This is a genomic window from Robertmurraya sp. GLU-23 (assembly GCF_052983275.1).
In genome coordinates, this window is sequence record NZ_JBRKCV010000001.1 from 692,059 (window position 1) to 807,401 (window position 115,343).

Genomic DNA, 115,343 nt, shown 5'->3' on the forward strand with positions numbered 1-115,343 from the left:
CGAAAGTTATATCCATGTTTATGATAGTAAGACCGGTGAGTTAAAACGGAAGATTTCAGCTCCTATTATGCCAATTAATTTATTACAAAATAATGATGGGACATTTGCTCTAAGTCATGGTTCTAATAGCCTTTATAAAATATCAAATGAAGGAGTTATACAAGCGAAGATTACTGTGGGAGCGAATCCTTTTGAAATGACAGAGTATAAAGACCAGCTAATTGTAGCGGGTTATGATAGTAATGATATTCATTTCATCACGGAAAAAGATTTAAGTAAAGGGAAGTCAGTTAAGGTTGGCAAAGGACCCTTTAAATTAATCATTAGGGAGATTGACTAATGGATATGCAAATTCAAGTTCTCATTGTGGATGATGAGGAGGATATGAGGCAGTTACTGAAAATGTATCTTGAGAATGCTGGGATGATTTGTACACTTGCCACAAATGGTGAGGAGACGTATAAATACGTTACTGGCAATCGCTTTGACATTATCCTACTGGACATTATGATGCCAGGGGATGATGGATTTGTTGTTTGTGAAAAACTTCGTCAAGTCTCAAATACACCTATTATTTTTCTATCGGCAAAGGGAGAAGAATGGGATAAAGTGAAGGGTCTCAAAACTGGGGCAGACGACTATATTGTGAAACCGTTTAGTCCTGGTGAACTTGTTGCTAGAATACATGCTGTTCTTAGAAGAAGTCCTACATTTAAGAATGAAAATGAAATGATTAAGGCAGGCACCATTTTTATCGATAAGAATGCACGTAAGGTAATGGTTCAACATGAACATATTGTCCTGACTTTAAAGGAATATGAAGTACTTCTTTCCTTAATCGAGCACCACGGTCAAGCACTAAGTAGGGAACAACTTCTTGAACATGTGTGGGGCTTAGGTTATAGCGGAAGTCTTCGTACAGTTGATACACATATAAAAACTTTACGTATGAAGCTTGGTAAGGCAGATTACATAGAAACGGTCTGGGGAATCGGTTACAAGTTTGAGGTGCCTGCTAATGCAATTTCTTCCTAATACTCTTTCAAAGAAATTATGGGTTTTTGTTACAACAACTATTATTATTACCATTGGTATTTCGTTTGTATTATCAAATTATTTTTACGAAAAATTATATGTTGAAAACGTAAGAAGAGGGTTATTGGAAGAAGGAACAAGGCTCTCTGATGAATACGAAGGTGGACCTTTATCGAGTGATTTAATCGAAAAATTAGAATGGTACAATACAAAGAACGAATCAGAGGTTTTTATTGTTAGTAATCCAAAAGAGTTAAGCGCTTGCTTACCATATGAAATCGATTACGATACACTTATTGGACCGGAAGAAAGGGATCGGTTACTCAATGGCCAATCTGTCGAAAAAATGGGGTATGAAGAACGGTTTGATCGAGATGTTCTGGCCGTGGTTGTCCCTTTAATTGATTCGGATCGACTTGAGGGGATCATTTATTTATATGTCCCTTTAGCAAGAATCTCAGAGCTTACAAACGATTTTTCAATCATTGCTCTGGTGGTCGGGTTAATCTTTGTCATTATGTCAGTTTACATAGGAACCATTTTTGTGAAAAAAATGACAAAACCCTTAGAAATTATGAAAAAGGCTGCTGAAAAAGTAACAGCTGGGGACTATTCAGCTAGAGTACCTGTCTTTTCTAAAGATGAAATCGGCCAATTAGGAACCGCCTTTAACCTCATGTCGATTTCCATACAAAGAGAAGATGAAAGGAAAAAAGTATTTTTAGAAGATGTATCACATGAGCTACGTACCCCAATTAGTTATGTGAAGGGTTATAGTGAGGCATTAAAAACGGGTCTAGTAAAGACGCCCCAAGAGCAAGAGCGTTATTTAGCCTTGATACATAGAGAAGCAAGCCGTATGGAAAGGCTTGTAGGAGATTTACTTGATTTATCAAGATTTGACTCAGAAGATTTTCGTTTAGAATTACGTCCATTACCATTAGCTCAACTTGTTGAGGATTGTCTGGAAAAGTACAATCCTACACTTCAACAGAAGGGCTTACTACTAAACTCAAACCTAGATCCTGACATTATCGTAAATGCTGATGAGGGCAGAATAGAACAGGTGATTCAGAATATCGTAGATAACGCAATTAATTATACGGTGCGAGGGCGTATAACCGTGCTTCTATCAAAACATGAAAAAGGGTGTATACTTTCTATAAAGGATACAGGCATTGGTATTCCTAGGGAAGATATTCAAAGAGTTAAACAAAGATTTTTCCGTGTGAACAAAGCACGGACTAGAAGTGATGGTGGTACAGGTCTTGGGTTGGCAATATCCAATAAGTTGATTCAACTACATGGAGGGGTGCTTGACATAGAGAGTGATCTTGGAGAAGGAACGTGTATCTCCATCGTTCTTCCAGTTATCTAAAAAAGATCTGAAAGGAGTAATCGGAGTGAAAAAAGGATTTATTTTTATTATGTTCACATTTTTGATTATGAGTTTAGCAGCTTGTGCACAAGCAGAGGATGAAACCCCTCAGTTTTTAGATGTAAAGCTGACGATTAATCCAGAACATGCCGAAAAAGGACAAAAGGTTGTATTTGAAGCGAAAGTAACCTATGGGGAAGAAGAGGTAACAGATGCGGATGAAGTCTCCTTTGAAATATGGCGAGCAAATGATGAAAATCATGAAAAAATAAAAGTAGAACATAAAGAAAACGGAGTGTACGCCCTAGAAAGAACTTTTGATATGGATGGAACATATTATGTATATGCCCATGTTACTGCAAGAAGCATGCACAATATGCCTAAAAAAGAGTTTGTGGTGGGGATAGCAAGTGAAAAAGAAGAGGATTCATCTTCTTCAAGGATGGAAGATGAAGAGGACCATACCGGTCACTAATCCTCTCTATTTATAAATAAAACAACAACTTCATTTTCTTTTGGTAGTTTAATGGTTAATATCCCATCTGTAAGAGAATAACGTATTTCTTCTTTATTAATATGAGAAGGAAGGGTTATTCTTTTTTCAAATGTAAGATGTGGTCTTTCCTTCAAGTGATAACGTATGCCCTCTTTCATCGTTCGGCATGTACCGGTTAGGATACAAACATCGTTCTCTAATTTTACATGTATATCACCTATTTTAATGCCAGGTATCTCTGCTTCTAGAATAAAGGCTTCATCATCTTCATATAAATCACAGCGTGGAAAGTTTTTTTGTTGCAGCTCCATCGTCCACTTCATTGCTGACTCGGCTTCTTTTCTCCAGGATGATTCTAAATTACAGTCATCATTAAAAAACATCACATGGTCACCCTTTAATAAATTTCTTTTACATCAATTTCAGAGTACTGAAAATCTGTGCTTTTTGGAATTTTCACTTCAAGAACGCCATCTTTATATGTTGCTACTCCACCTTTTTTCTTCACTGTTGCTGGTAATGTGTATACTTGACGTTCTGATTCAATTGGGTAATTTTCAATAATAAGCTGATTCGACGTATGACAGACTTTTATTTTCTTAAGACAGTCTTCGTCCTTAATGGGAATCATAGCAAAAACGAAGTCATGTGTTTCAAAAATATGAGCAGAATGAGTGTCCTTTTTTAAAGAGCTCGAATTCTGGTTGCTTTGTGAATTTGTAGCAAACTCAGGAGAAAAGCTGGCTCCATTCATTCCTTGGTTAAACACTTTATTCATGGTCTCCTGAACGTATTTCTCGACATCGTGAGGTTTCATTCCTTGAAAACTGCCCTTCATATCCTTTCCGAAGGGGAACATATTCCATGGAAACATTTGTACCACCCCTAATTATAAAAAGTCTCCACTACATCTTATGCAATAACATGGGTATGGTTAAATACAATTTAGACACTTTATATTTGCATTCAAGCAGACTTCTTTTTAGTATATTTATTAGATAAAACAAAATTTAGTTATTGTGAGGTTATTGATTTGAATTCAAAAACAGCTTTGATTACAGGGGGAGCGACGGGTATTGGGAAGAAAATTGCCGAGGAGCTTGCTCAAAGAGGAATAAATCTCGTTGTTAACTATCGAAGCAGTGAAAATGAAGCGATGAACCTTACAGAAGGATTAATCGCCAAATATGGAATCAGGATTGAACTCATTCAGGGGGATATTTCTAGTCAGCAGGATTGTATAAAAATTTGCGAATATATCAAACGAAAAAATATAACGATAGACATTCTCATACATAACGCGGGCCCTTATATTCATGAGAGGAAAAAACTAACTGATTACTCCGTTGATGAATGGAATTATTTAATTAATGGTAATTTAAACGCAGTGTTTTATTTAACAAAAGAATTACTCCCTAAGATGAGAGAGCAAAAGTGGGGAAGAGTCATAACCATTGGATTTGATCGAGTGGAAACGGCACCAGGTTGGGTTTATCGTTCAGCTTTTGCTGCTGCAAAGACGGGCCTAGCAAGTTTAACAAGAACCCTTTCTCTCGAGGAGGCTGAAAACGGTATAACAGCAAATATGGTATGTCCGGGAGACATTACTGGTCATTGGAAAGAGACAAATATACTTGAGGCACAATCTCAAGTTTCAAAAAGTATACCAGTTGGTAGGCCTGGGACAGGAGAAGATATCTCAAGAGTTGTCGCTTTTCTCGTTGACGACCAGTCGAGCTTTATAACGGGTAGTATAATCCCCGTAACAGGAGGGGTGGACGTACTTGGGAAAGTTCATAATAAATGACCACTTTACAGGATTCTCAAAGAGGTATAGTATATAGTATTATTTACGATATCATTGGAATACTATTCCAATGATATTTTGCGTTTTATATTTTAATAAAAGAAGGGTATTTATGAACAAAACCATAAAATTAACTCCTGCTCAATTATTAATTTTCATTTTTATCTTTTTTATCTTCTTAGGAACGATACTTTTGTTATTACCGTTTTCAACTCATAAACCAATTACATTTATTGATGCGTTGTTTACGACCGTTTCAGCCATGACGGTAACAGGATTAGGTGTAGTTGATATAGGAACACACTTCACCTATGTAGGACAATTGATTATCGCTTTGCTCATACAGCTTGGTGGATTAGGGATTATGACTTTTTCTGTGTTTATTTTTATTGTTCTAGGAAAGAAGATTGGATTCAAACATCGACTGATTATGCAACATGCTCTTAACCAAGTAAATATTGGTGGGGTTATAAAGCTCGTTAAGAATTTGTTCTTTTTTTCTATCACTATTGAATTTATTGCCATGATTATTCTGGCACTTCGTCTTGTTCCCGAATTTGGTTGGAAAAAAGGGTTGTTTTCAAGCTTTTTTCACTCTATTTCAGCATTCAACAATGCTGGTTTTGCCCTGTGGCCGGATAATCTTATTCAGTTTGTGGGAGATCCTATCATAAATATTATCATTAGTGCTCTTTTCATAATAGGTGGAATAGGATTTACTGTATTAGTTGATTTAAAGGAAAAGAACTCTTTTTCAAAACTTAGCTTACATAGTAAGATGATGATCGTAGGGACACTAGTAATAAATATCGTATCCATTCTTCTCATTTTTGCATTAGAGTTTAGAAACCCTCTAACTCTTGGTAGCTTAACAACTGTTGAAAAGCTATGGGCATCTTACTTTCAAGCAGTTTCACCAAGAACAGCAGGTTTTAACACCATTGATATTGGTTCAATGAATGATCCAACGATCTTCTTTATAACAATTTTAATGTTTATTGGTGCCGGTAGTGCTTCTACTGGTGGTGGGATTAAGTTGACCACCTTTATGGTTATATTGTTTTCTACATTTTTCTATTTAAGAGGACGAGATGATATTCAAATCTATAGGAGGAATATTCCATCCGGTTATATTGCACGCGTGACAGCAATTGCTATGACCAGTGTTCTTATCGTGGTGTTAGCCGTATTGCTTATTAACATCATAGAGCCTATCCCTTTTTTACCATTATTGTTTGAGGTTGTATCTGCATTTGGAACAGTCGGGTTGTCCATGGGCATAACCGCTAGCTTGACTGTTCTCGGAAAGTTGATCATCATACTTGTCATGTTTATTGGGAAAATCGGTCCGTTAACATTAATGTTTATGCTTGCAAGACCACAAAAATTAAATTTCAAATATCCAGACGAAGAAATATTAACTGGATGAGTAAAAAGAGGGATCCTTGGCTCCTTCTTTTTTCTTATAATCATTTATAGTAAAATAGTATGAGGTAGTAAAAAATATGAAGGCTCTAGGTGAGAGAAATGACAACGTACAAACAATTTATTAAACAACTAATCACCAATTATATTATTGGTTCCTTATTAGCCGTCTTCGGAGTCGGGGGAACGCTCATGTTTTCAACTATTGATATTAGTGCAAATGACCAGTTTTATTTACTATTAATCATGGTTCTCTCAGTTTTTTGTATGTTCACATGTGAAGCGATTACGTTCTATTATCATATAAAGCCTATTAAAGCTGTATTTACTACTACCAATGTAAAAGACGAAGAAGTAAGAAGAGGTCTTAGACAGCTATATCAGTTTCCTATCCTTACGGTGAAACGAATCATGCTGCCACATTACTTAGGACTATCCATCCCCGCAACATTGTTAGCAGCTATCTTTATTTCTATGGGGAAGCTTCATGTTCCCATGATATATATCCTTTACTCAACGATAGCAGCCATATTTGTAGCGATTCTTCATGCATTAACAGAGTTTTATTTAACACTGCGAGCGATACAACCAATTTCAATAGCGATGAAAGATATGCTTCGATTAGGTGAAAACTCTTTATTTTTTGAAAATGATATGGTTGTTGCTATTCAGAAGAAATTTCAATACACTATATTAATTATTGGGGTTCTCCCTGTCCTACTTTTCCTTTTAGCAGCACAAATCAAATTGTCGCAATTAACCGGAATGGAAATAAAAGTGTATTGGCAATGGGCCGGTTTAATTATTGTTTTTACCGTTATATATTCCATATTAGTATCTAGGTTTATGACGAGAGATATTGAAAGTCCTCTACGTCAACTACAGGAATTAATGGAAAATGTTAAAAATGAAAACTATAACTTTATTAAAACAAATGTGTATACAGATGAATTTTCAAAAGTGTTTATCGGATTTAATCATATGGTGAATGCCATTAATGAACGGGAATCCACCAATAAACAGCTATTAGAAAGTTTTATGACATCTCTTTCAACTACTCTTGATGCGAGAGATCCATACACGTCAGGTCACTCTTCCCGTGTAGCAAAGTTCTCCCTTGAAATTGGTCAAGCCCTTGGTTTAGATAAGGATGATTTAGACCTGCTCTACCAAACAGCATTATTACATGATATAGGGAAAATTGGTGTGCCTGACCATGTATTGCTCAAAGAAGGAAAGTTAACGGAAGAAGAGTTCGCTCATATTAAAGCTCATCCCGTAATTGGAGAACATATATTAAAGCAGGTACAACCGGTAAGTAAAGTTGCTGGGATGTTACCAGGTATTAGACATCACCATGAACGAACTGATGGAAAAGGGTATCCAGACGGGTTAAAAGGACAGGAAATTCCTCTTTATGGTCGAATTATTGCAGTTGCTGATAGTTTTGATGCCATGACGTCTGATCGTCCATATAGAAAAGGAATGATAAAAGAAAAAGCATTAAATATTCTTCTTTCTGGTAAAGGCACCCAGTGGGACAGTGAAATGGTGGATCTGTTTATTTCGAATATGAATCGTATAAAAGAAGAAGAAAAAAGGCCAGCTCTTTAGTTAGAGCTGGCCTTCTTATTATACATTTTTCTTTGTACATAGATTAAGCGACTGGACAAACATATTGCACCAACAGCTAATCCTGAAATGAGACCAATCCAGTATCCAAAAGCACCCCAATCGGTATAATGGCCTAAATAGTAGCCGAATGGAAGGCCCACTATCCAATAAGAAACAAGTGACATAATAAATGTGATGTTAACATCCTTGTAGCCGCGTAGAGCACCTTGAACAGGTGCTTGAATGGCATCTGAAAGCTGGAAAAATAATGCATACAATAAGAAATGTGCCGTTAATTGTAATACTTCATGATCACTTGTATAGATAGAGGCAATTTCTGTTCGTAATAGAGCTAAAATAATTCCACATACAAGAGCCATACTAACAGCCATTATTAATCCAATCCAGCTATAGATTTGCGCATCACGGTACCTTTTTGCCCCCACTTCAAAGCCAACAACAATTGTCAGAGCCATAGATATGCTCAGAGGGATCATGTAAAGAAAAGACGCGAAGTTAAGAGCTGCTTGGTGAGAAGCAATGGTAACGGTATTAAAGGTACTCATCAAAAGGGTAACAGCTGCAAAAATACTCGTCTCAAAAAATATCGCTAAGCCAATCGGAATGCCAATCATAAGTATTTCTTTCCAAGCTTTTAATGCGAATGGATAAATCTTACTGAACACATGAAAAGTTGAGAAAGACTCTTTAGAAGTAATAATCCATATCGCAATCCCTGTAACCATCCAATATGTTATGGCCGTGGCATAGCCAGCACCAACTCCCCCGAGCTCAGGAAACCCAAATTTACCATATATAAGTATATAGTTAAAAATAATATTAATAGGTAGGGAGGAAAGAGCTATAAACATGGTAACTCTAGTTTTTCCAAGTGCATCAATAAATGAGCGCAATACTTGATAGACAAATAGGGGGATAATCCCAAAACTAAGAGCTACTAAGTAGTCATGAGCAACTTGTTCAACAGCTGGTTCAAGACTCATAGACTGAAGAATATAGTCTAATGTAATCGCACCTATGATAAGAACAACTATTGCTAGAGTGATTGATAGATAAACTCCTTGAATGACCTGAAAAGGTATTTCCTTACGTTTCTTTGCTCCAATAAGCTGTGATACAACTGGAGTTATTGCAAGTAAAATCCCACTTAAACCTGTAAATACAGGAGTCCAAATACTCGAACCAATGGCGACACCTGCTAGATCAATCGGACTGTAGTGACCTGACATGGTTGTATCAAAAAAATTCATTGAAAATAAAGCAAGTTGAGTAACGAGAATGGGTAAAAGAATGTACAAAAGTTGTTTGATTTTTTCTTTCTTTGTGTGTGTTTGATTCATTATGATTTTCCTCAGTTTCTATTCAAGTAACGATTGAAATTATAACACATTTACTTCTGTTGCCTAACAAATTTTTGACACAAACCTTTCACGTACATGTCATAATATTTTTTAAATTTTATGAACAGTTTGATAGGGATGAATGAAATCTAATTCTTTTGTGAAAAATGAAGACAACATCTCTTGAAAGGAAGCGACCTGCATGAATTTCAACTTAAATCGCATTAATCCCAATCAAACTCAGGTACTATACATGGATGGGCGTTTTGAAACACTCACCAATGAGGAAATTGATGACCTCCTGACTGCCGACTTCGTGGTTCAGGAGGAAGTCCCTCAACAACCACAATAAAAGAAACGCTCCTTATAAAAAGAGCGTTTCTTTAAATCATATATACGTTTATGCTTCTAATAGGTGTGTTGAATCTTGATGTAAAGGTTGTTGCGATTGATGATGGCTTTCACGCTTAACATGCAATGTGTATAAATCTTTTGGTATTTCGTATAAGTTATAAAGATCTTCATCTTTGTTTAATTGGTCAAGTAATGCTTTTCTCGTTTCATTTGCACAAACAACATAAGGAAGTTTCTCAGCTGCTTTTTGGGAGCGGACATTAACCTTTCTTATTCGCATATAAATGGTCTCTATTCCTAATTCATAAAAAAGCTCTTCAAAAAAAGTTTCTTTGGCAATCTTATTGTATCCTTTGCCATGGTATGGTTTTCCAAGCCAAGTGCCAAGAAAGCCGGCATTGTCCTCGATATCAAACAAATTAATAGTACCTATTGGAGAACCCCATTCATCAAGAATCGTACGAGAGATTATTTCTCCACGTTCTTCTGCTTCCATTGTTTGTTTTGTTATAAATAAATATTCGTCATAACAATGTGCTTTTTGACGTACAAAAGGAAAGACTTCTGGATGCGTCATCAAATCGTAAAGTGCATGGCAGTCGTGAAGCTCGCGCTTCTTGATCATGTGTATCCCTCCAATATGAGGACAGTCCGACTCCATGACAAATAGAGCTCCGATCCTACCCTCGAAATTTTTTGTAGTGCTAAAAAATTTCGGGGTGGGAATCGAACCCACTAGAACCAGATACCTGGTGGCGCACCATTTGCCTTCCCTAGTCTTGCCTATATTTTATTCTAATAAAACAAATTACTTATTACTCACTAAAGTATCATACTAAAATTTATTCCCGATTGGAATAGGAAAATGCATAGAAAATGATCTATTTTTATCGTCAATTTTTGACAGACAAAATCCTACAAAAATCACGCTTGACTATATACTATAGAGCCTTTTATCATTGTCCATTTTGGTTTTGATAAAAAATGGAATGGATGATGACTCCAAAGAACAAGGTCTGCTTCTTTACCAATTTCAATGCTTCCTATTTTATTCTCAAGTCGTAAATTTCGTGCTGGTAATATAGTAATTCCTTCTAATGCCTTTTGTTCTGGAAGTCCTTCTCGAGTAGCAATTGCTGCACAAATATTTAAGTACTGAATAGGGGTATATGGATGATCCGTTGTAATGGAGACTTCTACTCCATGGTCAGTTAATTCCTGATAAGTTTTCCAACTTTTGTTCTTTAGTTCTACTTTTGAACGCCTTGTTAGGGTTGGGCCAACACTAACCTTGAGACCAATCCCTTCCAATTCTTCTGCAACAAGATGGCCTTCTGTACAATGTTCTATTCGTAAGTCAAGGTTAAATTCTTCTGCAAATCGAACCGCCGAAATGATATCGTCTGCCCGATGAGCATGTATACGAACTGGTATCTCTCGTTTTAATGCCATAACAATCGGAGCAATTCGTAATAAATCTGGATTATCACAATACTGAGCTTCTCTAAACTTTTCACGAAGCATTCCCATGATTCCCATTCTAGTGATCGAATCATTATTTCCTTGACTATGGATTCTTTTTGGATTTTCACCTAATGCAATTTTTAGACCGGCTGTTTCTTGCGCAATCATCTTTTCAATATTTTTTCCAAATGTCTTAATGACAGAGGTCGTTCCTCCAATTACGTTGGCGCTTCCTGGCATAACATGAGCAGTGGTGATTCCATGCTTGATAGCATCAGAAAAGGCAGGGTCAAGAGGATACACACCATCTATGGCACGAACATGAGGACTCATTGGATCGATTGTTTCGTTCGCATCATTACCAGCCCAGCCTGTCCCTTCATCGTAAAGTCCTAAATGGGTATGTGTATCAATAAAACCTGGTAATAAAAAATAACCATTGCAATCAATGATCTTTGTTGTACTGTCAGAAGAAATTTTAGAATGAATTTTACTTATTTTACCATCCTCGATTAAGATATCCCCACAATGAATGGGTTTTGAAGTAATGGGATAAATATGAGCATTTTTTAATAGTATTTTGTTCATCTTTTCAACCTAACTTTCATTCATATTCTTTTATGTTTCAATCTCCCAAACTATAAAGAATGGAAAAAACCCACCAGAAGGTGAGTGTATTAAAAAATTCCCATCAACTGTAGTATGATGATTAATAGACCTAATATCCAAACATACACAGCAAAAAATCGTAAGGAGTGCTTCTTTAAAAAATTTATCATCCAAACAATGGCAAAATATCCAAATAAAGCTGAAGCAATTGTCGCAACAAGAAGACTGCTAAAGCTAATATTCTCAACCTGTCCAGATGCTAATTCTCCAATTTGTAAAACCACTCCACCAGCAATAGCTGGAATAGAAAGTAGAAATGAGAAGTAGGCAGCAGTTTCGCGATCGAGCTTTCTGAACAGACCGGCGGCAATAGTTAACCCTGAACGTGAAACAGCAGGGAAGATCGCTGCAGCTTGGAAAGTTCCGATGAATAAAGCGTCTCCGTATGTGATAGAATGAAGCGTTTTTTCACCGCGACGTACACCCTCTGCGATCCATAAAATAATTCCAGTAATAATAAATTCCCAGCCTATGGTGATACCGCTCTTAGAGATAGAATCAAATAAATCACTTAATAAGAGCCCAACTATAACTGCTGGAATCGTACCAATGATAACAAGTTTAGAAAGCTTTCCAAAAGGATTCTTTATGATTGTAATGAGTTCATTTTTATAAATGACTAAAACCGCTAATAGTGTTCCGATATGTAGCATCGTATCTAAGAAAATACCCGCTTCATCAAGTCCAAATAAATGCCTTCCTAAATACAAGTGACCAGTACTAGAGATGGGTATAAATTCTGTTAATCCCTGTATAATACCGAGTACAAATGCTTCTATTTTAGACATCATTAGTTGCTTCACCTCTCTATAAGTTGACTACTATATATCTATGGCAGCGTGTCCAGATCAAGAACTTTCGAAGCCGGAATATTTGTACATAATTCTTATGAAACCTTTCATAATTTCAACCGTAAATAATACTATAGGATAAAAAGGAGTGAATAGAATGCCAACAAATGAAGAAAGAACCTTGGCAGCTGCCATTTATGTGATTAGCTTTTTTACAGTGTTTATCGGGCCATTGCTAATTTGGCTTATTAAAAAAGATTCATCATCATACATTGATTACCATGGAAAAGAGTACATGAATTTTTTTATCTCCTACACCGTCTACACGTTTGTTAGTGTTATTTTAATGATTGTCTTAGTTGGTTTTTTAACCATTTGGGTCGTTGGACTGGCTGGATTTATCTTTACGATTATTGGGGCTATTAAAGCGTACGAGGGAACATCTTATCGAATTCCGCTCATTTTCCGTCTCATACGATAATGATTCACATAAAAAGCCTAGAGGACTCTTGGCTTTTTTGTATGTAAGAAAAATTGAAATTTGTTATAATATGTAAATGAAGGTATAAAGAAAGGAAGTAATGGTGTGTTTGTAGAGGGAACAGGTCTTGTATTAGAAGGCGGCGGAATGCGCGGAGTATATACAGCAGGTGTGTTAGAGAGTTTCTTAGACAATGGAATATCTTTTCCTTATGTCATAGGAGTGTCTGCAGGTGCTTGTAATGCTGCTTCGTATTTATCACAGCAGAAAGGGAGAAATAAAAGGGTGAATCTTGAGTATATATCGGATTCACGCTATCTCTCTTTGCAGAATTATATAAAAAAACGGGAGTTATTTGGGATGGATTTCATCTTCAATGAAATTCCATCAAGGCTAATCCCTTTTGACTTCGAAACGTTTTATCAAAATAAAACAGAATTTGTCATTGGAACAACTGACTGTATTTCGGGTCAACCTGTGTATTTTAAAAAAAGTGATTATGGTAAAGATATGCTGACGGTATTGAAGGCGTCGAGCTCTCTGCCATTTGTATCACAAGAAATTTTTTTTAAAGGTAAATACTTATTAGATGGTGGAATAAGTGATTCGATTCCTTTAAAAAAGGCCAAGAGTGATGGTTTTGGAAAGAATGTTATCGTATTAACTAGAAACGAAGGGTATACAAAAAAACCATCACGATTTGGTTTTATTGTGAAAAAGAAGTACTCTCAGTATCCCGGTCTTCAACGAGCGTTAACACGCCGATATCAAATGTATAATGACACAATAAATGAGATTATACAGGAAGAAAAGAAGGGAAATATTATGGTTATTCGACCATCAAGCCCAATTAAGGTTGGACGATTAGAGAGGAATGCGACGAGACTAGAAGAGCTATATCAACAAGGATACGAAGATGGGCTTGCAAGTATTGAGGCTATTATGCGTCTTTAAGCCTGAAATTACATATATTACAAGTTTCATTGATTGGTTTTGTTTTGAATACAATGTAAAACATGATCAGGGAGGAGATTAAAATGACGGTATGGGTCTTGCTTGCACTTACACCTTTTATTACTCTCTTGTTTCTTGAAGAGGTTATTCAATTCTTTTATCAACGTTATGTATATGGGGCTGGAAAAATTGAGAAAAAACTATCACTTTTTTTTGGTAACTGTTTGAAAAAAGTGAAGAATGTAATTCACCGAACAAAAGTAAGGGTGCAAGGATAATAAGAAGTATCATGAATAGTGAAACAGTTTCATAGAATGAATTAGGGAAATTTTTTCTAAGGAGACTGTTTTATGAAAATCCATAATTATTATTACTACGCAGCGATGACAAGTTTACATGCGAGCATTGTTGCACTAATACCACCATTTTTTCTAGTATGTATCGGTATTACTCTGAAACAACATTATAGTATTCTCCTATCAATTCTGCCTTTTATTGTTTACAGTTTCATATCTTATCAAATATTTCTAGTCAATAAACATAGAATGGAAGATTCGGAAGAGTCGGTTATTGGGAGATCAGAAGAGTCTGTTGTAGGTTCTTCTATGGCTATTCAGTTTCTTCCTGCCCCGTCATTAAGGATGCTTCTGTTTAGTGAAAATGGTCAACTTAGTGCGGAAATAAAGGACTTTTATCAATACAAATTTAGATGGTTTATTCCTTATTTTATAGATCAACTTTTCCCGAAAACGTATACCTTTTCAAAGTCAGATGTTGGAGAGTTATACACGTTTATACTAAAAGGTAAGAACATTTTAATCATGAATGTTGTGGGTGGTAAATGTGTTACGCGTGTTCAAAGGAAGTCTATTAAAAGGTATGTGGTAGAAACGAATACTGCTAAAAAGGAAGTAATGGTTCAATCCTCTGCCTTTTTTACGGATATCAAACTATACAACTTTCAAGGAGAAATATTGGCTAGAGTGAGACGAGGTTTTCTGCCGCGTATCTGGGACAAGCATATTAAAGATGTTAATACACCCATACTTACTTTTAGTAAAGAAGTATCCGATTACGATAAAGTCATACTCCTTTCCATTCTGACCAAGATTTATCGCTATAGAAATCATTGAGCTCTGAGATAGAATAATTTAAATAGTTATAGTATGATGAAACCAACTTCAACCTGGGTTGGTTTTTATTGTGGAGGATTTACGATGAGAAAATTTATGATCATCATTGCGTTGATTGTCTCAGTTCTGTTTATCATTGACAAGTTTGTATTAAAAGAGAAGGGGTTAATTAGCAAAGTAGACGAAAATAAATACGAAATAATCAAAGATGCCAACAGTCTTCCAGTAGGAATAAAATTGGAGAATCAAGCACCAAACGTTCAAGTGATGGATTTAAACGGGAACCAAGTGAGCCTGTCAGATTATCGTGGAAAGAAGGTTCTATTGAATTTTTGGGCAAGTTGGTGTCCACCTTGTAAAGCTGAAATGCCACATATGGAGGAGTTGTATAAAGAACATAAGGATGATGGATTTGTCATTCTTGCGTTGAACATGACAAACACGGAAGATAGCCTTGAGGACGTAACAGCCTTCGTCCGCGACCAAAAACTGACCTTTCCCATTTTATTAGACGAAAAGGGAGAAGTGTATGCTGAATATGAAATCTTGGCATATCCAACAAGTTATTTTATTGATTCAACCGGAGTCATAAGAAATAAAGTGACAGGTGCTCTTGATAAAGAAAATATGTATAAAGAATTGATGCGACTACCTTAACAAGGAATTGGCAGTAAGGGCAAAATGTGATAAAATATATGATTGTGGCTGACTCATATTTACTGAGTGAAAGCGGGTAGGGAGAGGGCTAATTAAATAGATTGGAATCCATATGATAAGTGCATGGTTACATCGTTTTTTTAGGATTGAAGCGCATGGATCATCCCTTCAAAAGGAGATAGCTGCAGGAACCATTGGCTTTTTCACAATTGTGTATATTGTTGCTGTTAATTCGCTTATCTTATCTGAAGCAGGTATTCCGCTTGAAGGAGCAATAATCGCGACTATTCTTACGTCTGTTGTCGGTTGTCTTCTAATGGGCTTGTGGGCAAATGCACCAATTATTCTTGTTCCAGGAATGGGAATTAACGCACTGTTTTCTTATACCCTCGTGCAAACAATGGGTCTTAGCTGGCAGGAAGCGTTAGCGGTTGTATTTGTATCCGGAATAATGTTTATGATTGTTGCCTTTACTAGCTTGTCTATTAAGCTTAGTCAGGCAATCCCGCAGTCATTAAAGGAAGCAATAACGGTAGGCTTAGGGCTATTTCTCATGTTTATTGGTCTAGAAAAAGCCGGCTTAGTTGTAAAAGGGACCAATAGTTTAATAGCACTTGGTGCGTTAAATGAACCTAGTGTCTTGGCTTCTATTTTTACCTTTGTTATTGCGGTTATTTTATTTTTAAGAGGAGTTCCAGGAAACTTTCTGTTAACGGTAGCGGTTGGAACAATAATTGCTTGGGTTTTTGGAACCATCGATGTTTCTGGGGGAAATCAAGCAAGTTTCGCTATCAGCGAATACGTAGAAGTTTTTGGGGCTATGTCGTTTGCTAAAATGCTTACTTTTTCTTTTTGGGTTGCCGTATTTTCATTATCGATGGTACTAATTTTTGAAAATATCGGCTTGGTTCATGGCCACGCGCAATTTATCAATCATCCAGAAAAGTTTTCCAAAGGTTTACAAGCAAATTCTGTTTCTGCCTTTGTTTCAGCTATTTTCGGTACTAGTCCAACTGTTTCTACAGTGGAAAGTATATCGAGTATGGCTGCAGGTGGAAAAACAGGGTTAACTGCTGTAACAACAGGTCTTTTATTTGCTGCTTCTGCATTTTTTATCCCGGTTTTTAAGTGGATACCAGATTCGGCAATCGCACCTATCCTCATTATTATTGGTGGATTAATGCTTCAAAATATCCGAAACCTAGACATGAAGGATTTAAGCGAGAGCTTTCCTGCGTTGATAATGATTGTGATGATCCCATTCACGTATAGCATTGCTGACGGAATCGCAATCGGATTTATATTATATCCGCTCGTAAAAATTTCAATAGGTAAAGCGAGAGACGTTTCAGTTCCTCTTTATGTTATCGCTTTTTTATTCCTTGTTAATTTCTTTACCCATTATATATGATTGATAAGGAGCATCCTTTTATGAGATGCTCCTTATTTTTATTTATAGAACAATAAATATTTTCTTTCCTACAAACTTCGACAGTATCTATGATTTCCCTCCGATAAAATATAAATATTCGCCAAAGAGCAATGGTCGGAGGGAGTTAGATGGAAGTTTTTGTTGCAAGGCAGCCGATATTTAATCAGCAAGAAGGGATATTTGCTTACGAGCTGCTTTATCGAAATAATAATATTAATGAATTTCCAAATGTAGATGGTGACCGAGCTACTACTGAGTTGATCATTAATAGCTTTCTAAATATAGGGATAGATGCTCTTTCTGAAGGAAGGCCTTGTTTTATAAATTTTACAGAGAAACTTATAGATATGAGATTGCCTTCCTATGTTAGTTCAAAGAAAATTGTCGTAGAGCTTGTTGAAACTACACGCCCAAGTAGAAATCTATTAGAAATTATAAAAGAAATGAAGAAAAGTCATTATAAAATTGCGATTAATTCTAGCTTGCTAGATGAATTAAACCCCTATTCAAATGACCTATTAGAACAGGCGAATTTTATAAAGGTTGACTTCCAAAAAACAGATAAGAGCGTAAGACAGCGCATAAATAAGAAGGCAATGGATAGTAATACAACCTTAATCGCTGAAAAAATAGAAACCAATGAAGAATATTTGGAAGCAAAATCTAATGGCTATAGTCTGTTTCAAGGCTATTATTTTGCAAAGCCTGCCATTTTCTCAACATTTGATATCCCAGCTTGTTTTACCTCTTATGTTGATATGAGAGCATTTATATCAAAGGAAAAGACTTCTGTTAATGATATAGTTGAATTTATTGAAAGAGATCCTTCTCTTTCATACAAAATTCTAAAACTAATTAATTCACCTGCAAATAAATTAAAAGAAAAAATCTATCATATTCGCCAAGCGGTCGAACAGTTTGGACCCTTTGAAATAGAGAACTGGATATATGTTTTGGCAGCAAGGGAAGAATTAACTCAAACCTCTAGTGTTTCCTTAGACGTGGCAAAACTATGCTTAACAAGAGGGAGACTGTGCGAAGAAATTGGGAGAATACGGAATGGTAAATCCGAAAAAATACCAGGATACTTTATGACAGGAATTTTTTCTTTTATGAATGGGGTTAAAGCCATTCCAATAGAGAAAATGATTGATTCCCTTCCGCTAAACGAGGAGATGGTCCAAGCGTTAATGGGAGTGCAAAACGAGTATAAAGATGTGTTGGACCTTGCCGTTGCTGTTGAAAAGGCACAATGGAAAATGATCGGAGAATTATGTAAAAAGCTTGGAATCATGGAAACAGATTTATTCAAACTATATGCTGAAGCAATCAATTGGTCTAATCGTATGGTTGTAGAAGATATTTGTTATCTATAAAATAAAAACATAATGTTCTACACGATTATTTTATTGTACAATAGAGGAAATGTAGGATATTAATATGTATGTTTACGGAGGTTTGAATGTGATTTTAGAAATATTAAAATGTCATGGATCAAATAATGACTTCCTCATCATTGATGAAATGACCAATCCTTTATTTACTGAGCAACAGCGATCCGAGCTTGCATTACTTCTTTGTAATAGAGAAAATGGTGTTGGAGCTGATGGTATTTTATTTGTACTAGGTAGTGAAAAATTTGATGCCAAAATGAGAGTATTTAATGCAGATGGATCAGAGGCGTCAATGTGTGGAAATGGATTACGCTGTGTAGCCCGTTATGTTTGTGAAAAACTTTCCATCCAAAATGCAATCATAGAAACGATGAAAGCGAATTTGGAAGTGAAAGAGCGAGAAAGCATACTTGGAGAAATCCCTACATATCAGGTAGAAATCTCGCCTGTTTCCTTTGAACTTAAAGATCTTCCATTAAATATGAATCAAAAAACATTAATAGATGAACCAATACAAGAACTTTCAGAAATTAAGTTCACTGCAGTTGCAGTACCAAACCCTCATCTAATTGGAATTGTATCAAAAGATCAAATTCAATCAAATATACAAAAAGAACTGAGTGAAAAGGTAAATAATCCAAACGAGTTATTTCCAGATGGAGTAAATGTGAGTTTCGTTAAGCCGCTTCAGGAAGGAAGTATCTTTGTACGTACATTTGAAAGAGGGGTTGGGTTTACGAATGCTTGTGGAACAGCGATGTCTGCTTCTACACTTGTTACTTGTTTGCTTGGCCTAAATAAGTTTGAACAGCCGATAGATGTGTTTAACCCAGGTGGAAAGGTACGCTGTGTTGCGCATAAAGTTGGTGACTCTTTTAAAATTGACTTAATCGGGAATGCAACCTTTACAAATCGTTTTCAAATAGAAGTTCAGTTGGAACAACAAGTATTTTCTTATGTGAAAAAGGAAGAAATCACAAAAGAAATCAGTCAATATAAGAAACTGGAAGAATATTCAAAACAGATGTTAAATGAATGGCTGTAAGGTAAGCCGGGGTGCAGTTCAATCCCCGGCTATTTTTTTTGTTTTAAAAATACAAGAATGGGTGAAAAGTTTTGCTTTTGTTTCGTCTCGAAATAGGATTGAAACGGGTCGCCTTTTTCATTGATACGCTTCATCATGTTTAAGATTGTAAAATCCTCCATACGAAGTTCGTCTGTTACCTCATCCCAAAATAAGGGAGTGGCTAAAGCAGCAGTATCATTTCCCCTTGCAGAATATGGTGACACAATGGTTTTCCCTTCAGCATGTTGAATATAATCGATATACAATTTATTTTGCCTATTTTTCTTTAAGCGTTCAATAGTAAATGAATCAGGTGCTTTCGAGATTAAATATTCGGCTATGAATTCTGTAAACAGTCTTGTATCATCGTAAGAAAATTCATTTTCAGGAAGTGGGATATAAATCTGTAGCCCTTTATTTCCCGACGTTTTTACAAACCCATTCAGTTTCAATTGGTCGAGAACTTCTTTTATCATTTGAGCAGCTTTAATAGCTAGTTTAAACTCCTTTCTAGATGGAGGATCCAGATCTAACACAATTTCACTTGGTCCGTAACTAGATAGAGTTTGAAAAGGAATATGGAACTCAAATGCTAGCTGGTTACCTAACCATAATAACGTTTTTAAATTATTGCAAACGATATAATTGATTCCCTCGTGTAAGGCGGTTTCAACGAAATCAGGTGCATAGTCAGGGCAGTTTTTTTGATAAAAAGCTTCACCGAACATCCCATGTGGATAACGTATAACGGTTAATAGTCGGTTATGTAAAAAGGGCAATAAATACGGTGAAATTTCCTGTAAATAACGAATAAAATCAATCTTTTTCACCGCTGGCTTCTCCCACAAGGGCTTTTCTGGATGGGTAATATCAATATCCTGAGGCAAATTCTTTTGCTGGTGAACAAATTTATCAAACGTACAATCCTCAGGTGAAAGATCAAATCGAAACCGTTCAAAATGAGGCTCACGCATTTGTTCATCATAAAGTTCTAAATACTTAATCTCTAAGCAGATCGCAGGTTGAACGTAGATGAACCGGTCATCCTCTTTTGTTTTATTTTCTTTAATAATTTGAAATAAGGCTTGTTTTTCCTCGGGTTTAATTCCAAATAAAAATTGTCCAATTGGATATATATTGGTATCCTTGTAAACCCCTACATAAAAATACCCATTTGACTTTTCATATGCCGTGACAAAACAGGAAACATATTTAAAGTTTTTAAACTTCAACCAAAGAGTGGTTCGTTTGCCTTCTTCCCACTGATTTGTATCTTGTTTGGCCACAATTCCTTCACCATCATGTAAAACGACGTGTTCCCAAACGGCTTGATAATCTTTAGAAGCGGGGATTAGCTGAATTAAATCTGAACTCACGGGGTCGGGAGCTGTGGGTAAGTGACAGTCTTCAAAAAGCTTAAGAAGTGCTTTTTTACGATCAACATAATTCCTATCACTGTAAGGTTTTCCGTTTAATGATAATAAGTCAAATACAAGGAGACGGCATGGATTATGCAATGCTTTTTCAAGTATTTTTTTTTCGCTGCGCATTCTGCCTCGAACTTGAATGTTGCTAAAATGCGCTTTATATTCATTTTCAAGATACACTAACTCCCCGTCGAGTACCAAGGGTAGAAATTCTTTAAATACTTCATTGTTTTTTTCTAAGTAAAGTTTAATTTCTGGGAAAATTTCGAGTAAGGAGTTTCCGTTTCTGCTTATTAATTTTATTTCCTTATCCCAAAATAAAAGGGCACGAAAGCCATCGTATTTTACTTCGTAGTTCCAATTATCACCTTGTGGTACCTCAAATGTTAAAGTAGGTAGCATTGGTTTCACACGAATCACTCTCCTTACTTATTAGTTTTCCTATATCATCATTTACTTACTCTTTTTCCAAATAGTAAGTAGGATAATGTGTTTTTTTAAAGCAAAAATAATAAAAATGGCTAATAGGAATGGAGAATGCACATGCATACAATTTGGAAAGGGAGTATCAGCTTTGGGCTTGTAAATATCCCCATCAAGCTTCATTCGGCAACAGAAGATAAGGACATTAAGCTTCGGACATTACACAAGAAATGTCACTCTCCGATTAAATATGAAAAAACTTGTCCTGTTTGCGATGAAGAAGTTAAGCAAGATGAAATTGTTCGAGCATATGAATACACAAAAGGAAAATTCGTCATTCTGGAAGACGAGGATTTTAATAAATTAAAAAAAGAGAATGAAGAAAAGGCAGTGGAGATTATTGATTTCGTAAAGATGGAGGAAATCGATCCAATCTATTTTGATCGAAGTTATTATATGTCCCCGAGTGATGGGGGTGGAAAGGCATACTCCTTATTAAGAAAGGCACTTCAAGAATCTGAAAAGGTTGGCCTAGCAAAGATTATCATTCGATCAAAAGAACAGTTGGCTGTCATACGAGTGTATGAAAACTCATTAGTAATGGAAACGATTCATTTTCCGGATGAGGTAAGATCCGCAGCTGATGTCCCAAATGTTCCTGCGGAAGATAAAGTAACAGATAAAGAACTTGATACAGCTATTATGTTGATTGATCAATTAACCACAACGTTTAATCCGGAAAAATACACGGATGATTATCGAACCGCATTGATTGAACTAATTGAATCTAAGCGATCAGGTAAAGATATTGTTACGCCAGTTGAAAAAGAACAAAAGTCAAATGTCACTGATTTAATGGCTGCTCTACAAGCGTCTATTGATAAAACAAAACCGAAACAAGCGACGACAGAAGCTACCAAGAAAAAACGAACGACAGTCAAAACTAAAAAACAGGCATAAGAGAAAAAGGTCAACCGGTAACAATGGTTGGCTTTTTCTTTTTTTGCATAAAAAGTCCTTGAGAATTACGAATATACAAAATAAGATAATAGATAAGGATGTGAGAGGATGGACCAAAAAATATTGCCAGCATCATCAAATTTAAAGGATTTTGAGTTATTCTTAAAAAGCTCGTATCGAGTAGGGGTGTTCTTAGAAACGCATATCGCCCAGTTGAAAAATATTAATCAATTAGCTAAGGCGCATGGAAAGGACATGATCTACCATGTTGATATGATTCATGGTCTGAAAAATGATGATTATGGAACAGAATATATTTGTCAGGAAATTAAACCGTATGGAATAATCTCTACCAAATCAAGTGTCATTTTAAAAGCAAAACAAAAAGGGGTAATTGCAGTTCAAAGGATTTTTTTAATTGATTCCCATGCACTAGAAAAGAGCTATAAGCTAGTGAATAAAACGAAGCCAGATTATATTGAAGTCCTTCCAGGAGCTATGCCCTGGATGATAAAAGAAGTAAAAAATAGACTTGATACTCCCATTTTTGCTGGGGGTCTTATTCGTACGTTTGATGAGGTAGATAATGCATTAAAGGCAGGTGCTACGTCTATAACAACTTCAAAAAAGGAACTATGGAACTTATATTAATCTACTAAAATGTTTGTAAATTTTAGCAATTTATTCATATAGTTATTGACAGCGTTTTCAAATATTTATATACTGTAAATACAAGTTAATCATTTGTGACGGAGAATAGGAGACTCACGCAGATTGCCTAAATGGTGTATTCTGTCGTGGGTCTTTTTTGATGTTCCAAAGTGTTGGCTTGAAATTTATAAAAAAGAAAGGGGTATGTGTATGTCGCCGTTTTTAGGTGAAGTGGTTGGAACTATGATTTTGATTGTGTTTGGAGCGGGAATTGGAGCGGGTTCTTCTCTAAAGGGGAGTTATTCTAACAATCCTGGCTGGATTGTGATTACTCTAGCGTGGGGGCTAGCGGTAACCATGGCTGTTTTTGCAGTAGGCTCTATTAGTGGGGCACATTTAAATCCTGCTGTAACGATTGCGCTTGCGGTGAATGGAAGTTTTCCTTGGGCAGATGTACCGAGTTACATAATTGCTCAATTGCTTGGTGCTATAATAGGAGCTAGTTTAGTATTCTTACATTATTTACCTCATTGGAAAGGTACAGAAGACCCTGGAACGAAGTTAGGTGTATTTGCAACTGGTCCTGCAATTCCTCATACTTTCTCAAACGTATTTAGTGAGATGTTCGGTACTTTTATTTTAGTATTAGGATTATTATTTATCGGAGCAAATAATTTCACAGAAGGACTTAATCCAATTGCAGTGGGGCTTTTAATTGTGGTAATTGGGATGTCACTTGGAGGTACCACCGGGTATGCGATTAATCCCGCCCGTGACCTAGGTCCAAGAATTGCGCATTTTCTACTTCCCATCCCAGGTAAGGGTGGTTCGAACTGGGCCTATTCCTGGATTCCAGTTGTTGGCCCAATTCTTGGTGGTGCATTAGGAGCAGTTTTCTACGAAACAGTCTTTCTAGGAGAAGCAGGTTCCTACACTTGGCCGGTAGTAGGCGCTTCAATAGTCGTTCTTTCATTATCATATGTTTTTGGTAAAAAACAATCAAGTAATTCGACTGCCTCACAAGCAGCTTAAAAATATCTATTATTAGGGGGAACTATTAATGGAAAAGTACATCTTATCTTTGGATCAAGGTACAACAAGCTCTAGAGCGATTTTGTTTAACAAAGAGGGAGAAATCGTCCACGTAGCTCAGAAGGAATTTACTCAAATTTTTCCTAAGCCAGGTTGGGTCGAACATAATGCGAGCGAAATTTGGGGGTCTATATTAGCTGTTATTGCGAGTGTTATGTCCGAATCGAATGTAAAACCTGAACAAATTGCTGGATTGGGGATAACAAACCAACGTGAGACAGCTGTAGTTTGGGATAAGGAAACAGGTCTTCCAGTCTACCATGCAATTGTTTGGCAATCGAGACAAACAAGTGGAATATGTGATGAGTTAAGAGCAAAAGGATACAATGATCTTTTCCGTGATAAAACAGGTCTTCTTATCGATGCTTATTTCTCAGGAACAAAGGTAAAATGGATTCTCGACAATGTAGAAGGTGCACGTGAAAAGGCAGATCAAGGGAAACTTCTTTTTGGAACAATAGATACTTGGCTCGTATGGAAGTTATCCGGTGGGAAAGCTCATGTTACCGATTACTCGAATGCGTCTCGTACATTAATGTATAATATTTACGATTTGAAATGGGATGAGGAGCTTCTTGAAATTTTATCAGTTCCAAAATCCATGCTTCCTGAAGTTCGTCCGTCCTCAGAAGTGTATGCACATACGGTTGATTATCATTTCTTTGGGCAAGAGGTTCCGATTGCGGGGATTGCTGGAGACCAACAGGCTGCCTTGTTTGGTCAAGCTTGTTTTGGTGAAGGGATGGCTAAAAATACGTATGGAACAGGCTGCTTTATGCTCATGAACACGGGTGAAAAGGCAGTGAAATCCGACAATGGCTTACTGACTACGTTAGCGTGGGGTGTTGATGGGAAGGTTGAGTATGCGTTAGAGGGGAGTATCTTCGTTGCGGGCTCTGCCATTCAATGGCTTCGAGATGGACTTAGAATGTTAAAGAATGCTGCGGATAGTGAAAGCTACGCGTCAAAAGTAGAATCAACGGAAGGAGTATATGTTGTTCCAGCTTTCGTTGGATTAGGTACACCTTATTGGGATAGCGATGTTCGTGGTGCGGTCTTTGGGTTAACAAGAGGAACTTCAAAAGAGCATTTTGTCCGTGCTACTCTAGAATCTTTAGCTTATCAAACAAAGGATGTTCTTTCTGCCATGGAAGCGGATTCCGGTATTGAACTTAAAGCGTTAAGAGTAGATGGCGGGGCTGTTAAGAATGACTTCTTGATGAGCTTCCAATCTGATATTTTAAACGTACCAGTGGAAAGACCAAAGGTAAATGAAACGACCGCACTAGGTGCTGCTTACTTAGCTGGATTAGCGGTTGGGTATTGGGAAAGCAGAGAAGATATTGCTAAGCAATGGGCAGTGGATCGTGCTTTTGAACCGAAAATGGATCCTGATAAAAGAGAAGAGCTATATTCTGGATGGAAAAAGGCTGTTCATGCAGCAATGTCATTTAAATAATATATTGATGTGATTAATGTTTACCAGTGACATACAGTTTGGTATAATAATAGCAAGTTAATAATTCAGGTTGGAGAATCGGAGAGACCACAAAATCATTATCTTTAAGGATAGTGCATTTTGTGGTCTTTTTTATTCACTCTAATTAAGAAGTAGGGGGAAACAGGGATGAGTTTTTCAAATAAACAAAGAAAATATCTAGTAACTGAACTTTCATCAAAACATTATGATGTCTTAGTTATTGGTGGTGGAATCACAGGTGCTGGTATTGCACTAGATGCCTCCCTTCGCGGAATGAAAACGGCGGTTGTTGATATGCAAGATTTTTCTGCTGGTACTTCCAGTCGTTCAACAAAACTTGTTCATGGTGGATTGCGGTATTTAAAACAATTTCAAGTGAAAATGGTGGCGGAGGTTGGTAAGGAAAGAGCCATTGTGTATGAGAATGGCCCACATGTAACTACGCCAGAATGGATGCTGCTTCCTTTTCATCAAGGCGGGACATTTGGGAAGTTTAGTACTTCTGTAGGGTTACGTATTTATGACTTTTTAGCGGGAGTTAAAAAATCAGAGAGAAGAGTGATGTTCTCAAAAAATGAAACCTTAACAAAGGAACCGCTTGTGAAACAGGATGGGTTAAAGGGTGGCGGTTACTATGTCGAATATCGTACGGATGATGCAAGGCTTACAATAGAAGTAATGAAGGCAGCGGTTGACAAGGGCGCATGTGCGATTAATTATACAAAGGTAGAAAAACTCGTTTATGAACATGGTAAAATTGTTGGCGCGAAAGTAAGTGATTTAATTAGTGGAGAATCATATGAAATTCGGGCAAAGAAAGTGATTAATGCTGCTGGTCCTTGGGTAGATAGTATTCGAGAACTTGATCGATCCAAAGCTGGGAAAGTGCTAAAGCTTTCCAAAGGTGTGCATATTGTTGTTAATCAAGAAAGATTTCCTCTCAAGCAGGCCATTTACTTTGATACACCTGACGGTAGAATGGTATTCGCTATTCCTAGGGATGGAAAAACTTATGTAGGTACAACTGATACATTCTATGACGAGTCCATTGCCCAACCTAGAATGACCAAAAGCGACCGAGACTATATTATTGCTAGTATCAACTATATGTTTCCTACAGTTCAGATTTCAGCTGATGATATTGAATCGAATTGGGCTGGAGTTAGACCATTAATTTGGGAGGAAGGAAAAAATCCTTCTGAAATTTCAAGAAAAGACGAAATATGGGAATCAAAGTCAGGCTTGATTACAATTGCGGGTGGAAAGTTAACAGGCTATAGAAAAATGGCGGAGACAGTTGTTGACTTATTAGCAAAAAAATATAATGAAGAATCAGGAGAGGAGTTCTCAAGTTGTCGCACAAAGGATTATCCTATTTCTGGAGGCGATGTTGGGGGGAGTACAGGATTTAATATGTATATTTCTAATCAAGTCAAAAAGGGAGTTGAAGTAGGATTATCACCCGAAGACGCAAAGAAATTGATAAAAATGTATGGCTCCAACGTGCCTATCTTACTGGAGATTATCCAAAAAAATAAAGAGGAAGCAAGAAAATATCAAATCCCTGTAACTTTATTTGCACAATTAAAGTACGCAATCGATCATGAAATGGCGTATTCACCTATTGATTTTTTCAATCGGAGAACTGGGGCCCTTCTTTTTGATATAAATACGGTTAAAACATATAAAGACCAAGTGTTGGATTTCATGGCTGAAGAACTTGACTGGAATAAAGAGACCCAACAGAAGTATCAAAAGGAATTAGAAATTGAAGTGTTATATGCAACTGTTCCCATTGATGATCAAACTAGTGAAAAGCTAGCATAGCTCTCCTTATGGGGAGCTTTTTTGACAAAAGTAAAAAAATGTTATACAATGAATTCTGTTGCTCTTTTGAGGTGGATTGTTATTTATACAATAAAATAAACTTCAACAAGAAATATGTTTGTAATACAATTGATACTCTTCAGAATGGTATTCCATGATACCATTAGAAAATTACATTAGACGGTTTCCCCAACAATCCTTCTTTTTTTTCGTATTTTCACTTTATATACTCATTTCCAAACAAATGATTTAGAGTTAAGTTTACAAGAGTGTCATTCCCTGAAGAATTACAGGGCCTGATTCACACTGGCGCGGTCTAGGAACCGTAAGGATGGAAGAGAGGTAGGGCTTTCATTGTTTTAGGTAAATTACTACAGCCAATTATATCTCAAAAGAGTTTTCTTAACGGACAACAATAGTTGTCCGTTTTCTATATACAAAACAAAAACCCGAACGTTGATATATTATTTTGGTTGAAATATATGTGTTTTAAGAATATAATAAGCATGAATTAACAAAGTTTATAAAAAATCGCAGTAACTGACGACAAATGTGGAAGCAACCACAGGGGAGCTGCGTCGCTGTTAAGCCGGTCGTCTGGGCAGAGAGAAGGCGTACGTCTGTCTCTTTTTCTAATATATGGAGGGGTTAACGTGACGAAACCTGTTATTTTGGATGGTCAGATGGTAGCAAACAAAGTCAAAAATTCTCTTAAGGAAAGAGTGGAAAAGCTCAAGGAAGCGGGAGTTACTCCTTGTTTGGCTACCATTCTCGTTGGTGATGATCCTTCTTCTGCCACATATGTGAAGATGAAGGGAAATGCATGTGAGAAATTAGGGATTGTATCGAAAAGAATTCATTTGCCTGCAACCACAACTACTGAGGAGCTTTTGGCCACAATTACTGAATTAAATAACGATGATAATGTAAATGGCATTCTACTTCAGCACCCAGTACCTAAGCAAGTGGATGAAAGAAAAGCGTTTGATACAATCAGCATTGAAAAGGATGTTGACGGTGTTACTAGCTTTGGTTATGGACAAACAGCATTAGGGTTTGGTGTGTTTCCTTCTTGTACACCAGCTGCAATTTTAACCATTATTAAAGAATACGGAATTCCTGTACAAGGAAAGCATGCAGTAGTTGTAGGGAGAAGTCCAATTCTTGGTAAACCAGTATCAGCACTACTATTAAATGAAAATGCAACTGTAACTACATGCCATTCATATACTAACAACTTACCAGATATTGTGAAACAAGCGGATATTGTTGTTGCTGCAGTTGGTAAGCCTAACTTTATTAAGGGTGAATGGGTGAAGGAAGGTTCTGTGATTTTAGATGCTGGTTATAACCCAGGAAACATTGGAGATGTAGAGTACGATACTTGTTTTGAGAAAGCATCCGCTATTACACCAGTTCCTGGTGGGGTTGGTCCAGTAACGATTGCCATGCTTTTAAAACATACAGTTGATTCAGCAGAACGTACGTTGCAGTCAAAAGTAGAAAATGAAGTAGTTCAATCCATTTAATCTTCTTGACTTATTCTTCATATTCGATTAATATGAATATAACGCTATAAAGTTCGGTATATATTTTTGGTTAAGTGGTCGTAACTGCAGGATGTGGTCGATTTTCTTCCCTTCCTTGCTTGTTACGGCTTTTTACGTTTTTGATCTATATATTTAGTACTTATGGTGAACAATTTTTTGGAGGTTTTACACATGAACACAGGTAAAGTTAAATGGTTTAATGCAGAAAAAGGTTTCGGATTCATCGAATCAGCTGAAGGTCAAGATGTATTCGTACACTTCTCAGCAATCCAATCAGAAGGCTTCAAAACTTTAGAAGAAGGCCAAGAAGTTACTTTCGAAATCGTTGAAGGCAACCGTGGACCACAAGCTTCTAACGTTCAAAAAGCTTAATATATTGAGTCATTTAAGGTGATGCATTGATATAAGCATCACCTTTTTCTTTGGAATGAAACCATGATAATTAACTCCGTTTTATTCTCTCGCGATCATTCCTTCACTCAAAAAAAATTACAAAAAAAACTTTAAAATATAATTCTAAGTACAAAATAATGATATAGGTGTTTAAAATTAAGGAGGAAAAATAACTTTGACAACATTTTCAGATTTTGGTCTAAGTAGTGAATTACAAAAAGCAGTATCAAATATGGGATTTGAAGAACCAACGCCGATACAAGCACAAGCGATTCCGATCGCTCTTCAAGGAAGAGACATGATTGGGCAAGCACAAACAGGAACAGGAAAAACAACAGCGTTTGGTGTTCCATTACTAGAAAAGATGGATTTACAAGAGGGTATTCAAGGTCTTGTATTAGCTCCTACGCGTGAACTAGCAGTTCAGGTGGCTGAAGAATTAAACCGAATTGGGCAAGTAAAAGGAATTCGTACACTTCCGATTTATGGTGGTCAAGATATTAATCGCCAAATTCGATCATTAAAAAACCGACCACAGATCATTGCTGCAACACCTGGACGACTGATTGACCATTTAGACAGAAGAACAATTCGTCTAAATAATATTAAAATGGTTGTTCTAGATGAAGCAGATGAAATGCTAAATATGGGCTTCATCGAAGATATCGAAAGAATTCTAAGTGATATTCCTGAGGAACGTCAAACATTACTTTTCTCAGCGACAATGCCCAAGAGAATTCAAACTCTTGCAGAAAAATTCATGAAAAACCCTGAGCTTGTAAAAGTGAAAGCAAAGGAAATGACAGTCACAAATATTGAACAATTTTATCTTGAAACACATGAAAAGCAAAAGTTTGATGTATTAACTAGTTTACTCGACATTGAATCTCCAGAGCTTGCAATTGTTTTTGGCCGTACGAAAAAGCGTGTAGATGAAGTAGTTGAAGGGTTGATCAAGCGTGGTTACTCAGCTGAAGGAATCCATGGTGATATTCCGCAATCAAAACGTGACCAAGTCATTCGTCGCTTTAAGGATGGTACAATTGAAATCATGGTAGCAACTGATGTAGCTGCTCGTGGTCTGGATATTAGTGGGGTTTCACACGTGTACAATTTTGATATTCCGCAGGATCCAGAAAGCTATGTACACAGAATTGGTCGTACAGGACGTGCTGGGAAGAAAGGTCTAGCTTATACATTTGTTTCCCCGCGCGAACTTGATCATTTAAAAATTATTGAGCAAGTAACAAAGAAAAAGATGGTTAAAAAACCAATTCCTTCTTACAAAGATGTAATCGCTGGTAATCAAGAAGCTACAATTAATAAAATTATGAAGGTAATTGAAAATAATGATTACTCTGATTACAAACGTGCCGCTGAGTCGTTATTAGAGGATATTGATTCTGTAACGGTACTAGCTGCAACATTAAAGCTTTTAACTAAGGAACCAGATGTTACTCCAATCAAACTAACAGCGGTAGAACCAGTTCGTTCACGTAAACCGAAGTCTGGTTTTAGAGACCGTACACGTTCGAATGACCGTGGTAGAAGCAAGGATTTCCGAGGCAAAGATCGCAGAGATGATAGAGGATCTCGTAATAGAAAACCAGCAAAACAAAAATAAATTCTATTTTTATGATTGAAATTCAAAAAAATAGGCAATATATAAATGTGATACCTGGTATCATTAATAAGAGCTTTTGAATTTTAGGAGGATTTTTTACATGGCAACTGGTAAAGTAAAATGGTTTAACTCAGAAAAAGGTTTTGGATTTATTGAGGTTGAAGGTGGAGAGGATGTATTCGTACATTACTCAGCAATTCAAAGCGAAGGCTTCAAGTCTCTTGATGAAGGTCAAGAAGTTAGCTTTGATATCGAACAAGGACAGCGTGGACCACAAGCTGTTAATGTTAATAAAATCTAATGGATCCAATAGAGCTCTTTTTAGAGCTCTTTTTTGTGTCTGAAACAAATAGGAGGTTGAATATGAAATCATTCGCAGTAAATTTTCATAAAGAAGATCAAGTGGATAAGATGAGAGTTAATAAACTAAATGAAGAAGATTTTCACCTGGCAACAGAAGGCGGGACTAGGCATTTATTCGAATTAGATACAAATATCGGGTTTTTTGTTTATTTTGATGCAGTGGATAAAGAAGGAAAAGAATCGTATCTTGTTCTTCACTATGAAGAAGAAAGTGAAGAGCCAAGTGGTTGCTATTCGTTTGAACTTAAGGATTTTTATCAATTTGCAGCACTTCAATTAAATGATTTGGAGTACAATGAAGAGGAAGCTGAGGGGCAAGAGGCTGAAGAAGAGTATGGGCCCATTCACCATTTAGCGCATTTAATGTATCATATTATTGAAGAGGGTAAAAAAGTAGAAGAGGAGTAAAGAGAGCGAATGCTCTTCTTACTCCTCTTCAGCTTCTAGATAATGTTCTTTACAAAAGGATTGAAGCATTTCTAGCTCTTCATCTTCTAAGTCAAATTCCAACACTTTTTCTGTATTTGATTCTAGTATGTGATAGTGTGAAATACGTAGGCCATTTTCATCAACCACATATAGGACCTTTAACTTTAGCCCCTCTTCTCTGAACAATTCATCCTCTTCGTCCACATTAAAATCGATCAAAAATTCGTATCGATTTCCTGTTAATATATTGAAGGGGTCTTCAACTCTTTCTACTGTATATTCTGTAAATTTCATCTTTTACCTCCTGATTGTAACTTGTATTAGTATAACCTTATTTTGTAGGATGGAAAAGCAGTTTTCATGAATTAGAACTAAGCGTATAATAATAGGAAGAACGTTATATGCTAGGAGAGTTTTTTTTGACAATTAATCATAACTTAAAAGAAATGGAACAATTAAAACAAGAATTGTCTTTATACAAAAGGTTTGTATCTACATTGCCTTTTTCTTTTACATATACTGACCCGGATTTAAGAATGGAGCTTACTAAAAATGAGGTTCAGAACGTTAATTTAATAAAAGATTCAACTGCAAAAAATAGAGAATTAAAAATCACCTCGACGCCTATGATTCCTTTTGGGGAAATTGAGATTTTTCTAAATGAAATTTTAGATGTAGTTCCGCATCATATTGTATTTATTAATTCTGAGGGGATAGTAACTCTTTGCAATGCGCAGGCTGCAATGGATTTACATGTGAATCGTGAAAGTGTAGTTGGCAAGCATGTCCGAGAACTACTCCAAATTCCAGATGAACAAATCAAAATGCTTGAAACGCTACGAACAGGTAAGCCAATTGTCAATCAAGAAATATTAGATAAAAATTACGGAATTATTAATACAAGACTAATTAAAAACTCAGAAGGAAGGATCGAACGTGTTGTAGGTGTATTTCGGTTCTTAAATCATATTAAGGAAGCGGAAAAACAAACTTTAGCTAGTAGAATAGCAGCGGGAATTGCTCATGAAATTCGAAATCCTTTAACAACAGTAAGAGGATATTTACAATTACTACAGGGAAGAGTTGATGAGGAGACTGCGGAGATGTTTCAGTCTCTACTTATTCCAGAGATTGATCGAGCCAACAAGATTATAACCGATTTTCTGCGTATATCGAAGCCTGGTACGGTTAAGAGAGAAATTCTAGAGGTGAAAGATTTCTTTATTGATTATCTCGGTCATTTTCTCAACAGTGATGCACTTCTTCATAATGTTAATATTACATATAAAATTAGTGAGGCATCTGCAAAATGTTTCTTTGTAGGTGATCGAGAAGAGTTATTTCAGGTCTTCTCTAATTTATATCGAAACTCCTTGCAAGCCAAAAATGATAGTACAATGGAGATCACGATTTCAACTGAGTTGGTGGGCCCGCATATATATATTGAATTTGTTGATAATGGTGCTGGAATTACTCCTAACCTACTTCAACATATATTTGATCCTTTTTTTACGACAAAGGATGAGGGAACTGGATTAGGGCTCTCTGTATCAAAGAAAATCATTGAAAACTATCATGGGACGATGAATGTTAAAAGCAGTCCTTTAGGAACACGATTTCTTATTTATTTGCCTGTATATACAGGTGAAGTGACTCTGTAATCATAAGTAAAACATTTTGTTTTATAGATACATAACTCTTTCCTGTTCATCGAACAATAGGTAATGAAAGGGGAGAATTATGTGGATAAAAAGACAAAAGGAAACGAGGAAGGACTTTCCTGGTATGCGTTATCCTTAATTGGAGTCGGGTGTATTATTGGTACGGGCTTCTTTTTAGGTTCAAGCATCGGGATACAAATGGCTGGTCCAGCTGTCTTATTGGCTTTTTTAATAGCAGGGACAGGGACTTATATTGTATATGACTCACTCGGAAGAATGTCCGCTCAGGACCCTCAAAAAGGATCATTTCGGGCATATGCGAAAAAGGCTTTTGGTCCATGGGCTGGGTTTACAAGTGGATGGGTATATTGGATGTCAGAAATGCTCATTACTGGTAGCCAACTTACAGCACTTTCAATCTTTACTAAATTTTGGTTTCCGAATATCCCTTTATGGGTATTTTCCGCTTTTTATGCCGTACTAGGTATTATTGTTGTTCTTCTAGGTAATAAAGGGTTCGAGAAAATAGAAAACCTCCTCGGTGTTATTAAGATTTCAGCTATTTTAATGTTTATAATTATTGCTATTCTTGCTTTAACTGGGGTTATTGACGGCCAGAAGGGATTTGATCATTTCCCTAATACCAAAAATGAAATCTTACCAAATGGATTAAAAGGCTTATGGTCTGCTCTAATTTTTGGATTTTATGCTTTTGGCGGAATAGAAATTATGGGAATTATGGCCACGCGTTTAAAGAACAAAGATGAAGCTCCAAAAGCAGGTAAAATCATGCTCATCGTCCTAACGATCATTTACCTTATATCCATATTTCTAGCTGTTACAATGATTCCTTGGCAAGAACATTCCGATAAAAAAAGTCCATTTGTTAGCGCTCTTCACGAATATGCCAACTTAGGGTTTGTTCCTCATGTGTTTAATGGGGCTCTTATTATTGCTGGTTTCTCGACTATGGCAGCATCGTTATTCGCTATAACAACCATGTTAGTAACAATGGCAGACGATCATGATGCTCCCAAAATATTAGCGAAGCAAGGGAAATTAAAAGTACCTCCCATTGCTTTAATGGTCACGATATCAGGCTTAGTTGCTTCCATAGTCACTGCACGGTTGATGCCGGATTCCATTTATGAGTATATTACAACCGCAGCCGGATTAATGCTTTTATACAATTGGATTCTTGTTTTATTTTCAGCGCCGCGTCTCATTACTTTTTCTCGCTGGGACCATATCAAAAGGTATATCGGGATGGGACTTATCCTTTTAGCCATTTCAGGTACTTTATTACATGCTTCTTCCCGACCTGGATTATTTGTCAGTCTTTTAATCGTGCTAATAATTATTTGCGCTGACATCATCTCCCATTTTGTGAAAGACCGGGCTAAAAAGAAAAAAATCAACACACATAATGGTAAGATAAAAAGCCATCGACCCTATCGAAAACGGTAAAAGCCCCCATTTTTTAGGGGGCTTTTAAATTAGTTCATAAAGATTTTTAAAGCTTCAAACCCGAAATATAAGCCGAAACCAATTAAGGATATAGAAGAGATGATTGTTATAATTGTTAGCAGTTTTGTTGTGAGTAATTTCCTAAAGCTGCTTGCAACTGCTGCCATACACACATCCCAGATAATAAGTCCTAAAATGATGGCACTGCTAAAGTATAATAGTTCTGTGTGTGCGTACATGGTTGCCGTTTTTGCTAATACGGATCCATATATACCTAACCAAAATAAAATAGTTAGTGGATTAGAGATGGACATGAAAAATCCAGTAATAAAGGATTTGGTTAAAGATGCATCCCTGTTTCCGTTGCTAAGTACAATTTTTCCAGCACCCATTAACCCCTCCACACCTGTATAGACCAATACAAAAAAACCGAATAACCACAAAAACATTTTTACTATAGGAATTTCAATGAATTGAGAAAATCCTAAAAAAACAAGCAGCATATAAAAAATGTCTGCTATCACAGACCCTAGGCCTAGCACCCATGCGTTTAAAAAGCCATGTTTAATGCCTTTATCCATTTGTGCAGCATTAATAGGACCAATCGGAGCAGCAAGTGATAAACCCAGTAGCACATAACTAAAAAATACACCCAAAGTAAATTCCCTCCAATCAAATACAACTGCTCGTACACATTGTATTCATGAAGGATTGCTTGTACGACAAAAAGATTTATGTGAATTCAGAAAAAAATCCCCTTCAACAGGATTATGTCGAAGGGAATAGGGATTAGTCGTTCTCTTGGTATTCTGAATCTATTCGTTCATTTAGGTAAGTATTAAGAGTGGTTGCAAATTGAATAGATTGAAGACTCATCTCTTCTTCAATCCCATAACTAGTATCTTGCTTTTTATAAGGAATTTGGAAGTTATTCTGTTTTCTATAATCCATTATTAGTCTCCTTTCATAAACTATGTAATGTTAGTATATATACTTTCGTAGTAATTATTAGGGAAATGTTTTCTATACAAATTTTCACAACAGTGGTATAATCTATTTAAGGAAAAAAAGCGGAATAGAAAATCCAATTATTATAAAAAGGGTGATAGATTGGTCTTCTTTTTTATAATAGCTGGATTTTTTATTATTTAGCTACTTTAGGAGGGGAAATATGGGATTCGGAAGAAAAAATCAAGAAGAAGTTGTGAAAGAAGAAACAAAGGTGTGGGTCTGCTCATCAGAAAGTTGTAAGTGTTGGATTCGTGACAATTTTAAAAGCACCGAAAGCCCAAGCTGCCCCTTATGTCATAGTGAAATGAAGCAATCAACTAAAATCATAGAAGTGTTAAACAACCCAAGTAAGTCTTATTAAAATGAATGAGAAAGGCTAGTCTTAGCCTTTCTCGAAGTTTTCTTTCTACTCGATTGGAAGGATGAGTTGATAGAAGAGTACATCCTGCCAATCATCAAATTTAAACCCAACCTCTTTGAAATGTCCTGCCAATGTAAATCCAAATTTCTTATGTAGGGCAATACTTCCTTCGTTTCCTTGCGTAATTCCTCCGATCATTGTATGGAATCCGTTTTCTTTTGCTCGAGTAATTAACTCAGTCATTAATGCGGTACCAATTCCTAAGCCCCTTGCTGATGAAGATATGTAGATTGATAATTCGGTGGTTGAATTGAATGCGGGTTTTTCACGGAATGCACTTAAGCTTCCATATCCAACCACTTCACCATTCCATTCAGAAACAATTAATGGATATTTACCACCGTATTTGGCAAACCATGTTTTTCTTTTCTCTAATGATTCAGGTTCCAAATCAAAGGTGGCAGTTGTGTTTACGATTGCATCATTATATATTGATAAAAGGAAAGGTAAATCATTAATATGTGCTTCGCGTATCTTCAGCATGGTAGATCCTCCAATAAGATAAAATATCTCCTATTTTACCTTTTCAATGGATAATTGAAAATAAAAATCTAATGATTATAAATAAAAAGGAGTACATTTCTTTGTGATTATGACTCAGCGATACTTTACTGTAACAAGAAAAATTGTAGATGGTTCCCAGTTAGTCCTCCACGAAGAGCAACATTTAAGGATGTATGAAGACAAAATAACTACAAGTGTTTCAACCTTTCCTTTTTCGGATATACTTGATATTTCATATAGGAAATTGACGAAAGAATTAGGAATTCTATATTTACATACAAATCAAGGATTGTTTCCTTATAAGGTAAGAGAAGAACCAGACTGCTTTATTGAAACGTTTAATAAGTTAAAAAGATAAAGTCACTGTCGTGGCTTTTTTATTTTGCCCTATATCTTAATAAGTTGAATACCTTATATTGGAGCATGTGTCAAAAAACAATAAGTGGGATGTAGGTTAAAAACCCCTGGAAGTGAGCAAATTAAAGATGCTTCACCAAAAGAAATCAAGGGGGTAACACGAAATGATAAAGAAAAAAGTACTTCTTACAGCGATGTCATCCGTTATGACACTTGGTTTATTGTCTGCTTGTGGAGTGGACGATAACAACTTAAACAATGACGATGACGTCAATTATAGACCGGTAAGATACAATCAAAATGATGATAACGGTATTTTAGACAATAATAATGGTAACCGAGGAAATGGGATCTTTAATAACGATAACGATGACCGTGATAATAATATTTTTGACAATGATCGAGACAACCGAAATAACAATATCCTGGACAATGACCGAAATGATCGGGATAACAACATCTTAAATGACGATAATGACGACAATGACTTGGATTTAGATCTTAATGATGAAGATAACAATAATGATCGTAATGGTCTTGGTGGGAATAATGGTAATATGACAGGTAGAAATCGTTAAGAAGTCGGGTTGGGCATAGATATATGCCCAACCTTTTTTAATATTTGAACTTTTTGTGACAGTTTGTTATAATTATTACAAAATTCTGTATAGATCGTGGGGGTGTCACATGCTTCGAACAATTATTGCTGGGATCGGTGGTTTTTTTCTGGTTTTTATTGAGACCTTTTTAGTGATGAAGCTAAAAGGTTGGCACTCAATTGAAATTGGAGGAATTGCACCATTCGTGAGTGTATGGTCAATGAATTTCTTTCTATTATTTACAATGCTCTCACATGCCCGCTTATGGTATGAAAAGGTCCAAAATGAGCGTAATCAGGCCCAACCCGAAGGAAAATAATTGGAGTATCCGACATTTTGAATGGATGCTTCTTTTTTTTGACCTAATAAAAATCTGTAAAAAAAAAACAACCAAAAAGATTCATAAGTTGAAGTCCTTTTGGTTGTAATTTATTATGCTTCTTCTAGTTCAGAAATATCGACAGTTGATCTTTCTTCCAATGGTCCACGCAAATGAACGGTTGCGGTCTTCTCATCTTCATGAAGTTCGTCAATCCATACAGAAGCACCGTTATACTCCACGTGAATATCTGCTGAAGATGATAATATTTGCTTTACTCTTCTAGAATCCATAATTATAGCCTCCTTATCTAATTCATTTACTACTTTCCCCAAACAGTTAGTAAAACATGTGAATGTTTTTAAGCGAATTCCTTCATTTTCTCATAGGAAAATGGTAGAATTTTGTCGAAATTTTGATAGATTTTGATAATTTGAGAAAGATTTTGATAGAAAGTGATTGATTTCCGAGAGGGGTTATAGTACTCTAGATTCAAGAAATAAAAAAAGAAAGCGTTTTAATGAGGTGATGCATTGTTAACACCAGAGCGCCATCGATTGATTTTGCAACAATTGAAGGAAAAAGGTGTTGTGAAGATACAAGACCTTGTAGATTTAACAAATTCATCAGAGTCAACGATTAGAAGGGACTTAACACAACTAGAAGATGATAAGTTCTTAAAAAGAATACATGGTGGTGCTGCCAGGTTACAGGGAAAGCTACAAGAACCGAGCATGGTCGAAAAAGCCACCAAAAACCTTCAACCAAAGAAAAGAATTGCCAAGTATGCCTCTAGCTTAGTGGAAGAAGGAGATTGTATTTTTCTTGATGCAGGATCAACAGTAATGGAAATGATTCCTTACTTACCAAAAAACATTGTGGTCGTCACAAACGGACTTATGCATGTAAAACCTTTACTAGATAGAGACATCCCAATGTATCTAATCGGTGGGTATGCAAAACCTAAGACGAATGCCATTATTGGTCGAGGAGCGCTAACAAGTTTAGAGCTATACCGTTTTGACAAATGCTTTATGGGAGTCAATGGAATCCATACTCAATTTGGGTACACCACACCTGATCAAGAAGAAGCAATGATTAAACAATCAGCTATTTCTCTCTCAAGAGAAGCATTTGTGTTAAGTGATGAATCGAAGTTTTCAGAAATAGCATTTGCAAAAATTGCTGATTTACATGAAGCGTCCATCATTACGGATGAACTAAATAGTGAATTCCAAGATCAATACATGAGCAAAACGACAATAAAGGTTGTGAAAGAATGATTTACACCGTAACACTTAATCCTTCCCTCGATTACATTGTGGAGGTTGAAGATTTAACACTTGGCGATCTGAATCGAACAAAAAATGAATCTAAATTTCCTGGTGGTAAAGGAATAAATGTTTCAAGACTTCTCAAAAGAATGGGTGTTCCAAGTAAAGCCTTAGGATTTGTAGGTGGTTTTACAGGACTTTACATTAAGAATTATTTGCAAATGGAAGATATTGAAACAAAATTTGTTGAGGTTCATGAAGATACGAGAATTAATGTAAAGTTGAAATCCAATAGCGAAACAGAAGTTAATGCAAAAGGACCAACCATCACAGAAGCAGATTTTAAAAAGCTTCAGGATCAAATATCTCAATTAACTTCAGAAGATACTTTAGTATTAGCTGGTAGCATTCCATCAAGTATGGAGTCAAGTACGTATGAAAAACTAGTTTCTATCTGCCATCTAAACCAAACAAAGTTTGTTGTAGATGCAGAAGGAGATTTATTAAAGAAAGTTCTACCGTTTAATCCTTTTCTTATTAAGCCAAATCACCACGAACTTGGTGAATTATTTAATACAAGTTTTTCAACTGCAGAAGAAGTGGTTCCTTATGCTCGTAAGCTTGTAGAAATGGGAGCAGAAAATGTCATTGTTTCTTTGGCAGGAGAAGGAGCCGTGTTAGTAAATCGTGAGGTTGCTTACCTTTCAAATGTACCAAAAGGTGTAGTGAAAAGTTCAGTTGGAGCAGGAGATTCAATGGTAGCCGGTTTTCTAGCTAAATACGAAGAAACGAAGGAGATTGAGGAAGCGTTTCGATACAGTGTTGCATCTGGAAGCGCAACTGCATTTTCAATTGGTTTAGCAACGAAAGAAATGATAGAAACACTATATACAAGCGTTAACATTACAAAGTTCTAAGGAGAAATAGAGATGAAAATAACTGAAATTTTAACAAAAGAAACCATTCATCTAAACCTTTCAGGCTCAACAAAGTCTGAAGCGATTGATCAGCTCGTCGATGTATTAGATCGGGCTGGAAAGTTAGAGGATGCAAATGAATTTAAAGCAGGCATTTTAAAGCGTGAAGAGCAAAGTACAACCGGAATTGGCGAAGGAATCGCCATTCCTCATGCAAAAACGAGGGCAGTTAAAACAGCTTCAATTGCATTCGGTAAGTCGGTAAATGGAATTGACTACGATTCACTGGATGGTCAACCAGCACATTTATTCTTTATGATTGCAGCTCCAGAGGGGGCAAATAATACTCATTTGGAAGCGCTCGCAAGACTTTCGTCTATTTTGATGAAAACGGAAGTAAGAGAATCATTATTAAATGCAAAAACAGAAAGTGATGTTTTGAATATTATTGATCAGTACGACCAGGAAGAGGAAGGGGACGAGGAAACGATGTCTGGGGAAAAGAAATTTATCGTTGCTGTTACTGCTTGTCCAACTGGAATTGCTCATACGTATATGGCTGCTGATTCTCTTAAGTCTAAGGCGGCTGAACTAGGTGTAGATATTAAAGTTGAAACAAGAGGTTCTGGCGGAGCAAAGAACGTCTTAACGCCTGCAGAAATCGAAAGAGCAGTTGCTGTAATTGTTGCAGCTGATACAAATGTTGAAACTGATCGTTTTAGTGGGAAGCATGTTATTGAAACAAAAGTAGCAGACGGAATTCGTAAGCCGAAGGAACTTATTGAAAGAGCTCTAAAACAAGATGCCCCAATTCTTAAGGGTAGTGGGAATGCATCTTCTACTTCATCTGAGCAAAAAGGTCAAGGTGTGGGAGCTACAATTTACAAACACTTGATGAGCGGTGTATCTAATATGCTTCCATTCGTTGTAGGTGGAGGGATATTAATTGCCATCTCTTTCATGTTCGGTTACAACGCTTTTAATCCAGAGGATCCTTCATATCATCCAATTGCGGAAGCATTAATGACAATCGGTGGTGGTAGTGGTGCATTTGGGTTTATTGTTCCTATTTTAGCAGCGTTTATTGCTATGAGTATCGCAGATCGTCCTGGCTTTGCAGCTGGTGCAGTTGGAGGTTTATTAGCGAATAGCGGTGGTGCAGGGTTCTTAGGTGGAATTATTGCAGGTTTCTTAGCAGGTTATATTGTTGTTGGTCTGAAAAAACTACTAACAAGTTTACCATCATCTCTTGAAGGTATTAAAACAATTCTTTTATATCCTTTGCTAGGAATTGCTCTTACAGGTTTTGCAATGATCTATATCGTAAATGGTCCAGTTGGGGCGCTTAATACAGGAATTACTAATTGGTTATCAGGTCTAGGTACAGGAAATGCAGTATTACTAGGATTAGTATTAGGTTTAATGATGGCATTTGATATGGGTGGACCGATTAACAAGGCTGCGTATGTATTTGGAACTGGGTTGCTAGCAAATGGAGTATATGAGCCAATGGCTGCAGTTATGGCAGCAGGTATGGTTCCTCCACTTGGAATTGCAATCGCTACTACTTTCTTTGGCCATAAGTTTACAAAGCAAGATAGAGAAGCAGGTAAAGTTAACTATATTATGGGATTATCTTTTATCACAGAAGGAGCCATTCCTTTTGCGGCGGCTGATCCACTTCGTGTTATACCTTCACTAATGGCGGGTTCAGCGGTGGCTGGTGCATTAACAATGATGTTTGGTATTGGATTACGTGCACCACACGGTGGATTATTCGTAGTTCCTTTAGTTGAGGGCGGATGGTTTATGTATTTAATCGCTATCGTTGCTGGAGCCATCGTATCAGGAGTAATCCTTGGGTTAGTAAAGAAACCAGTTCAAGAATAAGTCGTCAAGGTCAGTGGATACCACTGGCCTTTTTAATATGCGTAGAAAAAGGTCAGAAAAGCCATATTAAATGTAGCTCGAATAAAGGGGGGATTCATTTGACGAAGAGAAATATTAAAACAAAATCAGGCATGCAAAGTGTTCCGAAAAGCATTAATGACATGGATTTGTCTGGGAATGCTTCAACAAAAGAAAAGAAGGCAGAGAAGAAGAGACCAAATTAAATAAAAAAGAAGTCGTACTAAAGGTAGTACGACTTCTTTTTATGCACTTTTTTTCTCAGGTTTTATACCAAATAGTATTACAAGTAAACCAATTGCACTTATACCAGCTAGTATATAAAATAGGGAACTTTGCAGATGTTTTTGAAGAATTGCCATAATAGGTGGTCCCGCTGCTACACCAATGAATCTCATAGAACTGTAGATAGAGGAAATCGTGCCTCTCTCCTCCATCTCGATTCCTTCTGTAATGAACGCATCTAAGCAAGGAAGTCCAACGCCTATTCCAATGCCACCGATGGTAAACATTGATATCATAAACCATAAATTATCCGAAAAGCTTAGAGAAGCCGTACTAATCACTAGTAAAACGATTCCAACAAACGTAATCCATTTCATCAAAACTTTATTTTCCTTAATCATTTTACCTGTTATATACGAAGCAAGGCATAGTGCTCCGAGTGGGATTGTTAAAAACAATCCTTTTTTCACATCTTTAATATTATACTGTTTCTCCAATATATCTGAGAGGTAAAATAGTATTCCAAATAAAACAAACATGAGAATAACTCCAACAATAAATACGGTGTAGAGCCAACGACCATCTTGAATAAAGATTTTCTTTACCTTTTGAAAAAACTTTTTAAATGGAATTGGTTCAGTTCTCTTTTTCGGATTTTGAACGAGAAAGAGAGTTAAAAGAATAGAAATGATACAAAATGCTGGGATAGACCAGAATGGGAGATGCCAGAAAAAACTTGCTAAAAAAGCACCAAGGATAGGGCTTAATACTTTTCCTAAAGTGTTTGAAGTTTCAATCACGCCAAGAGAACTACTAACTTCTTCCTCACTTTTAAACATATCCCCAATCAGTGGCATAACAATAGGGAATGCCCCTGCTGCACCAACACCTTGTAAAGCCCTGCCGATTAGAATAATCCAGTAAGGATCATCCATCTTCCAAGAGGCCCAACCAGAAATAAGTCCCCCGACACCTGCAATGAAAAGACTTGGGATTATTACCTTTTTCCTTCCAATATGGTCAGATAGATAACCAGCGATTGGGATCAGTAATATAGCAACAATTGAATAAACAGTAATTATCATACTTGTTTGGAAGGGAGAAATATTAATTTTCTTTTCCATAACGGGAAGTACCGGTATCAGCATGGAATTACCAAGTGTCATAACAAGAGGAATAGATGATAATGATAGCACTGCCCACCTTTGATTATGGTGTTTACCATCACCATTCTTTTTGTTTTCCTTATATTTTTTCCCGTTTCTAGATTTATAAGAATTTGACATTTCGACCCGCCTTCATTCATTTTTTTATAAGAAAGGGACCTTTTCACCTAATTAGGTGATTACTCGCATAACTATAATATGGACCTTAGAATCAAAACTCATGAGTTTTTTTCTTTACATAAAAATGGATTTTTCAGAAACTGTAGGCTAAAATATGAATCATCATAGGAATTGTATGGGGTGACATAATGGGAGAAATAATAACTCTTAGTGTTGGTAAGCCGAAAGCTTTTATGTGGAAAGGGAAAAACGAAAGCTCAGGTATTGGAAAAGAAAAGGTATCTGTAGCCGAGTTAACAAAGGATGGGTTTGACGGAGATGGTGTTGCAAGTTTAGAGTACCATGGGGGACCAGAGCGGGCGGTATGCGTTTATTCTTTTGAACATTATAAGCAATGGGAAAAGGAGTTTGGTGTAAAGCTAACCCCACCAGCCCTAGGAGAAAACCTTTCTGTAACGGGTATGCTTGAAAAGGATGTTTACATAGGAGATATTTATTCCCTTGGGAATGCAGTTGTGCAAGTCACACAAGGTCGTGTTCCTTGCTCCAAAATTTCGAAGTTCAATGATGTAGATCTCTTTTTAAAAAGAATTGTCGAGACAAACTATACGGGTTATTTCTTTAAGGTGCTACAGGAAGGAACCGTACATAGTGAAGGGAAGCTTGAATTGTTAGAAAGAACCCAAGAAAAAGTTTCTATCCTTTATGCTAATCAAATTTTCCTTCATGATAAGAAAAATAGAGAGGGTTTAAAAGACTTATTAGAAGTAAATGAATTGGCACATGTGTGGAGAGAAAATGTAGAAAAAATGTTAGCAAAAACGGTTTAATTTTAAATTTTCAGTTTTTATCGTTGACTTTTTTAGGTAAATCTTATATGATAATAAACAATTAAAGACTACGGTGTTGATGAAGAGTAGTACCTTTTACAGAAACTTTAGAGAGCTGATGGTTGGTGCAAATCAGTGTGGAAGTATTAGGGAATGGACTTCGGAGCCTCCAAACCGAACCTTATAAAGTAGTAGGCCTTGGCGAAAGTCTCATCGTTACAAGAGACAGATATTTGTTGCTTCATGAAAGCAAAGATATCTGTAAAGTGAGCTAATTCAATTAGCTAATAAAGGTGGCACCACGGGTTTCTCGTCCTTTTTCAGGAGAGAAGCCCTTTTTGTATTCATAAAAGTAAATCGTTGATTAAGAGTAGTAAGCCGAGTTTGTTTGACACAGAGAGTCGGGATTGCTGAGAACCGATCAAACCCTTGGCTGAATGGACTTATGAGAGTGGTCTTGAACGTGAGTAGGGACCAACGGAATTCCACCGTTACAAGGAATTAAAGGGAGCATGTATGCTCTGAACTTGAGGTGGCACCACGATGATCATCGTCCTCTATACGTAGTTTTCTGCGTATAGGGGATTTTTTTATTTATAAGGAGGGAAAAAACATGAATGCCAATGTTCAAAACATCATTATTGAAGAAATTCTTGGTGATACGTTAACACCCATTTCTATATTTCAGCGAATTAAAGGTGTAAAGAAATGTCTATTAGAAAGCTCGTTAAAGCACGAGCACTCAGGGAGGTATTCATTCATAGCAGCTAATCCTGCAGTGGAACTAAAGGGCAGCGGAAATAACACAATACTTATTAAAAAACAAAGCAGTGAAACCCTCCGAGCTAACCCTCTTGAGGTGCTGAAAAAGATTGTACCGAATATTGAAAATGATTTCATGAAAGAAATTCCTTTTATTGGGGGAGCTGCAGGTTTTGTAAGCTATGACATCGTTCGTTATTACGAGGAAATCGGTGAAATACCAAGAGACGAAATGATCGTTCCGGAAGTCCATTTTCTCTTATTCGAAACAATCGTTGTATTTGACCATTTAACTCAAAAGGTGTTCATTGTTGGAATTCCAATCAGTGATCAATCTTCTTTGGAGGATATACAAGGTTTGGTCGAAGAAACAAAAAATCAGATTTTGAACGGAAGAGAAGAAGCACCATCATCAGTTTCCATTTCTTCCTATGAAGCGTCAATCACAAAAGAAGAGTTCATTGAAAGAGTGAAAAAAGCAAAGGAGTACATTGTAGAAGGCGATATATTCCAAGTCGTTCTTTCCCAAAGGATGAAAGCAACTATAAAGGGTGATCCATTTTCTTTCTATCGTAAGCTTAGAGTTCAAAATCCTTCGCCGTATATGTATTATTTCGATTTTGAAGATTATGTGGTGGCAGGAGCATCACCGGAAAGTTTGATGAAGGCAGTCGGGCAAACTGTCTACACAAATCCAATTGCAGGAACGAGGCCTAGAGGGAAAACGCTGGAAGAAGATGAGCAATTGAGTGTTGAATTAATTCAAGATGAAAAAGAATTAGCTGAGCATCGGATGCTTGTTGACCTTGGTCGAAATGATTTAGGTAGAGTTTGTGAATTTGGTAGTGTGCAGATCAGCAAGTACATGGATATCGAGAAATACAAGCATGTGATGCATATTGTGTCAGAAGTAAAAGGAACGTTGTTGAGCAGTTATCATCCAATCGATGCATTGATTGCATGCCTACCGGCAGGTACCGTTTCTGGAGCACCAAAAATTCGGGCGATGGAAATCATAAACGAACTTGAAGATGTCAAAAGAGGCATCTACTCAGGAGCAGTCGGTTATTACTCTGCTAATGGAAATATCGACTTTGCTCTTGCTATACGAACAATGGTGGTTAAGGATTCTACAGCATATATCCAAGCTGGGGCAGGAATTGTGTATGATTCGGTTCCAGAAAAAGAATACGAAGAAACTATTCACAAAATGAAAGCTTTTTTGGAGGTTGAAAAATGATTTTATTAATTGATAATTATGATTCCTTTACCTTCAATCTATATCAGTATTTAGGTGAACTAGGAGAACAAATAGTTGTAAAAAGAAACGATAGTCTCACAGTAAAAGACATTATTGAGCTATCTCCCAAAGCAATTGTGATTTCTCCAGGGCCAGGACGCCCTGAACACGCTGGGATTTGTATTGAAGTGATTCAGCAGTTATATACCAAGATACCAATCCTTGGAATATGTTTAGGGCATCAGGCAATAGGTCATGCCTTTGGGGCAACGGTATCAAAAGCGAAAGAAATTATGCACGGTAAAATCTCAAAGATTTCTCATGAGAAGTCAGAGCTTTTTAAAGAGTTTGAAGAACCTTTGGAGGTAATGAGATACCATTCCCTTGTTATTGAAAAAGGAACACTTCCAAGCACGATAGAAGTTCTTGCTACTTCCATTGATGATGGCGAGATTATGGCGATTAAACACAAAGAGGCACCATTATATGGTTTTCAATTTCATCCCGAATCAGTTGGGACAGATAGCGGAAAAAAACTAATTCAAGCATTCCTAACATCAATTGGAGAGGAGTTTCTAAATGAAAGAGTATCTACAAAAACTGTCTGAAAACAAGTCATTGTCACAAATAGAAATGGAAGATGCAGTAAGGAAACTTTTTTCCGACGAAGTCACTGATAGTGAAATTGCTGCATTTCTTATTGGGTTGAAGACAAAGGGAGAAACGGTGGAGGAAATTGTTGGTTTAGTTCAGGCCGTTCGTGAAAAATCACTCACCTTTACCAAAAAGATGGAGAATGTAATGGACAATTGTGGTACAGGTGGAGATGGTTCGAAAAGCTTCAATGTAAGCACTACTTCCGCATTTGTTATTGCTGGTGCTGGTATTTCAGTTGCCAAGCATGGAAACAGAAGTATCTCTAGTAAAACCGGAAGTGCGGATGTTTTGGAGTATTTAGGGATTAATTTATCCTTAACCCCTGAAGAAGCAGAAGAATGTTTAGAAGATGTTGGGATTAGCTTTTTATTTGCTCCACATGTACATCCAAAAATAAAAAACATTATGAAAGTGAGAAGAGAGTTAAAAATACCTACGATATTTAACTTAATTGGACCATTAACAAATCCAATGGAACTTGATTATCAATTATTAGGAATATATAGAAGAGATTTGCTTCAGACCTTTGGTGAGGTTCTTCATACCTTAGGTAGAAAAAGGGCAGTTGTAATTAACGGTGCAGGATTTATGGATGAAGCATCGTTACAAGGGGAAAATCATTTAATCATTGTTGATAATGGATCGATTTCAGAAAAGATAATTACCCCTGAAGAGGTTGGTTTATCTTCTTATCCTAACGAGGCAATTATCGGTGGTAATGCCATGAGAAATGGGGAAATTTTATTATCTGTTCTGAATGGTGAAAAAGGAGCCTGCCGCGATACCGTGTTGTTCAATGCAGGGATTGGGATTTATGCAAGTGGAAAAGCGAATTCCATTGAAGAAGGGATCGCAAAGGCAAAAGAGAGTATTGAAAGCGGTTCGGCGAAACAGAAGCTTGAAAGTCTAATTGCAAAAGGGAAAAAATACAAAAAAGAAGGAGTCGTGTAAGTATGGAGACGATTCTCGACAGAATTATTGCTGAGAAACAGAAGGAAGTACTTATTTTAAAAGAACAACCAGTGCTAAAGGAAGTTGACAGGAAGCATGTGTCATTTATTCAAAAGTTACAACAAGCGGAAGAAGTGAAAATTATAGCAGAGTTTAAAAGAGCATCTCCCTCCAAAGGAGCAATTAATCTAGATTGTGATCCTTCTGAACAGACCCTACAATATGTTCAAGCAGGTGCGGATGCGGTAAGTGTTTTGACAGACCGTACTTTCTTTAAAGGAGATTTTCGAGACTTGGAAGAAGTGAGAAAGACGATCACGGCACCTATCCTTTGCAAAGATTTTATTATTGATCCTATTCAGATTGATTACGCAAAGCATGCAGGTGCTAATCTTATTTTGTTAATTGCTGCTGCGTTAGATTTAGATACTTTGCATTCGCTCTATCATTACGCTACTAGCAAAGGTCTTGAGGTGCTCATGGAGGTACACAACGAGGCAGAATTAGAAAAAGTGTTAACTACTAATAATGTTTTAATTGGTGTAAACAATCGAAACTTAAAAACATTTGAAGTCGATTTAGCAACAACAGAAAGATTAGCCACTAAAATAGTTGATTCCAATAGATACTTAATAAGCGAGAGTGGTATTGCTACTACAGAAGATGTAAGAAGAGTGGTAGCGGCTGGTGCTTCAGGTATTTTAGTGGGTGAAACATTTATGAGGCATGAAAAGCCGGAAGAAGCATTACGGTCAATGAAGCTTCCGTTAAGAAGGGTGGCTTCTAATTGAAAGTAAAAATATGTGGAATCACTGACATACATGCAGCAAAGGTTGCTGTGGAAGCTGGAGCAGATGCAATTGGTTTTGTTTTTGCAGAGAGCAAACGGAAGGTAACAGTTGAACAAGCAAAAACCATTATTGACACCCTTCCCGCTCATGTATTAAAAGTTGGTGTGTTTGTAAATGAGAATGTAGAGACCATCCAAGATATAGTTGATAAGACAGGATTAACAGTGGTTCAGCTTCATGGAGATGAAAATCCTGATGTTTGTAAAAAATTTTCAGTACCAGTGATCAAGGCATTAGGTGTATCATCAAAGAAGGATTGTGAGAAAATTCAGGAATATCCATGTGAATATATCCTTTTAGATAGTCCTAAAGGAAAATACCGAGGTGGTAACGGGGAGACGTTTCCATGGGAGGTCGTGGACTCAATGGCTATAAAAGGGAAAAAGCTTATTGTAGCAGGTGGGCTTAATATCACAAATGTCTCGTTAGCTATTCAGGCACTACAGCCATATATGGTTGATGTTAGTAGTGGAGTGGAGACAAACGGCAAAAAGGACGATGAGAAAATGATTCATTTTCTTAAGGAAGCGAAATTGGGAACAGGGGAGATTTGTAAATGACGACATATGTAATGCCGGATGAAAAGGGCCATTTTGGTATATACGGGGGAAGATTTGTACCAGAAACGTTAATGCAAGCAGTTTTAGAGCTAGGCAAGGCTTATGAGGAAGCCAAAAATGATGAGAGCTTCCAAAAGGATCTAGCCTACTTATTAAAAGAGTATGTAGGAAGAGAAACACCTTTATATTTTGCTGAAAATTTATCCAAGCATGCGAACGGTGCAAAAATCTATTTAAAGAGAGAGGATTTAAATCATACAGGCGCTCATAAAATTAATAATACGGTTGGTCAAGCGCTGTTAGCAGTAAGAATGGGAAAAAAGAAAATTGTTGCTGAAACCGGAGCAGGTCAGCATGGGGTAGCTACTGCAACGGTTTGTGCACTATTAAATCTGGAATGCGTTATATTTATGGGAGAGGAAGATATTAAAAGACAGCAACTAAACGTGTTTCGAATGGAGTTGCTAGGTGCAAAAGTAGTACCTGTCACCTCTGGAAGTAGAACGCTTAAGGATGCATGTAATGAAGCATTGCGTTATTGGGTTTCAAATGTGACAGATACTCACTATATTTTAGGATCTGTTATGGGACCTCATCCGTTTCCGATGATGGTTAGAGATTTTCAAAGTGTGATCGGGAAGGAAACGAAGCAGCAATATAATGAAAAATTCAGCAAAAACCCAGAAGCCATTGTAGCTTGTATTGGTGGTGGTAGTAACTCAATGGGGATGTTTTATCCATTTATTGAGGATAGTGAGGTACAACTAATAGGTGTAGAAGCTGCTGGTTATGGAATTGATACGGAGCAGCACGCAGCTTCCCTAACAAAAGGAAAGCCAGGAGTACTACACGGTGCTCTTATGTATTTGTTACAAGATCATGCTGGTCAAATCCAAGAGGCTCATTCCATTTCTGCAGGTTTAGATTATCCCGGAGTGGGGCCAGAACATAGTTACTTAAAAGATATCGGGAGAGTACAGTACGAAAGTATTACAGATCAGGAAGCGTTAGAAGCATTAAAATTGTTGTGTAAGCTTGAAGGGATTATTCCTGCTCTTGAAAGTGCACATGCAGTAGCATATGCCTTAAAACATGCGCAAACAATGACAGAAAATGAGTCAATTGTCGTCTGTCTTTCAGGTCGTGGAGATAAAGATGTACAAACTATTCAAGCAAATATGAAGGAGGCATTGTAATAATGAATCGCATTGAAAAGGCGTTCCATAGCCTAAAAGAGAACAATAGTAAGGCATTTGTGCCGTATCTGATGGCAGGGGACGGAGGATTAGATCAGTTAATGGATCAATTGATCTTTTTAGAGAATTGCGGAGCAACGGCAATAGAAATTGGCATCCCCTTTTCAGATCCAGTAGCAGATGGACCAGCTATTCAAGAAGCAGGGATACGGGCATTACAATCAGGTACAACCTTAAAGGAAGTATTGTTAGCGATTCAAACGATTCGTCCGATTGTATCTACCCCACTTATTTTAATGACTTATATGAATCCGATTTATGCTTATGGAATTGGTTCATTTATTCATGACGCGGTTAAAGCTGGAATAGACGGCTGCATTATTCCTGATTTACCTATTGAAGAGGAAGAATTAATTGCTCCTCACTTACAAGATGCCAATATTGAGTTGATCCGCCTTGTCACATTAACAAGTCCACTTGAAAGAATAGAAGAAATCGCAAAGAAAGGTCGAGGTTTCTTATATGCTGTCACAGTTACTGGAATAACAGGTGCTCGTACAGAATTTAATGATAGTGTTTCAAAATATTTAAAGGATATTAAGAGCGTAAGTCCTATTCCAGTGCTTGCTGGATTTGGGATATCCACCCCTGAACAGGTCGTAGAATTAGGTTCTTACTGCGATGGAGTAGTTGTTGGCAGTAAGATTGTGCAATACTTCCATGAAAAGAAATTAGCTGAAATTGAACATTTAGTTCAAGCATCCAAAACTGCAGAAGTATCATAAAAATTGTAACAATCTCCTAACATGAATAGGGTGAAACTATCACATCCTATTCATAGGAGGTGAATGAACTTGGATGCAAGAAGGAATAAGATAACGCAAGATATTTATGGCTATCGTACAGCTATTGCAAATATTGCATTAGTAGGTGGATGTGGAGAAGAGGGGAACGATTGGGTATTAATAGATGCGGGCGTTCCTTTCTCAGGAATTTATATTAAGCAATTTATTGAACAGGTATTAGGTGGTGGAAAGAAACCAATTTCTATCATCTTGACGCATGCTCATTTTGACCATGTTGGTGCTCTTTCCTATTTATTGAATGAATGGCAGGTCCCTGTTTATATTCATGAGCAGGAACAACAGTATGTAACAGGTAAAAAAGATTATCCTCCACCACACCCGTTCATTGAAAAAGGGCTTATGGCATGGTTATCACCTCTATATCCAAGAAAAGCGATAAATATTCAATCATATATAAGGTTGCTTCCAACAGATGGTTCTATTCCAGAAATGCCTAGTTGGAACTGGATTCATACACCAGGACACACAGAAGGACATATCTCATTGTTTCGTGAAAAGGACCGTGTCGTAATCGCGGGTGACGCACTTATTACCGTGAAGCAGGAATCGGCTTTAGCTGTTTTAACTCAAAGGAAAGAGATTCATGCTCCACCAGCATATTTCACTCAAGATTGGGATCAGTCTTTTGATTCGATTAAGAAAATACAAAACCTTAATCCAGAGCTCATTTATACTGGTCACGGAAAGCCAATGGAGGGGATGGAACTGAAAAAAGGTTTGGATCTTCTAATACGACGTTTCGAAAGAGAAATGCTAGGGAATGAAAAATATGTGCATTAAAGGGTAGCCTTAGTAAATATTACTAGGGCATCTCTTGTTTCATAAGTAGGTTGTAGGAGGTGGGAAAGATGTATGAACAAAAAAGATTTCAACAGGATGTAAAGCTTATGTTATCAACGATACAGGAGAAAACAAATTCAATTCAAGACACAATTTCTGAAGAAGATTGTTGTATTCTTTCTGAGTTCGATCTTTTACTTAAGCTGGTTTCTGACGCTCAAAATGTTGCATCCTCTTATTACCTAGAGTCATACTTATCACCATATACAACAGAATACAACCAAATTGCAAAGGCTGCATCCAAACTTTCAGAAAAGAGACACGGAGCATTAATTGTTGTTGAAAGAAAGCAGCCATTAACAGAAATTCTACACAACGGCGTCATAATAGGTGCGAAATTCAGTCAAACTCTTCTTGAAACCATATTTTATCCTGGGAACCCATTACATGATGGCGCAGTTTTAATACAAAATGATTTTATTCACTCAGCGGGAAATATTCTTCCAGTAAGTAGTCAAGAATTTCAAAGTAAAAAGCTCGGTACCAGACATAGAGCTGCATTAGGATTATCTGAGTTGACTGACGCAATAATGATTGTAGTTTCAGAGGAAACGGGCCGTATTACATTTGCTATTAATGGGAATTTACATGTTGTTAAAACATAAAGTAGAAAAGTTTGGCATTTATTTCATTTCCTGCTATCATCAAATATATATCTAAATTATGGGGAAGTGTAAAATGTCATTAACAAATAAAAGATGGTTTCAGGCGATGATCGCTATTATTTTCATATTAATTATTTCTTTATTAGTTAGGGAAAATGCTTTTTTATTTCAACCTCTCATCGTATTATTGCAGACGATATTTTTGCCTTTTGTAGTTGCAGGAATATTATTTTACTTGTGTAGGCCTCTAATCTTATGGTTAGTGAAGAAAAAGGTCCCTAAATGGATGGCAATTCTTTCCGCTTATTTAGCGATTACACTAGTCCTATATGGCTTCATTCGTTTAATCGGACCAATAATATCTGATCAATTAGATCTTTTTATTAACAATATACCAAACATGGTTTCCACGGTTGTTGACGGAATCAAATATATTCAAGAAAATCGTGATACGTTTCCCGAATTTATTCAACAAGGTATTATTGATGGAAGTAATCAGCTGGAGGCACAAATAAAGAACAATACCGGTAATATTGCTAATGGGATTTTTTCTATCTTTGGATTTATTGGTGGTTTTATTAATACGATCTTCTATTTGGTGTTAGTTCCATTTATCCTGTTTTATATGTTAAAGGATAGTAACAATTTTGCACCAAGAGTGGCAAGTTTCTTTAAAAAGGATTTACAACAAGATGTATTACAAATTTTAAAAGAAACAGATAGAACCATCTCTACATATATTCAAGGACAATTGATTGTTAGCTTATGTGTTGGAATATTACTATATATTGGATATTTAATTATTGATCTTGATTATTCATTAGTATTAGCTCTGTTTGCAATGTTAATGAATGTCATCCCTTTTTTAGGTCCATTTTTAGCCGTAATTCCTGCGCTTTTTGTTGCGTTATTTCAAGATCCCATCATGCTCGTTTATGTTGCCATCATAACAGTGATTGCTCAACAAGTAGAAGGCAATGTCATCTCGCCACAAGTAATGGGGAAAAGCTTGAATATCCATCCGTTAACGATTATTGTTCTAATTTTAACTGCAGGAAATTTAATGGGATTGTTAGGGATTATTTTTGTTATCCCCGTGTATTCAATAGTTAAAGTACTCGTCACACATGTAATTAAAATTTATCGTTTAAATAAAAAAGACCTTGCTTCTTAAATAGAAGCAAGTCTTTTTGTTTGGAAGCAAACCTGTTAAGCAAAGGTATCCTTTAGTTAATTTTAGTAGTTAAAATAAGATGCACCGACAATGATCAACAGGATAAACAATACAACAAGTAGAGCAAATCCGTTGTTAAATCCTCCGTTATAACTTTCGCCCATTCTTTTCACCTCCACTTATAAAGTGAACAGCTTGTATTACTGTCTATTTATCCTATGAAAAAAAGGTCATGGTGGTTGGACAAGTAACCTAGGTCAAACGCACTTTTTTGTTTCATATTTTTTAATTTGTAACCTTTTTGTAATCATTAGAGTCCAATCCTATAAAGAGTCGTTTTTCAGAAAGGTGGTTGCAATGAAAATAAAATGGATGATTGGAATTTCTATTCTCCTTGGGTTTTTATTGGTAGCGATTGTTATGTACACTAAAGAAACACGTCTTGCAGCAAAGTATGGATCAGGAAATGAACTCGAAGGTGAGTTAGTTAACGGCATACTACCTGTTATTGAAAATAAAGGGCAGTTAAACAAGTATTTTTACCAAATTATTAAAGAAGAAAAACAAAATCAAAAGTTTTTTACTTTTACAAAAGAAGATAAAGCTATGGAGGAGTCCTCCATGGATAATTCTGCTTCTGACACAAGTTCAAAAGCAAGTGGTCAAGAGGTTTCAAGTACAAATGTTCAAGTTCAAGGGATTGATGAAGCGGATATTGTTAAAACGGACGGTGAATATATATATCAAGTAGTAGATGGTAGGGTAAATATTATTTCTGCCAAATCAGCTGGAAAAATGGAACATGTGGCGTCCATCCAATTTCAAAAAACATTTTCTCCTTCACAATTGTTCTTGGATAAAGAAAAGTTATTAATAATCGGCTATAGCTATAGTTATGAAACTGAAACAGCCGAAAAGAAAATAGCGACAGATAGTTTGTATGCACCTATGAATGAAATGACAATGGCTCTTGTTTATGATGTAAAGGATCCAACAAAGCCAACTTTAGAAAGAGAAATATCGCTAGAAGGATACCTTTCAAGTGCTAGAAAGATAGGAAGTAAGGTTTATTTAATCGCAAATCATTTTCCACAATATTGGTTATTGGAAGATGATGATGGAGTTGATCTACGTCCAAGATACTCAGATTCTGTAAATAAAGAGGAAGAAACCTCTGTATCATATGATGAAATACAATACATTCCTGGATCAAAGGAAGCAAATTATACCACTATTGCTGCTTTCGACCTTGCTGAACCTACCCAGGAAGCGAAAATAACAACTTATTTAGGGAGTGGAGGTCAGCTGTATATGTCGAAAGAAAACCTCTACTTAGCCCTTACGAACTGGAGATCTGCAGATGAACGAGAGGAAGCGTTCACACCAAAGACAATGATATATAAATTTGGGGTTAATCAGTTAGATGTTACTTTTCAAGGCAGTACAGAGGTGGTTGGTACAATTCTAAATCAATTCTCCATGGATGAACATAATGGTTATTTCCGAGTAGCAACAACCGAAGGAGATAGTTGGGATGAAAGCAAGCCTTCCAAAAATCACTTGATCGTATTTGATAAAAATTTAAAACAGGTCGGTACACTGTCTGATCTTGCAAAAGGAGAAAGAATCTACTCAGCAAGATTTTTGGGGGATCGCATATATATTGTAACTTTTAAAGAGACAGATCCTTTATTTGTCATTGATGCATCAGAGCCAAGTAAACCAACGATTCTTGGGGAGCTGAAAATCCCTGGATTCAGTAATTATCTCCATCCTTACGATGAGAATCATATTATAGGTTTTGGGTACGATACGAAGCTTGTTACTATGGAGGGAGATAAGGAGCCAAGAGTTATAACTGAGGGTGTAAAACTCTCTATATTTGATATAACCGATGTTAATAACCCAAAAGAAAAGTTTACAGAGATTATCGGAGGAAGAGGAACGTATTCACCTTTAAACTACGATCATAAAGCATTACTGTATAATAGGGAGAATGGCCTCTTTGCTTTTCCAATCAATGTGTATGAGAGTGTGAAAGGAAATGAATACGAGCAAAAGTTTATTTTTCAAGGTGCTTATGTATATAATATAAGCCTCGATAAAGGTTTTTCCTTGAAGTCAAAGATCACTCATATGAAGGGGAAAGAACTGTATGAAGAATGGGATAATGAAATTCAACGCTTGGTATATATAGATGCACAACTTTATGCCATATCTCATTCGAAAATAAGTTCATACAGTTTAGAAAACTATCAATTCATTTCAGAATTAAAATTAAAGTAAAGGTGAAGGGAGCTATAATGCTCTCTTTTTTCGTTGCTATGTAAATAGTCTTACTCTATAATAATTCGTATCTAGAAATAATATCCAATAGCTTTTGTATAAGGAGACTAACTATGATTCGCCGATTTTTTTCTTATTATGGGCCACATAAAAAGTTGTTTACGATTGACTTTACTGCGGCTGTAGTTGTTGCATTATTAGAGCTAGCTTTTCCGCTCGCCGTTCAATGGTTTATTGATTCTCTTTTGCCTAGTGGAAACTGGTCGATGATTGTTTCTGTCAGTCTAGGATTGTTAGCGTTTTATATTATCTCAACTTTTTTACAGTATATCGTCAACTATTTAGGTCATATGCTAGGAATTAATATTGAGACAGATATGAGACAGCAACTGTTTACCCATGTTCAGAGACAGTCGTTCCGATTCTTTGATAACACAAAGACGGGTCATATCATGAGTAGAATAACTAACGATTTATTTGACCTTGGGGAGTTAGCTCATCATGGACCAGAGGATATCTTTATTGCGTGTATGACATTTATTGGTGCGTTTTGGATTATGCTAACTATTAATGTCAAACTCGCGCTGATAGCTGTGTTTATGGTGCCTCTATTAATCTGGTTAATTACATTTTGTAATCTTCGCATGAATAAAGCGTGGAGTAATATGTATAATGATATCGCTGACGTAAACTCAAGGGTAGAGGATAGTGTGTCAGGAGCGAGGGTTGTACAATCATTTACCAATGAAGCTTTTGAAATAAAGCGATTTAAATCAAATAATGAACGCTTTCGTTTATCAAAACTGTCTGCCTATAAAGTGATGTCTTTTAGTTTATCGGGCATTTATATGATGACTCGTTTCTTTGTTCTTATTGTGTTAGTTTATGGAGCTTGGCTTAGTTTTTCAGGTGAACTGACGTATGGTGAACTTGTAGGTTTTATTTTATACGTGAATGTTCTTTTTAAGCCAATTGATAAAATCAGTGCAATTATGGAGCTTTACCCAAAGGGGATGGCAGGGTTCAAGCGCTTTTTGGAACTGATCGATACGACACCAGATGTTTTGGATCAAGATGATGCTATTGAGATGGATACTTTAAACGGAAATATTCGCTTCATTCATGTGAATTTCCATTACGACAGTTCAAAATCTATTTTACAAGGCATCAATTTAGAAATAAATGAAGGAGAAACGATTGCATTTGTGGGTCCTTCAGGAGCAGGGAAAACAACGATTTGCTCACTTATTCCTCGTTTTTATGATGTAACGAGCGGGGCTATCTCCATAGATGGCATTGATATTCGCTCCATGACGAAAAAGTCTCTTCGATCTAATATCGGTATTGTTCAACAAGATGTGTTTCTATTTACAGGAACGATACGAGAAAATATCGCTTATGGAAATTTACATGCTAGTCAGGAAGAAATTGAGGATGCTGCGAGAAAGGCGCATCTTCAAGAATTTATTGCTTCTTTGCCAAATGGATACGAGACACAAATAGGGGAAAGGGGCTTAAAGCTTTCAGGTGGTCAAAAGCAGAGACTGGCGATTGCTAGAATGTTTTTAAAGAACCCACCTATCTTAATTTTAGATGAAGCTACATCAGCACTAGATACTGAAACGGAAATGATTATTCAAACAGCCCTATCTGAGCTGGCTAAAAATCGAACGACATTGATCATTGCCCACCGATTAGCAACGATCAGAAATGCTAATCGAATAGTTGTGGTTACTGAGGACGGAATTGCTGAGCAAGGCACTCACGATGAATTAATTAAAAAAGGTGGGATTTTTGCTAACCTCCATCAAGTACAATATCAACAACAATAAAAACAGTGGCTTCTTGGTAGAAGCCACTGTTTATTTTGTGTATTACATAAATGGAGGAAGACCGTTACCCATTTCTTTTACAATTATTGATATGGATTCAATTTGTTTTTGATCGAGATCAAGTGCCTCTGCAATCTTTTTTTCGAGATTTTTTGTAACATTTCGTTTTCCTAGTTCAACTAAGGCGATAAGTGAGTAGCTACAGTTAACAAGTTTTGCAAAGTCTCGTTGGGTCATGCTGTAGCTTTCCCTAATAAAACGAATGATTTGGCTGTCCATAGATTCACCTCTTCTTCTTTACGAAACTCCTAATCACCTATGTTTTTCTTGTATACACTGTCTTTATAAAACTATTAATAAATTAGCACTTTCATGAAAGTATGTAAAGATGCTTTTGACAATTTATAAATAATAACCAATAAATAGAGCAAGAAAGTTGTAGATTTACTAAATTTCATCCATACTATTGAATATGTTAACAGTAAAGGAGCTGCTGCTTTTTGAAATATAGAGTATCTGCTGTTCAATATCACTTACATACGATTTCATCATTTGAAGATTTTGCTGCTCAGTGTGAGCACTACATAAAAACAGCACAGGAATTTGGTTCGGATTTTATACTCTTTCCGGAATTTTTTACAACCCAACTTTTATCCATTGGTGATAAAAATGGGAAACCTTTATCCATAAATGATCTACCAAAGTTTACAGAAAAATATGTAGAATTGTTCAAAAAATTCGCCTCAGAGACAGGTATGCATATCATTGGGGGAACTCATGTATTAGAAAGACAGGGTAAGCTCCTTAATGTTGCTCACCTGTTTTACCCAGATGGCCGTGTAGAAGAACAAGCGAAGCTTCATATTACTCCTACTGAAGTGGAAGAATGGAATATGTCTCCTGGGGATGGACTGCGAGTGTTTGATACAGACAAAGGTAGAATTGCGATGCTTACCTGCTATGACATTGAGTTTCCTGAGATCGTTCGAATGGCAAAAGCAAAAGGGGCGGATGTAATTTTCTGTCCATCATGTACAGACGATCGTCACGGTTTTCATCGTGTACGCTATACGAGCCATGCAAGAGCTATTGAAAATCAAATCTATGTCGTCCTAACTGGAACAGTTGGATCCTTGCCAACAGTTGACTTTATGCGTGGCAATTTTGGTCAAGCGGTTGTTATCACACCGAATGATGTTCCTTTTCCACCACAAGGCATAATGGTGCAGGGAGAAATTAATGATGACATGATCGTTACTGCGGACCTTGACTTAGACCTTCTATATGAAGTGAGGGAAAAGGGTTCGGTGACGACATGGCGTGATCGTAGAATAGATCTTTATACTGACTGGAAATAAATTTTTAAAAAGGAGTGAAAGGAATGGAGTACATTCGTATTACGAACATTGAGGATCCTTTGTTTGTTAAAATGCATGAGTTAATGAAGGAAGTTTTCCCACCTGAAGAGGTTTTAGAGTTTGAATTATGGAAGGAGCCATTAGAAGATCCGAGTATTCGTGTGTTTGTTGCAGTACATAACGATGATGTGGTTGGTTCCACAGAATATCGTTACTATCCGAACTGGAACATTGCTATGACAGACTTTACAATTATTGGTCGCCAAGGTCTTAGCTTAGGTCGCTTTCTTGCTCAAAACCGTTTAAAGGACTTATCTGCATTAGCGAAAGAAAATGGGAAAGAACTGTTCGGAATGTTTGCGGAGATCTATGATCCTTATCAACGCGGGGATTTCGAATTTGGTGGAGTAAAAGCAATGGATCCGTTTGTAAGAAGGGAAGTACTTTCCCATCTAGGATACAAAAAGTTAAACTTTACTTATGTACACCCCTCTTGGAAAAATGATGGAGAAGCGGTAGCTGGTCTTGATTTATGCTTTATGCCGTTAGATGACCTGCTTGAAGAGATTTCTTCAGATTTAGTCGTTGATTTCATTACTACTTATTACAGTGTGTTATCAAATAAGCCTGTTCAGTGGGTCCAAATGGTAGAAGATCTGAAGAATAGAGAAACGATTGAGTTACTTCCCCTATAGTCAAAAAAGGATGAAGCTTTATGCTTCATCCTTTTTGGTTAAAAGTTGGTGATATGTTTGCCCTGTTGAAAAAGATACTAAACCTAGATTATTGGATAACTCTGTAATACTCTTTTTATTTACATATTGGTAATGGATACTTTCAGCTAACGTCACTGCATGGGTTTTTGCAATTGAATTGTAATGGAAATTTTGCTTCTCATCACAAACACGGATAATCCTGTCTTCTGTTTGAAAAATGGTATAAAGAACAATGGCAGCTTTTAGTGATAATCCAGAAACGCCTCTAAAGGTTTCATTTTTTAATGGGCTACTTGTAAGTTGGAGTAGTTTGATTTTCTCTTTTTTACCGAATTGTGTCCATACTTCTATCGCAGATGCCATATGTGCATCTCCTGATAGAATAGTTATTTCACAGGGATCTAATTTCATAAGTACTTCATAAAAATGATACACGCCTTTCCCATTCATTCTCCATGCCTCTAAATCAAAGGAAGTAGTCACAGGTATCCCTCTATTTCTTAACGGAGAAATAAACTTTTCAAGGAAAGATTCGATTACCTCTATCCCATAAAGAGGAGCAGGCGAAACGATGACTAATGGATCGTTCTTCCGCCAACCACTTTCCAATAACTTGTTTGTAGCAAAAGTCCAACCTTTCTCACTGACTAGTTCAGGTCCTGATGTAGAAGGAGGTATCCACCTGATTGAATGATTCTTACTATAACTCCATTCTCGGCTTGTGCGCGTGTCTAGACATAACACTTTTGGTTTAGTAGGTGCTATGTATGTCCATGGTCCAAAACCAATTATTGAGGTGATCCAACTTTTATAAGTGTGTATGTTTGTGGGGGAAGTATTTATATATTCTGTTAAAGCACAGAGGAATTCACTTGAAAAACGTGATGGGTCATTTCCCCAGCCTTGGAAGGCAAAGTAGGCTGTTAAGGCATTAGCAACCACATGTTTTCCGAGTGGAGTGTTCTCCACATTTTCTTTCCATTTTTTTGTTATATTCCAATCATCGGTAATATCGTGGTCATCAAATATCATATACGTTGGTATATTTGCTAGCAGTCTTTGAGTAGAGAATGTAGAGTTTGCGAAATTTATAATGTCTGTATGATCGGAGTTGTTACTTAATTGAGGCAAAATGTGCTTCCATAGTGCCGGCCCGAAGCTTAACAAATACATGGTTGCATATTCTCTGAAAGTAAATAAGTGATTACTAGATTTTCTTGACGTGAATTTACATAAATATTTAGCAATCTGTTTTCTATCAGTGTAGTTTGTTATTCGCTCATCAATAGAAGATAAGTCTTCCTCATATCCCAACAGTGCCTCTGCTATTTTGCGGATAAAAGGCAAGATGAGTTCTGAAACATCATCTGCATAAATTTGGTCCCCCAATAAAAATAGTGCGGAGGGTCGTTTTGTATGATCTAACGGGTGTTTTTCCAGTAGTTGATCTCCCAAATGAAGGCAGTCATCACCCTTGCCATGTATTTTTCTGCAAGAGCCATACAAGAACGAGGACGATTGCGTACTTGATATATAAAAGGAAGGGTATTTTAAGGTCGAATTAACAATTCTAGAAATACTATTATGGTCAATATATCCTAGCTGTTGTAAGTCAAATGTATGATTTCCCTTTGAAAAAAATAAATTATAGCTTAATAATTGATCGGTGGGGAAGAGCTTCTTTAATGGATTGATGGTTATTAAGTGTATATAAAGTTGTTTTCCTAAGGGTAGTTTATGGTTCTTTACTGAAATAGGAAGCATTTTATGATTTTGATCGGTGATATAAAGGTCTGCCGTAATGTCATAGTTCTTAGAAGTTGCTACCCATACGGTAATTTGAAGTTCATCCACTCTTCTCAAAATGGGACCGGATAAAATAGGAGGAAAATTCAAATGATTCACCACCATTTCTTCTGGATATTTTCCATTGCTTCCTCATTTTGAAATCATATGTAGTTACTACTGAAAAAATAATACCTTTATCCCTTGGAACGCAAAATAAAGACCGAACCCTAATAATGATACGCCTGAGAGGATAGAGGTAAGAATGATGTACTTCAAACTAAGCCACTTCCGAAAAAGGCTAGTAAGACCTGCAACAAATACATCCCATAGAGCAAGTCCGAGAAATATCATGGAACTATACAGAAGTAAATCTGTTGTCCCGAAGCTTGATGCTGTTTTTGCCAGGACCGATCCATAAATACCAAGCCAAAACAGAATGGAGAGAGGGCTAGATATAGACATGATAAACCCTATCAAAAAGCAACGAAAAATGGATTCATTCTTGCGCTGATAGTCAAAGGTGAACTTGTTAGCAGTCACAATACTTTCAATCCCGCTGTAAATAAGAATAAATCCTCCAAAAAGCCATAAAAAAACCTGGATTAATGGATTGTCAAGAAAATGTACAATCCCCATATACACGGTTAACATAAATATTCCATCTGCAATCATCGAACCAGCTCCAACAGCCCATGAATGCCAAAATCCATTTTTTAAACCTTTATCTAATCTTGCTGCATTTACAGGCCCAATGGGGGCAGCCAATGTTAAGCCAAGAACGATATAACTTAGATAAATCACAAGATCACTCCACTCACTAGGATTGTCCAAAGGGGATAACTTGTACATCTTATGCGAGTGGAGGGTAAAATCATTCATAAGAATGTAATTTTAAATAAGACAAGCCTAAAATGTGTCTAATTTTCAAAAAATATTTGACAAATTTGTGAACTTTATTAAAATATAAATAAAGGGGATGAAATAATATGAATGAGATGCAACGTAGAGCGTTAGGTCCAATTAGTACAATTGCTAAATTTGGTTTAGTAATGGGGGCATTATTGTTTTTATACAGCTTTTTTGAAAGCGGTATCACAATGAGTTATACACTATCTATTAGCATTAGTATTATGGCTTCATCCATGTTGGTGTTCGGTTTTGGCTTATTTATTTCCTTGATGGGGGAAGTACGCAAATAAAAAAATCCGGCTTAATTAGCCGGATTTTTTATTTTCATTAATGAGCAGCATGTCCTGATGTTAATACCCAGATAGAACCAACAACGATAACAACTGCACAGAATACCATAAACGCGATATTTATGATATTTACTTTGCCGTCTTCTCCTTCTGTCATATGCATAAACATAAACAATTGAAGACCAGCTTGAATAATTGCTAGTGATCCAATAATCCACATGACAATTGTAAAGGACAAGTTCATCTCAAGTGCTACCCATGCAGCAACGAATGTCAGAACTAGTGACAATACGAATCCAAAGACGTGAGCTAGCGGAAAACGTTCTGTACTTTTTTCCATCTATAACACCATCCCTTTTAAATAAACAAACGTGAAGATAAAGATCCAAACAACATCAAGGAAGTGCCAGTAAAGACCAATGATAAAAGTCTTTCTAGCAGTAACAGGTGTTAATCCACGCTTGGCAATTTGAATGATAACCATCGCTGCCCAGAAAATCCCGAAGGTAACGTGAGCACCGTGTGTTCCTAAAAGGACAAACAAGCTAGAAAGAAAGGCACTTGTTTGCATAGTTGCACCTTCATGAACATAGTGAATAAACTCATTAATCTCCATGAATAGGAATCCTGCACCTAATAGAAGGGTTAAAATAAACCAACCAATTAAGCCCTTCTTATTGTTTCGACGCATTTCCCAAATGGCAACACCCATCGTAAAACTACTTGTTAAGAGTAGGACCGTTTGAATCATTACTTCTTTAATCATAAAAATATCTTGATGAGTTGGGCCACCTGCATAATTTTTATAGAGTACTCCATAAACACTAAATAGCGTAGCAAATAATACAATTTCGGCCCCGAGGAATATCCAGAACCCTAAAATATTCATACGACTTTGTTCTGTTTGATATTCTAATGGGAGGGAAGTGTTCACATTAGCTGACATGATTATTCACCTTGCCTTCCATTTTTCTCCAAGCATTTTCTGTCTTTTTAATTTCGTCTTTATGAATGTGGTAACCATCATTGTAATCAAATGAACGATAAATCAATCCTGCAATAATTAGTACAGCAGAAATTGCAGCTAATAAATGCCATTCGAATATAAGGAAGAACCCAACAATTCCAAAAGCGACGCACATTAAGAAAGGTAAACCAGAGTTGCTTGGCATATGAATTTCTTCTATTTCTTCGTCTTTTAATGTAAGACCTTCATTATTCTTTTTCATATACCAGAATACATCTAAAGATTTCACTTCTGGTAGTTTAGCAAAGTTATAATGTTGAACAGGTGAAGCTGTTGCCCACTCAAGTGTTCTAGCATCCCATGGGTCACTTGAAATGTTGCGGTCTGCATAACGAATGCTCCAATAAATATTGTAGCAGAACATTGCAAAACCAGCTGCTAGGATAACTGATCCGATTGCAGACAGTAAGAATAGAGGAGCAAATCCTGACTCAGCAGAGAAGGTATAAGCACGTCTAACAGCTCCATTTAGACCTAGGAAGAACATTGGCATAAAGGTTACATTAAATCCGATTACAAACAACCAGAAATGCCATTTTCCTAATTTTTCATTTAACATAAAACCAAACATTTTTGGCCACCAGTAGTAAAGTCCAGCGAATACTGCAAATACCACACCTGGAATTAATACATAGTGGAAGTGAGCAACCAAGAATAAAGTATTATGGTACTGATAATCAGCAGCACCCATCGCAAGCATTACACCTGTTACTCCACCAATAACAAAATTAGGAACAAATGCTAAAGACCAAAGCATAGCCGTAGTCATTTTAATTCGACCTTTACGCATCGTAAACAACCAGTTAAACATTTTTACACCCGTCGGAACGGCAATCATCATTGTTGTGATAGAGAAGAATGAGTTGACTAAAGCGCCAGATCCCATTGTGTAGAAATGGTGAACCCATACAAGCATACTTAGTACTGCAATGGCAACGATTGAAACGACCATCGATTTATAACCGTATAGCTGTTTGCGAGAGAATGTCGAAATAATTTCAGAAAACATCCCGAAAGCAGGGAGGATAACGATATATACTTCAGGGTGTCCCCATAACCAGAACAAGTTAGCCCAAAGCATGTCAGATCCACCAGCAGCTACTGTAAAGAAATGTGTACCGTACAAGCGGTCAAATGTCATTAACGCAAGTGCAACCGTAAAAATCGGGAATGCGGCTACGATAATAACCGAAGTGATAAGCGTTGTCCATGTGAACATAGGCATTCTCATTAATGTCATGCCTTTTGTACGCATTTTTAAAATCGTTACGATAAAGTTAATACCAGTCATCAAAGTTCCTAGACCAGCAATTTGCAATGAAATAGCATAGTAGTTATTCCCGATTCCTGGGCTGAATTCTTTACCTGCAAGAGGGAAGTAAGATGTCCATCCTGCATCTGGAGCACCACCCACAACGAATGCGATATTAAACAGCATCGCACCGCTGAAAAATAACCAGAAACTTAATGCATTCAGCTGAGGGAACGCGACGTCTCTCGCTCCTATTTGAAGCGGAATAACAACGTTCATTAAACCGATTAAGAATGGCATAGCCATAAATAAAATCATGATAACACCATGAGCTGTAAATACTTCATTATAATGCTGTGCGTCTAGAAAGCCCATTTCTGGACGAGATGTCTGAGCTTTCATCATTAGTCCATCCATACCGCCACGGAAGAACATAAGTACAGCAGCAACGATATACATGATTCCAATACGTTTATGGTCTACGGTAGTGATCCATTCACGCCATAGCCAGTTCCATTTTTTAAGATACGTAATACCACCAATAATTCCTAGAGAAGTTAATAAAATAGCAATCTGTGAACCTAGGATAATTGGATCTCCCGTAATCAGAATTTCATCCCACTTAATGCCCACTATGGTCACCTCCATGGTCTTCTTCGTTATTTTCTACATCAGTAGTATCTTTTTCTTCTTCCTGGTCAAAAATCTTTCCTTGGTACCCATGGTAACGATAGTCTTCAGGATCTGTCACAAGTTCAGAATCGTGTTCCGCATGGTTGATCCAAGCTAAGTGGGTGTTGGAATAAGTTAAACGACCAAGATGTGTTGGTTTCAGCAGTTCCATGTACTTTTCTTCTGTAAGCTCAGGAGCTGTTTCTTTTACTTCTTTTACCCATGCATCATACTCATCAACGGTTTGAGAGAGTACTTCAAATTCCATTTGAGCGTATCCACGTCCGTTGAAGTTTGTGTTTCTACCCATATATGAACCAGGATTGTCAGCAACTAAATAAAGTTCTGTTTCCATTTTATTCATTGAGTATTTTTGTCCACCTAAAGCTGGGACCCAGAAAGATTGCATCGTTCCTGCCGATGTTAATTTAAACAATACAGGAGTATCTTCTGGAATGTTCACGTAGTTAATTGTTTCAATTCCTTCTTCTGGATAAGAGAATATCCATTTCCAGTCTGCAGACGTGACGTGAATAACGATTGGTTCTTTCTCCTCGTACCCTGCAGGAACATCTTCTAAGTCATACAATGTTGTAACTGTAGGAATCGTTAAAGCGATAACGATCAAAATAGGAATTGCTGTCCAGACGATTTCTAATACGGTACTACCGTGTTCTTCTGGAGGCTCATAACCCATGTTTTCTGGCTTTTCTCTATATTTCCAAACAATATAGCCAAATAAGCCAAATACAACAACTACCACTAAAAGCATCCACATTAAAGACCAATTAATTAGCTCCATGATACTTCTAGCTACTGGCCCTTGAGGCTGAAATACAACCATTTCACAACCGCTCAAAAATAATAATGGTACGGCTGTTACAAGGGATAGAAATAGCATTTTCAACTTCAATTGTTTCATCTCCTTCTTATATGAAATCAGGTTTGTGTTTTGTTTCACAAGGAAAATTAGAGTTTACCACAAAAAGATATTTTTGTATAACAAAATGTTCGTTTTTTCACAATGATCATTTTGTTAGTATTTCTTAAGGTAAAATTCTATCTACTTCCTAATTACCACTATGTAGATGATAATAACATGTTAAGTGAGATTAATATGTGACAAAAATAGTAAGGAAAATAATGTTAGGGTGAAAAAGTGGGGGTAAATGTTGATATATCAAGGTTTTTTTAATATATCTTTAGCTGTTGGAAATTTCGACAATTTTGTGACATGGTGTCACAAAACATTCATATTTAGAGGAAAACGATTACATAGGATAAGTTTAAAATGGTTATGAGAACAAAACAAAAATCAGGCTCATAAAGCCTGATTTATTGATACGACATCACAAATAGTTCCTGATTTTTTTTCCACTCAGCATATAAAACCTGGTCATACGTATGAAAGTTTTGTTTCGAAAGTTCGTTTTTTAGCCACTGTTCATTTAGTCCTGCTTCTTGGAGATTCCCATACAGCACTTCGCCATCAAGTATTAATGTTGTAGGAATAGAAGCTTGCTCTGATTGAATGTTCAAATCTTCTAAAGTGGGTGGTCTATTCTGGGATTTCGGTAGTACACTAACAATTCCATTTGTCTCAAGGATTGCATATTGAACTTCCTGCAGAGAAAAATACCCTTGTTGACGAACTAAACTTTGCAATTGATTTATGTCAAGTTTAGCCTTTTTTAACGTTTCATATTTTATTATTCCATTCCGAATAACGATATTTGGTTCACCTTCAAGCGCTTTTCGAGTTTTTTTAAATTTCTGAGTGATTATCTCGACTCCAAAAATTAAACCACCCCAGACCGTAGTGCTGAATACGATTTCCAACCAGCTTGTTTCATGGTCATAAATGGCGTTTCCAATTAATTCACCAAGGATTAGAGCTGAAATAAAATCAAACGGTGTAATTTGTGAGAGTTGAGTTTTACCAAGCGTTTTAGCTAATAGAAATAGCACGATAAAACCGAGAAACAGTTCCGATCCAACAGTTAAATAATGTGTCATAATCATAACATATTAACTCCTATTCACACAGTAGGTAATTACTAATGCTCGTCATCAAGAAAAGGAAGGTTAACGTAATAATACATGGCTCCCATGAGGATACTACCTCCAATAAGATTGCCAATGGTCACGGGAACGAGATTATGAATAACTCCTGAAAAGGAGATCGTTCCAGGATGATTCAGAACAAGAGCGATAGCAAAGGTACACATATTAGCAATACTGTGTTCATAACCAGAGATGAAAAAGCAAAAAACAAATAGGATCATCACAAATAGCTTTGCACCATTCTCTTTCATTCCCATTGGTATAAAGAAGGCTAGGCAAACAAGCCAGTTACAAAGAATGGCTCGGAAGAAAAGTTCCGTTGTTGGAACATGCATTTTTTTCTCAACAACACTTAACAAAAAACTATTTACCGAAGCCTCCGCAAATAAACCTGTTACATAAATTAATAAAGCAAATGCTGTTGCACCTAATATATTTCCTATGTAACTTAACCCCCAAAGTGTCCAAACATGTTTCCATCTCATTTTTTTTCTGAGAGCTGTGTAGGTGAAATAAAAGGTATTACCTGTAAATAAATCCCCACCACCATAGGCGATTAGGATAATAGCTGCTCCGAACGTAAAAGCTGCCATTGGATAGGCCACAGGAGAATGCTCATTGTAAAAATAGCCACCTGTTTTAAAGGCAACAATTACTCCAAACCCAATGAACATACTTGCAAGCATACTACGTAATAGATAACGTAATATGCTTTGTTTATATGTTTTTAATTTTTTTAAGGCGAGCTTTTCAACTTCTAAAAGCGGGTAATTTTCCATCATTTCCTCCTGAACATCAAAGTTATCCAATAAAAGTTATTATTTCTAAATTTTGCGTGACTATGTACTATCATAACATTCCTAAAGTTTCATTTTAAGAAAAAAAGAGAAGCTCAGGGATATTTTTCCTGAGCTTCTCTTCGATTAAGATCGTAATTGTTGTTCTGCCATTTGGATGAGTCGTTTAGTCATTTCTCCTCCAACAGAGCCATTTGCACGTGCGGTTGTATCTGCTCCAAGTTGAACTCCAAACTCATTGGCAATCTCTTCTTTCATCTGATTCAGTGCATTTTCTGACCCAGGTACCAATAGCTTGTTTCTACTCATGGATATCCACTCCCGGCACAAGTTTTGAGCAAGAATTATGCTCAAATGTAGTTTAAGTTGATGTATTCAAAAATATACTAAGATGTTATAACATTTTCTACCTGTATAGGAAAACTGGGTAAAAGAATGGTTGCGGTTGTACCTTTATTTGGCTCACTATTGTAGGAAATATCTCCACCATGCTGCTCAATAATCTTAAAGCTCACTGTTAAACCAAGACCCGTTCCATTTTCTTTTGAACTATAAAATGGCTCACCAAGACGGTTTTTCGCTTGCTCAGATATTCCTTCTCCACTATCAATCACCCGAATAACTGTCATCCCATCAGAATTCACATCAAGTATGACATCTACTATACCGCCGTTTCTAGACGCTTCAATAGCATTTTTAATGATATTTATAAGCAATTGTTTGATTTGATTTTCTTCACAATTGATGGTGGGAGAGTGAACTTCATAGAAGTTTATACTTACATTCACCATATTTGCTTGTGTTTCTAATAAGGAAATAACATGTTCGATGGTGTTACTAACATGAGTCTTTGAAAAATTTACTTTTTGGGGCTTTGCTAAAAGTAAGAGCTCACTAACGATATCATTTATTCTCTCTAGTTCACTGAGCATAATTTCATAATATCTATCGTTTTTCTGATCAGCAGGACGAATAAATTGAACAAATCCCTTAAGAGAAGTTAGAGGGTTTCGTATTTCATGTGCAACACTAGCTGCTAGCTCCCCAATTACAGATAGTTTTTCTGAACGTACTAATTTTTCTTCTGCAAATTTCTTTTCCGTGATATCCCTTCCAATTACTACTAGACCTTTTCTCGAGCCATCTTCATAAAATAGGGGATGTTTAATGGTGTCAAATGTTTTTGTCCCTCCATTAGGGAGAGGGATGACTTCTTCACATCTAGTAACCGTTCGGCTCTCCCATGCGATACGGTCTGAATATTCTTCACAATAAATGAGAGCATCACGATAAAACTCAGTGTATTCAGCTAATTCTGTGTCCGTTTTTCCTTTATAATCCACATGTTCTAATTGAAAAAGTTCAAGTCCAAAACTATTGGTTTTTAGCCAACGTCCTTCTCCATCTTTAAAACAAACAAAGTCTACCATTGAATTAATCAAAGTAGATAATTGTTGCTCCTCTTTTTCTACCGTTTTTAATTTAGTGCTTTTCTTAATGATAAAATAGAAAAAGAACAAATTAAAAATAACGAACAGAATATCTTTTACAAGGTGTGAAAACTTATAAGAGGTGAGATCACCAGTTATATAAACGGAAGTTAAAATATAAGTAAAACAAAAAAGGATATAGACAATAACTATGATTTTTTTCAATGAGCGTACTCCTGTTCATGCTATATACAAAAAATAGTAAAAAAGCACTAATAAAATTTCAAGATAGTTCTATCTGTAAAAGTACCATGTTTTTTTCAAAAAAGGAAGTGGAATGCAGAGAATCGAGTCTCAGATAATTTTATTCCTGCTGAGTTAATTTGTAACTTCAAAACACTTCCAGACGACTAATAAGGTAAAAGAGTTACAAAATGAGGTGTTAATGTGAAGAAAATCTTAATGTTCTTAATAGCAGTTTTTATTTTAGGTGGGTGTGGTACAAAAAGGGAAGCAGAACCGGTACTATCAACAGGTAAAGAGGAGGGAAATATGGATACAGCACAAGGGGAAGCTGTTTCTAGGCTAAATGAAGTTAGTCCACTTTTGTTTCAGTATCATGTAAAAAATGACTCAGGTAAGGAAATTAAACTCGATTTTTCTTCCTCTCAAAGGTTTGATTATTTAATAATAAATTCAAGCGGAGAAGAGGTGTTCTTATTTTCAAGTGTTAGCTCTTTTTTACAAGTGCTAGGAAGTGAGGTACTCGCTCCGGGGGAAGAACTTTCTTATGACATTAACGTGAAAGATGTTGAACTAAATAAAGGAAAATATACGTTAAATGTTTGGATGACACCTAGGTCGGGGAAGGCGTATAGTACGTCAATAGAATTCATGGTTGAGTAAATGCCCCTTATTTGTGGAGATGCCTAACATCCATGGATGGTTAGGCATTATCTTTTATAGCGCTAGGAATAGAAGAAGAAAATGGTATAATAGGTTGGTAATGTATTTAGAGGCTCAAAAGGAGGTTGAAGGAGCTAGTGCGGTTTACAAAAAGTATTCCTAATATCTTTACATTAGGAAATTTATTTTGCGGATTTTTATCCATTGGTTTTGCTGCGGAAGGTGAGTATAATAATGCGGCCATTTTAATACTAATTGGAATGATGTTAGATAGCATGGATGGGCGCTTAGCGAGAATGCTTAAGGCAGATAGCTCACTAGGAAAAGAGCTGGATTCATTAGCAGATATTGTTACGTTTGGAGTCGCTCCATCATTTTTAGTGTATTATACATATTTAAATCAACTTGGAAAGCTAGGGATAATGGTGGCTGGTTTATTTCCATTGTTTGGTGCTTATCGACTAGCCAGATTTAATATAAGTAGTTCGAAATCAAGCTTAAATTATTTTATAGGTGTACCAATTACTGCGGCAGGAGGAATTTTGGCCTTATTAACGCTGTTTGGAAATTATATACCAAACATAATAACAACCGTTGTATTTACAGGATTGTGTTTCTTAATGGTAAGCCGGATAAGAATCCCCAGTTTTAAGGAAATTCCTTTACCCAAGTACGGGACGATTGTTACTCTCTTTATTGGGTGTTTGTTATTTGTTATCTATAAAGGAACGTATAAGCAATTCCCATATTTAATCTACATAGCAACTCCGCTTTACATCGCATATTTAGCCTACCGCTTTGTAAAAAAGAAAAACAATAAAGAAGAACTAGAGTAGAAAAAACCCCTTCATTTTTAGAAATGAAGGGGTTTGATTTGCTTATTTTATTTAAAGAAAACTTTATCAATATTATATTTTGCCTGCTCCGTATTGATAATATATGTTTCATAAATTTCTCTTTCCATCGCATCTTCAACAGTGATAACAGCAATTTTGTATACTTCATCCCGATGATTTTTAATAGGGGAAACTTGATCCTCAAAATGCTTTTTTACTCTTGGGCGAAGCTTCCTTGCTTTACCGACAAACAGTAAATCATCATTTGCATTAAAGAAAAGGATTATTCCACCTTTATCTCTTGGGATTTTGTGATAATCAGTAAAACCGTATTCGCTGCTTATTACTGCTTCAACTGGCTCTCCAACTTGTCGCTTCTTAGTAATTACGACATCTGGTTTAGGTATTTCAATTTTTATCATATGTATTCACTTCCTATTCTCCATTGATACTAACATTATTATAGGTAAAAATCCACTTTGTAATTACTAATGTTGTGAGTATTATCACCAAATTATCAAAATGAGGAAATATGAACGTTTTGTGAATAGTCCTAATCCTATTCCTTTTATTAAGATGGACCTTAATTTTACAGGAGGATTAGGAAAATAGTAATTTAGTAATAGGAAAAAAGTATATTATAATACTTAAATTAATTTTGTCAAATTGGCCGTGTTAGGAAATATAACATGGATTATGGCGAATTTTTTAACTATTGAAACAACTGTTGAAGAGTACGTACATGCTAAGGATAATATTGCTATAAATAACTCATTTTGTATTATGAGACCAATTGGAGGAGTTCTAGATGAAGATAATGGATAGCTATATTTTAACAAGTGAAACACTGTTTATGATTCCTGAAATCGATCCAAACGAAAATGTATGTACAATGGTTCAGGAAGGAAGGAATTCCTTTTTGGTTTCCAAATCTCCTAAAAGAATTTTAGAGGAAACCATGAAATACTATGGATTTACCTTAGAAGGGGCGATTAATGGGGCAAAAGCAGTATTAGGTAATTATCATATGGTTCCTATAGTTATTAGTGCACCTTTAAACATGTATTGGTTTCCAACCCAATCACCTTCTAGTGACCACTGTATATGGATTTCACTAGTACATATTGAGGACATTGTACAATATAGCTATCTGCAATCGCTTGTTTCTTTTAAAACAGGGATGCGCATTATCATTAACAAGAAAGCCGCTAGATTAATAAACAAGCAGCAGCAAACGGCCATTTTAAAAGTACGAACGGAACAGCGGCTTGCCAAGAAAGACTCTTACTTTATCCTACATAATAAATATAGCGGAGTTCAGAGTGGAGAAAATCCATTGGTGGAATAATTGGAAAACCGGCATATGTAAATATATGCCGGTTTTTTTGAAGTGTTTTAGTCAAAGACGATTGTTTTGTTTCCAAACGGAATAATTCTATGGCTATTATGCCATTGAACCGCCTTTAATAATACTTTCCTTTCAACTTGACTTCCAATTTTCTTTAAGTCAGAAAGTTCATGGTGATGTTTGACTCGCTCGATATCTTGCTCAATAATAGGTCCTTCGTCTAAATCGTCCGTAACATAATGGGCTGTGGCACCAATGAGTTTAACGCCTCTTTCATAAGCACGCTTATAAGGATTTGCACCTATAAATGCAGGAAGGAAGGAGTGGTGAATATTAATAATTTGACAAGGATAATGCTCGATAAATGCTGGAGACAAAATTTGCATATATCTTGCTAAAACAATAGTATCTATTTTATATTCCTTTAATAGTTCCAATTGTTTTTTCTCAACTTCTTCTTTTGTTTCACGAGTAACTGGTAGATAGTAAAAAGGAATATTAACATTTTCAACATATTCTCTAAGATCCTCATGATTTCCCACAACTAATTTAATATCACCTAACAAATCACCACGTTGCCATTCTAATAATAATTCGAGGAGACAGTGATTCTCCTTTGAAACAAAAATGGCTAAGTTTTGTGATTCACTTCCATAGTTAAAGGAATACTTCATATCAAATGTTTCGGAGAGAAGTTCAAATGACTTCTCAATAGATGGTTTTGTATTTTCTAAATCTGAACATTCGAATTCAATTCGTAAGAAAAAATGACCGGCTTCTGGGTCAGTTGAATGTTGGTTTGAATCGATAATATTACAGTCATGTTCAAATAATGTCGTAGAAACCTTCGAAACGATACCTGGTCTATCGGGGCAGCTGATTAGTAGGATTCCACGATTGTTTCTTTTTTCTTTTAAGCCGTGTTGCAAGGTAATCCCCCTCGTTGTGATAATATTGTCCAATCATACTACACACTAGAGTAGTTTTGTACTAAAAAAATTTTTTATGTGAAATTTATTAATTTTCAGAACGTAGGAAAAATCCTAGTAGTAGAACTAGGATAAATTATTTATTCTTCCATTTTAGAAGGTGTTTTTCTTTTTGCCCTTTTTTTATTGTAAACATAATAAAAGGTGAGAAATAGGAGTAATATACCCCCAACTATATATTCGTTAACAGTGGATGATAAAAAACCAACAGGAATAAGAGCTAAAACGAAAAAGTATATAAAATTTCCAAATAGGGTTCCGAGAAGAAAGTTAGAAAACTTAATAGAACTGACCCCCGCTAGTATATTCACCAAACTAGTAGGTACAAAAGGAAATACTCTGGCTTCAAACACATAAAGAAACCCCTTATTTTCAACTTTTTTTACTAGTTTTTCATCTACTTTGCCTAGAAGCCAACTTTGAAATAAATACCGAACAAGGAAGAAAATAATAATGGCAGCAAGAATACTTGTTAACCAACTCCATAAAAACCCTAACAAAAAGCCAAAAAAAGTGATATTAATGGTTATTACTACTAGTAATGGGATGATTGTGAATGTGTTTTGAATGATCATGACCAATGTTGAAAATAGTAAAATACTGAATCGATTGTTTCCAACAAATGTTTTAATCTTCTGTAAATCACCCTCTAGGATCGCTTCAAACAAAGTAGTATTTCTCAGGAAAATAAAAACACCTAAAATAACAAGAACAAAAACTACATTTCTCCAATTAAACAATAGCCCGCTGATAGCTCGATTTTTCATATAAATTACATTAGTGGGTGACACAAATATTCAACCACTGCTTCCCCTTTATCTAGACTATTTTTCGCCTTGTTTATCTTATTAAATCTACGTCAATAGTGTACCACAGAGAGGGTGTCAGACACCCTAAAAAGACAAAATGGGTATTTTTGTCCGTGTGGGATGGACAGTGTGATGGGATTCTATTGTAAGATAATCTTACAAACTTAATCTAAATATTTAAAAAATTAAAAATAATTCTTTTCAATTATGACAACTCTTATTATAATAAGAAAATAATATACTAAGGGGGAATTTATTTGGAAGATTTTGTAAACTGGTTAAGTGGAATAATCTGGAGCCCAGCACTTATTTATTTATGTTTAGGAGTAGGATTGTATTTTTCAATTGCGACTAGATTTTTACAGGTTCGACATATGGGTGATGTTGGAAAGTTAATGTTCCAAAAGCATTCATCAGAAAATGGTATTACTTCTTTTCAGGCATTATCATTAGCCCTATCTGGACGTGTTGGTACAGGTAATATCGCAGGGGTTGCTACAGCTATTGCTTACGGTGGACCTGGTGCTGTTTTTTGGATGTGGTTAATTGCCTTTTTAGGAGCGGGGTCTGCGTTTGTTGAGGCTGCGCTTGGTCAAGTGTACAAAGTAAAACAAAACGGTCAATACCGTGGGGGACCTGCTTTCTATATTGAAAAAGGTTTGAAAATGAAATGGTATGCAGTTTTATTCGCATTTGTAACGGTACTTGCAACGGGTGCTTTGCTTCCCGGAGTTCAAGCAAATAGTATCGCCGCGGGTATGGATAACGCATTTGGTATTAGTCCTGCAATTACCGGAACAATTGTTGTTTTCGTCTTAGCTGTTATCATCTTTGGTGGGGTTAAGCGTATTGCTCGTACAGCTGAGATTGTCGTACCATTTATGGCGGTTGGATATATTATTGTAGCATTAGCAATTATTGTATTAAATATTTCTGAGTTACCTGGAGTTATTTCATTAATCTTCTCGAGTGCTTTTGGCCAAGATGCTGCTTTTGGTGGAATACTTGGATCTGCTATCGCTTGGGGAGTAAAACGTGGGATTTATTCAAATGAAGCCGGTCAAGGGACAGCACCGCATGCGGCATCTGCAGCAGAAGTCTCACATCCAGCGAAGCAAGGGATTGTTCAAGCTTTCTCGGTGTATATCGATACATTATTTGTTTGTTCAGCAACAGCGTTTATGATTTTAATTACAGGTATGTACAATGTTACTCCTGAAGGGGCTGACCCAATTCGTACGAATTTAGAAGGAGTAGAACCTGGTCCTCAATATACTCAAGCTGCGGTTGAGTCAGTAATGCCAGGATTTGGTGGTCCGTTTGTTGCAATTGCTTTATTGTTCTTTGCATTTACAACAATCATGGCGTACTACTATATGGCAGAAACGAATCTTGCTTACATAAATAGCAAGAAGAGCCGTAAATGGATGGACTATGTATTACGTGTTGTATTCCTATTTATGGTGTTCTACGGAAGTGTGAAGACAGCGGGTCTTGCTTGGACGTTAGGTGATATTGGGGTAGGAAGTATGGCGTGGCTTAACATTATTGCGATCGTTTTACTAACGAAGCCAGCATTAAAACTTCTTCGTGACTACGAAGAACAAAAGAAAGCGGGTAAAGACCCTGTGTTCGACCCAGTTAAAGTTGGAATTGAAAACGCCGAATTCTGGGAAAAGGAATATGTGTACCTTGGAGATCACGAGGAGACTAGAAAAGATTTTGAAAATAGTAAAACAATAAGTAAATAATCTGTTACTTAAGCTCATATCTATTTGGTAGCTGTTCCTAACACCAAATGGATATGAGCTTTATTTTTAAATAAACTGTCCACCTGAGGAGGACAAAAAAGGAAAAGTGTCCACGAAGGGTGTCTGACACCTACCCAGTGTGGTATACTTTTCGGAAAAGGGCTAGAAGGGGAACAGAATGGTAAGCAAGGAAAAGAAGCTCTACGAAGTAGATTTATATAAACCGATAGAAAAGTTTTTTTCTAAGCTTGGCTTTGAGGTACAGGGAGAAGTTCATCATTGTGATGTAGTGGCACTAAAGGATGACGAATTAATTGTTGTCGAATTGAAATTATCCTTAACTGTTGACCTCCTTATGCAGGCAACAAAAAGGCAGAAGCTAACGGATCAAGTGTATATAGCAATTCCTAAGCCAAAATATAAGATGAACTCCAAAAAATGGCATGATCTTTGTCACTTATTAAAACGGCTCGAATTAGGGCTAATTGTTGTTTCTTTTTTTAAAAGCGGTGCAAAAATGGAAGTCTGTTTTTCCCCACAACCATTTAACAAACAGAGAAGTAAAAATTATCATGTAAGAAACCGGAAAAAGTTGATTGAGGAAATGCAAGGAAGAAATGTTAATTACAATATTGGCGGCAGTTCAAAGACAAAAATTATGACCGCATACAAAGAGAACTGTATACAAATTGCCAGTTTGTTAGATAGAAACGGCCCGATGACTCCAAGGTCACTCCGTCAACAAGGGACGGGTGAAAAGACATTATCGATTCTTTCAAAAAATTATTATGGCTGGTTTGAAAAAGTAAACAGAGGTGTATATACCATTTCTGATATAGGTAAAAAAGAGTTGAAAAATTTCCCTGAGGTTGTTAATCATTTCCTGGTTGCTGAAGATAAACATAATGAAAAACACTAGCTTCGAGCTAGTGTTTTTCACTTTATGATGATTTTTGTTGTTCCTTCAAATGGATAAGTGAACCTTTTTTTATCCAATATTGAAAACTATCAAGTGGAAAAACACCCCTACAATTAGAGTTTTCCATTTGAATCACGACTCCATCTCTTGTTAACTCTACAATTTTCAGTTTGTCAGATTTACTGATATTTGGGATAAAACTTTTTGTCATTTCAAATGACATGTTGTTCATTAAATCCATTTCTCATACTCCTTAATAATAACTTACTTTCCTCACTAATTTGTCCAAAGTTAGTTATTATATCCATAATTTAGTAATGAACTTTTATAATAAGAAGGTCAAATTTGAACAAAGCGGTTTCAGTCAGTAAAATATGAGTATAGACCAATACTGCTAATAGGAGAAAAATTATGAATAAAACGTATATTACCATTGTCTCGTTCCTATCGATAGGAGCATTTTTGGTTTTGTTATTTGGGTTTTCTTGGACCATTTACAATCAATTGAGTAAAAAAGAATCTACGGTTAGGGAACAAACGCAAGTAGAGGAAATTGTAAACGAAAAGGAAGGAAAAACCATAGTTGCTCTTGGCGATTCTTTAACGAGGGGAACAGGTGATGAAGAAGGAAAAGGATATATTGGGTATTTAGTTGAGGAATTAGAAAAGAAGACGGATGAAAAGCTTAGTCTTCATAATTTTGGGGTGAAAGGGTACCGTTCAGAACAACTTCTAACTCAAGTAAAAGGGGAAACGATTCAAAATCAAATCAAAGATGCAGATGTCATTTTAATGACAATCGGTGGAAATGACTTGTTTCAAGGTGGACAAACTCTCGTTAGTCCAAAGCAAGACGAAATATCGGTTATAAAAGACCAATATGTAAGAAACCTCAATGAAACCATTGAATTGATTAAATCAATAAATCAAGATGCTGTCATTTTTCTAGTGGGCTTATACAATCCCTTTAATGACCTTGAGGATGCTGCAACGACAACGGCTGTGGTAAGAGATTGGAATTATTCAACCAATCAGCTTCTTGATCAATACCCGAATACAGTTTTTGTACCAACTTTTGACTTATTTCAGCTTAAGGTGAATGACTACTTGTTTTCAGACAAGTTTCACCCGAATAGCAAAGGATATCAATTAATTGCGGAAAGAGTAGCTTCACTAATAACATGGTAGGAGTTTTATTATGACGGAGATAACTTTATCTATTAAAGGGTTACGTAAAAGAATAGGGAAAAGAGAAATTATTAAAGGACTAGACTTTGAGCTTAAAAGCGGTGAAGTATTTGGTTTTTTAGGACCAAATGGAGCAGGAAAAACTACAACTATTCGAATGTTAGTGGGGTTAATCCGTCCAACAGCAGGAAGCATTCATGTCTGTGGATATGATGTGAAGAAGGATTTTGTTAAAGCTATGAGTCACCTAGGGTGCATTGTAGAAAATCCGGAGCTTTACCCTTATTTAACAGGGAGGGAAAACCTTCAACATTTTTCTCGGATGATACCGAATTTCGATTCCAAACATTTAGAGTATGTTGTTAAATTAGTCAGACTTCAAGATCGAATCGATGATCCTGTTAAAACCTACTCGCTTGGTATGAGACAAAGATTAGGAATTGCTCAGGCGCTACTTGGAAAGCCCAAGGTGTTGATTTTGGACGAGCCCACTAACGGATTAGACCCGATGGGAATACGTGAAATGAGAGAATTTATCCGGTTTTTAGCTGAAAAAGAAGGCTTAACCGTGCTTGTATCTAGTCATTTGCTCAGTGAAATACAATTGATGTGTGATAGGGTGGCTGTTATTTCAAAAGGAAGAGTAATTAAAGTAGATACAGTTAGCAATTTGTTAAATCTTCAAGAGCAATTAGTTTGGAAAGTGGCTCCAGTTGAAAAGGGAAGAAAGCTTCTGGAGTCGACTACGTCGGTCATTCTGGATGAAGAGAACCTGTTAGTAACTCCGTTATCAGAAAAATCCTCTGTGTGGAATCGAATGCTCGTAGAAAATGGGGTAGAGGTCCACGAAATCCAAAGGAAAGTGCCTACATTAGAAGACCTATTCCTCGAATTAACAGGAGGAGAATCCGTTGAATAAGCTTATATTTAATGAAATGCTAAAGATTATCCGGAAGAGAAAATTGATTGTTGTTGTAGCGATTATGACCGTTTTAATTAGTCTTTTTACATATGCGCAATTTCGTGAGGTTCAAAGACAAGTTGAAAAATTAGGGGATGTTGATTGGAGAACCACTTTACAGCAACAAATTGTTGATACACAAAACCGATTAACGAGCAGTGGTATTTCAGATGAATGGAAAGCTCAACTACAAATTCGTGTCCAGCAGCAACAATACTATCTAGATAATAATATTAATCCAGCCGAGCCGGGTGCTCCAACATTTGTTCGTAGTTTTGCACAAGAGTCAATTACCCTCTTTGTTCCATTATTAATTATGATCATTGCTGCAGATATCGTATCTTCAGAGAGAAGTGCGGGTACGGTTAAGCTCCTATTAACGAGGCCGGTTAAAAGGTGGAAGATTCTCTTAAGTAAATACGTTGCATTAATATTGTCTATTTCTATTATTGTTGTTCTTATGGGATTACTGGCGTATGTGATCTCAGGAGTGGTGTTTGGATTCGGAGGTTGGAAGGCACCGATTTTAACAGGTTTCACTAGCGTCGGAGGAGAGCTTAATACGTCAAATGTACAATTGATCGATCAGTGGCAGTATATTTTAATGGAGTTTGGATTAGTCTGGTTTGTTGCGATAGTTGTAGGAACCCTTAGTTTTATGTTATCTGTTTTATTAAAGAGTACGTCAGCTAGCATGGGAGTCATGCTTGCTGCTTTAATTGCTGGGTTAATTTTGAGCAATCTTGTTTCCTCCTGGCAATCGGCGAAATATTTGTTTATGATCAATCTTGATTTAACAGGATATTTAGCAGGCAGCTCTCCACCAGTACCCGGGATGACACTTTTATTTTCTATTGGCATACTAGCGGTTTGGGCAGTTGTGGCATTGTTTGTCTCTTTTGCTGTTTTTGTTCGGCAAGATGTCTATTAAAGAAAGTACCACTATATAGTGGTACTTTCTTATATGACAGCAGAAACTTCAGCCTCGGTAAGTGGGAGAATTACTTCGAAAGTTGTTCCGATACCAACTTGGCTAGATATATGTATTTTACCTTTATGATTTTCAATGATTTTAAAGCAAGTCGTTAGACCTAAACCGGTGCCTTTTTCCTTGGTTGTGTAAAATGGTTGTCCGATCTTTTCAAGAGTGTCTTTAGAAATACCGCATCCAGTATCGGAAAAATAAATTGAAACAAACTGACAGTCATTCACAAGACTTACGTGGACTTTTCCACCATTTTGCATGGCTTCAATCGCATTTTTAATAATATTAATAAAAACTTGTTTGATCTGATTTTCTTCCCCATACACCCAAATAGGCTTATCATCTTTCTTCAGCTTTATTTCAATGCTACTCATATTGGCTTTAGTGCTGATAAGTGCAATAACATAGTCTAAAGTTTTAATGATGTCAAACTTTTTAAGATTGACAACTTGTGGCTTGGATAGAAGTAGCATCTCGCTTAATACTAGTTCAATTCTTTCAATCTCTGAAAATATGACATCAATATACTCTTTTTGAAGATGTCGTTGCTCTTTCAATAACTGAATAAATCCCGAAATGGAGGTAAGAGGGTTTCTGACTTCATGGGCAATGGCCGCAGACATATTTGCTACGACACTTAACTTGTCAGAATGTATGGCTAAGTCTTCGTTTAATTGAAGCAATTTTAACTCTGAAAGCTTCCATTCGGTAATATCCGTTAATGTTCCAACCGTAGAAATAAGCTTACCTTTATCGTTAAAATTAAATTTAGAGTTGACTTCTATCCAAACAAAGCCACCATCTTTCTTACGTAAACGTACTTCTTCTTGGACAATTTGAGTGGAATGCTTAATCGTTTCGATAACTCGTTCATTCATCCATTCTTGGTCTTCATGGTACACATAGAATAATAGGGAGCGCCCAATACTTTCGAGGGGTGAATAGCCAGTAACCGTCTCCCAGGCTGGATTCAACACTGTAAAACAACCCAAGTGATCCGTTTGATAGACTACTTGATTCAAGTTGTTAAATAAATATGTATTTGTTTCTAACAGTTTTTTGTAGTTTTCTTCACTGTTTGATAGCTTTTTAAAAAGTACTTTTGATTTGTCAAAATACGAACCTAGACACCAAGCAGTTATGGCGAAGGTAAAAGTGAAAGGAAGGTCAAGCCATGGATCATACTCATAATTTTTTGCTACATAGAAAACTATATTCCATGTAGTCATTCCAATCAAAAACGCAATAGTTGAAGTTAATCTACCTTTGTAGCGTTCAAACATTGGTTCAACTCCATCTCATAAATACTTGTGAATACTTCCGATATAACCTAATATAACCTAATTTTGTTATCCTTGGAATAGAATTTCCTTTGATTCCGATTAAAATTTTTAAAATTCAAATTATTTATTTCGTAATTTAAAATAATAAAGGGTTAAAAAGATGATTGCAAAGAGGGGAAAGACCGAATAACGATCTTCCCCTATAGACTATTAAAATTCCTCATCCTGAGTGGAAAAGGGGATATTTAGACGCTTCTCAACGGTTCTAAGTCTTTGGTTCAATCGACTTAGTCGACGGGTATGTTTTTCATCGTTTTGGTTCACTCGGACAATTTCTTGATTTATTCTGCCAATTTCTTTATTCATTCTTGTGATTTCTGTTATTTGACGAGTTAATTCTCTATTAAGGCGTTCAATTTCTTTTGATTGGTTTTCATTTTTTCTTTCTAAAGTTGCTAATCTTCTTTCGAAACCTTGAATTTGAGGTGGTTGCCGATAATAGTCATGAATGGAAGTAGTGGGGACTACATAACCATTTGTAAAATAAGTAGGGTAGTGATACATTTGAGGCAGCTCTCCTTTAAAGTTAGTCCGTATAATGTATGAATATCACAAATAATTGACAAGGCAGTAGCCTAGTGTAGATTTTTGTCATCATATACATTATTTCTTGGGAAAGCGCAAGACTTGACATTTCCTGCGATTTCTGTGTCGGAAATTGTATTATAGAGACATTTGTTGTCAGAAAATTATAATAAATAATACGTGCAATCTGTCAGTTGGTGTAATATTATTTTTCTTAAAGGGGAAATTTGTTTGTAGCATAACGCTAGCGGTTGATAGCAGGGTGTTTCTACTACATAAGCAAGTCAAAAAAATTGTATGTATAGGAAACTTCTTTATAATTTCTTCGTATATAAAATGGCTATTAGTTTTTATAAGAACGAGAATGAAAATACCAAACAGTTAATTTGGAGGAAATGTAGATGAATAATCATGAAATTGATTTTAAGATTTATGGAGATGACATGCAGTTTGTTGAAGTGGAACTTGACCCAGGAGAAACGGTTGTGGCTGAAGCAGGGAGTTTAATGATGATGGAGGACCACATTCATATGGAGACGATCTTTGGTGATGGTTCTTCCGGAGGTGGAGGTCTGATGGGGAAATTGCTAGGAGCCGGAAAAAGAATGATTACTGGCGAAAGCTTGTTTATGACGACATTCACGAATCAAGGAAGTGGGAAAAAGCATGTATCCTTTGCTTCTCCTTACCCAGGAAAAATAGTACCAATGGACCTCAGTGAGCTAGGGGGTAAAATTATTTGTCAAAAGGATGCGTTTCTAGCAGCAGCAAAAGGTGTGTCCGTTGGTATTGAATTCCAGAGGAAAATTGGGGCAGGATTTTTCGGTGGAGAAGGATTTATCATGCAAAAGCTTGAAGGTGACGGAATGGCCTTTGTTCATGCTGGAGGGACCATTTATCAAAAAACGCTTACACCAGGGGAAGTTTTACGAGTCGATACGGGCTGCCTAGTCGCAATGACGAAGGATGTAGATTATAACATAGAAATGGTTAAAGGTGTTAAAACAGCTTTATTCGGTGGAGAAGGGTTGTTTTTTGCTACATTGCGTGGACCGGGAACCGTTTGGATTCAATCTCTACCATTCAGTCGTTTAGCGAGCCGTGTATTTGCCGCAGCTCCGCAGGCTGGTGGAAATGGAAAAGACGAAGGTAGTTTATTGGGTGGCGTATTTAGAATGTTGGATGGAGATTAATAAGAGCCAAGAGCTTTTATTATACATGAGCTGCTACGGCAGCTTTTTTTGTTGTCCTAAGTAACCACTGTCCACCTGAGATGGACAAAAATAGGGGAAGTGTCCACGAAGGGTGTCTGTCACCGACATAATGTCACCGTTATAATTCTTTCGTAATTGGAGTTGTTGCGGTATAATATGTCATGTGATTAAGTGTAAGCCTATTTAGTAGGCAGGTAGATATAATGTTGAAAGAGAGTGTTCATTATGGGCCGTAAGTGGAACAATATTAAGGAAAAAAAGGCATCTAAGGATGCAAATACGAGTAGAGTTTACTCCAAATTTGCGTTAGAAATTTATGTAGCAGCTAAACAAGGTGAGCCGGATCCAGAATCAAACCAGGCGCTTAAATTCGTTTTAGAGCGTGCGAAAACGTATAACGTACCAAGAGTTATTATTGACCGTGCGATTGATAAAGCTAAAGGTGGAGCAGAAGAAAATTATGATGAGCTTCGTTACGAAGGCTTTGGACCAAGCGGATCAATGATCATTGTTGATGCACTTACCAATAACGTGAACCGCACAGCTTCCACCGTTCGTGCTGCGTTTGGCAAAAACGGCGGAAATATGGGAGTTAGCGGATCTGTTGCTTATATGTTTGATAATACTGCTGTATTTGGTATTGAAGGTAAAACATCTGATGAGGTACTTGAGTTACTAATGGAAGCAGATCTTGATGTACGTGATATTCTGGAAGAAGAAGATACTGTAATTGTGTATGCTGAACCCGATCAGTTCCATGCTGTACAGGTTGCTTTTAAAGAGGCTGGAATTACAGAATTTACGGTTGCCGAGCTAACGATGCTCGCTCAAAATGATATTACCCTAGACACAGAAGCTCAAGCACAATTTGAAAAATTAATTGATGCATTAGAAGATTTAGAAGATGTACAACGTGTGTATCATAACGTTGATTTAGGAGAGTAAAAAAGAAGCAAGCCTTTTTTCAAGAAAGGCCTGCTTCTTTTTTGCTATTTTTATGGACGATAGATGAAGAAAGGAACCTCTTCAAGTCCTAATAGACGAACATATGTAAAAAGTTGTCCTTTATGATGAATTTCATGATCTTTTGCTAGCTCCAAAACAGCTTTTCCTGGTAGGTCCATTCCAGCAAAAGCAATGATGCTTTCCAATTGTACGTCAGTTAATTTTTCCAGCTCTTGTTTAGCATACTCAGTCTGAGCTTCAACAAATTCAATAAGCTCTTTTGCAGTAGAAACTTCCTTCTTTTCTGTTGGAGGTGCAAACACTCCAGTCTTCACTGTGTTTACGAACATTGAAGTGGAACCCGAGATATGAAGGACAAGCTCCGATAAGGACATTCCATTTTCCCACGGTTTAAAGGAGAGTTGCTCATCGTCAACTACTTTTATTAATTCAAGTAATGCTTTTCTATGCGATAGCCAGCCGCTGATGAAACCAGATAATTTACTCATTCATTTTCCTCCTATATTGAAAAATAACCACCTAGATAATTATAAGATAAGAACTTATTTCTAACAATTTTTAACTACGTATAAATAATTTGACTAGTTTTGAAACATAATAGGATGAAAAATGGGTAAAGTAGTGAGATTGATGAGGAATCAGACATTTATTGAATTTATCAAGTTTTCTATTGTCGGAGCAATTAATACGGTGGTTGATTTTGGTGTGTTTAGCCTGTTACTTACAAATGGTTGTCCTATTTTAATGTCTCAAATCATCTCATATGGATGTGGAACGCTAAATAGTTTTATAATGAATCGTTTATGGACCTTTAAGGAGAATAAAAGTAATGAGTATTCTGAGCCCTTAAAATATGTAGTAGCAAATGTAGCTACCTTAATTTTTGTGTCGGTGTTGATTCTATTCCTTATCAACCTGGTTCATCTTCCAATTTTAATAGCAAAAGTCATATGCACAGGATTTGGGATGGTAATTAACTTTATAAGTAGTAAGTTCTGGGTGTTTCAGAGAATCGAGAGGAGTAGGTAGGGGGTTCGAGTGATTCGGAATATAGTTGTGAATAGGGTATAGGTCATCCATAAAAGCAGGTGTCCATCGGCAAAAAAGACAAAGCGGGATTCACCCATGCTTTGTCTTTTAACCACCTATTAATCTCCCCAAAGTTTCCACCAGCTGCGTTTTTTTACTGGTTTTGCTGCGGCTGCTTCACGGAAGGCTGAAACCAAATCTTGAAATCCTTCTTCACGTTGATGAATATGACTAGTAAATTCTTGGAGTTCGTGAATAGACTCTCGAAGCTGCTGCTGATCCTCATGCAAAGAAAAGGCAACTGTTCGAACATCATTTTTGACATCTGCTACGGTTTGAGACACTGATGATAGAAGCTGGTCATTTTCTGTTTGAACGGCTTGGTTCATTTGCTCTATTTTTTGTTCAATGCTTTCAGAGGTTGCTTTCGAATGTTTCGCAATGGTTTCTGATAAGGTTCCGAATGTTTCAGAGGTATATTTCGAATTTGATTGAATCGCTTCTGTTAGTACTTGCATATCAGCCTTTCGTTTATCGTTTGATCTTTGAATGGACTTTGAAAGATCAACGACTGTTTGTAAAGATGAATTTGCTAATTCGTACTTGATTTCATCCATAAGGATGGAACGCTGTTCTAACATCTCTCGCCTTACTTCATGGATCACACCATCTTTTAAGATTTGAAGGCTAGCTTGAATGTCAGTTAATTGTAACGAGTGCTCGTTTGTTTTTTCTGTCTCTGCTACATCTGTCGTTGCCAAAACCATTTCGAATGATTCGGAGGCAGATTCTGTAGGTGATTGTAAGTGTTTCTCTAAAAGAGTTCTAATCATCCCCTTGCCCACATTTTGAGCTCTCATAGCTGAAATTTTTTCTAAAAGTTTAATTTCAACACTTGTATAATAACGCGCACCTTGCTTTGTCCGCGGAATGACTAATAGTCCACTTAAATCTTTTTCCCACTGTCTAATGGTTCCAGAAGGAATTCCAAGTAGTTTTGATACCTCTTGAATAGAATAGGCTCTTGTAATTTCTTGATTTATCATAGTGACGTTCCTTTCTTATAAAAATTTAGTGGTGTGCCAATATTAACAATTATTCTCTATGAAACTAGTTAGATTCCTGCCATAAGACAAAAGCTATCAAAACTAGTGTTCTTTCCACAAAAGCTGAGGGGAAGTTTGGTTATTTGCGATTGTAGAGTCGAAATTAATAAAAAACCTCGAAATAAGAAGGTAGAAACTGTAAGTGTCAAACGCTAAACTAAAGGTAGAGTTATAGAAAAACGGGGAGGGTAATGGATGAGAGCAATCGTATTACGTGAACTAGGAGGAGTAGAGCAATTTCGACTAGAGGAAGTGGAGAAGCCGATACCGAATGCTCATGAAGTGCTCGTAAAGTTGAAGGCGTCAGCTTTGAACCGTCGTGATATATATGTTCGAATGGGACAATACCCAGGAATTAAGATACCGGCAATACCAGGTGCTGATGGGGCTGGGGTGTTAGAAGACGGGACCGAAGTCATTATTTATCCAGCATTAAATTGGGGAGAAAATGAAAATTTCTATTCAAAAACTTTTCAAATTATCGGTGTTCCTTCAAATGGAACCTTTGCTGAATACATAAAAATACCTAAAGAAAATATATTCTCAAAGCCTGCTTACCTTAGCTGGGAGGAAGCAGCAGCGCTTCCATTAGGAGGTTTAACTGCCTACCGTGCGTTGTTTACAAGAGGAAAACTACAAGAAGGAGAGACTGTATTAATCCCTGGAATCGGCGGAGGCGTTGCAACCTTTCTTCTACAAATGGCTGTTGCTGTAAAAGCAAAGGTATTTGTTACATCTAGTAGCGACGAGAAGATTAAAAAAGCGATAAGCATGGGAGCTTCGGGTGGTGTAAATTATAAAGTAGAAAGATGGGATCAACTATTAAAGGAGCAAATGGGTTACGCAGATCTCATAGTTGATAGTGTGGGAGGTTCTAGTTTTTCTAAACTCATCAATGTAGCAAATAATGGGGGAAGAATTGTTAGCTTTGGTGCAACTGCTGGACCAATTCCACAAATTGTCATGCCAAAAATATTTTTTAAGCATTTGGATATTCTTGGTTCTACCATGGGTTCACCAAAAGACTTTACAAATATGCTGAAACTGTATGAAGAACATCAATTACGCCCGGCTATAGATTCAGTTTATTCTTTAGAAGAAGTTCAGCAAGCCCAATATCGAATAGAGAATGGGCATAATTTTGGGAAAGTTGTGTTGAAACTATCCAGCAAGTCATAGTTATATTGCCTTACAAGCACCGTCATTTTAACCAAATGACGGTGTTTTTTTATTTTTTTTTTAAAAACCCTTCTATTTTTTGGGCATTTAAAATATAATTCAACTGTACCACCTGTATTACGATTAATAGTACACTAGGTACAGATTGGAGGATGACCATGTTTGAGCTAGATATAAGAAGTCGAAAGCCAATATATGAGCAGCTGGTTGACAAGTTAAAAGAGCTTATTATTAGTGAAGTCATGAAAGCGGATGAACAGCTACCATCCGTTCGTGTAATGGCGCAGCAACTGACGATTAATCCGAATACCATCCAAAAAGCCTATCGAGAGCTTGAGATTCAAGGATATATTTATTCAATTAAAGGAAAGGGGAGCTTTGTGAGTCCAGATACTCCAAAGCAAAACAGTGAAAAAATGAAGACAATTAAATCGGATCTAATAAAACTTTTGTCAGAAGCTATGTATCTTGGAATCACTAGTGATCAACTCGTTGAAATCATAAAGGAAGTGGAATCTACAATAGGGGGAGGGAGCAAGAGTGATTCAATTTAGTAGGGTAAGTAAATCCTTTGAAGGAACCGATGCGGTTGAAAATATAACCCTCCATATTCAAAAGGGATCAATATATGGATTGCTTGGAACGAATGGAGCGGGGAAAACAACTTTATTAAAGCTTTTAGCTGGAATTTATGTTCCTGACCACGGTTCTGTATTGGTTGATGAGAGCTCAGTATTTGAAAATAGTTACATAAAACAGAGAGTTTTCTTTATTCCTGACCAACCATTCTTCTTTTCACAATACACACTAGCTGATATGGGGAAATTTTATGAAAAGATTTACCATAGCTGGAATCAAGAGAGATATAAATTACTAGTGGATGCATTTAAGATCGATGAAAAAAGAAAACTTCATAAATTCTCAAAAGGTGTGCAAAGGCAAGCAGCGTTTATTCTAGCCTTGTCTACCATGCCTGACATCCTTCTTCTAGACGAGCCTATGGATGGACTCGATCCAGTTGTTCGGAAAAATATTAAAAGCTTAATTATTGAAGATGTAGCATCAAGGGAAATGACTGTTCTTATCTCGTCCCATAATTTGCGTGAAGTAGAAGATATTTGTGATTATATAGGCATTTTGCATAAAGGAGAGCTAATGATTGAGAAGGAACTGGATGACTTAAAGTCCGACACACATAAAATTCAAGTAGCATTCAAGGAAAATGTTCCGGAGAATCTATTTACCGATGTCAAACTTTTACATCAAGAGAAAAGAGGAAGTGTCTTTATCTGCATTGTTAAAGGAAAAGAAGCGGAAATAGTAGATAAAGTCATGAAATATCAACCTGTCATTCTTGATATTCTCCCACTAACATTAGAAGAAATCTTTATTTATGAAATGGAGGGTGTCGGATATGCCATCAAAAACATCTTTGCTTAACCCTGAGATATTCAAGTTAATGCTTAGGAGCTCAGGTTGGGTTTCTATTATTTATTTTCTTGTATTGTTGTTTGCTATTCCATTTGAAATATTAATGAGTACAACAAATGAACGTTTGATGTTTGAACCAGCGAATGTGTTCCAATTCAATCTGGAACTTCAATATATTTTACTAGTATCCGTGCCTGTTTTATTGCCCTTGTTCTTGTTTCACTTTATGCAGTCAAAACAAAGCTCAGATCTTATTCATAGTTTACCAGTAAGTAGAGAAAAGATATTCCATCAATACACTCTTTCTGGTTGGTTAATGGTGAACATCCCGGTTATCTTAATAGCAATGATTGTTTTTGTTCAGCGAAGTGTTTTGAATTTGCAATCTATAGTAGAAATTGACTCTATTTTTTATTGGCTAGGGATGACAATTCTTTTTAATACCATCATATATATAAGTACAGTGTTTATCGGTATGATCACTGGCATTTCAATTGTACAAGGAATTCTATCGTATATTTTTCTGCTTCTGCCAGTGGGATTATTTGTATTAAGTGCATTTAATCTACAGTTTTTTATGTTTGGTTTTCCAGATAGTTATCATCTAAATGGAAAAGTACAATATTTATCTCCATTAACCATGATAGAAGCAATACAAGATATTTCTAATATGATCCTTTTAGGAATTTATGCAGGTATTTCCATAGTATTGTATTTCCTTAGTTTAGCGCTTTATAAAAAAAGGAAACCGGAATCTGTATCACAAGCTGTTATTTTTCCAATCTTAAAACCAATTTTAAAATTTGGAATGACTGTTTGCTGTGCATTATTGGCGGCTGCTTATTTCGGTGACTATCGTGAGCTTTCTGAAGGCTGGTTATTTTTCGGATATCTGTTTGGATCTTTTTTTGGCTATGTACTAGCTGAAATACTACTCCATAAAACATGGAGAGTCTTTGGTCATCTTAAAGGCTATTTGTACTATGGTGGTATTTTAATAGTAATCATAGGTATATTTCAGTTTGATCTTACTAACTATGAAAACCGAATTCCAGAAATAGAAGATATCCAAAAGGTGCATTTAAGTAATGGGCCGTATCTTTATTTGAACCCGGAGGAAAGTGGCTATTCAAAAAACACCTTCTACTTAAATGAAAAAAGCAATATTGAATTAGTTCACGATTTGCATAAACAGATTCTATCCAATAAAGATAGTAAAAAAGCAACAAGTGAACAAAACGAAACGGCCTTCTTTGTGTACGAGTTAAAGAACGGAAAAAAATTGGTTCGTGAATATGAAATAAACAAGGATGATTATTTGGCGTATTATAAACCCATTCATGAATCAAAGGAATATAAAGAGGTGAACTATTCATTATTCAATTTAACAATGGATGAAATTAACATGATTACTATTGAGTCAATGGGATATAAAAATGATCGTGCCGTGATTTCTGAGAAAGCTGATATCAAGGAATTTCTATCAATTATAAAAGAAGATATCTTAGCTTCGACGTATGAAGAGATGTATAGCTCAAAATCTTTTCAGTCTCATATATCCTTTTCATTGGATAATAGCAAAGAATATTACGGATACGCTGATATCCCTGCCTTAGCTACCTACAAAAGGCTTGAAGATTGGTTAGCTGAGAAAGAACTGCTTGATAATGCCTTTATCTCGGAGGAGGACATCGATTATGCTGTGGTTCTAGAAAAAGAGGACCTTGAAATTAATCCTGATGGATATTCGAATCATGAAGTGTTTACTAACATGAATAATCATCCAAACGCCAAAACTTTCAAAACGAAAGATCAAATAAAAGAACTGATGAATATTACGGAAGATGCTTATTTACCAGATAGCCAAAAGACGTATGTAGTCGCCTATATTTTTAAAAATCAACAGGACCCATATTTAGGAACGTTTGACGAGAGCAATGCACCTATATTTGTAAATGAAATGTTTAAATAAATTGATTACGGGGAAAGGGAGGGAGTGATCATGAATGAGCATTTATCGAAGGAAGATATGATGACGATTTGTTTTAGTCATCAAAAACTTCTCTTTCATATCGCCTTCGGTATCACAAGGGATTATCATTTAGCACAGGATGTGGTACAAGAAACGTTTTTTAAAGCATTTAGAAAAATAGATACAATAATTGATGATGCTAAGCTCCGCTCATGGCTATCCTCGATTGCTTCAAGAACAGCAATTGATTTTGTGAGAAAAGAAAAAAGAAGAAAAGAAGTACTTGAAACTGAAATCACCTACCAAGAAGTCGCATCTCATAGAAATGTGGAAGAAGAAGTGACTTCCTTGTTATTACAGAATGAAATAACAAAAGCCTTTGGTGTGCTAAATGCCAATCAAAAATCAGTGCTTCATTTAAAAGTTGTAGAAGGGCTGAAGGAAAAAGAAATTGCCGAAGCTTTACACCTTAATCAAAACAATGTCAAAACTGTGTTATATCGAGCGAGGAAAAAATTATCTATGCATTTAGAAGAAAAAAACTATGCATAACATGCAAGAAATTTATAGAAGGACGTTACTGCTTTATAGCAGTAACGTTTTTAGTTTTTCTTGCGCGGATCTGACTCTTCGGCAAATTCCGTCCCAAAGGCTAGCTTCTGAGAGGTTCGTAAAGGTATTTTCCTTTCTGTAGGAGTCAGTGGTTCTAACCGACCTAAAAGAAATAGATGTACAAACACCTCAGATATTCCGACTAATGTTGCTGCTATTATACTTCCCCACGCAATCTGTTCATAGCTGTGTAGGAGAATATTTCCAAAAATCCACACAAACGTGTAAACAGTGAAAAAATCGATTACAACAGCGGCACGGTTTCCAACCCTAGGTAAGATTATTTTATCTCCAATGAAATAGGAAACCATGGTGACCAAAATACTGAATGATAAGACTTCGGAAACCCTAGCTTCAAAGAACAGGTCAAAAGCGATAGTAAATATAATTGTACAGACAATGAACTTAAGAAGGATGATTTTAAAATTTGTGTGCATAGCTTTCACTCCTTTTTACATATTGTAAACGTAAGTTCATTTTCCATTCACCAGAGGAAAAGAAACATAAAAAAACTACATTGTCCTCTCTGAAAATACATTTGTCCATCTAATAAGGAAAAAATGCTTGATTCTTTACTACTTTGAAGCGATAATAAATATAAATTTTATTTATCAGGGGATGTTTACATGAAAGTAGCAAAATTCGGAGGATCATCTTTAGCAAATGGAGAGCAGTTACAAAAAGTATTTCAAATCGTCACAGCTGATCCTAGCCGAAAGGTAATTGTTGTATCAGCACCAGGAAAAAGAAAATCAGATGATATAAAAGTGACAGATTTGTTGATACAATGCGCTGAGCAGGGTTTAAAAGGTGAAGATACAAGGGCTACACTTGAGCAAATAATCGATCGTTACGATAGCATCGTTAAGGAACTCCATCTCTCAACAGATATTACTGAAGAGATTACAAATACTTTACACTCTTTATTATCTGCAGATAAATCCAATCCAGACCATTATATGGAGGCACTTAAAGCGGCCGGTGAAGACAATAATGCAAAATTAGTAGCAAATTTCTTTCAATCAAAAGGAGTGCAGGCAAAATACATCAATCCAAAGGACGCTGGATTGTTTGTAACTGATGAGACAGGAAATGCACAAGTATTACAGGAATCATATGACAATTTATATAAACTACGAGAAGAAGATGGGATTTTGATCTTCCCTGGATTTTTCGGTTATACAAAGGCTGGAAATGTTGTAACTTTTTCGAGAAGTGGTTCCGATATTACAGGATCGATCTTAGCGAATGGAATAAAAGCAGATCTGTATGAAAATTTTACAGACGTAGATGCTGTTTATTCTGTAAATCCAAATCTTGTTCAAGACCCAAAAGAAATAAAAGAACTCACTTACCGTGAAATGAGAGAACTTTCTTACGCTGGCTTTTCAGTATTTCATGATGAAGCATTAATTCCAGCTTTTAGGGCAGGAATTCCAGTACAGGTTAAAAACACGAATAACCCGCTTTCACCAGGGACTTTAATCGTTCATGAGCGCAGTGTTCAAAATGGTCCTGTAACAGGTATTGCAAGTGATAAAGGGTTCTGTAGCATTTATGTTGGAAAATATTTAATGAACAGAGAAATCGGTTTTGGAAGCAGATTATTAAGAATATTAGAAGAACATGGAATGTCTTACGAGCATACTCCGTCAGGAATTGATGATATTTCTGTTATTTTACGTCAGGATCAAATGGATTACGAAACAGAACAACGTATAGTCAACCTTATTTTCACAGAGTTGAATGCAGATGAAGTGAAGGTTGAGCACGATTTGGCTTTAATCATGATTGTTGGTGAAGGTATGAGACAAAATGTTGGAACAACAGCAAAAGCTGCGAAGGCACTTGCCGATGCTGGTGTGAATATAGAGATGATTAACCAAGGTTCATCTGAAGTAAGTATGATGTTTGGTGTCAAAGAAGCGGATGAAAAGCATGCCGTAAAAGCACTTTATAATGAGTTCTTTGTCGGCGTACCGGTATAAGAATAAGATGAGAGAAGCATGAGTTTTCATGCTTCTTTTTTTTGATATAATAATCTTGTTTTGCTAAATCAATGGCATGAGAAATAACAGGATAGTGGCAAAATGAATTGGAATTTGGTAATGTTATACTCATCATAGATTTGTTTGGAGGATGATTTGTGTTTATAGCCATTATATTTTTTCTGCTAATGTCTTTTTTTCTATCTGGAAGTGAAACTGCATTAACTGCGGTTAATAAAATGAAACTTAAGACAAAGGCAGAAAGCGGTGACAAAAAGGCGCAAAAGCTTTTATCACTGGTGTCTAATTTGGACGAATTAATTACAGCGATATTAATTGGTAACAATATAGCTAATATTATGCTACCTACTTTGGTAACCATTATTGCCATTGAGTATGGATGGAATGTAGGGATTGTGACTGGGATCTTAACGGTTGTATTAATTGTATTTGCTGAGGTATTGCCTAAGTCAATTGCTGCAAGTTTTGCTGAAAAGATTGCCTTTCTCGTATTTCCAGTCATTCAGTTCATAATGATTATTTTAAAACCATTAACGTTTCTATTGTCACGATTTACAAGAGCTGTCATTAAGCTTTTAGAAAAAGAAGATAAGGATGGCGTGTCTATATCAAAGGAAGAGTTAATTACTATGGTAGACATTGCAGCGACGGAAGGTACATTTCAAAATGAGGAGACAAAAAGTATAAAGGGTGTTATTGATTTTTATAGCTTAGATGTTAGAGATGCATTAAAAACCCCGCGCATGGAAATACAAGGGATTCCTTTTGACTCGACATTTGAAGAAGCGAGAGAAGTAGTTATAAACAATCAATATACAAGATATCCAGTATATAAAGAAAATATGGATAATATAGTAGGAGTCTTCCATTCGAAGGGTCTATTATCTTGGTCAGTAGAACCGGATAAATCATTAGAGGATTTCACAGATAATTCCCCGTTATTTGTATTTGAATTTCACTCTATTGAAAAAATATTTAAAATGATGCTAAAAGAACGTAAGCATTTAGCGATTGTACTTGATGAATATGGGGGAACCAAAGGTATTATTACAAATGAGGATATTATAGAAGCCATGATAGGCCTTGAAATAAAAGATGAGACGGATGAAAATGAAGAGATTTTGATCGATGAATTAACGGACTCTCATATTATTTGTAATGGGAAGTTAGCCTTAAGAAGATTAAATGAAGTGTTTAAAACGAAGATTCCAGAAGATGAAGATGTATTAACTGGATTTTTATTAAAAGAGATGGGGCATTTCCCAGAGGAAGGGGAAACATTTGAATACCATCACCTCCACTTTGAAATGCTTGTAGTTGAGGATAATAAAATCAAGCAAATTGAAATAAAAAAGAAAACTCCACCATTAGTGTAAAAAAGCTCCGTTGCCTTAGCAACGGAGTTTTTACTATAACTAACCAATAATAATGCGTTCCTTTGGATAATGGAACTTTTCTTTAATTGGGTTTCCACGGATGATGAATAAGAAGGAGAAGATTCCGATACGACCAATAAACATGACCAAAATAATGACTAGCTTACTGGCTGTACTTAATTCTGCTGTGATCCCCATTGATAATCCCGTTGTGCCAAATGCTGAGCTAACTTCAAAGATAATCTCCATTAAACCAATTGAAGGCTCTAGAACAGCCAATATAATGACAGATGCTGAACAAATCATAACTGCCGTTGTGATGACAATATATGATTTAAGAATGTCTTCTTGTAAAATTTCCTTTTTAAATACTTTTATCGTATCTCGACCTTTTGCATATGTAAATATACTTAACATCATTATTGCAAAAGTGGTAGTTCGTATACCTCCACCCACACTACTTGGAGAGGCCCCGATAAACATGAGAATACATAAAAGTAGTAGGGTAGGGGTTGTGAATTCACTTACATCCATGGTCGCTAAACCACCATTTCTAGTAGTAACCGATTGGAATAATGCATAAAAAAATGATTCATGCCAAGATTTCCCTGCAAAAAAATGATTATACTCAAAAAGAATAATGAGTAAAGTTCCCCCGATAACTAAAAGGAAAAAAGTTGTTGTTGTTATTTTTGAAAATAAACTAAATCGAAATAGGCTATCTTCTCTACGAAATAAAAAGTGACGAACTTCAATTAGAACAGGAAAACCGATAGCACCAAGAATTAACAGTATGATGTTAACGAGTTGAACAAAATAATCATTAGCATATGGAAGCAGGGACTGACCGGTAATATCAAATCCTGCGTTCGTGGTCGCACTAACACTCATGAAAAAGCCATGTAAGAAGGCTTCCTGCCAATTGGGATAGTAATTAACCAAGTAAATCCCGAGTACTACACTCCCAATTATTTCAATAAAGATGATAAGATAAAGAATTTGTCTCATTAACTGAACCAGACCTGACAGAGTGGACTGATTTTGATCGGTCATAATTAACTTTCGTTCACGAAGTCCAATTTTTTTTCCCATTAGGAGCCAAATAAATGTGCCTAGTGTCATAATCCCAATTCCACCGAATTGAAGAATGAAAGCGAAAATGAATGTTCCTGCTACACTTAGCTTTTCAGAGATAGAGATGGTAGAAAGTCCTGTAACACTTACCGCACTAGCAGAAGTAAATAATGCATCAATGAAGGAAATGTCCTCTCCAGATTTTAATGTGATTGGAAGCATTAAAAGTACTGTTGATATAACCACAGCAAGTACGTAAAATAACACAATGATTTGAACGGATGATAGCTTTTCCATAAAGATTTTCGAACTAATTTTCATAATAAACCTCTTTAAAATATTCTAAACTTATTGTTGTTCCCATAAGTTCCAATTATACAAAAGATGTTGGTAATCGGGAAGTAGTTTGTTCATTGCTCAAACTGAAATCTATTATTATTTTAACAGAGAGTAGGGAAGAACAATGGAAGGTAAATTATAATTTGTAACTTTTTTCAATTTCAATCGTATAGACTATTACAAGTTCTAAATAAAGGATAGAAAGAAGGGTGAAAATGTCTCAATATGCTCTAGAAGTTCATAATCTTACAAAGAAAATAGGGAAGAAACTGATTGTTGAAAACGTAACTTTCCAAATAGAAAAAGGAGAAATTTTCGGTTTACTTGGTCCAAATGGAGCAGGAAAAACAACCATCATTCGAATGATCGTCCATTTAATTAATCGTACAGAAGGAAATGTCGTGATAAATGGACATGATTTAGATCAGTCTTTTAAAGAAGCAATGGGTGAAATAGGGGCCATTGTAGAAAATCCAGAATTTTATAAATATATGAGTGGTATGAAAAACCTAAAGCATTATATGAGAATGGCTACAAAGGATGTTTCAGTTGAAAGGCTTGATGAGGTCATCCGTTTGGTTGGTCTAGAACAAGCAATCCATCAGAAAGTAAGAACGTATTCTCTAGGAATGAGACAAAGACTCGGCGTAGCCCAAGCTTTATTACATAGTCCAAGCATCCTTATTCTTGATGAACCAACGAACGGACTTGATCCACAAGGAATAAGAGAATTTCGTGATTATTTAAGATTATTAGTGAATCAAGGTATTTCTGTATTGGTCTCATCCCATTTGCTTTCAGAAATGGAACTCATGTGTGATCGATTTGCCATTATCGAAAAAGGTAGGCTTACTCATATTTCCCGAATGGATGAAACAGTCCAACTAGGCAGTCAAACAAAGCAACATGTGATGTTTGAGGTTGATAACACTGAAGAGGCCTTTAACCTACTAGTAAATCAAAATTTGGGAGAAGGAAGAAAGATAGAAGCGGGTTTTATATATGCATCTATGGATCGGGAGACAGTCGCTAAGGCGAATCAGCTATTTGTCTCAAACGGACTACAAGTATATGAAATTTCTTATTTAAAAGCATCACTTGAAGATCGCTTCCTTGAGATAACAAATAAAGAAAAGAAGGAGCTATCGATATGATCGGTCTGATTCAAAATGAAATGATAAAAATCTTTGAGAAACGGGCAAGCTGGATTTATATTTCTATATTAATTATTGCAATGGTGATTGGTGGATTTATTTATCAAAGAATTAATGGAGAAGCCGATGAGAACTGGCGTGAAAATTTAGAAGCACAGAATGCTCAGTATAAACTAGAAATTGAGCAAACTCCCGCCGACCAAGATCCAACGTGGCTAGAAGATCAAATCAAACAAAATGAGAGATTTCTTGAAGAAAATATAAATCCAACGGCAAAAACCAATTGGCATTTTATGAACGATGTTGTTATAGGTGTAACAACACTTGTCACCTTGTTTTCTGTTATTGTAGCAAGTGCGGTCGTCGCTGCTGAGTTTTCAGATGGGACTATTAAACAGTTGCTCATAAGACCGCATAAAAGATGGAAAATCTTATTGTCAAAATATGTTGCGGTTTTATTATATGCCATCATTTTAATGGCCACATTATTTGTTTCAGGATTTATTGTAGGAATTTTATTTTTTGGTCTAGGAGACTTTCAGACACCATTCTTTGAATATACTCTCGATGGACAAAAAGAGGCCATACTTGGAACGCAGTTTCTGTTAAAGACAGTCTATTTTCTTCCAAGTTTGCTAATGATCACTACGATTTCTTTTATGCTGTCCACTCTTTTTAAAAGTCAGGCAGTAGCAGTAGGGGTTGGGATTTTTGTTCTATTTGTTTCAACTACATTAGGTGGACTTATTATTATGCTCGCCGAAGAGTATACTTGGGCAAAGTTTCTAATTTTTCCACATCTAGACTTAACCGTATTTGCCTTCCAAGATAAGATTTTGGATAATATTAGCTTAAATGGTTCCCTATTGATTCTTACTGTATATTATATTGTGTTTATGATCTCAACGTTTGTTTATTTTCAAAAACGTGATGTGAGTATTTGAAACCGATAAAAACTAGTAGAGAGGTAGAAAATAGCTACCTCTTTTCTTTTTGTGATAAAGTAGGTGTAGCATTTCTTAACGAAAGAGAGTGTTATATAAAAATGACAAAAAAACTATATTATGAAAATGTATATCAATCCACTTTTGTAGCAACTGTTACGAAAAGTGAAGACGATTATATTGTACTAAGTGAGACCGCCTTTTATCCTACTGGTGGAGGGCAACCATACGATACGGGAACGATTAACGGAAAGACAGTTTCGAATGTCGAAGAAGTCAATGGAGAAATTCGACATTATATAAGTGACTCCATTTCTGTTGGTTCTAAAGTTGAGGGGAATATAGATTGGGAAAGAAGATTTGATCACATGCAGCAGCATGCTGGACAGCATATCCTCACTGCCGCATTTGTAGAATTATATGGTTATGAAACCATCAGTTTTCATCTTGGGTCAGAAAAAGTAACAATTGATCTCAATGTAGATAATATCTCTTCTAACGAACTGGAAAAAGTTGAGGAATTAGCTAACAAGATCATACTAGAACAAAGAAAAATAGAGACTAAATGGGTTTCAAAAGAGGAAGTAAGCCAATATCCATTACGGAAAACCCTTTCAGTTGAAGAAAATATCCGCTTAGTAATCATTCCAGAATTTGATTATAACGGGTGCGGAGGTACCCATCCACAAAGTACAGGTGAGGTTCAAGCGATTACTATATTGGGTACTGAACGACAAAAGAAAAAAACAAGGGTCGAGTTTGTATGTGGTAACCGTGTTAGAAAGCAGATTCATGATAAGACAACTGTTGTATCAAAGTTAACAAGTCTCTTACATGCACCTCAAAATGAACTAGAGACTGCTGCCCTCCGACTCATTGAAAGAAATAAAACACTTGAAAAAGAAATAAAGGTTCTACAAGAAAATATATTACAGTTTGAAGCTCAGGACTTATTAAAAAAAGCAATAAAAGTTGAACACCATAGAGTTGTTCAAGCTAGTTTTGCAGATAAGGGCCTTCAAGAGCTACAAACCGTTGCTCGATATGTTTTGGCTCTTGACCCGGAAGTCAATGTCCTTTTCGTTTCAGAGATAAATGGGAAACTTCAATTTGTGTGTCAAAGAGAAGAGTCGGCTATCAATATGAAGAATCTTGCTCAATCAATCTTACCAGTGATCAATGGAAGGGGAGGAGGAAATGAAAAACAGGCACAAGGAGGTGGAGAGGCTAAAACGATAACTTCTGATGCGCTCCTTACCATGCTTTTACATCAATTAAAATGAATGAGATTCAATTAAGGTCAAAAGTTACGATAATATTATTATGTAAACTAAAAACGTGAGGGATTAGCATTGAATGAAGATTTACTCCAAAAAGCAGAAGAGTTTATCACTCTTTGTTATATAGAACTAGAAAAAGATCATATTACTTTATTAACAAGAGTGGAAGAAGTTAAAAGTTCGATTCTTAAGACGGGAACATATGAACATACATATGAAGAACTTTCCCATGGGGCAAAGATGGCATGGAGGAATAGTAATAAATGTATTGGACGTTTGTTTTGGGAGTCTTTGGTTGTTAAAGATTGTCGTCATTTACATCACTCCGATGAGATCATCCATGCTCTTTTCGAGCATATCAAATTTGCAACCAACAATGGTCATATTAGACCAACCATTTCTATTTTCAAACAAAAAACAAAGGAACACTCCATTAGAATTTGGAACCACCAGCTTGTTCGATATGCTGGATATGATACACAGCAAGGATTGATTGGAGACCCCCACTCTATTCCGTTTACAAAGATATGTGAAGAGTTAGGGTGGGAGGGGAAGCATACAAATTTTGACCTATTACCTCTAGTGGTTCAAGTAAATAATGAAAAACCAATTTGGAAAACTATTCCTCCGGGTCTCGTTCTTGAGGTCAATCTTTCACATCCGGAATATGAGTGGTTTGAAGACCTAAAATTAAAGTGGTATGGTGTACCGATGATCGCTGATATGCGTCTTGAAATTGGTGGGATTCAATACACAGCAGCTCCTTTTAATGGGTGGTATATGGGAACAGAAATTGGTGCTCGAAATTTAGCGGATGAAGGCCGATACAATGTGTTACCTATCGTTGCTGATCATATGAAATTAGATATGGCTAGAAATAGCAGTCTTTGGAAGGACCGTGCACTACTTGAAGTGAATCGAGCGGTTCTATTTTCCTATAAAAAGGCTGGAGTAAGTATTGTTGACCATCACACCGCAGCGGCTCAGTTTAAGTTGTTTGAAGAAAGAGAGAAAGAAAAAAGTCGGAAATTAACAGGTAATTGGACTTGGTTAATACCTCCTGTTTCTCCCGCATTAACCCATATCTTTCACCAGCAATATGATAATAGCACTCAATTGCCAAATTATTTTTATCAAATGGCTCCTTACGAAAAGAAATAGATTTTGTCTATTTCTTTTCATTCGAAATAAAACGCTTCCATATCAAAAGAACTATTGTTAATATAGGTATAAAGTACAACCTATAAATGGGGGAGCAAACATGAATATCACTGTTCGAAAAAAAATTATAGGTAGTTTTGTTATTGTTTTATTTATGTTAGTAGTTGTAGCAAGTGCTGGGATTTTTCAACTATATTCAGTAAACAATACGTATCAATCATTCTTAAGTGAAGAAGTAGGTCAAAAGCTAGAAGTGAAAAATCTCCAAGAGCAAATGATTAGAAAATCAGCAGCCGTAAGGAGCTTCCTACTCACTGGAGAGGCTGACTATCTGACAGAATATGATGAGGCAGTAAAGAGCTTTGATAACTCTATGAAAAAATTAAAAACAACAATCACTGATAATGAGTTATTAGATACGTTAACTGCTCTTGAGGAAATGTCAACAAATGATTCGAAATTTGCTCAAGACCAAATACAAATGAAAAAAGACAACGATGAATTAGGTTATTTAATCCTAGCAAAATCAACTGCTCAAACGTTAGGTATGCAGTTTAATGCAAAAGTAAATGAACTTCTATCTATTCAGGAGAAACATTTAGACCATGCAAGTAGCTTGACCACAAAAAAAATAGATGGAATTGTTACAATAATGATTGTGATCAGTGTAACTGCGATTCTTGTTGCATTAGTACTAGCGACAATTATAAGTTTACAGATTGCGAAACCAATTGTTCATGCATCTAAGGCAATTGAGAAGGTTGCGAGCGGAGACCTATCTATAGATGAGATTCAAGTGAAGAATAAAGACGAAATTGGGGCAATGATCCAGTCTGTCAACTCAATGGTTTCTGGATTAAGAGAAGTTGTTATACAAGTTAGAGATTCATCAGCTCAAGTTGCAGCTAGTAGTGAACAACTAAGTACAAGTGCGCAGGACAGTACTCAAGCAAGTGAACAAATTTCTTATATTGTTGAACAAAACTCAGAGGGTATGGATTTGCAACTGCAACATTTAACCAAAATTCACACATTAATTGAAGAGATGTCTAGCAATATAAGTTTGATTACAAAAAGTAGTGAAAAAATGCTCGTCACAGCTGATAATACGTTTCAAGTTACAGATCAAGGAGCATTATCTATCGAAAAAGTAGTTAACCAAATGAATTTGATTAATGATGGTGTTTTGAATGCCTCAGAAATCATTCGTCAGTTAGGTAGGCGTTCAAATGAAATTACTTCTATCCTAAATATGATTACAACGGTTGCAGATCAGACGAATCTGCTAGCCTTAAATGCGGCAATCGAAGCTGCAAGAGCAGGTGAACATGGCAAGGGATTTGCTGTAGTTGCAGACGAAGTAAGAAAGCTCGCAGAGGAATCAAAAAAATCAGCTGATCAAATTACAAAAATGATTTCTTATATCCAATCTGAAACGGATCTAGCTGTATCTGCAATGGAAGAACAGTCTCACAAAGTATCAGAAGGATTCGAATATAGTCAGGATGCAAAGAAAGCGTTTGCTCTAATTGGAGAGTCAATGGGAGACGTAATAGAAAAGGTATCTGACGTTTCATGTGCCATTGAACTACTAAGTATGCATAGTACAAATGTCGTACAAGCAATTGACGAAGTAAAAGGAATCGCAGAAGAAAGCGTTGCAACAACCAGAGAAGTAGCAGCCGGAACAGAAGAAAACGTTGCTACTCTCCAGGAAGTAACCGCAAGTGCTCAAGATCTATCAGGTATGGCAGAAACCTTACAGCAGTTGGTTCGCAGATTTAAAATATAAACATGAAAAGCATCTATTCAACTAGATGCTTTTCTATTTAATTTTATATGATATAATGAATACGAAATTATAAACAAACTACATACAACGAAACCACAAGGGGAGCGTTATGCTGAGAGTGAACGTTTGTTCTGACCCTTTGAACCTGTTAGATAATTCTAGCGCAGGGATGTGGAAAGACTGCATTTTTCGTGTAATCATGTCTATCTACGCTCTCCTTGAGGTTTCCAGAAAAAGGGGAGATTTTTTTATATGGGAAACAAACGATTAATTATGATGATTGAAGCATCTTTTTTTGCAGCCTTTGCATTAATTCTAGACCTTCTTCCATCGATTAAGCTTTCGTCTAGTATTTCTATTTCATTTGCGATGGTACCAATTTTGATTATCTCCTTTAGATGGGGATTCGTTGCTGCAACCGCTTCTGGATTTTTATGGGGACTATTACAAATTTCTATGGGTGATGCATATATTTTGACTCCGTTACAGGGCTTCATTGAGTATTTTCTTGCCTTTGCGTTTATTGGATTTGCAGGTTTCTTTATGAAAAAAATTCAGGTAGCACTAACAGAAAATAAAAAGAAAGCCCTTCAATGGATCATCGTTGCCACATTCGTTGGAAGTGGGGCACGTTATTTTTGGCATTTTATCGCGGGATTTTTATTCTGGGGAGAATATGCACCGGATGGGATGTCTCCATTCTTATTTTCGCTAGGCGTAAACGGTGGAACAATGATTGGAGCAGCTATCTATTGTTCCGTTATTTTATTCCTTTTAGTGTCTAGTTCCCCAAGATTTCTTCTCCACAAAAGGGTTTCCTCTCCAGAGACTTTGAAAAAAATATCGTAATCCAACACTCGTCCAATGTTTTGGGCGAGTTTTTTGTATGGTTTTTCCTCAATGAGAGAAACTATACCAATAACTAACATTTCAAATGGAGGATTTTATGAAAAAAACTTCATTTATCATTTTTTTGGTCATTTTTACACTGTTCCCTCATCATGGACATGGCCAGGAAGTGAAAAAGGCAGCTATTATTATTGACGATTTTGGTGGTGGTGTGGGAGGTGTTAAGGATTTTCTAGAAGGTGATGTGCAAATCACGGCGGCTATTATGCCTTTTAATGAGCTTTCAAAAAAGCATGCAGAATGGGCATATGAAAATGGCTTAGAGATCATGGTACACTTGCCTATGCAGCCGAAAAAAGGAAAGGCATCTTGGTTAGGACCAAAGCCAATAACGAATGATTTATCAAAGGAAGAAGTAAGAAAGAGAGTCATTGATGCTATCGATAGTGTTCCTCATGCTATGGGATTAAATAATCATATGGGCTCGCTTGTCGTTGAGAATGAAGAGATTGTCAGGGTGATTGTCGAAGTGGCAAAGGAAAAGCAGCTATATATTGTAGATAGTGCAACAAGTCCAAAATCAAAATTTGAGGAAATCACTGAGGAATTAAATGTACCATTTATTAAGCGAGATGTGTTTTTAGATGATATCTGTTCTGTGAATCAGGTCAAAAAACAAATGCTTATTCTTGCAAGGATTGCGGAGAGCCGAGGTACCGCTGTTGCGATTGGACATGTTGGTACATCAGGTAAGGTATGCTCGTTAGGAGTTACTGAGTCAATGCCTCAATTTAAGCAGAAACATATTAAGGTCGTCCCTGTATCTGAGCTGTTATCTGATTCCATCCGATCTAAGTATTTTCATCTATATTAAAAGTGGCTGTCCATTGGGTCGGGTACTCCCTCTGGACAGCCACTTTTATTGATACATGCTTGGCACTTGGTTATGTTCAACATTCACATCATCTGAAGTATACAAGAGAATGGACACGGAACCGCCTCTTACTTTGGAGCGTATCAAAATAGGATGCTTATAGTTATTCATAAAAACAAAGTCAGGTCCATACCAGCTTACTGTTGCATCGCGACCTGGAGGAACATAAGGTACACGTTTGGAGTGGGAATATCGTTTCACGATTTTTAACCCTGCTCGATCCACAGCATTAAAGAGGGTAGAAGATACTTGGCAAATACCTCCGCCGACCCCCTCAGAAAGCTCACCTCGAACAATAATGGGAGCTGGAGTATATCCACGTTCTTTAGTCCGTTGACCAACCACCTCATTGAACGAGAAGGTCTGACCTGGAAATAGGACGTAGTTATTTATTGCCTCGGATGATATTCTAATATTATTTGTTCTTGAGGTATTGTAGCTATTGAAATAAGTGACATAATATCCAATCGCTTGTTGTCGAATTCTTGACAATAGCTCACTATCTACCTCTGGATAAATCGGTTTTTTAGGAACTTTAAGCGTTTTAGCACCTTTACTATAAAAATAGGAGTGATATAGGGTATGAAATGCTCTCTTATCAAGTTGATATCCCAGCTGCTCTGGCTGTAAATTTCCATGTTCATCAAGAAAAGCATTTTTCGGCTCTATGTATACTTGTTGGGAAAGTTCAGAAGTTAAGATGTCAAGATGATGCAAGTCCATAAGAGGAGTATTGGGAAGAGGAAAAACTAGTTCTTCGCGATCTACAGTCATTATGGGTTGATCATTATCAATCAATGTAAGTACATCTTGATTGGCTGGTTGTTGAATAAGCATGAGAATAGATAAAAGTCCAGTTAATTTCAATCGTATCATCCTTCCACTTAGGTACCATGAGTATTATTCCAAGTTCACGATTTACTTATGCGGGGGATAAAGAATGAAAAAGACTGGGAATTCCCAGTCTTTTGATTAAGCTTTTTCAGTTGTTTCTTGCTTTTGTTTAGGCCAGCTCTCTACACCTTTTAATCCAGGGATACTATCTTCAAAAAACACAGGGTCAAGACCTTGCTTACGTTGTTCAAGGTAATTATCAAGTGTTTTAAAAGCAATATTACCAAGTAAACCAATGGCAATTAGGTTTGTAAATGCCATAATGGCCATTGCTAAGTCGGCCAAATCCCAAACAATTTGTAAGCTTGCAACAGCACCGAAAATGACCATTCCAACAGCTAGAATTCGGAAAATAATTAAGGTAGCTTTACTTTTATGAACAAATTCTATATTGGCTTCCCCATAGTAGTAGTTCCCAATAATTGAAGAAAAAGCAAACATAAAAATGGCAAAAGTTAAGAAGAGACTTGCCCAGCTTCCAAAATGTTCACCTAAGGATGCTTGTGTCAGTTCAATACCTTGAAGACCTGTCGTATAAGAGTCAGACAGTAAGATAATAAATGCTGTAGCTGTACACACAACAAGAGTATCGAAGAAGACACCTAGTGCTTGAACAAACCCTTGCTTTGCAGGGTGAGAAACAACTGCAGTCGCAGCAGCATTTGGTGCACTACCCATACCAGCTTCATTTGAGAATAATCCTCTTTTTACACCCATCATAATCGCAGCACCCATGCCACCACCAATTGCTTGGTCGATCCCAAATGCATTTTTTATAATAAGTGCTAAAACAGCTGGTACTTCCTGAATATTAGTAATGATAATGTACGCGGCTAAAATAATATAAAAGAATGCCATAATCGGTACAATAACAGACGAAAACTTTGCGACACGTTGTACTCCGCCAAATATAATAATGGCTGTTAAAATGGCTAATACGATGCCTACAAGTGATCCATCAAAACCAAATGAACTGTTAAAAGAAGCAGCAATAACATTACTTTGAACCGCAATGAATGTTAATCCAAAAGAAAATATGATACCAAAGGCAAATATTTTACTAAGTCCAACAGAACCGAGTTGTTTTCGCATATAATAAGCTGGGCCGCCTTTAAAGCCGGCTCCATCTTTTACTTTATAGATTTGAGCTAAAGTACTTTCAACAAATGCACTTGCGCCTCCTAATATGGCAACCATCCACATCCAAAAAACAGCACCAGGACCACCAACTGCTATAGCCATTGCTACCCCAGCAATATTTCCTGTACCAATTCTTGTAGCTGCACCGATAAAAAATGCTTGTAGGGAGGTAACACCTTTTCCACCAGATACGTCTGTATTTTTATCTTTTAGTACGCGAAACATTTCCCCGATTTTTACGATCTGGACAAACCGCATTCTTATGGTGAAATAAATGCCCAAGCCTAATAACAAGCCAATTAAAATATATGACCATAAGATATTATTTGCTTGTCCAACAATTGTTTGAATCCATTCCATTGATTATCCTCCTGATGTCGAAAATTGCGTTTTTTTGCACATTAGTTGAATTATCTAGAAATTCATCTAATATGTCAATTTAAATTTTGACTAGGACATGAAAAAATATAAAAAAGACGTTACATGAACGTCTTTACTTGGTGTTTTCTACTTCCTTTAGAATTTTTACCTGAATTTTAGAAACTCTAAGTTCATCCAATTGGGTTGCAGTAAACTGTACACCATTAAATGAAATAGATGGCTGCTCATTTTGCTCAGGAAATCTTCCTAGTTCCCCAATGAAAAACCCACTCAATGTTTCATATTGGTCTAAAGGTAGATCAAGTTTTAACACTTCTTCCACATCGTCTAAACTAGTGGTTCCTAAGATGTTATATTCATCATCATTTACTTTAACTATTTCAATTTCTTCTTCTTCATGCTCATCATATTCATCAAAAATATTACCCACAATTTCCTCAAGTAGGTCTTCAATGGTGACAATTCCATCAGTTCCACCGTATTCATCTAATACAATGGCCATATGCGTTTTATTCTTCTGAAGCTCTTTAAACACATCATCCGTGCGCATAGATCCAATCACGTAAAATGGGGGACGAATCATTTTTTTTATTTCAAAAGGACGATTATCTTCATACTCCATAAATTCAATTAAATCTTTCACATGAAAAATACCAATAATTGTATCCATATCTTCTTCGTAAACAGGGAATCTCGTATACTTTTCTTCATTAACAATGCGTACAACATCCCTTATTGATGCATCATCAGGGATACCGGCAATATTTGTACGATGAGTCATAATATCAGTAACATACGTATTATCAAAGGCGAAAATATTGTTTATCATAACGCTTTCCGCCTCTTGGATGGTCCCTCTTTCCTTGCCGATATCAAGCATTAGTTTGATTTCTTCTTCTGTTGCATCCTCATCCTCCGCATGTGGATCTACACCAAAAAGACGAACAATAATGTTTGTTGATCCTGTAAGCAATTTCACAAACGGTGCAGAAATTTTTGACAATGTGGTAAGCGGAATTACTGCTATCATTGAAATATCTTCTGCTTTTTTCATTGCCAGACGTTTTGGGACTAATTCTCCAAATACGAGAGTAAAGTAGGACAAAATGATAGTAATAACAAAAACAGAAACAGTACCAAGCATTCTTTCTGATAAGGGTACCCCTAAAGCAAGTAGCAGTTGAGTGAAGTCACTAGCAAAGTTCTCTGCAGCAAAGGCACTCGCTAGGAATCCAGCTAAAGTGATGCCAATTTGTATGGTTGCCAAAAATCGACTCGGTTCACTTAATAGCTGGTGGAGCATCTTTGCCTTCTTGTGTCCTTCATCAGCCATGACTTTAATTTTATTATCATTTAGGGAAATAAGTGCAATTTCTGACGCTGCAAAAAAGGCATTTAGTAAAATTAATACAACTAATATAACGAGTTCAATGGTCAAAACAAAATCATCCTTTTAAGATATTTTCTACTTCTATGTATAAAGTATTCTTCTTTCGCATGTATAAAATACTGCTCTATTCTAATATATGAAATGAAAAAATAACTGTAAAGGAAAATACTTTTAATAATAACGAATATCAGATTTATTTCGGTGAGTAAATTTCAGAATTAATAGGTGAAAACATTGTCTTATTTTGCTGTTCTTTCATATATAAGTAGTAAGGAGGTGAGAAATAATATGGTGAAAATATTTTTGGATCCTGGTCATGGGGGATCAGATCCAGGTGCAACTGGTAATGGACTTCAAGAAAAAAATATAACGCTCAGTTTAGCTTCTACCATGCGTAATTTTCTTATTAATGAATACGAAAATGTTGAAGTTCAGATGAGTCGAACGGGGGACCAAACCGTGAGTTTAACTTCCCGAACAAATGCAGCTAACAGCTGGGGAGCTGACTTCTACCTCTCGATTCACGTAAATGCAGGTGGGGGGACTGGATTTGAGAGTTATATTTACCCAAATGTGGGAGCGCCTACAACTACGTACCGACAAGATATACATGAGGAAGTTCTTAAAGTAGTAAACTTCTCTAATAGAGGACAAAAGCAAGCTGATTTTCATGTGCTTAGGGAAACCATTATGGATGCGGTCCTAACAGAGAATGGATTTATTGATAACACTTCTGATGCTGAGAAGTTAAGAAGTGCAGCTTTTATCTCTAGCTTGGCAAGGGGGCATACGAATGGGTTGGCTAGGGCGTTAAATTTAAGAAGAAAAACGACAAATATTCCATCGCCTGGACAAGAAGTTTATCGTGTCCAAATAGGAGCATTCAGAACAAAAGAAAATGCTGATGGGCTAGCCAAAAGAGCCGTTTCGAATGGATTCGAGACCTATGTGTACCAAGAGGATGGGTTATTCAAAGTACAAATAGGAGCTTTTGCAGATAGAAGTAGAGCTGAAGAGTTAGCAAACAGGGCAGAAAGAGAAGGCTTTGATGCTTTTGTTCATCAAGGATAAAACGGTAGCACTTCTAAAAGGGGTGCTTTTCTTTTTATGGACAAGTTTGATGGTCCAGAAACAATGGTTTTCGCATAGAATGTATTTTTTATGAGTATACATAGAAGAAAAAGTTGAATTTGTTGCTGTAAGGGAGGGGAATCGGTGAATAATGAGGTCGTGCAATACTATGTTGTGAACGAGGAATTAAAGCTGTCTCCGAGGAAACTTGCCTCACAGATTGCTCATGCTGCTACTATATCCACCATAAATATGGTCAGCTCTAAGCAAGCTAGGTTTCCTGATTACTTTGAATACTATGTAGAATGGTACCAATCAGGTATGAAAAAAATGATATTAAGAGGTAGTGAAAACGAGCTTGAAACGTTGGTGGAAAGTGGTTTTTATGCGGTTCATGAAAAAGGAGTCCCTGAAGTGCTGGATGGAAAATTATCGGTTGTTGCCTTACCACCAATGCCTAGACTATTAAGTAAAAGATTCGTTAGCCAGTTTAAACGGTATTAATATAAAAGTACGGACTTCTAAAAAAACTGCTCGCTTGATAAAGAGGCCTGCAGTTTTTTCATTTAATTGAGAAAAATTCGAAAAGATATTTCTCAATAAGAAGGATTACAGCAAAGTTTGTGGAATAATATACGGAATATTAAGACAATATGAAATAACTCCATCTCTTTCTGTATATATTTAATAGTAAGAATAGAATAAGGAGGAGAAAAATATGGGAAAGATACTCAATACATGGTCATTTTTCATGGTTTTACTATCTGCTGGCCTCGTATTTGTTCTCTCTACTAATATACTTACTTCTTACTTTATCCAGTGGGTTGGAGTTCATCCGTTAAAAATGATTTATTATTTTACAATGATTGTATTTTTCGTTGGTATCATTGGTTTTTCAGGTGTTACCAATTGGAAAGGAGCGATTAGAAGTGTTATTACCGTAGGCCTAGCTGCATTTATTATCGTTTTTTTGGCCTATATCATTTATGTTGGCAATTTACCTGAGTAAAAAGGAGGGGACAACAATTGCGTGACGTTGAATTAAAGGCGATTTTTGACCATCACATTGCACAAAAATATTTGACTAGATCAGGCATTTCCCATGCGATTGCTGTCGCTTATCATTCCTTTCACTTAGCAAAGAAACATTCAGTACCTGTTGATTTAGCAGCAAAAGCAGGGTTGCTGCATGATATTGGACACTTCACCTGGTATAAAAATGGGAAGTGGGATTATGAAATGTATAAAAAATATGATATCCATCCTATAAAAGGGGCGGAGCGCGCTCATAAATTATTAATTCGCCTTGGTGAAAATCCCGCATCAGCAAAGGTCATTTCTCATGCCATCTTATTTCATACTGATTCGTTTTTACCAACCAATACAATCATTAGAACTCCCTTACAAGAAATCGTAAAAAAGGCGGATGAAATGGATGAGGAAGAAGGGGGATTGCATCATTATCGAACCATTTCAAATGAAAGGGCAAGAAAAAGTTTAGAAAGATTAGATCACATGATTGATATCGAGTTGAATGGGGGATAAAACACTTTTCTACTACAGAAAAGTGTTTTTTTTTGCCTATAAACCGATTATGACATGAACTGTTACAAAATCGCCACAAATCAAAAAACGTTGATATATCAACGTTTGTAAGGTGCGGACTTCCATGTGAATGCCGAAAAATAGCCCTCTAAGGGAATTTTCAGAGGTTGGTAGGGAAATCCCCTGATACGTTGAAATGAGATCAAGACATAAAATGAGGATAACTTAAATGTTGATTTTTCAAGGAGGAGCTAAAAAATGCAAGGAGAACTAACAGCAAATAAAAAAGCAACACATTCAATCGATCGTGCGTTTGCTTCTAAGTTTGCCAAATCTATGTTTATAAGTGTGTGCGGACTAGCAATTTTATCATTTATCGGAACGAGAATGTTTACTCATATCGATTTAAATCTATACGGATACATGGTTGGGACAATTGTTTTTTTAGGAGGATTCTTTTATCGATTTATCGCATGGGGAGAACGTCCACCTACAAAAATCTTTATTAAAAAGGGATTAAAACTTTTGTTTCGAAAGTCCACCCCTAAAACGACTACAGAACACTTAGTCACCTACCGTTTTATTTGGAATCGTGGGATCTATCGTTGGACTCAACATATTTTAATGGGTTGGGGTTGTGTAATCGCAGCGTTCGTTACTTTTCCACTAGTGTTTGGTTGGATGTATTTTACGATGGAAGAGAACGGATATTATACGGTCGTTGGAATGGGAATTGACATCATGACTATAAAAGCAGATGGTGCATTAGGCTACCTTTTCTATAACGCTTTAAACATATCTGCAGTCATGGTAATCACTGGTGTTTGCATGATAATTTACAGACGCTTGAAGAACATGCAAGCACGTGCAGAACAAACGATTGTTTACGACTTTTTGCCATTATATTTACTTCTTTTTGTTAGTATCACTGGGATTGCATTAACCTTTATCAATATGTTCTTACACGGCTGGGGGCACTCGGTCATGTCGTTAATTCATCAATATTCCGTGATTGTTACTTTAATATATTTACCATTTGGAAAATTAGCACATATTCCTTTCCGTCCTGTCAGTATTTTTGCTAGGAACTACCGTGAACATTATGCTGAGCAGTCAATGAAGCATTGCAAAGTTTGTGGTGAGGAATTTGTATCAACAGAACAATCAAATGATGTCGTCCATGTACTAGGCGTGAACCATATGGAATTTAAAAAGGAAGACTTCCATCTTGCGGAATTATGTCTTCCATGTCGGAGAAAGTACCGTATCGCTCAATTCTCTGGCTTCCCTACACATGAAGTGAAAGTTAAGGAGGCAAACCAGAATGCAAAGGGATAAATTTTTTAAAGAAGTAAAGAACTTACATCATCCTAACGAGAAATTAGTAAAAACTCATTGTAGTTATTGTGGAATGCAATGTGGAATGAATTTACGAGTGGATACAAAAACAAACAAAATAATAGGCGTAGAGCCTCGTTATGAATGGCCCGTAACAGTTGGGAAAATGTGTCCGAAAGGTGTGACAGCATACCAGCAAACAAATCATGATGATCGTATTCTAAGACCGTTGATCCGTGATAATCAAGCATTAAAAGGAACCAAAGAAGGTTTCCGTGAGGCGAGTTGGGAAGAAGCCTACACTTTAATCGTAAAGAAATTCCAAGAATTACAGAAGGATTATGGAAAAGATAGTCTTTCAGTTTTTAGCGGAGTTTCAATGACAAATGAGAAATGCTATTTAACTGGAAAGTTTGCTCGTGTCGCACTAGGCACAAGATATATTGATTATAATGGCCGCTTCTGTATGTCGAGTGCAGCTGGAGGATTTATGAGATCACTAGGTGTCGATAGAGGATCAACGATTCCTTGGACAGATATACATGAAACAGATTGCTTGCTTATAGCTGGAAGTAATACAGCTGAATGTCATCCAACCTCTATGTTCCGCATTTGGAATGTACAAGAAAGAGGAGGATACATCATTGTAGTCGACCCACGTGAAACACCAATTGCAAGAAGAGCAGATCTTCATTTGGATCTTCGTCCAGGTACAGACCTTGCCCTTGCAAATGGAATTCTCCATCAATTAATCGAAATGGGCCATATTGATGAACATTTTGTGAACAATCACACAAATGGATTTGAAGAGACAAAGGAATTAGTGAAACAATTTACTCCAGAATATACAAGTGAACTTACAGGTGTTGCTCCAGAGAAGATTATTAGAGCAGCTGAGATATATGGAAAAGCTCCAAATGCTGTAGTTATGTTTGCTCGTGGTATTGAGCAGCAACATAAGGGTGTTGACAATGTTTCCGCGTATACCAATCTAGCTCTCGTAACGGGCAAGATTGGTCGCCCTAAATCAGGAGTAGCCACTTTTACTGGTCAAGGCAATGGGCAAGGAGGACGGGAGCACGGGCAAAAGGCGGACGCGCTACCTGGTTATCGTAAAATTGCCAATCCAGAACATGTTCGGGAAGTAAGTAAAGTATGGGGAATCAAGCCAGAAGAGATGCCACAAGCAGGTGTGTCAGCTTACGAAATGTTTGAGCTAATGACAGGCAAAACGATTAGAGGTCTTTACTTACTATGCTCAAACCCAGCAGTTAGTGCTCCTAATCTTAACTATGTACGAAACGCTTTAAAAAATCTCGATTTTATGGTTGTTGCAGATTTTTATCTTTCTGAATCAGCCGAATTTGCCGATGTTATTCTTCCAACAACCACTTGGTCTGAGGATGAGGGAACGGTCACCAATATCGAAGGTCGTATCATTAAAATTAATAAAGCACAAGAGCCTGTTGGCGAATCTAAACCAGACTGGGAAATTCAAGTTGATCTTGCTGAAAGACTTGGAAGAGGGCAATACTTCAGACATTTAAAAACAGCAAAAGATGTGGGAGACGAATTCCGCTTAGCCTCTAAAGGTGGTTACGCAGACTATTATGGAGCCACGTGGGATAAGATCGAGAAGCAAGATGGAGTATTTTGGCCTTGTAAAGATGAAGCTGATAAAGGAACACCACATATGTTCTTAGACAAAAAGTTTTATCATCCAGATGGAAAAGCCAAAATTTGTGCACTTCCATACCGTCCACCAGCCGAAGAGCCATGTGAAGAATATCCATTACGTTTAACAACCGGGCGTGTGGTGTACCATTACCTATCCGGAAATCAAACGAGACGAATTCAATTTTTACGTGATATGTGTCCAGAGCCTTATGTTGAGGTGCATCCGGATACCGCCTCTAAATATGATATTCAGCATGAAGAGGTGGTTCGACTGTTCACTCGTCGTGGAACAGC

The 115,343-nt window shown here is 36.4% G+C and carries 121 protein-coding genes, 2 riboswitches and 2 other annotated features (2 of these 125 only partly in view); of the genes, 83 read left to right on the forward strand and 38 right to left on the reverse strand.

The genetic code is table 11. The features are described from left to right. The 4 genes in view from ACVBAX_RS03540 to ACVBAX_RS03555 are tightly spaced (at most 25 nt apart) and all read left to right on the forward strand, a layout consistent with a single transcriptional unit that may run on beyond the window. A protein-coding gene (locus ACVBAX_RS03540; protein ID WP_447115896.1) for a WD40 repeat domain-containing protein crosses the window boundary here: on the forward strand, positions 1-340 show its 3' end. Its footprint begins 632 nt before the window's first position; the window shows 340 of its 972 coding nt (coding positions 633-972); its start codon lies off the left edge, out of view; it ends in the stop codon at positions 338-340. Next, complete coding sequence (locus tag ACVBAX_RS03545) at positions 340-1,035, forward strand: response regulator transcription factor (protein WP_447115897.1); 696 nt, start codon at positions 340-342, stop codon at positions 1,033-1,035. The genes ACVBAX_RS03540 and ACVBAX_RS03545 overlap by 1 nt, the downstream gene beginning before the upstream one ends. After that, entirely contained in the window at positions 1,019-2,413 is a 1,395-nt protein-coding gene (locus ACVBAX_RS03550; protein ID WP_447115898.1) for a sensor histidine kinase, read from the forward strand. Before ACVBAX_RS03545 ends, ACVBAX_RS03550 begins: the two co-directional genes overlap by 17 nt. Before the next feature lie 25 nt (positions 2,414-2,438). Then, the gene (locus tag ACVBAX_RS03555; RefSeq protein WP_447115899.1) at positions 2,439-2,888 is read left to right on the forward strand and encodes a FixH family protein; all 450 of its coding nucleotides are present in this window, start codon (positions 2,439-2,441) and stop codon (positions 2,886-2,888) included. Here ACVBAX_RS03555 and ACVBAX_RS03560 read toward each other — a convergent pair. Continuing rightward, positions 2,885-3,292 carry an Hsp20/alpha crystallin family protein gene (locus ACVBAX_RS03560; protein ID WP_447115900.1) on the reverse strand — a complete coding sequence of 136 codons (408 nt, stop codon included), beginning with the start codon at positions 3,290-3,292 and terminating at the stop codon, positions 2,885-2,887. The two genes, ACVBAX_RS03555 and ACVBAX_RS03560, sit on opposite strands and share 4 nt — an antisense overlap. A 14-nt stretch (positions 3,293-3,306) precedes the next feature. Further along, positions 3,307-3,783, reverse strand: a complete 477-nt coding sequence (locus ACVBAX_RS03565; protein WP_430773247.1) for an Hsp20/alpha crystallin family protein — start codon at positions 3,781-3,783, stop codon at positions 3,307-3,309. Positions 3,784-3,942: 159 nt separating this feature from the next. Here ACVBAX_RS03565 and ACVBAX_RS03570 point away from each other — a divergent pair, with 159 nt between their 5' ends. The 3 genes from ACVBAX_RS03570 (at position 3,943) to ACVBAX_RS03580 (ending at position 7,755) form a co-directional block, all read left to right on the forward strand. Next, complete coding sequence (locus ACVBAX_RS03570) at positions 3,943-4,716, forward strand: SDR family oxidoreductase (RefSeq protein WP_447115901.1); 774 nt, start codon at positions 3,943-3,945, stop codon at positions 4,714-4,716. Between the two features lie 112 nt (positions 4,717-4,828). After that, positions 4,829-6,145 carry a TrkH family potassium uptake protein gene (locus tag ACVBAX_RS03575; RefSeq protein WP_447115902.1) on the forward strand — a complete coding sequence of 439 codons (1,317 nt, stop codon included), beginning with the start codon at positions 4,829-4,831 and terminating at the stop codon, positions 6,143-6,145. 98 nt (positions 6,146-6,243) lie between these two features. Beyond that, entirely contained in the window at positions 6,244-7,755 is a 1,512-nt protein-coding gene (locus ACVBAX_RS03580; RefSeq protein WP_447115903.1) for an HD domain-containing phosphohydrolase, read from the forward strand. On the opposite strand, the gene ACVBAX_RS03585 is transcribed toward ACVBAX_RS03580, so the two are convergent. After that, entirely contained in the window at positions 7,752-9,116 is a 1,365-nt protein-coding gene (locus ACVBAX_RS03585; protein ID WP_447115904.1) for an MATE family efflux transporter, read from the reverse strand. The genes ACVBAX_RS03580 and ACVBAX_RS03585 overlap by 4 nt on opposite strands. Positions 9,117-9,318: 202 nt before the next feature. On the opposite strand from ACVBAX_RS03585, the gene ACVBAX_RS03590 reads away from it, so the two are divergent. Beyond that, positions 9,319-9,468 carry a hypothetical protein gene (locus ACVBAX_RS03590; protein WP_447115905.1) on the forward strand — a complete coding sequence of 50 codons (150 nt, stop codon included), beginning with the start codon at positions 9,319-9,321 and terminating at the stop codon, positions 9,466-9,468. Positions 9,469-9,516: 48 nt separating this feature from the next. On the opposite strand, the gene ACVBAX_RS03595 is transcribed toward ACVBAX_RS03590, so the two are convergent. The 3 genes from ACVBAX_RS03595 to ACVBAX_RS03605 all read right to left on the reverse strand — a co-directional run bounded on the left by ACVBAX_RS03595 (position 9,517) and on the right by ACVBAX_RS03605 (position 12,391). Continuing rightward, positions 9,517-10,095: a GNAT family N-acetyltransferase gene (locus ACVBAX_RS03595; RefSeq protein WP_430773254.1), complete on the reverse strand. Its 579-nt coding sequence runs from the start codon at positions 10,093-10,095 to the stop codon at positions 9,517-9,519. 299 nt (positions 10,096-10,394) lie between these two features. Further along, a complete protein-coding gene (locus ACVBAX_RS03600) occupies positions 10,395-11,522 on the reverse strand; it encodes an amidohydrolase (RefSeq protein ID WP_447115906.1) in 1,128 nt (375 codons plus the stop codon). A gap of 89 nt (positions 11,523-11,611) precedes the next feature. Further along, a complete protein-coding gene (locus tag ACVBAX_RS03605) occupies positions 11,612-12,391 on the reverse strand; it encodes an undecaprenyl-diphosphate phosphatase (protein ID WP_447116033.1) in 780 nt (259 codons plus the stop codon). A gap of 160 nt (positions 12,392-12,551) precedes the next feature. Here ACVBAX_RS03605 and ACVBAX_RS03610 point away from each other — a divergent pair, with 160 nt between their 5' ends. The 8 genes from ACVBAX_RS03610 to dapF all read left to right on the forward strand — a co-directional run bounded on the left by ACVBAX_RS03610 (position 12,552) and on the right by dapF (position 19,490). After that, entirely contained in the window at positions 12,552-12,875 is a 324-nt protein-coding gene (locus ACVBAX_RS03610) for a DUF4870 domain-containing protein (RefSeq protein ID WP_447115907.1), read from the forward strand. A 105-nt stretch (positions 12,876-12,980) separates the two neighbouring features. Then, entirely contained in the window at positions 12,981-13,829 is an 849-nt protein-coding gene (locus ACVBAX_RS03615; protein WP_430773257.1) for a patatin-like phospholipase family protein, read from the forward strand. Positions 13,830-13,912: 83 nt separating this feature from the next. Next, complete coding sequence (locus tag ACVBAX_RS03620) at positions 13,913-14,107, forward strand: hypothetical protein (protein ID WP_447115908.1); 195 nt, start codon at positions 13,913-13,915, stop codon at positions 14,105-14,107. Between the two features lie 72 nt (positions 14,108-14,179). Further along, positions 14,180-14,962, forward strand: coding sequence for a hypothetical protein (locus ACVBAX_RS03625; RefSeq protein WP_447115909.1), 783 nt, complete (start codon positions 14,180-14,182; stop codon positions 14,960-14,962). Between the two features lie 84 nt (positions 14,963-15,046). Further along, the gene (locus ACVBAX_RS03630; protein ID WP_447115910.1) at positions 15,047-15,619 is read left to right on the forward strand and encodes a TlpA disulfide reductase family protein; all 573 of its coding nucleotides are present in this window, start codon (positions 15,047-15,049) and stop codon (positions 15,617-15,619) included. A 115-nt stretch (positions 15,620-15,734) separates the two neighbouring features. Then, positions 15,735-17,030, forward strand: a complete 1,296-nt coding sequence (locus tag ACVBAX_RS03635; RefSeq protein WP_447116034.1) for an NCS2 family permease — start codon at positions 15,735-15,737, stop codon at positions 17,028-17,030. 149 nt (positions 17,031-17,179) lie between these two features. Then, positions 17,180-18,427: an EAL and HDOD domain-containing protein gene (locus ACVBAX_RS03640; RefSeq protein ID WP_447115911.1), complete on the forward strand. Its 1,248-nt coding sequence runs from the start codon at positions 17,180-17,182 to the stop codon at positions 18,425-18,427. Positions 18,428-18,515: 88 nt separating this feature from the next. Further along, positions 18,516-19,490, forward strand: coding sequence for a diaminopimelate epimerase (gene dapF, locus ACVBAX_RS03645; RefSeq protein WP_447115912.1), 975 nt, complete (start codon positions 18,516-18,518; stop codon positions 19,488-19,490). Positions 19,491-19,519: 29 nt separating this feature from the next. Here dapF and ACVBAX_RS03650 read toward each other — a convergent pair whose 3' ends face one another. Further along, a complete protein-coding gene (locus ACVBAX_RS03650) occupies positions 19,520-21,349 on the reverse strand; it encodes a DNA ligase D (RefSeq protein ID WP_447115913.1) in 1,830 nt (609 codons plus the stop codon). A gap of 132 nt (positions 21,350-21,481) precedes the next feature. Here ACVBAX_RS03650 and ku point away from each other — a divergent pair, with 132 nt between their 5' ends. The 10 genes from ku (at position 21,482) to ACVBAX_RS03700 (ending at position 31,709) form a co-directional block, all read left to right on the forward strand. Next, on the forward strand, positions 21,482-22,321 hold the full coding sequence (gene ku, locus ACVBAX_RS03655; protein ID WP_447115914.1) for a non-homologous end joining protein Ku: 840 nt from the start codon (positions 21,482-21,484) through the stop codon (positions 22,319-22,321). 108 nt (positions 22,322-22,429) lie between these two features. Continuing rightward, positions 22,430-22,972 (forward strand): glycerol-3-phosphate responsive antiterminator, encoded by a 543-nt coding sequence (locus ACVBAX_RS03660; protein WP_430773266.1) that lies wholly within the window; start codon positions 22,430-22,432, stop codon positions 22,970-22,972. Positions 22,973-23,182: 210 nt separating this feature from the next. Further along, positions 23,183-24,004, forward strand: coding sequence for an MIP/aquaporin family protein (locus tag ACVBAX_RS03665; RefSeq protein ID WP_447115915.1), 822 nt, complete (start codon positions 23,183-23,185; stop codon positions 24,002-24,004). Between the two features lie 28 nt (positions 24,005-24,032). After that, complete coding sequence (gene glpK / locus ACVBAX_RS03670) at positions 24,033-25,523, forward strand: glycerol kinase GlpK (protein ID WP_447115916.1); 1,491 nt, start codon at positions 24,033-24,035, stop codon at positions 25,521-25,523. Positions 25,524-25,691: 168 nt separating this feature from the next. Further along, entirely contained in the window at positions 25,692-27,371 is a 1,680-nt protein-coding gene (locus ACVBAX_RS03675; RefSeq protein WP_447115917.1) for a glycerol-3-phosphate dehydrogenase/oxidase, read from the forward strand. Between the two features lie 526 nt (positions 27,372-27,897). Next, positions 27,898-27,981, forward strand: a riboswitch (ZMP/ZTP riboswitch). Between the two features lie 73 nt (positions 27,982-28,054). Beyond that, positions 28,055-28,900 carry a bifunctional 5,10-methylenetetrahydrofolate dehydrogenase/5,10-methenyltetrahydrofolate cyclohydrolase gene (locus tag ACVBAX_RS03680; RefSeq protein ID WP_430773543.1) on the forward strand — a complete coding sequence of 282 codons (846 nt, stop codon included), beginning with the start codon at positions 28,055-28,057 and terminating at the stop codon, positions 28,898-28,900. A gap of 192 nt (positions 28,901-29,092) precedes the next feature. After that, entirely contained in the window at positions 29,093-29,293 is a 201-nt protein-coding gene (locus ACVBAX_RS03685; protein WP_119708787.1) for a cold-shock protein, read from the forward strand. Positions 29,294-29,489: 196 nt separating this feature from the next. Next, positions 29,490-30,938: a DEAD/DEAH box helicase gene (locus ACVBAX_RS03690; protein ID WP_430773271.1), complete on the forward strand. Its 1,449-nt coding sequence runs from the start codon at positions 29,490-29,492 to the stop codon at positions 30,936-30,938. A 100-nt stretch (positions 30,939-31,038) separates the two neighbouring features. Then, positions 31,039-31,239 (forward strand): cold-shock protein, encoded by a 201-nt coding sequence (locus tag ACVBAX_RS03695; protein ID WP_066047955.1) that lies wholly within the window; start codon positions 31,039-31,041, stop codon positions 31,237-31,239. A 62-nt stretch (positions 31,240-31,301) separates the two neighbouring features. Further along, positions 31,302-31,709 carry a cytosolic protein gene (locus ACVBAX_RS03700; protein ID WP_447115918.1) on the forward strand — a complete coding sequence of 136 codons (408 nt, stop codon included), beginning with the start codon at positions 31,302-31,304 and terminating at the stop codon, positions 31,707-31,709. An 18-nt stretch (positions 31,710-31,727) separates the two neighbouring features. On the opposite strand, the gene ACVBAX_RS03705 is transcribed toward ACVBAX_RS03700, so the two are convergent. Beyond that, a complete protein-coding gene (locus ACVBAX_RS03705; RefSeq protein ID WP_430773275.1) occupies positions 31,728-32,024 on the reverse strand; it encodes a DUF6509 family protein in 297 nt (98 codons plus the stop codon). Between the two features lie 125 nt (positions 32,025-32,149). Here ACVBAX_RS03705 and ACVBAX_RS03710 point away from each other — a divergent pair, with 125 nt between their 5' ends. Further along, a complete protein-coding gene (locus ACVBAX_RS03710; protein ID WP_447115919.1) occupies positions 32,150-33,391 on the forward strand; it encodes a two-component system sensor histidine kinase NtrB in 1,242 nt (413 codons plus the stop codon). Positions 33,392-33,454: 63 nt separating this feature from the next. Further along, positions 33,455-34,858 (forward strand): amino acid permease, encoded by a 1,404-nt coding sequence (locus ACVBAX_RS03715; RefSeq protein ID WP_447115920.1) that lies wholly within the window; start codon positions 33,455-33,457, stop codon positions 34,856-34,858. Between the two features lie 29 nt (positions 34,859-34,887). Here the strand turns inward: ACVBAX_RS03715 and ACVBAX_RS03720 are convergent, their stop codons facing one another. Next, on the reverse strand, positions 34,888-35,514 hold the full coding sequence (locus ACVBAX_RS03720; RefSeq protein WP_447115921.1) for a LysE family transporter: 627 nt from the start codon (positions 35,512-35,514) through the stop codon (positions 34,888-34,890). Positions 35,515-35,647: 133 nt separating this feature from the next. Then, positions 35,648-35,809 carry a hypothetical protein gene (locus tag ACVBAX_RS03725; protein WP_430773279.1) on the reverse strand — a complete coding sequence of 54 codons (162 nt, stop codon included), beginning with the start codon at positions 35,807-35,809 and terminating at the stop codon, positions 35,648-35,650. Between the two features lie 220 nt (positions 35,810-36,029). On the opposite strand from ACVBAX_RS03725, the gene ACVBAX_RS03730 reads away from it, so the two are divergent. Then, positions 36,030-36,230 carry a cold-shock protein gene (locus tag ACVBAX_RS03730; RefSeq protein ID WP_251515172.1) on the forward strand — a complete coding sequence of 67 codons (201 nt, stop codon included), beginning with the start codon at positions 36,030-36,032 and terminating at the stop codon, positions 36,228-36,230. 45 nt (positions 36,231-36,275) lie between these two features. Here ACVBAX_RS03730 and ACVBAX_RS03735 read toward each other — a convergent pair whose 3' ends face one another. Then, a complete protein-coding gene (locus ACVBAX_RS03735; RefSeq protein ID WP_447115922.1) occupies positions 36,276-36,773 on the reverse strand; it encodes an N-acetyltransferase family protein in 498 nt (165 codons plus the stop codon). Positions 36,774-36,876: 103 nt separating this feature from the next. On the opposite strand from ACVBAX_RS03735, the gene ACVBAX_RS03740 reads away from it, so the two are divergent. From ACVBAX_RS03740 to ACVBAX_RS03750, 3 genes are all read left to right on the forward strand, one after another. Continuing rightward, positions 36,877-37,152 (forward strand): hypothetical protein, encoded by a 276-nt coding sequence (locus ACVBAX_RS03740; protein ID WP_447115923.1) that lies wholly within the window; start codon positions 36,877-36,879, stop codon positions 37,150-37,152. Positions 37,153-37,345: 193 nt separating this feature from the next. Then, positions 37,346-37,729, forward strand: coding sequence for a hypothetical protein (locus tag ACVBAX_RS03745; protein WP_430773282.1), 384 nt, complete (start codon positions 37,346-37,348; stop codon positions 37,727-37,729). A 109-nt stretch (positions 37,730-37,838) separates the two neighbouring features. Then, on the forward strand, positions 37,839-38,069 hold the full coding sequence (locus ACVBAX_RS03750; protein ID WP_447115924.1) for a hypothetical protein: 231 nt from the start codon (positions 37,839-37,841) through the stop codon (positions 38,067-38,069). A gap of 113 nt (positions 38,070-38,182) precedes the next feature. Here ACVBAX_RS03750 and ACVBAX_RS03755 read toward each other — a convergent pair whose 3' ends face one another. Next, positions 38,183-38,362: a small, acid-soluble spore protein, H family gene (locus ACVBAX_RS03755; RefSeq protein ID WP_447115925.1), complete on the reverse strand. Its 180-nt coding sequence runs from the start codon at positions 38,360-38,362 to the stop codon at positions 38,183-38,185. 240 nt (positions 38,363-38,602) lie between these two features. Between ACVBAX_RS03755 and ACVBAX_RS03760 the strand changes: the two genes are divergently transcribed. The 4 genes from ACVBAX_RS03760 to ACVBAX_RS03775 all read left to right on the forward strand — a co-directional run bounded on the left by ACVBAX_RS03760 (position 38,603) and on the right by ACVBAX_RS03775 (position 42,374). Next, entirely contained in the window at positions 38,603-39,352 is a 750-nt protein-coding gene (locus ACVBAX_RS03760) for a DeoR/GlpR family DNA-binding transcription regulator (protein ID WP_447115926.1), read from the forward strand. Then, positions 39,349-40,260: a 1-phosphofructokinase gene (gene pfkB, locus ACVBAX_RS03765; RefSeq protein WP_447115927.1), complete on the forward strand. Its 912-nt coding sequence runs from the start codon at positions 39,349-39,351 to the stop codon at positions 40,258-40,260. Before ACVBAX_RS03760 ends, pfkB begins: the two co-directional genes overlap by 4 nt. A gap of 12 nt (positions 40,261-40,272) precedes the next feature. Further along, positions 40,273-42,150 carry a PTS fructose transporter subunit IIABC gene (locus ACVBAX_RS03770; RefSeq protein ID WP_447115928.1) on the forward strand — a complete coding sequence of 626 codons (1,878 nt, stop codon included), beginning with the start codon at positions 40,273-40,275 and terminating at the stop codon, positions 42,148-42,150. A gap of 98 nt (positions 42,151-42,248) precedes the next feature. Next, a complete protein-coding gene (locus tag ACVBAX_RS03775; RefSeq protein WP_391559619.1) occupies positions 42,249-42,374 on the forward strand; it encodes a hypothetical protein in 126 nt (41 codons plus the stop codon). Positions 42,375-42,413: 39 nt separating this feature from the next. Here the strand turns inward: ACVBAX_RS03775 and ACVBAX_RS03780 are convergent, their stop codons facing one another. Beyond that, on the reverse strand, positions 42,414-43,679 hold the full coding sequence (locus ACVBAX_RS03780; protein WP_447115929.1) for an MFS transporter: 1,266 nt from the start codon (positions 43,677-43,679) through the stop codon (positions 42,414-42,416). Between the two features lie 188 nt (positions 43,680-43,867). Between ACVBAX_RS03780 and ACVBAX_RS03785 the strand changes: the two genes are divergently transcribed. The 11 genes from ACVBAX_RS03785 to ACVBAX_RS03835 all read left to right on the forward strand — a co-directional run bounded on the left by ACVBAX_RS03785 (position 43,868) and on the right by ACVBAX_RS03835 (position 54,211). Continuing rightward, the gene (locus tag ACVBAX_RS03785) at positions 43,868-44,509 is read left to right on the forward strand and encodes an MOSC domain-containing protein (RefSeq protein WP_447115930.1); all 642 of its coding nucleotides are present in this window, start codon (positions 43,868-43,870) and stop codon (positions 44,507-44,509) included. Positions 44,510-44,576: 67 nt separating this feature from the next. Next, positions 44,577-44,830, forward strand: a binding site (T-box leader). Positions 44,831-44,860: 30 nt separating this feature from the next. Next, positions 44,861-45,070, forward strand: a binding site (T-box leader). Between the two features lie 52 nt (positions 45,071-45,122). Continuing rightward, entirely contained in the window at positions 45,123-46,511 is a 1,389-nt protein-coding gene (gene trpE / locus ACVBAX_RS03790; protein WP_447115931.1) for an anthranilate synthase component I, read from the forward strand. Beyond that, positions 46,508-47,119, forward strand: coding sequence for an anthranilate synthase component II (locus ACVBAX_RS03795; RefSeq protein WP_430773291.1), 612 nt, complete (start codon positions 46,508-46,510; stop codon positions 47,117-47,119). The genes trpE and ACVBAX_RS03795 overlap by 4 nt, the downstream gene beginning before the upstream one ends. Then, complete coding sequence (trpD, locus tag ACVBAX_RS03800) at positions 47,091-48,119, forward strand: anthranilate phosphoribosyltransferase (RefSeq protein ID WP_430773292.1); 1,029 nt, start codon at positions 47,091-47,093, stop codon at positions 48,117-48,119. Before ACVBAX_RS03795 ends, trpD begins: the two co-directional genes overlap by 29 nt. Positions 48,120-48,121: 2 nt before the next feature. After that, positions 48,122-48,910 carry an indole-3-glycerol phosphate synthase TrpC gene (gene trpC, locus ACVBAX_RS03805; protein ID WP_447115932.1) on the forward strand — a complete coding sequence of 263 codons (789 nt, stop codon included), beginning with the start codon at positions 48,122-48,124 and terminating at the stop codon, positions 48,908-48,910. Then, a complete protein-coding gene (locus ACVBAX_RS03810) occupies positions 48,907-49,530 on the forward strand; it encodes a phosphoribosylanthranilate isomerase (RefSeq protein WP_430773294.1) in 624 nt (207 codons plus the stop codon). The genes trpC and ACVBAX_RS03810 overlap by 4 nt, the downstream gene beginning before the upstream one ends. Beyond that, positions 49,527-50,726, forward strand: coding sequence for a tryptophan synthase subunit beta (trpB, locus tag ACVBAX_RS03815; protein WP_447115933.1), 1,200 nt, complete (start codon positions 49,527-49,529; stop codon positions 50,724-50,726). The genes ACVBAX_RS03810 and trpB overlap by 4 nt, the downstream gene beginning before the upstream one ends. Positions 50,727-50,728: 2 nt before the next feature. Further along, positions 50,729-51,511, forward strand: coding sequence for a tryptophan synthase subunit alpha (gene trpA, locus ACVBAX_RS03820; protein WP_430773296.1), 783 nt, complete (start codon positions 50,729-50,731; stop codon positions 51,509-51,511). Positions 51,512-51,580: 69 nt separating this feature from the next. Further along, positions 51,581-52,372 carry an MBL fold metallo-hydrolase gene (locus ACVBAX_RS03825; RefSeq protein WP_447115934.1) on the forward strand — a complete coding sequence of 264 codons (792 nt, stop codon included), beginning with the start codon at positions 51,581-51,583 and terminating at the stop codon, positions 52,370-52,372. Positions 52,373-52,440: 68 nt separating this feature from the next. Continuing rightward, positions 52,441-53,037 (forward strand): sporulation-specific diadenylate cyclase CdaS, encoded by a 597-nt coding sequence (gene cdaS / locus ACVBAX_RS03830; RefSeq protein WP_447115935.1) that lies wholly within the window; start codon positions 52,441-52,443, stop codon positions 53,035-53,037. A gap of 73 nt (positions 53,038-53,110) precedes the next feature. After that, entirely contained in the window at positions 53,111-54,211 is a 1,101-nt protein-coding gene (locus ACVBAX_RS03835) for an AI-2E family transporter (protein WP_447115936.1), read from the forward strand. 62 nt (positions 54,212-54,273) lie between these two features. Here the strand turns inward: ACVBAX_RS03835 and ACVBAX_RS03840 are convergent, their stop codons facing one another. After that, the gene (locus tag ACVBAX_RS03840) at positions 54,274-54,375 is read right to left on the reverse strand and encodes a YjcZ family sporulation protein (RefSeq protein ID WP_119708760.1); all 102 of its coding nucleotides are present in this window, start codon (positions 54,373-54,375) and stop codon (positions 54,274-54,276) included. A gap of 193 nt (positions 54,376-54,568) precedes the next feature. On the opposite strand from ACVBAX_RS03840, the gene ACVBAX_RS03845 reads away from it, so the two are divergent. Together ACVBAX_RS03845 and ACVBAX_RS03850 are read left to right on the forward strand one after the other, a co-directional pair. Beyond that, a complete protein-coding gene (locus tag ACVBAX_RS03845) occupies positions 54,569-56,497 on the forward strand; it encodes a beta-propeller domain-containing protein (RefSeq protein ID WP_447115937.1) in 1,929 nt (642 codons plus the stop codon). A 113-nt stretch (positions 56,498-56,610) separates the two neighbouring features. Then, a complete protein-coding gene (locus tag ACVBAX_RS03850) occupies positions 56,611-58,329 on the forward strand; it encodes an ABC transporter ATP-binding protein (RefSeq protein WP_447115938.1) in 1,719 nt (572 codons plus the stop codon). 42 nt (positions 58,330-58,371) lie between these two features. Here ACVBAX_RS03850 and ACVBAX_RS03855 read toward each other — a convergent pair whose 3' ends face one another. After that, positions 58,372-58,608 carry a helix-turn-helix domain-containing protein gene (locus tag ACVBAX_RS03855; RefSeq protein ID WP_430773303.1) on the reverse strand — a complete coding sequence of 79 codons (237 nt, stop codon included), beginning with the start codon at positions 58,606-58,608 and terminating at the stop codon, positions 58,372-58,374. A gap of 221 nt (positions 58,609-58,829) precedes the next feature. Between ACVBAX_RS03855 and ACVBAX_RS03860 the strand changes: the two genes are divergently transcribed. Both ACVBAX_RS03860 and ACVBAX_RS03865 read left to right on the forward strand, forming a co-directional pair. Continuing rightward, positions 58,830-59,687 (forward strand): carbon-nitrogen hydrolase family protein, encoded by an 858-nt coding sequence (locus ACVBAX_RS03860; protein WP_447115939.1) that lies wholly within the window; start codon positions 58,830-58,832, stop codon positions 59,685-59,687. Positions 59,688-59,710: 23 nt separating this feature from the next. Continuing rightward, the gene (locus ACVBAX_RS03865) at positions 59,711-60,382 is read left to right on the forward strand and encodes a GNAT family N-acetyltransferase (protein WP_447115940.1); all 672 of its coding nucleotides are present in this window, start codon (positions 59,711-59,713) and stop codon (positions 60,380-60,382) included. An 18-nt stretch (positions 60,383-60,400) separates the two neighbouring features. Here ACVBAX_RS03865 and ACVBAX_RS03870 read toward each other — a convergent pair whose 3' ends face one another. Beyond that, on the reverse strand, positions 60,401-62,299 hold the full coding sequence (locus tag ACVBAX_RS03870; RefSeq protein ID WP_447115941.1) for a hypothetical protein: 1,899 nt from the start codon (positions 62,297-62,299) through the stop codon (positions 60,401-60,403). Between the two features lie 66 nt (positions 62,300-62,365). Then, on the reverse strand, positions 62,366-63,040 hold the full coding sequence (locus ACVBAX_RS03875) for a LysE family translocator (protein WP_430773544.1): 675 nt from the start codon (positions 63,038-63,040) through the stop codon (positions 62,366-62,368). A gap of 137 nt (positions 63,041-63,177) precedes the next feature. Here ACVBAX_RS03875 and ACVBAX_RS03880 point away from each other — a divergent pair, with 137 nt between their 5' ends. Next, positions 63,178-63,390: a hypothetical protein gene (locus ACVBAX_RS03880; protein WP_340904182.1), complete on the forward strand. Its 213-nt coding sequence runs from the start codon at positions 63,178-63,180 to the stop codon at positions 63,388-63,390. A 37-nt stretch (positions 63,391-63,427) separates the two neighbouring features. Here ACVBAX_RS03880 and qoxD read toward each other — a convergent pair whose 3' ends face one another. The 8 genes from qoxD to ACVBAX_RS03920 all read right to left on the reverse strand — a co-directional run bounded on the left by qoxD (position 63,428) and on the right by ACVBAX_RS03920 (position 70,857). Then, complete coding sequence (qoxD, locus tag ACVBAX_RS03885) at positions 63,428-63,730, reverse strand: cytochrome aa3 quinol oxidase subunit IV (protein ID WP_430773307.1); 303 nt, start codon at positions 63,728-63,730, stop codon at positions 63,428-63,430. Further along, positions 63,731-64,336 (reverse strand): cytochrome aa3 quinol oxidase subunit III, encoded by a 606-nt coding sequence (qoxC, locus tag ACVBAX_RS03890; RefSeq protein ID WP_430773308.1) that lies wholly within the window; start codon positions 64,334-64,336, stop codon positions 63,731-63,733. Further along, positions 64,326-66,302: a cytochrome aa3 quinol oxidase subunit I gene (gene qoxB / locus ACVBAX_RS03895; RefSeq protein WP_430773309.1), complete on the reverse strand. Its 1,977-nt coding sequence runs from the start codon at positions 66,300-66,302 to the stop codon at positions 64,326-64,328. The genes qoxC and qoxB overlap by 11 nt, the downstream gene beginning before the upstream one ends. Then, positions 66,292-67,263 carry a cytochrome aa3 quinol oxidase subunit II gene (gene qoxA / locus ACVBAX_RS03900; protein WP_430773310.1) on the reverse strand — a complete coding sequence of 324 codons (972 nt, stop codon included), beginning with the start codon at positions 67,261-67,263 and terminating at the stop codon, positions 66,292-66,294. The genes qoxB and qoxA overlap by 11 nt, the downstream gene beginning before the upstream one ends. Before the next feature lie 413 nt (positions 67,264-67,676). Continuing rightward, positions 67,677-68,357, reverse strand: a complete 681-nt coding sequence (locus tag ACVBAX_RS03905) for a DUF421 domain-containing protein (protein WP_447116035.1) — start codon at positions 68,355-68,357, stop codon at positions 67,677-67,679. A gap of 41 nt (positions 68,358-68,398) precedes the next feature. Beyond that, positions 68,399-69,184 (reverse strand): formate/nitrite transporter family protein, encoded by a 786-nt coding sequence (locus ACVBAX_RS03910; protein WP_447116036.1) that lies wholly within the window; start codon positions 69,182-69,184, stop codon positions 68,399-68,401. Positions 69,185-69,328: 144 nt separating this feature from the next. Then, a complete protein-coding gene (locus tag ACVBAX_RS03915) occupies positions 69,329-69,511 on the reverse strand; it encodes an alpha/beta-type small acid-soluble spore protein (protein WP_119708747.1) in 183 nt (60 codons plus the stop codon). A 77-nt stretch (positions 69,512-69,588) separates the two neighbouring features. Continuing rightward, positions 69,589-70,857 (reverse strand): ATP-binding protein, encoded by a 1,269-nt coding sequence (locus ACVBAX_RS03920; RefSeq protein ID WP_447115942.1) that lies wholly within the window; start codon positions 70,855-70,857, stop codon positions 69,589-69,591. Between the two features lie 222 nt (positions 70,858-71,079). Between ACVBAX_RS03920 and ACVBAX_RS03925 the strand changes: the two genes are divergently transcribed. Together ACVBAX_RS03925 and pssA are read left to right on the forward strand one after the other, a co-directional pair. Next, a complete protein-coding gene (locus ACVBAX_RS03925) occupies positions 71,080-71,538 on the forward strand; it encodes a BsuPI-related putative proteinase inhibitor (RefSeq protein WP_447115943.1) in 459 nt (152 codons plus the stop codon). Positions 71,539-71,675: 137 nt separating this feature from the next. Beyond that, positions 71,676-72,374: a CDP-diacylglycerol--serine O-phosphatidyltransferase gene (gene pssA / locus ACVBAX_RS03930; RefSeq protein WP_447116037.1), complete on the forward strand. Its 699-nt coding sequence runs from the start codon at positions 71,676-71,678 to the stop codon at positions 72,372-72,374. 47 nt (positions 72,375-72,421) lie between these two features. Here pssA and ACVBAX_RS03935 read toward each other — a convergent pair whose 3' ends face one another. Then, positions 72,422-72,796 carry a nucleotide excision repair endonuclease gene (locus ACVBAX_RS03935; protein WP_447115944.1) on the reverse strand — a complete coding sequence of 125 codons (375 nt, stop codon included), beginning with the start codon at positions 72,794-72,796 and terminating at the stop codon, positions 72,422-72,424. A 386-nt stretch (positions 72,797-73,182) separates the two neighbouring features. On the opposite strand from ACVBAX_RS03935, the gene ACVBAX_RS03940 reads away from it, so the two are divergent. Further along, positions 73,183-73,722: a competence protein ComK gene (locus tag ACVBAX_RS03940; RefSeq protein ID WP_447115945.1), complete on the forward strand. Its 540-nt coding sequence runs from the start codon at positions 73,183-73,185 to the stop codon at positions 73,720-73,722. Positions 73,723-73,769: 47 nt separating this feature from the next. On the opposite strand, the gene purU is transcribed toward ACVBAX_RS03940, so the two are convergent. Together purU and ACVBAX_RS03950 are read right to left on the reverse strand one after the other, a co-directional pair. Next, a complete protein-coding gene (purU, locus tag ACVBAX_RS03945; protein WP_447115946.1) occupies positions 73,770-74,684 on the reverse strand; it encodes a formyltetrahydrofolate deformylase in 915 nt (304 codons plus the stop codon). Positions 74,685-74,791: 107 nt separating this feature from the next. Continuing rightward, positions 74,792-75,502: a TVP38/TMEM64 family protein gene (locus ACVBAX_RS03950; RefSeq protein ID WP_447115947.1), complete on the reverse strand. Its 711-nt coding sequence runs from the start codon at positions 75,500-75,502 to the stop codon at positions 74,792-74,794. Positions 75,503-75,777: 275 nt separating this feature from the next. Here ACVBAX_RS03950 and ACVBAX_RS03955 point away from each other — a divergent pair, with 275 nt between their 5' ends. Continuing rightward, a complete protein-coding gene (locus ACVBAX_RS03955; protein WP_447115948.1) occupies positions 75,778-77,271 on the forward strand; it encodes an alanine/glycine:cation symporter family protein in 1,494 nt (497 codons plus the stop codon). Positions 77,272-77,449: 178 nt separating this feature from the next. Further along, complete coding sequence (locus ACVBAX_RS03960; RefSeq protein WP_447115949.1) at positions 77,450-78,190, forward strand: DUF2161 domain-containing phosphodiesterase; 741 nt, start codon at positions 77,450-77,452, stop codon at positions 78,188-78,190. Positions 78,191-78,212: 22 nt separating this feature from the next. Here ACVBAX_RS03960 and ACVBAX_RS03965 read toward each other — a convergent pair whose 3' ends face one another. Next, entirely contained in the window at positions 78,213-78,431 is a 219-nt protein-coding gene (locus ACVBAX_RS03965; protein WP_447115950.1) for a hypothetical protein, read from the reverse strand. A 170-nt stretch (positions 78,432-78,601) separates the two neighbouring features. Between ACVBAX_RS03965 and ACVBAX_RS03970 the strand changes: the two genes are divergently transcribed. Genes ACVBAX_RS03970 through ACVBAX_RS03980 form a run of 3 tightly spaced genes read left to right on the forward strand, consistent with a single transcriptional unit; the run spans position 78,602 to position 81,270 of the window. Beyond that, positions 78,602-79,378: an SGNH/GDSL hydrolase family protein gene (locus ACVBAX_RS03970; protein WP_447115951.1), complete on the forward strand. Its 777-nt coding sequence runs from the start codon at positions 78,602-78,604 to the stop codon at positions 79,376-79,378. A 10-nt stretch (positions 79,379-79,388) separates the two neighbouring features. After that, positions 79,389-80,297: an ABC transporter ATP-binding protein gene (locus ACVBAX_RS03975; RefSeq protein ID WP_447115952.1), complete on the forward strand. Its 909-nt coding sequence runs from the start codon at positions 79,389-79,391 to the stop codon at positions 80,295-80,297. Continuing rightward, positions 80,290-81,270 (forward strand): ABC transporter permease, encoded by a 981-nt coding sequence (locus ACVBAX_RS03980; RefSeq protein ID WP_447115953.1) that lies wholly within the window; start codon positions 80,290-80,292, stop codon positions 81,268-81,270. Before ACVBAX_RS03975 ends, ACVBAX_RS03980 begins: the two co-directional genes overlap by 8 nt. 29 nt (positions 81,271-81,299) lie before the next feature. On the opposite strand, the gene ACVBAX_RS03985 is transcribed toward ACVBAX_RS03980, so the two are convergent. Further along, a complete protein-coding gene (locus tag ACVBAX_RS03985; protein WP_447115954.1) occupies positions 81,300-82,607 on the reverse strand; it encodes an ATP-binding protein in 1,308 nt (435 codons plus the stop codon). A 210-nt stretch (positions 82,608-82,817) separates the two neighbouring features. Further along, positions 82,818-83,171 (reverse strand): hypothetical protein, encoded by a 354-nt coding sequence (locus ACVBAX_RS03990; protein WP_447115955.1) that lies wholly within the window; start codon positions 83,169-83,171, stop codon positions 82,818-82,820. Positions 83,172-83,593: 422 nt separating this feature from the next. Between ACVBAX_RS03990 and ACVBAX_RS03995 the strand changes: the two genes are divergently transcribed. Together ACVBAX_RS03995 and ACVBAX_RS04000 are read left to right on the forward strand one after the other, a co-directional pair. After that, entirely contained in the window at positions 83,594-84,385 is a 792-nt protein-coding gene (locus tag ACVBAX_RS03995; RefSeq protein WP_447115956.1) for a TIGR00266 family protein, read from the forward strand. Between the two features lie 246 nt (positions 84,386-84,631). Then, positions 84,632-85,351 (forward strand): YebC/PmpR family DNA-binding transcriptional regulator, encoded by a 720-nt coding sequence (locus tag ACVBAX_RS04000; RefSeq protein WP_447115957.1) that lies wholly within the window; start codon positions 84,632-84,634, stop codon positions 85,349-85,351. Positions 85,352-85,401: 50 nt separating this feature from the next. On the opposite strand, the gene ACVBAX_RS04005 is transcribed toward ACVBAX_RS04000, so the two are convergent. Continuing rightward, positions 85,402-85,860, reverse strand: a complete 459-nt coding sequence (locus ACVBAX_RS04005; RefSeq protein ID WP_447115958.1) for a DinB family protein — start codon at positions 85,858-85,860, stop codon at positions 85,402-85,404. Between the two features lie 121 nt (positions 85,861-85,981). On the opposite strand from ACVBAX_RS04005, the gene ACVBAX_RS04010 reads away from it, so the two are divergent. After that, entirely contained in the window at positions 85,982-86,401 is a 420-nt protein-coding gene (locus ACVBAX_RS04010) for a GtrA family protein (RefSeq protein WP_447115959.1), read from the forward strand. 119 nt (positions 86,402-86,520) lie between these two features. Here ACVBAX_RS04010 and ACVBAX_RS04015 read toward each other — a convergent pair whose 3' ends face one another. Further along, a complete protein-coding gene (locus ACVBAX_RS04015; protein WP_447115960.1) occupies positions 86,521-87,447 on the reverse strand; it encodes a MerR family transcriptional regulator in 927 nt (308 codons plus the stop codon). Between the two features lie 255 nt (positions 87,448-87,702). On the opposite strand from ACVBAX_RS04015, the gene ACVBAX_RS04020 reads away from it, so the two are divergent. From ACVBAX_RS04020 to ACVBAX_RS04040, 5 genes are all read left to right on the forward strand, one after another. Beyond that, positions 87,703-88,686 (forward strand): zinc-binding dehydrogenase, encoded by a 984-nt coding sequence (locus ACVBAX_RS04020; RefSeq protein ID WP_447115961.1) that lies wholly within the window; start codon positions 87,703-87,705, stop codon positions 88,684-88,686. 158 nt (positions 88,687-88,844) lie between these two features. Continuing rightward, a complete protein-coding gene (locus tag ACVBAX_RS04025) occupies positions 88,845-89,240 on the forward strand; it encodes a GntR family transcriptional regulator (protein ID WP_160547006.1) in 396 nt (131 codons plus the stop codon). Further along, a complete protein-coding gene (locus ACVBAX_RS04030) occupies positions 89,227-90,126 on the forward strand; it encodes an ABC transporter ATP-binding protein (protein WP_447115962.1) in 900 nt (299 codons plus the stop codon). The genes ACVBAX_RS04025 and ACVBAX_RS04030 overlap by 14 nt, the downstream gene beginning before the upstream one ends. Then, complete coding sequence (locus ACVBAX_RS04035) at positions 90,101-92,089, forward strand: DUF6449 domain-containing protein (protein WP_447115963.1); 1,989 nt, start codon at positions 90,101-90,103, stop codon at positions 92,087-92,089. Before ACVBAX_RS04030 ends, ACVBAX_RS04035 begins: the two co-directional genes overlap by 26 nt. Before the next feature lie 30 nt (positions 92,090-92,119). Continuing rightward, positions 92,120-92,641 (forward strand): RNA polymerase sigma factor, encoded by a 522-nt coding sequence (locus ACVBAX_RS04040; RefSeq protein ID WP_447115964.1) that lies wholly within the window; start codon positions 92,120-92,122, stop codon positions 92,639-92,641. Positions 92,642-92,691: 50 nt separating this feature from the next. Here ACVBAX_RS04040 and ACVBAX_RS04045 read toward each other — a convergent pair whose 3' ends face one another. Next, the gene (locus tag ACVBAX_RS04045; protein ID WP_447115965.1) at positions 92,692-93,138 is read right to left on the reverse strand and encodes a YndM family protein; all 447 of its coding nucleotides are present in this window, start codon (positions 93,136-93,138) and stop codon (positions 92,692-92,694) included. 189 nt (positions 93,139-93,327) lie between these two features. On the opposite strand from ACVBAX_RS04045, the gene ACVBAX_RS04050 reads away from it, so the two are divergent. Beyond that, a complete protein-coding gene (locus tag ACVBAX_RS04050; protein WP_430773340.1) occupies positions 93,328-94,689 on the forward strand; it encodes an aspartate kinase in 1,362 nt (453 codons plus the stop codon). A 158-nt stretch (positions 94,690-94,847) separates the two neighbouring features. Then, a complete protein-coding gene (locus ACVBAX_RS04055; protein WP_447115966.1) occupies positions 94,848-96,086 on the forward strand; it encodes a hemolysin family protein in 1,239 nt (412 codons plus the stop codon). A 39-nt stretch (positions 96,087-96,125) separates the two neighbouring features. Here ACVBAX_RS04055 and ACVBAX_RS04060 read toward each other — a convergent pair whose 3' ends face one another. Then, positions 96,126-97,481, reverse strand: coding sequence for a TrkH family potassium uptake protein (locus tag ACVBAX_RS04060; protein ID WP_447115967.1), 1,356 nt, complete (start codon positions 97,479-97,481; stop codon positions 96,126-96,128). Between the two features lie 233 nt (positions 97,482-97,714). On the opposite strand from ACVBAX_RS04060, the gene ACVBAX_RS04065 reads away from it, so the two are divergent. The 7 genes from ACVBAX_RS04065 (at position 97,715) to ACVBAX_RS04095 (ending at position 105,553) form a co-directional block, all read left to right on the forward strand. Next, complete coding sequence (locus ACVBAX_RS04065) at positions 97,715-98,653, forward strand: ABC transporter ATP-binding protein (RefSeq protein WP_447115968.1); 939 nt, start codon at positions 97,715-97,717, stop codon at positions 98,651-98,653. Then, positions 98,650-99,597, forward strand: coding sequence for an ABC transporter permease subunit (locus tag ACVBAX_RS04070; protein WP_447115969.1), 948 nt, complete (start codon positions 98,650-98,652; stop codon positions 99,595-99,597). Before ACVBAX_RS04065 ends, ACVBAX_RS04070 begins: the two co-directional genes overlap by 4 nt. A 101-nt stretch (positions 99,598-99,698) precedes the next feature. Beyond that, positions 99,699-100,880 carry an alanyl-tRNA editing protein gene (locus ACVBAX_RS04075; protein ID WP_447115970.1) on the forward strand — a complete coding sequence of 394 codons (1,182 nt, stop codon included), beginning with the start codon at positions 99,699-99,701 and terminating at the stop codon, positions 100,878-100,880. Between the two features lie 69 nt (positions 100,881-100,949). After that, on the forward strand, positions 100,950-102,038 hold the full coding sequence (locus ACVBAX_RS04080) for a nitric oxide synthase oxygenase (protein ID WP_447115971.1): 1,089 nt from the start codon (positions 100,950-100,952) through the stop codon (positions 102,036-102,038). Between the two features lie 100 nt (positions 102,039-102,138). Next, complete coding sequence (locus ACVBAX_RS04085; protein WP_447115972.1) at positions 102,139-103,830, forward strand: methyl-accepting chemotaxis protein; 1,692 nt, start codon at positions 102,139-102,141, stop codon at positions 103,828-103,830. 88 nt (positions 103,831-103,918) lie between these two features. Further along, positions 103,919-104,017, forward strand: a riboswitch (TPP riboswitch). A 65-nt stretch (positions 104,018-104,082) separates the two neighbouring features. Next, on the forward strand, positions 104,083-104,679 hold the full coding sequence (gene thiT / locus ACVBAX_RS04090) for an energy-coupled thiamine transporter ThiT (protein WP_447115973.1): 597 nt from the start codon (positions 104,083-104,085) through the stop codon (positions 104,677-104,679). Positions 104,680-104,776: 97 nt separating this feature from the next. Then, positions 104,777-105,553 (forward strand): divergent polysaccharide deacetylase family protein, encoded by a 777-nt coding sequence (locus ACVBAX_RS04095; protein WP_447115974.1) that lies wholly within the window; start codon positions 104,777-104,779, stop codon positions 105,551-105,553. A gap of 45 nt (positions 105,554-105,598) precedes the next feature. Here the strand turns inward: ACVBAX_RS04095 and ACVBAX_RS04100 are convergent, their stop codons facing one another. The 3 genes from ACVBAX_RS04100 to ACVBAX_RS04110 all read right to left on the reverse strand — a co-directional run bounded on the left by ACVBAX_RS04100 (position 105,599) and on the right by ACVBAX_RS04110 (position 109,466). Next, the gene (locus ACVBAX_RS04100) at positions 105,599-106,489 is read right to left on the reverse strand and encodes a VanW family protein (protein ID WP_447115975.1); all 891 of its coding nucleotides are present in this window, start codon (positions 106,487-106,489) and stop codon (positions 105,599-105,601) included. A gap of 96 nt (positions 106,490-106,585) precedes the next feature. Beyond that, positions 106,586-108,007 (reverse strand): alanine/glycine:cation symporter family protein, encoded by a 1,422-nt coding sequence (locus ACVBAX_RS04105; protein ID WP_447115976.1) that lies wholly within the window; start codon positions 108,005-108,007, stop codon positions 106,586-106,588. Positions 108,008-108,140: 133 nt separating this feature from the next. Then, complete coding sequence (locus ACVBAX_RS04110) at positions 108,141-109,466, reverse strand: hemolysin family protein (protein ID WP_447115977.1); 1,326 nt, start codon at positions 109,464-109,466, stop codon at positions 108,141-108,143. Between the two features lie 240 nt (positions 109,467-109,706). On the opposite strand from ACVBAX_RS04110, the gene ACVBAX_RS04115 reads away from it, so the two are divergent. The 6 genes from ACVBAX_RS04115 to ACVBAX_RS04140 all read left to right on the forward strand — a co-directional run. Continuing rightward, the gene (locus ACVBAX_RS04115) at positions 109,707-110,489 is read left to right on the forward strand and encodes an N-acetylmuramoyl-L-alanine amidase (RefSeq protein WP_447115978.1); all 783 of its coding nucleotides are present in this window, start codon (positions 109,707-109,709) and stop codon (positions 110,487-110,489) included. Positions 110,490-110,633: 144 nt separating this feature from the next. Further along, the gene (locus ACVBAX_RS04120) at positions 110,634-110,993 is read left to right on the forward strand and encodes an aminoacyl-tRNA hydrolase (protein WP_430773355.1); all 360 of its coding nucleotides are present in this window, start codon (positions 110,634-110,636) and stop codon (positions 110,991-110,993) included. A gap of 214 nt (positions 110,994-111,207) precedes the next feature. Continuing rightward, a complete protein-coding gene (locus tag ACVBAX_RS04125) occupies positions 111,208-111,498 on the forward strand; it encodes a hypothetical protein (protein WP_430773356.1) in 291 nt (96 codons plus the stop codon). Positions 111,499-111,515: 17 nt separating this feature from the next. Further along, complete coding sequence (locus ACVBAX_RS04130; RefSeq protein ID WP_430773357.1) at positions 111,516-112,034, forward strand: HD domain-containing protein; 519 nt, start codon at positions 111,516-111,518, stop codon at positions 112,032-112,034. A gap of 258 nt (positions 112,035-112,292) precedes the next feature. After that, positions 112,293-113,372, forward strand: a complete 1,080-nt coding sequence (locus tag ACVBAX_RS04135) for a hypothetical protein (protein ID WP_447115979.1) — start codon at positions 112,293-112,295, stop codon at positions 113,370-113,372. Beyond that, positions 113,359-115,343 carry the 5' portion of a molybdopterin oxidoreductase family protein gene (locus ACVBAX_RS04140; protein ID WP_447115980.1) on the forward strand. Its footprint extends 184 nt past the window's final position, so 1,985 of the gene's 2,169 nt are visible here — the first part of the coding sequence; its start codon is at positions 113,359-113,361; its stop codon lies off the right edge, out of view. The genes ACVBAX_RS04135 and ACVBAX_RS04140 overlap by 14 nt, the downstream gene beginning before the upstream one ends.

Coding starts and splice junctions, on each gene's coding strand:
- ACVBAX_RS03965 (WP_447115950.1), bottom strand. CDS start 78,431: ATGGATTTAATGAACAACATGTCATTTGAAATGACAAAAAGTTTTATC.
- ACVBAX_RS03680 (WP_430773543.1), top strand. CDS start 28,055: ATGGTAGCAAACAAAGTCAAAAATTCTCTTAAGGAAAGAGTGGAAAAG.
- ACVBAX_RS03985 (WP_447115954.1), bottom strand. CDS start 82,607: ATGTTTGAACGCTACAAAGGTAGATTAACTTCAACTATTGCGTTTTTG.
- ACVBAX_RS03745 (WP_430773282.1), top strand. CDS start 37,346: ATGTCATCCGTTATGACACTTGGTTTATTGTCTGCTTGTGGAGTGGAC.
- ACVBAX_RS03835 (WP_447115936.1), top strand. CDS start 53,111: ATGTCATTAACAAATAAAAGATGGTTTCAGGCGATGATCGCTATTATT.
- ACVBAX_RS04025 (WP_160547006.1), top strand. CDS start 88,845: ATGTTTGAGCTAGATATAAGAAGTCGAAAGCCAATATATGAGCAGCTG.
- ACVBAX_RS03700 (WP_447115918.1), top strand. CDS start 31,302: ATGAAATCATTCGCAGTAAATTTTCATAAAGAAGATCAAGTGGATAAG.
- ACVBAX_RS03560 (WP_447115900.1), bottom strand. CDS start 3,292: ATGTTTTTTAATGATGACTGTAATTTAGAATCATCCTGGAGAAAAGAA.
- qoxD (WP_430773307.1), bottom strand. CDS start 63,730: ATGGAAAAAAGTACAGAACGTTTTCCGCTAGCTCACGTCTTTGGATTC.
- ACVBAX_RS03600 (WP_447115906.1), bottom strand. CDS start 11,522: ATGAACAAAATACTATTAAAAAATGCTCATATTTATCCCATTACTTCA.
- ku (WP_447115914.1), top strand. CDS start 21,482: ATGCATACAATTTGGAAAGGGAGTATCAGCTTTGGGCTTGTAAATATC.
- ACVBAX_RS03580 (WP_447115903.1), top strand. CDS start 6,244: ATGACAACGTACAAACAATTTATTAAACAACTAATCACCAATTATATT.
- glpK (WP_447115916.1), top strand. CDS start 24,033: ATGGAAAAGTACATCTTATCTTTGGATCAAGGTACAACAAGCTCTAGA.
- ACVBAX_RS03755 (WP_447115925.1), bottom strand. CDS start 38,362: ATGGATTCTAGAAGAGTAAAGCAAATATTATCATCTTCAGCAGATATT.
- ACVBAX_RS04085 (WP_447115972.1), top strand. CDS start 102,139: ATGAATATCACTGTTCGAAAAAAAATTATAGGTAGTTTTGTTATTGTT.
- ACVBAX_RS04035 (WP_447115963.1), top strand. CDS start 90,101: ATGCCATCAAAAACATCTTTGCTTAACCCTGAGATATTCAAGTTAATG.
- ACVBAX_RS04040 (WP_447115964.1), top strand. CDS start 92,120: ATGAATGAGCATTTATCGAAGGAAGATATGATGACGATTTGTTTTAGT.
- ACVBAX_RS03865 (WP_447115940.1), top strand. CDS start 59,711: ATGGAGTACATTCGTATTACGAACATTGAGGATCCTTTGTTTGTTAAA.
- ACVBAX_RS04060 (WP_447115967.1), bottom strand. CDS start 97,481: ATGAAAATTAGTTCGAAAATCTTTATGGAAAAGCTATCATCCGTTCAA.
- ACVBAX_RS03875 (WP_430773544.1), bottom strand. CDS start 63,040: ATGTACAAGTTATCCCCTTTGGACAATCCTAGTGAGTGGAGTGATCTT.
- ACVBAX_RS04010 (WP_447115959.1), top strand. CDS start 85,982: ATGGGTAAAGTAGTGAGATTGATGAGGAATCAGACATTTATTGAATTT.
- thiT (WP_447115973.1), top strand. CDS start 104,083: ATGGGAAACAAACGATTAATTATGATGATTGAAGCATCTTTTTTTGCA.
- ACVBAX_RS03625 (WP_447115909.1), top strand. CDS start 14,180: ATGAAAATCCATAATTATTATTACTACGCAGCGATGACAAGTTTACAT.
- ACVBAX_RS03975 (WP_447115952.1), top strand. CDS start 79,389: ATGACGGAGATAACTTTATCTATTAAAGGGTTACGTAAAAGAATAGGG.
- ACVBAX_RS04070 (WP_447115969.1), top strand. CDS start 98,650: ATGATCGGTCTGATTCAAAATGAAATGATAAAAATCTTTGAGAAACGG.
- ACVBAX_RS03905 (WP_447116035.1), bottom strand. CDS start 68,357: ATGACACATTATTTAACTGTTGGATCGGAACTGTTTCTCGGTTTTATC.
- trpD (WP_430773292.1), top strand. CDS start 47,091: ATGAAAGAGTATCTACAAAAACTGTCTGAAAACAAGTCATTGTCACAA.
- ACVBAX_RS03595 (WP_430773254.1), bottom strand. CDS start 10,095: ATGATCAAGAAGCGCGAGCTTCACGACTGCCATGCACTTTACGATTTG.
- ACVBAX_RS03935 (WP_447115944.1), bottom strand. CDS start 72,796: ATGATAAAAATTGAAATACCTAAACCAGATGTCGTAATTACTAAGAAG.
- ACVBAX_RS03665 (WP_447115915.1), top strand. CDS start 23,183: ATGTCGCCGTTTTTAGGTGAAGTGGTTGGAACTATGATTTTGATTGTG.
- ACVBAX_RS03640 (WP_447115911.1), top strand. CDS start 17,180: ATGGAAGTTTTTGTTGCAAGGCAGCCGATATTTAATCAGCAAGAAGGG.
- trpE (WP_447115931.1), top strand. CDS start 45,123: ATGAATGCCAATGTTCAAAACATCATTATTGAAGAAATTCTTGGTGAT.
- ACVBAX_RS03735 (WP_447115922.1), bottom strand. CDS start 36,773: ATGCTGAAGATACGCGAAGCACATATTAATGATTTACCTTTCCTTTTA.
- ACVBAX_RS04075 (WP_447115970.1), top strand. CDS start 99,699: ATGACAAAAAAACTATATTATGAAAATGTATATCAATCCACTTTTGTA.
- ACVBAX_RS03940 (WP_447115945.1), top strand. CDS start 73,183: ATGAAGATAATGGATAGCTATATTTTAACAAGTGAAACACTGTTTATG.
- ACVBAX_RS04100 (WP_447115975.1), bottom strand. CDS start 106,489: ATGATACGATTGAAATTAACTGGACTTTTATCTATTCTCATGCTTATT.
- ACVBAX_RS03575 (WP_447115902.1), top strand. CDS start 4,829: ATGAACAAAACCATAAAATTAACTCCTGCTCAATTATTAATTTTCATT.
- ACVBAX_RS03785 (WP_447115930.1), top strand. CDS start 43,868: ATGGGAGAAATAATAACTCTTAGTGTTGGTAAGCCGAAAGCTTTTATG.
- ACVBAX_RS03910 (WP_447116036.1), bottom strand. CDS start 69,184: ATGGAAAATTACCCGCTTTTAGAAGTTGAAAAGCTCGCCTTAAAAAAA.
- ACVBAX_RS03970 (WP_447115951.1), top strand. CDS start 78,602: ATGAATAAAACGTATATTACCATTGTCTCGTTCCTATCGATAGGAGCA.
- pfkB (WP_447115927.1), top strand. CDS start 39,349: ATGATTTACACCGTAACACTTAATCCTTCCCTCGATTACATTGTGGAG.
- ACVBAX_RS03565 (WP_430773247.1), bottom strand. CDS start 3,783: ATGTTTCCATGGAATATGTTCCCCTTCGGAAAGGATATGAAGGGCAGT.
- ACVBAX_RS03795 (WP_430773291.1), top strand. CDS start 46,508: ATGATTTTATTAATTGATAATTATGATTCCTTTACCTTCAATCTATAT.
- ACVBAX_RS03990 (WP_447115955.1), bottom strand. CDS start 83,171: ATGTATCACTACCCTACTTATTTTACAAATGGTTATGTAGTCCCCACT.
- ACVBAX_RS04020 (WP_447115961.1), top strand. CDS start 87,703: ATGAGAGCAATCGTATTACGTGAACTAGGAGGAGTAGAGCAATTTCGA.
- ACVBAX_RS04015 (WP_447115960.1), bottom strand. CDS start 87,447: ATGATAAATCAAGAAATTACAAGAGCCTATTCTATTCAAGAGGTATCA.
- ACVBAX_RS03630 (WP_447115910.1), top strand. CDS start 15,047: ATGAGAAAATTTATGATCATCATTGCGTTGATTGTCTCAGTTCTGTTT.
- ACVBAX_RS03855 (WP_430773303.1), bottom strand. CDS start 58,608: ATGGACAGCCAAATCATTCGTTTTATTAGGGAAAGCTACAGCATGACC.
- trpB (WP_447115933.1), top strand. CDS start 49,527: ATGACGACATATGTAATGCCGGATGAAAAGGGCCATTTTGGTATATAC.
- ACVBAX_RS03770 (WP_447115928.1), top strand. CDS start 40,273: ATGAAAATAACTGAAATTTTAACAAAAGAAACCATTCATCTAAACCTT.
- ACVBAX_RS03850 (WP_447115938.1), top strand. CDS start 56,611: ATGATTCGCCGATTTTTTTCTTATTATGGGCCACATAAAAAGTTGTTT.
- ACVBAX_RS04115 (WP_447115978.1), top strand. CDS start 109,707: ATGGTGAAAATATTTTTGGATCCTGGTCATGGGGGATCAGATCCAGGT.
- ACVBAX_RS03605 (WP_447116033.1), bottom strand. CDS start 12,391: ATGTCTAAAATAGAAGCATTTGTACTCGGTATTATACAGGGATTAACA.
- ACVBAX_RS03880 (WP_340904182.1), top strand. CDS start 63,178: ATGAATGAGATGCAACGTAGAGCGTTAGGTCCAATTAGTACAATTGCT.
- ACVBAX_RS03545 (WP_447115897.1), top strand. CDS start 340: ATGGATATGCAAATTCAAGTTCTCATTGTGGATGATGAGGAGGATATG.
- ACVBAX_RS04125 (WP_430773356.1), top strand. CDS start 111,208: ATGGGAAAGATACTCAATACATGGTCATTTTTCATGGTTTTACTATCT.
- cdaS (WP_447115935.1), top strand. CDS start 52,441: ATGTATGAACAAAAAAGATTTCAACAGGATGTAAAGCTTATGTTATCA.
- qoxC (WP_430773308.1), bottom strand. CDS start 64,336: ATGTCAGCTAATGTGAACACTTCCCTCCCATTAGAATATCAAACAGAA.
- ACVBAX_RS03550 (WP_447115898.1), top strand. CDS start 1,019: ATGCAATTTCTTCCTAATACTCTTTCAAAGAAATTATGGGTTTTTGTT.
- ACVBAX_RS03730 (WP_251515172.1), top strand. CDS start 36,030: ATGGGATTCGGAAGAAAAAATCAAGAAGAAGTTGTGAAAGAAGAAACA.
- ACVBAX_RS03840 (WP_119708760.1), bottom strand. CDS start 54,375: ATGGGCGAAAGTTATAACGGAGGATTTAACAACGGATTTGCTCTACTT.
- ACVBAX_RS03620 (WP_447115908.1), top strand. CDS start 13,913: ATGACGGTATGGGTCTTGCTTGCACTTACACCTTTTATTACTCTCTTG.
- ACVBAX_RS04135 (WP_447115979.1), top strand. CDS start 112,293: ATGCAAGGAGAACTAACAGCAAATAAAAAAGCAACACATTCAATCGAT.
- trpA (WP_430773296.1), top strand. CDS start 50,729: ATGAATCGCATTGAAAAGGCGTTCCATAGCCTAAAAGAGAACAATAGT.
- ACVBAX_RS03725 (WP_430773279.1), bottom strand. CDS start 35,809: ATGGATTATAGAAAACAGAATAACTTCCAAATTCCTTATAAAAAGCAA.
- ACVBAX_RS03610 (WP_447115907.1), top strand. CDS start 12,552: ATGCCAACAAATGAAGAAAGAACCTTGGCAGCTGCCATTTATGTGATT.
- ACVBAX_RS04095 (WP_447115974.1), top strand. CDS start 104,777: ATGAAAAAAACTTCATTTATCATTTTTTTGGTCATTTTTACACTGTTC.
- ACVBAX_RS04045 (WP_447115965.1), bottom strand. CDS start 93,138: ATGCACACAAATTTTAAAATCATCCTTCTTAAGTTCATTGTCTGTACA.
- ACVBAX_RS04000 (WP_447115957.1), top strand. CDS start 84,632: ATGGGCCGTAAGTGGAACAATATTAAGGAAAAAAAGGCATCTAAGGAT.
- ACVBAX_RS03995 (WP_447115956.1), top strand. CDS start 83,594: ATGAATAATCATGAAATTGATTTTAAGATTTATGGAGATGACATGCAG.
- ACVBAX_RS03915 (WP_119708747.1), bottom strand. CDS start 69,511: ATGAGTAGAAACAAGCTATTGGTACCTGGGTCAGAAAATGCACTGAAT.
- qoxA (WP_430773310.1), bottom strand. CDS start 67,263: ATGAAACAATTGAAGTTGAAAATGCTATTTCTATCCCTTGTAACAGCC.
- ACVBAX_RS03960 (WP_447115949.1), top strand. CDS start 77,450: ATGGTAAGCAAGGAAAAGAAGCTCTACGAAGTAGATTTATATAAACCG.
- ACVBAX_RS04050 (WP_430773340.1), top strand. CDS start 93,328: ATGAAAGTAGCAAAATTCGGAGGATCATCTTTAGCAAATGGAGAGCAG.
- ACVBAX_RS03695 (WP_066047955.1), top strand. CDS start 31,039: ATGGCAACTGGTAAAGTAAAATGGTTTAACTCAGAAAAAGGTTTTGGA.
- ACVBAX_RS04005 (WP_447115958.1), bottom strand. CDS start 85,860: ATGAGTAAATTATCTGGTTTCATCAGCGGCTGGCTATCGCATAGAAAA.
- ACVBAX_RS03585 (WP_447115904.1), bottom strand. CDS start 9,116: ATGAATCAAACACACACAAAGAAAGAAAAAATCAAACAACTTTTGTAC.
- ACVBAX_RS03715 (WP_447115920.1), top strand. CDS start 33,455: ATGAAAGGGGAGAATTATGTGGATAAAAAGACAAAAGGAAACGAGGAA.
- ACVBAX_RS03705 (WP_430773275.1), bottom strand. CDS start 32,024: ATGAAATTTACAGAATATACAGTAGAAAGAGTTGAAGACCCCTTCAAT.
- ACVBAX_RS03780 (WP_447115929.1), bottom strand. CDS start 43,679: ATGTCAAATTCTTATAAATCTAGAAACGGGAAAAAATATAAGGAAAAC.
- ACVBAX_RS03845 (WP_447115937.1), top strand. CDS start 54,569: ATGAAAATAAAATGGATGATTGGAATTTCTATTCTCCTTGGGTTTTTA.
- ACVBAX_RS03750 (WP_447115924.1), top strand. CDS start 37,839: ATGCTTCGAACAATTATTGCTGGGATCGGTGGTTTTTTTCTGGTTTTT.
- trpC (WP_447115932.1), top strand. CDS start 48,122: ATGGAGACGATTCTCGACAGAATTATTGCTGAGAAACAGAAGGAAGTA.
- ACVBAX_RS03590 (WP_447115905.1), top strand. CDS start 9,319: ATGAATTTCAACTTAAATCGCATTAATCCCAATCAAACTCAGGTACTA.
- ACVBAX_RS04105 (WP_447115976.1), bottom strand. CDS start 108,007: ATGGAATGGATTCAAACAATTGTTGGACAAGCAAATAATATCTTATGG.
- ACVBAX_RS04065 (WP_447115968.1), top strand. CDS start 97,715: ATGTCTCAATATGCTCTAGAAGTTCATAATCTTACAAAGAAAATAGGG.
- ACVBAX_RS03660 (WP_430773266.1), top strand. CDS start 22,430: ATGGACCAAAAAATATTGCCAGCATCATCAAATTTAAAGGATTTTGAG.
- ACVBAX_RS03675 (WP_447115917.1), top strand. CDS start 25,692: ATGAGTTTTTCAAATAAACAAAGAAAATATCTAGTAACTGAACTTTCA.
- ACVBAX_RS03685 (WP_119708787.1), top strand. CDS start 29,093: ATGAACACAGGTAAAGTTAAATGGTTTAATGCAGAAAAAGGTTTCGGA.